Genomic DNA, 114,334 nt, shown 5'->3' with positions numbered 1-114,334 from the left:
ACTTCCTGCGTGCTGTCGGCGCCGAACAGGCCGTGAATCACCGCCAGCAGGTCGGCGCCGTGGGCGACCAGCGGGGCGGCGTTGTCGAGGGTGATGCCGCCGATCGCGCAGATCGGCAGCTTGATACGGTTGCGCGCGTGTTCCAGCAGGGCGGTATCGGCGGCGGGCGCGCCTGGTTTGGTGACCGAATTGAAGAAGCGGCCGAAGGCGACGTAGCTGGCGCCTTCACGGGCGGCCTGCTCGGCCAGCTCCAGTTGGGCGTGGCACGTTGAGCCGATGATGGCGTTGCGCCCGAGCAGGGTGCGGGCCGGGGTCAACGGCCCGTCGGTCTGGCCCAGGTGGACGCCGACGCCCAGGCGTGCAGCCAGTTCGGCGTCGTCGTTGATGATCAGCTGGGTCTTGTAGCGTGCACACAGCTCGGCCAGGCTCTCGGCCTCGCGTAGGCGGCGGGACGCGTCCTGGCTCTTGTCGCGGTATTGCAGCAAGGTCACGCCGCCTTCCAGGGCCGCTTCGACATAGGGCAGAAACTTGCCGGCCAGCAACTGGCTGTCAGTGATGGCATACAGGCCGCGTAACTTCATGGTGTAGACCTCAAGCGAAGATCAGGAACAGAAATCCAGTGGCAGGCGGCGTGGCACGTACTGGCCTTTGCCCAGTTGCTCGGCATCGCGCAGGGTGCGCCAGGTGTAATCCAGGGCCGAGCGCACCGCGCTTTGCAGCTGCTCGCCCAGGGCCAGGCGGCCGGCCAGGGCACTGGCCAGGGTGCAGCCGGAGCCGTGATAGCTGCCGGGCAGGCGCTGGCAGGTCCAGGTGTGACGCTGGCCGTCGCGGCTGTACAGGCGGTTGTGGATTTCGTGTTCGTCGCCGTGACCGCCGGTGATCAGCAGGTGTCTGACAAACGGCAGGAGCTTTTCTGCGCATTCATCGGCGCTGCCTTCGGGCAGTTCGGCCAGGATGCGTGCTTCGGGAAGGTTCGGGGTAGCGATGGTTGCCAGTGGCAACAGGCGCTCGCGCATGGCGTAGCCGACTTCATCCTTGCCCAGGCGGCCACCGCCGCCAGCGCGCAGGACCGGGTCGCAGACCAGCGGCAGATGCGGATGGGCACTGAGCAGTTCGACCACGGTGTCGACCATTTCGATTGAGCCGAGCATGCCCAGCTTGACGGCCGCTACCGTCGAATCGGCAAGCACGGCATTGGCCTGGGCCAGTACCCACTCGCGGTCGAGGACGCGGAAGTCGCTGACATTGACGGTATCCTGGACGGTCAGGGCGGTCACGGCCGGAGCGGCATGACAGCCTTGCGCGATCAGGGCTTCGATATCTGCCTGCAAGCCGGCGCCGCCACTGGGGTCGTGGCCGGAGAGACAGAGGACAACGGGGCGGGAGCTGTAGGTATTCATGGTGCGCGAGCTTATCACCAAACGCTTTTGCTGGGTCCGCCCCGGCGCCGGGGATTTTTCAACGGGCGTTTGAAAGGTCCTGTAAGAATCGCTGAAAGTGCCGTTCTAGAGCCTTTGGCGTAAAGTTTTCAGTGGCATCTGGCAGGCTCGGAAAGCTATGCTAGAGTGCTCGAATAAACCGATAACGGTTACTGCCGGATCACGTCGCCTCAAACGGACAGGAGGCTACGCGACGCGACCGGGACAGACCATGCTGGGGCTGTATGCGCTATTTGCTGATTGTTGTGCTGGGCTGGCTGCCGTTGCTGGCCACGGCGGTCGATTTCGACGACTCCACCCGCAGCTTGCCGCTGGGGCAGGTGATGCAAGTGTTCGAAGACCGCGATGGCAACGCCAGCATTGCGCAGGTCAGTGCGCCGTCATTCAGCGAGCATTTTCGCCCGCACCGGGCCGAAGTCCTCAACGCCGGCTATTCCAGTTCGGTGTTCTGGCTGAAAATCCAGCTGCGCTACACCGCCTTGCCATCGGCAGCCCCCCGCGCCTGGTTGCTGGAGCTGGCCTATCCGCCACTCGATCACCTTGAACTCTACCTGCCGGACGCCAGCGGTACCTTTCGCCTGGCCCAACGCACCGGCGACGCCCTGCCTTATGCCAGTCGGCAAATCAAACAGAACAACTACCTCTTCGAACTACCCTTTGCCCCCGGCCAGACGACCACGGCCTATCTACGCTTGCACAGCCAGGGCTCAGTGCAGGCGCCGTTGACCCTGTGGTCGGCGCAGGCCTACATGGAGGCGCAACCGACCCGCCTGTATGTGCTGGGCCTGATCTACGGCGTGTTGCTGGGGATGCTGGTCTACAACCTGTTCATCTACCTCAGCGTGCGCGATACCAGTTACCTGTATTACATCCTCTATATCGCCTCGTTCGGTCTGTACCAGGTCTCTGTCAACGGCGCCGGCGTGGCCTATTTCTGGCCGGACAGCCCCTGGTGGGCCAACGCCGCCACACCGATGTTCATTGGTGCGGCGGGCCTGTTCGGTTGCCAGTTTGCCCGCAGCTTCCTGCAGGTACGCAATCACAGCCGTGCCTTCGACGCCGTGCTCAAGGTGCTGATGGGCTGTGGTGCGCTGGCGATGCTGCTGTCGCTGACCAGTAGCTACGGCGTAGCCCTGCGCCTGGCCACGGCGTTGGCGCTGCTGTTCACCGTGTGTATCTTCGCCGCCGGGATTTTCGCCTGGCACCGCGGTTTGCGCGTGGCCCGCTACTTCATCATTGCCTGGTCGGCGTTCTTGCTCGGCGGCCTGGTCAATACCCTGATGGTGCTGGGCTATTTGCCGAACGTGTTCCTGACCATGTACGCCAGCCAGATCGGTTCGGCGCTGGAGGTCGGCCTGTTGTCCCTGGCGCTGGCCGACCGCATCAACAGCATGCGTGACGAGCAGGCCCGGACGCTGCGCGAAACCGGCCGCACCCTGGAGCAGCTCAACATCCAGTTGGCCAACAGTAACCGCCTGAAAGACCAGTTCCTGGCCACCGTCACCCACGAGCTGCGCACGCCGATGAATGGCGTGATCGGTTCGCTGGAGCTGATGCAGACCATGCCGCTGGACGGCGAGCTGGCCCAGTACCAGCACACCGCCAGTTCCGCAGCCCAGGACATGATGGGCATGGTCGATGACATCCTCATCCTCACCGAGCTGCAGGCCGGCCGCCTGAGTGCTCAGAACGCCCCGTTCAGCCTGCGCTCGCTGCTGCAGGAGGTGCGCGCCGAACATGCCGCTGCTGCCATGGCCAAGGGCTTGTACCTGAGCCTGGATACCCCGGCGGAACTGCCCGATGTGCTGATCGGCGACCGGCACAAGCTGGCCATGTGCCTGGGGTACTTGATGGATAACGGCATCAAGTTCACTCACCAGGGCGGGGTCATGTTGCAGGTACGCGGTGCCCGCCTGGGCCCGGATCAACTGCGCTTGAGCATCAGTGTCAGCGACAGCGGCATCGGTTTCGATTGCCTTGATGAAGCCACGCTGTATCAGCGCTTCTTCCAGGTCGATGGCTCGATGACTCGAGCTCACGGCGGCCTGGGCATTGGCCTGGCGATTTGCCGGCAGTTGGCCGAGCTGATCGGCGCGCGCCTGCAGCACGAGTCCAATCCGGGGCTGGGCAGCCGCTTCGAGCTGAGCCTGAGCGTGCCCTTGAGCCCGCCCCAGGTGCAGTTGGGCATGGCCCGGCCAGGGCTAAATCACGGCTAGTTAGGCGTTTTTGTCACTTTGACAGGGGGGCGGGGCGTGATTCACTGAAATTTCAGACACGCCAGGATCCAGGAGGCCCCTCGATGAACCTGCACCAGTACGCTGAAACCCATGAGGTCACCAACCAGCCGCCGTCCCTGGATGGCGCCAACCTGTACCGCATCGATCTGCCGCTGCAGGAATGGTCGCGGCGCTACGGTGCAGGCTGGGCACAGGACCGCATCGACGCGTACGGCGCCCTGGCCGGCGGGCCGCTGATGGCCGCAGGCTTTCTGGCCAACCAGTACAAGCCGCAATTCAGCAGCCATGATCGCTACGGCCATCGCATCGACCTGGTGGAGTTTCATCCGGCCTATCACGAGCTGATGCGCACGGCCATCGAGCATGGCCTGCCCTCGTTGCCCTGGGCCAACCCGCGTGAGGGCGCCCATGTCGCCCGCGCCTCGATGACCTACCTGCACAGCCAGGCCGAAGCCGGCAGTGGCTGCCCGCTGACCATGACATTCGCCGCCGTGCCGGCGCTCAAGCTGCAGCCGGAACTGGCCAAGTACTGGTTACCCAAGGTCCTGGCAACGGAATACGACCCGCGTAACATTGGCGATCGCCATAAGGCCGGGGTGACCCTGGGCATGGCCATGACCGAGAAGCAGGGCGGCACCGATGTGCGCGCCAATACCACACGTGCCTATCCGGTCGGTGCGCCAGGCCCGGGCCAGGCTTATGAACTGGTCGGGCACAAGTGGTTCTGCTCGGCGCCAATGTGCGATGCCTTTCTGACCCTGGCCCAGACCGACAAGGGCCTCAGCTGTTTCCTGCTGCCGCGTCACCGCCCGGATGACAGCCGCAACCAGTTCTATATCCAGCGCCTGAAGAACAAGCTCGGCAACTGCTCCAATGCTTCCAGCGAAGTCGAGTTCCGTGGCGCCCTGGCCTGGATGATCGGTGAGGAAGGCCGTGGGGTGCCGACCATCATCGAAATGGTCGCCATGACCCGCTTCGACTGCATGGTCGGCTCCAGTGCCCTGATGCGCCAGGCCCTGACCCAGGCCGCTCACCACTGCGCCCATCGCCAGGTCGGTGGGCGGCTGTTGGCCGAGCAGCCATTGATGCAGAACGTGCTGGCCGATCTGGCCCTGGAAAGCGAAGCGGCGCTGGCCTTGAGCCTGCGCATGGGCCATGCCCTCGACCAGCCGGATGATCCGCACCAGGCGCGTTTTGCCCGGCTGATCACCGCCGTGGGCAAGTACTGGATCTGCAAACGGGCACCGGCGATGATCAATGAGGCGGCCGAATGCATGGGCGGTGCCGGTTATGTCGAAGACAGCATCCTGCCGCGGCTGTATCGCGAGGCTCCGGTCAACTCGACCTGGGAAGGCTCGGGCAACGTTCAGTGCCTGGACGTATTGCGCGCCTTGTCCAAGGAGCCCGGCGTACTCGACACACTGTTTGCCGAGCTCGGTGATGGCCATGGCGATCCGCGCCTGGCTGCACATATCGGCAACCTCAAGGTGGCGTTTGCCGACACCGCTGACATCCAGTACCGCGCCCGCCAGCTCACGGAAGACATTGCCGTCGGCCTGCAGGCCAAGTTGCTGCTCGAAGCCGGTAACGCGGTGGTCAGCGATGCCTTTATCGCCAGCCGCCTGAGTGGCAGCGGCCGGGTATACGGCGTGCTGCCCCGTGGCATTGATGTCGCGGCGCTGGTGCAACGCTCGACCCCGAATTGGCCGCTCTAACGTGCGTGCCTTTGCCGACGGATGTAGGCAAGATGGGGGCATGCATGTCAGACAGGAAGTACATTGTGAGCCGTACTGATGAAGCCTTCGTTGTCGTAGAAACCGCCGAGCAGGCCGTCGACCGCCTGGCGGCCCTGCACGAACAAGCCACCGCGGCCTTGAGCCAGGCGCTCAAGCGCTACCTCAAGGACCGCACCGAGCCGGATGCCGAGGAGCGGGCGCTGTTCCGCTACCCCGAACTGCGCCTGACCTACCAATACCATGGCGAAGTGCCGGCGATTACCCGCGCTTACGCCAAGGTTCAGCTACCCGGCACCTACAGCGTTACCGTGACGCAGCCGGCGGCGTTCCGTGGTTACCTGCTCGAGCAGCTCAAGCCGCTGATGCGTGACTTCACTGTCACGGTCGAAGTGGGCGTCAGCCAGCAGAACATTCCTTACCCTTATGTGGTCGAGCAGGGCGACGAGCTGGCCGGTACCGGCATCACTGCCGCGGCGCTGGCGCGGGTGTTCCCCAGCACCGACCTGTCCGCCGCCACCGACGGCATTGCCGACGGCCTGTACGACTGGGCCAACGTCGACCCACTGCCGCTGGCACTGTTCGACGCCGCGCGGGTGGACTTCTCCCTGCGCCGCCTGGTGCATTACACCGGCAGCGACTGGCGCCATGTGCAGCCGTGGATCCTGCTGACCAACTATCACCGTTATGTCGACCAGTTCATCACCCACGGTCTTGAGCAACTGCGTAATGATCCGCGCTTCGTGCGCATGGTCTTGCCGGGCAATGTGATCATCGAAAAGGCCATGGACAACGGCGAAGCCCAGGCCCTGGTCGCCGGGGTGGTCTGGCACCGTTACCAGATGCCGGCCTATCACCTGATCGCCGCCGATGGCGACGGTATCACCCTGGTCAACATCGGCGTCGGCCCGTCCAACGCCAAGAACATCACCGACCACCTGGCGGTGCTGCGCCCGCACTGCTGGCTGATGATCGGCCACTGCGGTGGCCTGCGCCAATCGCAGACCATTGGCGATTACGTGCTGGCCCACGCCTATATGCGCCGCGATGGGATTCTCGACCGGGTGGTCCCCCCGAACATTCCGATTCCGGCCCTGGCCGAAGTGCAACTGGCGTTGCAGGAGGCGGCGGCGCAGGTTACCGGCGAGCGCGGCGATGAGCTGAAAAAGCGCCTGCGTACCGGCACCGTGCTGACCTACGACGACCGCAACTGGGAGCTGCGCTGGGCCCAGGAACGACCGTTGATCAACCTGTCGCGGGCAGTGGCGGTGGACATGGAAAGCGGCACCATCGCCGCCCAGGGCTATCGCTTGCGGGTCCCGTACGGCACCTTGCTGTGCGTTTCCGACAAACCGCTGCACAGCGAGATCAAACTGCCGGGGGCGGCCAACGCCTTCTACAACCGGGCGGTCAGCCAGCACCTGAACATCGGTATCGCCGCCCTCGACCTGCTGCGTACCGAGCTCAACTCGTTGCACTCGCGTAAACTGCGCAGTTTTGACGAGCCGCCGTTCCGCTGAGGCCCCATGCCGTTACCCCCACGCACCAAGCCGCGGCGTCCCGCGGCCAAGCCCGCCGGTCCGCGTCGCCTGCCCAAGGCGCCGCCGGCCGAGCCGCGGTTGATCCTGTTCAACAAGCCCTTTGACGTGCTGACCCAGTTCAGCGACGGCGAAGGGCGCGCGACCCTCAAGGACTTCATTGCCATCCCCGGCATTTACCCGGCCGGACGCCTGGACCGTGACAGCGAGGGCTTGCTGCTGCTGACCAACGATGGCCAATTACAGGCGCGGATTGCCGACCCCAAGCACAAGTTGGCGAAAACCTATTGGGTACAAGTGGAGGGGGAACCGAGCGCGGAGCAGTTGCAGCGTCTGCGCGAGGGTGTTGAGCTCAACGACGGCCCGACCTTGCCGGCCCAGGCCCGCCAGCTCGACGAGCCCGACCTTTGGCCACGCAACCCGCCAGTACGCTTTCGCAAGAGCATACCGACCAGTTGGCTGGAGCTGGTGATCAAGGAAGGGCGCAACCGTCAGGTGCGGCGCATGACCGCTGCCGTCGGCTTGCCGACCCTGCGCCTGGTGCGCGTACGGATCGGCGACTGGAGCCTGGATGGCCTTGATCAAGGCCAGTGGCGGGAAGTGCCGGCCAAGCTTTAAACGCCTTCGATAAAGCCGATCACCACGCTTTTGATGATGAAGGCGAGGATGCCCAGGCCCAGCACGAAAAACAGGATGAAGGTGCCGAACTTGCCGGCTTTGGATTTTTTCGCCAGGTCCCAGACGATAAAACCCATGAAACCAATGAGGATGGTGACCAGGATGGTCATCATCCACTCTTCGAACAACGCAGGATCCATCGATACTCTCCGGCAGGTTGAGGCGCGCGATTATACGCCCCAGTTGCCAGCCTGACTAACGCAGGTGCGTGAGCGGCAGTTCGGTGCTGGCCAGTACCTGGTTGAGGACGAAGCTGGAGCGCACGCTGGTTACGCCTTCAATGCGCGTCAGGTGGCCGAGCAGCAGTTGCTGGTAATGGTCCATGTCGGGCACTACGACTTTTAGCTGGTAGTCGGCATCCATCCCGGTGACCAGGCTGCATTCGAGTACTTGCGGCAGGCTGCGGATCGCTGCCTCGAAGGTCTCGAAGCGCTCGGGGGTGTGGCGGTCCATGCCGATCAGTACGTAGGCGGTCAGGCTCAGGCCGAGCTTCTTGCGATCGAGCAGGGCGACCTGGCGGGCAATATAGCCGTCGTCTTCCAGTTGCTTGACTCGGCGCGAGCAGGGCGAAGGCGACAGGCCGATGCGTTCGGCCAGTTCCTGGTTGGAGATACGCGCATCGCGCTGCAATTCGGCAAGAATGCTCAGGTCATAGCGGTCAAGCTTGCTCATGGGGTTGGCCTTTTCTGTTTCGATTGCGTCGAATTATCAATCTTTAGGCAAAAATTGCGCAAGTGATATTTAATTGAGCAATCTTAGCAATCATCTGTCGCTGCCTTCGCCGTATTCTTATCACCAGAATCACTGCCCGGACATCAGTCCAGTGCGGCGGGCCTAATCAGGCCAGCCGCGGCCAGCAACCCCACCCGGTTGTGCTCGGCCCCCGGGCTACACACTGTCCACAAGACGGCGTGAGGTGAGCCGGTGTCACAAGCGCCGAGCACGGACAAAATTCTCAAAGGGAGACCCCAGGGTCTCCCTTTTTTATTGCCTGGCAAATTTCATCTGGCGGCCGATACCCCGTAGCAGACGGCCTGATAAAGTAATCCAGGCCCCTTGTTATCGGTCCGTGAGGAAAAGCATGAAGTCGCGCGTCTGGCGTATGGCGGGTGTTGGTTTGTTGTGCATGAGTGTCAATCTGCCGCTACTGGCCGAAGGGCAGGGGGCTTCACCGTTGCAGTCGCGGCCCGATGAAGTGCGTCAGACCCAGGCGCCGCGTACCGGCTACTACCAGGACATTCCGCGACGCAACGACAACCGCTATTACCAGGCCGGTGGCGCCGGGCATCCGGATGGCCATGGCAATGGGTGGGGCCCGGGGCCGCAGTATCGTCCGGGGCAGACCATCGAGCGCTTCCCCGAGCGCTACTGGAAAGTGCCCTATCGCGGGCATGATTACTTTTATTCCGGCGGCTACTGGTATCGCCCGCAAGGCCCGCGCTATGTGGTGGTGACACCGCCGTATGGCGTGCGGGTCAACTACCTGCCCGATTACGCGCGCGAAGTGTGGAGTGGCAGTGCGTTGTTGTTCCTTGCGGCGGGTACGTATTACCAGTACCTGGAGGACAGCCGTGAATACGTGGTGGTCAATCCACCGACGGCCAGTGCGCCGCAGCAGAGTGGCCCCGGTTATGAGGTGATCGCTTACCCGGCTCAGGGCCAGAGCCCTCAGCAGCTTGATCGTGACCATTATGAATGCCATCGCTGGGCGGTGCAGCAGACCGGCTTTGATCCGGCTGCGGCCAGTTATGCGCCGTCGGCGCAGGTGGCCGATAACTATCGGCGGGCGCAGGGTGCATGTTTGAGCGGGCGGGGGTATAGCGTCAACTGAACCGGGGGCTGCTGCGCAGCCCATCGCTGGCAAGGCACAGCCTTGCCAATGGCCTCACATCACCGGATCCGCATGCACCAGTACTTCCGCCTTCGGATACTGGCTGTTGATCGCCGCCGCAGCCTGGTCACACAAGGCATGGGCCTGGGTCAGCGGCAGGTCCCCGGGCAACTCCAGGTGCAATTGCACAAACCAGTGGCTACCCGATACCCGCGTGCGCAAGTCATGGGCGCCACACACCCCGGGCACACTGCAGGCCAGCGCCAGCATCTGCTCGCTGATGTCACTGGGCAGTTCCTGGTCCATCAGGATCGAGCTGCTCTCGCGACCAATCTGCAGGGCGCTCCAGAGGATGTACAGGGCGATGCCCAGGCCGAAAATCGCATCCAGCTGCGGCCAGCCGAAGCGCGCCAGCACCAGGGCTACCAGAATGCTGCCGTTGAGCAGCAGGTCGGAACGGTAATGCAGTGAGTCGGCGCGCACCGCGTTTGAGCCGGTGATGCGGATTACCTTGCCCTGCAGCATCAGCAAGGCAATGGTCAGCACCAGTGACAGCACCATCACTGCAATGCCAACGCCGGTTTCTGCCAGCGGTTGTGGATTCTGCAGCCGCTCCACCGCCTGCACGCCTATCAGCACCGCACTGACGGCAATGAACAGCGCCTGGGCCATGCCCGCCATGGCCTCGGCCTTGCCGTGGCCGTAGCGATGATCGTCATCGGCCGGGCGCAGGGCATAGTGCACCGCCAGCAAATTGAGGAAAGACGCCACGCCATCGAGGGCCGAATCGGTCAGCCCGGCCAGCAGGCTGACCGAACCGCTGAGCCACCAGGCCACCGCCTTGGTCAGGATCAGGATACTGGCCACCGCCAGCGAGGCGCGGGTGGCCAGGCGCAGCAGGCGTTGGTGTTCAGCCGAGGGAGTCATGCCGAAGGTGGCTTCCTGTCAGAGGTCAAGCCGCGGGCTTGAGGCCATACATGGCCAGTTGTTCGACGCTGCCCTTGTGCTGGATCAGGCGCGGGTCGTTGAGTGGCAGGCGCTGGCCCAGTTCGCTTTCGAGAATAGCCTGCAGCTTGCTGTTGTCGACTTTGCCGTCGGCACTGATGGCTTCATTGAGCTTCTCGGGCGCGACCTGGGCCGTGGTGCCGCCAGGCAGGTAGATGGCGCCGGTGGCGAAGTCGATGCCAAAGGCGATCAGGCCGGGAATCACATAGAAGAGGATGCCGATAGCGTCGAGGGCGGCGACCACCGGGTCGATCTTGCCTTCGATCTGGCCGCGCCGATCGGGAAAGAACAGGGTGCCGCAGGCCGTCAGTTGGGTCAGCAGGGTGGCGACCACGACGCCGCCAATGACACGGGAGGGAATACGCATGGAAATCTCCGGAATGAAGGCCGCAACGATACAGGCAAAGAGCCGGTATCTACAGCTAAGACCATGATAAGGCGGGCTCGGTTCGCCGTTATACTCGGCGGATTGTTTGAGGACCACCATGAAATCATTACCGATCGATGCCGTACTGCCGGCCTTGCGCGAGGCCTTGGGCCAGCGCCACGAAGCAGTGCTCGAAGCGCCCCCTGGCGCTGGCAAGACCACCCGTGTACCGCTGGCGCTGCTCGATGAGCCGTGGCTGGCCGGGCAGCGCATCCTCATGCTTGAACCGCGGCGCCTGGCGGCACGGGCGGCAGCCGAGCGGCTGGCCAGTGAGCTGGGCGAGCAGGTCGGGCAAACGGTCGGTTACCGCATTCGCCTGGACAGCAAGGTTGGCCCGAACACGCGGATCGAGGTGGTCACCGAAGGGATTCTCACCCGTCGGCTGCAGGCCGATCCAGCCCTGGATGGCGTGGGCCTGCTGATCTTCGATGAATTTCACGAGCGCAGCCTCGATGCCGACCTGGCCCTGGCCCTGAGCCTCAACGGTCGTGAGTTGCTGCGCGACGAGCCGCCGCTGAAAATCCTGCTGATGTCGGCGACCCTTGAGGGCGAGCGTCTGTCGAGCCTGCTCGACGACGCCCCGGTAGTCAGCAGCGAAGGGCGCATGTACCCGGTCGATGTTCGTTGGGGCCGCCCCTTCCAGCCGGGCGAGTTCATCGAGCCGCGGGTGGTCGATACGGTGCTCCAGGCCATCACTGATGAGTCGGGCAGCGTGCTGGTGTTCCTGCCGGGACAGGCGGAGATTCGCCGTGTGCATCAGGCCTTGCAGGACGCCCTCGGTGAGCGCCGTGACATCTTGCTCTGCCCACTGCACGGCGAGCTTGACCTCAATGCCCAGCGCGCTGCCATCGACACGCCACCCGCCGGCCTGCGCAAGGTGGTGCTGGCGACCAACATCGCCGAGACCAGCCTGACCATCGATGGTGTGCGGGTGGTGGTCGATGCCGGCCTTGCCCGGGTGCCGCGCTTCGACCCCGGTAGTGGCATGACCCGCCTGGACACCCAGCGTATCTCCCGCGCCAGCGCCACCCAGCGCGCCGGCCGGGCCGGACGGCTAGAGCCCGGCGTGTGCTACCGCTTGTGGTCCGAAGCCCAGCATGAGCAATTGGCGGCGTACGGCGCTGCCGAGATCCTCCAGGCCGATTTGGCCGGCCTGGCCTTGCAGTTGTCGCGCTGGGGCGTCGCCCCCGAGCAACTGCGCTGGCTCGACCAGCCGCCAGCTGCCGCCTACGGCCAGGCGCTGGATCTGTTGCAGCGCTTGGGCGCGTTCAAGGCCGACAGCCAGGACAGCCTCAGCATCCACGGCCAGGCCATGGCCGAATTGCCGGCGCATCCGCGCATCGCCCACCTGCTGCTGCGCGGCCAGGATCTGGGCCTGGTCGACAGGGCTTGTGATGTCGCCGCATTGCTCGGTGAGCGCGACATCCTGCGTGGCGGCGGTGCCGACCTGCACAACCGCCTGGCCCTGCTCAGCGGCGAAACCCGCGCGGCCAAAGGCGGGCAGGGCGGTGTGCAGCGCGCCCGGCAACTGGCCCGTCAGTACCGTGGCTATTTACGTGGCAAAGCCACTTCAGCTGTAGCCGACCCTGACCATTCGCGCTGGCTGGGTGCCTTGCTGGCGCTGGCCTACCCGGACCGGGTTGCCCAACAGCGGCGTGCCGGCGGTGCTGAATATCGCCTGGCCAACGGCCGTGCCGCGCTGTTCGGCGAAGCCGATGCCTTGATGAAACATCCGTGGCTGGTGATCGCCGACCTGGGTAGCCGTCAGGGCCAGCGCGAGGAGCGCATTTATCTGGCCGCCGATTTCGACCCGGCGTTGTTCGACGGGGTCCTGGCCGAACAGGTGCGCAGCCTGGATATCCTCGACTGGGACGAACGCGAAAACGTGTTGCGTGCCGAACGTCAACGCAAGGTCGGTGAGCTGGTGCTCAGCCGAGAGCCGCTGACCGGCCTGGATGAAGACGCCCGCGCCCGCGCGCTGCTGGAACTGGTGCGGCGCAAAGGCCTGGAGCTGCTGTCGTGGACCCCCGAGCTGCGCCAGTGGCAGGCGCGCGTGGCGCTGTTGCGCCAGCTCGACCTGGCAACCCAGGGTGAGAGCCAATGGCCGGACCTGAGCGATGCCGCACTGCTGGCCAGCCTTGGCGACTGGCTGCAGCCCTACCTGGGCAAGGTCACCCGCCTGAGCCATTTCGCCCAGCTCGACCTCTCGTCGATCCTGCGCAACCTGCTACCCTGGCCGCTGCCCCAGCGCCTGGATGAATGGGCGCCGGTGCACCTGAGTGTGCCATCGGGTTCGAACATCCGCCTGGACTACAGCGAAACCCCGCCGATCCTCGCTGTGCGCCTGCAGGAGCTGTTCGGCCTGGCCGAAACCCCACGTATTGCCCAGGGACGGCAACAGGTCTTGCTGCACCTGCTGTCGCCCGCGCGGCGGCCGGTGCAGGTGACCCAGGATTTGGCCAACTTCTGGCGCAGCACCTACGCCGAGGTGAAGAAGGATCTGAAGGGGCGCTACCCCAAGCACTATTGGCCGGATGACCCTTTGGTCGCCGAGGCTACCGCGCGGGCCAAGCCACGCAAATAATTACGGTTGCGCAGGCAACAACAAGCGCGCCGTCACCGGCAGGTGATCGGAGATCTCCAGGGTGTCCTGCTGAATCACCCGTGCCTCCAAACGCTGCAGCTTCGGGCTGTGCAACAAATAATCGAGGGTGCGGTCCGGCCCCTGCAGATTAGGGTCGTTGGGGTAGTGGGTCAGCCAGGCCGCGCGGTCGGCGCCGCTGGCTTCGGCATTGCTGGGGATCATCGGGTACTTGTCCCAGAGCAGGTGCAAATCGCTGTCGGCGCTGTACTGACCGCGCAGTTCGGCCGGCAGGCGCCGGTACTGGCCGAGCGGCAGCAGGTTGAAGTCGCCGCCGATCAACCAGGGGGTGCCCTGGCTTTCGAGCTTGTCGAGCAGTCGCGTTAGCTGTTGCACCTGCTGGCGCTGGATATCGCTGCCCGCCTCGAAGGGGGCGAGGCGGGTGTTGAGTACCGCTAACTGGCCGCCGTCGCGCAGTGGCAGGTAGCTGGCAAGGATGGCTTGCTGAGGTTGCAGCAAGCGCTGCAGGGCGTTGCCGGCGGCGACCGGCAATTGCACGCGTTCGGCCTGCTTGATCGGGTAGCGGCTGAGGGTCGCCAGGCTGCGGCCGACGCTGCCGAAAATATGCCAGTCGGGGACGAAATCGGCTTTCCAGTCGTAGGCCTGCACCGCGCACGGATAGATATCCACCAGACGCTCGCGCAGCAGTGCCAGCTGGTCCTGGTAGTCGCTGGCCTTGGCGTTGTTGTCCAGCTCCTGGAGCAGGACGATGTCCGGCTGTTCGGCGCGGATCACCCGTGCCACTTCATCGAGGTTGAAGGCGAGGTCTTCGGCGGTAGGGCGGGTGTCTTCGCCACGGCCCTGGTCGTACCAGAACACGTAGCGTTTGCCGGCCAGGTACTGCACGTTCCAGGTCATCACCTTGAGCACCTGGCCCGGCACCAGCGCTGCATTGCTGGCGCGACAGCTAACCGGCAGGGTTTCGCGCGGCTCGGGTTGCCAGCTCAACTGCGTGGCCAGCAGCCACAGCAGGGCGAACAGAACAAGCAGGGTCAGCAGTGCGTTGCGCAGTAGTCGGGTCATCGGCTCGGCTTGGCTTGGCAGGTCACTGCCAAGCATACCCGAGCCGTTCGTCCGCTAACCAGTCAGGATACCGGTGGCTCTGCAATCGGTTCGCTGACCAGCATGTACAGGCGGAACATCACCACGGTGCTGAACAGCTGCAGGAAGCCGTTGGCACTGTCGAGGGCCAGTTGCGCCAGCGGCGAAGGCTCGGGCACCAGCATCATGCTCAGGCCGTCGATCAGCCACAGCGGTGCCAGCACGCCGAGGATGCAGCTGAAGATGCGCCAGAAGTTGCCGGTGGTCATCTGAAAGCTGGTACGCATGGCTTCGATCGGTGGCAGGCCACGCAGCACCAGGGCGTATTCGGCAAACACCAGGTGGATCATCACCCAGATGCCGGGAATGATGAACAGCGCGGCGCCGGCCATGATCAGCAGCGAGCTGAGCATCACCATCAGGGCGAATGACGGCCACAGGCGCAAGGCCATGGCCAGCAGGTTGCGCTTGAGCGGGGTGTAGCCGTTGCTGCGGGTGTCGAGGTAGAGGATCAGCGCGGCGCTGTACAACGGGTAGAACAGCAGGCTGACCAGCATGCCGTAGCCTGGAGAGGCATCCTCGCCCAGTTGCTGGTTCAGCAGCTGGGTGCACAGCGCTTCGAGCACCACCAGCGGCAGGCACAGCTGGGCAATGCTCAGCAGGTGGCGGCGGAAGAAATACACGGAGTCGCGCAGAACACTAAGCGGATTCATCGGTCGATATCGCATTGAAGAAAAGCAGGGCGTCACTTTAGCCCAGGCGCTGGCCAACCTGAAGAAAGTTTAATCCCGGCTTGTGTTGAATCTATCGTCCTGGCACCCCATTTTACCTGTACTCGATTTTTCCGGTTTTGCAGTGAGGTTGCCCATGAACAGTGAAGAACAAACCCTGATCGACGGCCTGTTCGGTCGACTCAAGCAAGCCGAGGACCCGGCCGTGCCACGCGATGCCCAGGCCCAGGCACGCATTGCCGAACACCTGCAGCAGCAACCGGCGGCGCCTTACTACATGGCTCAGGCGATCCTGGTGCAGGAAGCGGCGCTCAAGCGCCTGGACGAACAGAACCAGCAACTGCAGGCCGAGCTGAAGCAGGCCAAGGCCCAGGTTGCAGCCACCGCACCGAGCAGCAGTGGCGGCTTTTTGTCGAGTATCTTCGGCAGCGGCACCCGTGATCCACAGCCGCTGCAGAGCCAGGCCCCGGCCAACCCGCCAGTCAGTGGCGGCGGTTGGCGCGAACCGTCGCGCCCGTCATTCAACCCGCCAGCGCAACAGCAGGGCTTCAACGCCGCACCGGCCCAGGCTCCCGCCCGCAGTGGGGCCAGCAGCTTCCTCGGTGGCGCACTGCAAACCGCTGCCGGTGTGGCGGGCGGGGTGATGCTGGCGCAAGGCATCAGCAGCCTGTTCAACCATCACTCACAGCCTGAAGAGGTGGTCGAAGTAATCAAGGAAGAACCGGCGCCGGCCAGCGACACCAGTGGCTGGGGCAGCAATGACGAGCAGCGCCTGACCGCCGACAACGGCAGCTACGGCAATGACCAGGGCGGCTTCATGGACAGCGACTACGGCGGCGACGACGACAGCTTCGTCTGACCGCGCTTACCCGCATGGCCCGCAGGCTGGCATACTGGGCGCCGAAACGGCCCCGGTGTGCGGCGGCCGGCAACAGCGCTGTGCGCCATGAGGAAAAGCGGTGAAGAAGATCGCGGTATTCGCCGATGTGCAAAACCTCTACTACACCGTGCGCCAGGCCTACGGTTGCCACTTCAACTATGCGGCGCTGTGGGCCGACATCAGCCAGCACGGGCAGATCGTCGAAGCGGTGGCCTACGCGATCGACCGCGGCGACAGCAAGCAACAGCAGTTTCAGCAGATCCTGCGCAACCTCGGTTTCACGGTCAAACTCAAACCCTATATCCAGCGCAGCGACGGCTCGGCCAAGGGCGACTGGGACGTGGGCATCACCCTTGATGTGATCGACGCCGCCGCGCGGGTCGACGAGGTGGTGCTGGCCTCCGGTGATGGTGATTTCGACCTGCTGCTCGAGCGGGTCATCAGCCGTCACGGCATTCAGGCCGTCGCCTATGGCGTACCGGGGCTGACCGCCAATTCACTGATTCGCGCTGCCAGCCGTTATGTGCCCATCGAGGGCAGCCTGCTGCTCAAGCATTAAGATTTCTGAGGTTGTCGTTTTGGAACGTATCGCTGTCATCGACTTTGAAACCACCGGCATTTCACCCGGTGCCGGTTGCCGGGCCACGGAGGTGGCGGTGGTCATGCTGGAGCGCGGGCGCATCGTCGAGCGCTATCAAAGCCTGATGAATGCCGGGGTGCCGGTACCGGCGTTTGTCGCCGGCTTGACCGGCATCACCACCGCCATGCTGCGCAGTGCGCCGCCGATTGCCCGGGTGATGAACGAGGTAGCCGAGTTCGTCGGCGATACGCCGATGCTCGCCCACAACGCCTCGTTCGACCAGAAGTTCTGGGACTACGAGCTGTCGCAGATCGGCCGTAGCCGCAGCCAGCGGTTCGCCTGCTCGATGTTGCTGGCGCGACGCCTGATGCCCTCGGCGCCTAACCACAAATTGGGCACCCTGACCCGTTGGGCCGGCCTGCCTGATACCGGTACCGCGCACCGGGCCATGGCCGATGCTGAAATGGCCGCCAACCTGGCCCAGCACCTGGCCGGGCAATTGCGCCAGCAGGGCGTCAACGGTGTCTCCCACCAGTTGTTCTGCAGCCTGCAGAAAGTCCCCGCGGCGAAGATCGGCGAAGCGCTGAAAAACTATCGCTAGGCCTTCTTGCCGTTGGGCTCCAGGTGGCCCAGCGGCAGGCGCCGCTCCACGGCGCTGGAGAGAATGATCGAGGTCTTGCTGAAGCCGAACTGGGCGATGCGGTTGATCAGTTCCTCCAGCTCCGGCATCGAGGCCACGGCCGCCTGCATGATCACGCAGGGGTCGCCGGTCACCCGGTGGCACTCGGTCAGTTGCGGGATCTGCGTGAGCTCCTCAAAGGTCTGCTGGTTGCCATGGCTGGCCAGGCGCAGCTCGATCACGCACTGGATCTGCAGGCCGATCTTCTCCAGGTCGACCTTGGCCTGATAGCCGGTAATCACCCCGCTGGCCTCAAGCTTGGCCACCCGTTCAGCCACCGCCGGGGCGGAGAGATTGACCTTGCGCGCGAGCTCGGCGAAGGAGGCGCGGCCGTTGTCCAGCAGGGCGCTGAGGAGCATGCGATCGTACTTGTCCATGGGCTTCCAGAGGCTTGTCGTCGATTCCAAGGCGCAAGGCCACAAGAACCGTTGTTTCAAAAGTGTACGGTTGGTTTAAACAGGTTTTGTAACTTATGTTTAGCGTGCCGCCTTTCTAAACTAACTGCCCGACAACGATAATTCGAGCCCCCCATGCCTGCCTCCCGTCGCTTCCCGTTAGTTTTGATTGGCGCCTTTCTCGCCTTGTACCTGGTCTGGGGCTCGACCTACCTGGTGATTCGCATCGGCGTCGAGTCCTGGCCGCCGTTGCTGATGGCCGGGGTGCGATTTGTCATCGCCGGTTCCTTGCTCTATGGCTTTTTGCGCTGGCGCGGGGTGCCGGCACCGACCTGGCCGCAATGGCGGGCGGCGGGTGTCATCGGCGTCTTGCTGCTCAGTTGCGGCAACGGCGGCGTGACCCTGGCCGAACATGCGGGCGTGGCCTCTGGTGTGGCGGCGCTGGCAGTGGCTACGGTGCCGCTGTTCACCTTGATGTTCGGCCTGCTCTGGGGCCATCGCAACACCCGCCTGGAATGGGCCGGGATCGTCCTCGGCCTGGTTGGCATCGCCTTGCTCAACCTGGGCTCCAACCTGCAGGCCAGTCCTGTCGGTGCCGCGCTGATCCTGTTTGCCGCCGCCTCCTGGGCCTTTGGCTCGGTATGGAGCAAAAGCCTGCCGTTGCCCCAGGGGCCGATGGCCAGTGCCGCAGAAATGCTCGTCGGCGGCGTGGTCCTGCTGCTCGGCAGCGTGTTGAGCGGCGAACGCATGACCCAGATGCCCACCGCGGCCGGTTGGGGCGCGCTGGCCTACCTGGTGTTCTTTGGCTCGATCCTGGCCTTCAGCGCCTATATGTACCTGCTCAAGCACGTGCGCCCGGCCGCTGCCACCAGCTATGCCTATGTCAACCCGGCGGTGGCGGTGTTACTGGGTATTGTTTTTGCCGGTGAACAGATCGGTTACGAGGAATGCGTGGCAATGGCGGTTATCATTGGCGCCGTGGTGTTGATCGGTGTGCCGCAGTGGCGCCGACCGGCAGTGGAAAAAGCCAAACCCGTTGGCGACATGGAAGGTGAACTCTGTAAATGAAAGGACGTTTTGCCAAGGAGGCAGTGAAGATCGTTGGCTACATGGCGCTGATAGCGGTGTGCATAGTCATGCTTCGCGACGACAGGAAGACCTTCATGACCCTGTATTTCCAGGAGTCGGTCACCCGTGAAAACAGTACTGACGAAATTGATCCGCGTTACCTGCAAGCTTTGCAACAAGCCCTGGCGGAGCTGCAGATCGATTCGCAACAGATCGAACTGGTACTCGACCCCGACAGCACGCGAGCGCTGCAGGTACGTTTTGCTGACGATGCCCTGAATGCCAGGCAGCGTCAGGATCTGCGGGCGCTTTTCGAGTCCTTCGAGCCGGCTCGAGAGACGGCCCTGCTCAGTGGCCGGCTGGTGGTCGACATGCGCCAGGCCAGGCAGTTGGGCTTGGGCGTTTATGATTTTGGTCCTGCGTCAAAAGACATCGTTGCGCAGGGTGAAGTGAGCCTGACCTTGCAGTTCAGTTTTTTGCCAGGGACCGATGTGCGTCTGCGGCGCATCGAGGGCCCGCCAGTTGATCAGCGCCTGCAGGCCGAGATGATCTGCGAAGCCAATGCCAGGCTGCTTGCGGCCTTGCCCTTTGAAGTGACCGAATTCGATGTCAGTGGCGCGGACCTGCGGGGTGAAATGAAACTGCGCACCCCCGGTGGTGAGCAGCTCCAGGCGCCTGCACAGCTGTTTCTCGATGATCGCAACCTGCTTGAACGTCTGGAAATGGGCGGTATGCGAGTGCGTATCCTGCGGCCCGAGGCGGTACAGGAAAGAGCCCAGGCCGATCGCCTGGTGTTCGAGTTCGGCTCGCTCGGTACCATCAGGTATAGCCCGTATTCCTACTTCATCAGGCGCGAACCTTCGGTGTTAGATGCCTGTGGCAGTTATGCATACCAGAGTGGCAGGCCTTTCTCGTTCTTCCTTGGGGAAGGGCTTGATCGCCTGGTCAAGGTCCGCTTCGAGCAGCCGGGTTAAAGCCGACGAAGCCACGCGCCGGGCGCGAACAGGGTAAACTGCCGCCATTGCTGAATTCCCCACACGGTATTGCCATGACTTTCGCCAAACTCGGCCTGATCGAACCCTTGCTGCGCGCGCTCGAGCGCCTGAGCTACAACACCCCGACGCCGGTCCAGGCCCAGGCCATCCCTGCCGTGCTGGCCGGTCGCGACCTGATGGCCGCCGCCCAGACCGGCACTGGCAAGACCGCAGGTTTTGCCCTGCCGCTGCTGCAGCGCCTGACCCTGGAAGGGGCCAAGGTTGCCAGCAATTCGGTGCGCGCCCTGGTGCTGGTGCCGACCCGCGAGCTGGCCGAACAGGTGCACGCCAACATTCGCGAATACGCCGAGCACCTGCCGCTGAGCACCTATGCGGTGTATGGCGGCGTCAGCATCAACCCGCAGATGATGAAGCTGCGCAAGGGTATCGACTTGCTGGTGGCCACCCCGGGCCGGCTGCTCGACCTGTTTCGCCAGAACGCGGTGAAGTTCAATCAGTTGCAGGCGCTGGTGCTCGATGAAGCCGACCGCATGCTCGATCTGGGCTTTGCCGAAGAGCTGCGCGCGGTATACGCCGCCTTGCCGGCACGTCGGCAAACCCTGTTGTTCTCGGCGACGTTCTCCGATGAGATCCGCCAACTGGCCGCGCAGACCCTCAATGACCCGTTGAGCATTGAAGTCAGCCCGCGCAACGTCACCGCCAGCACCGTCAAGCAGTGGATCGTGCCGGTGGACAAGAAGCGCAAACCGGAGCTGTTCAGCCACCTGATGCGCAAGCAGCGCTGGAAGCAGGTGCTGGTGTTCGCCAAGACTCGCAATGGCGTTGATCAACTGGTCGAGCGCCTGCGTGGCCAGGGCGTCAACGCCGACGGTATTCACGGCGACAAGCCCCAGGCCACTCGCCAGCGAGCCCTGGACAGCTTCAAGGCCCGCGAGATCCAGATCCTGGTTGCCACCGACGTGGCAGCACGTGGGCTGGATATCGACGACTTGCCGCTGGTGGTCAACTTCGACCTGCCGATCGTGGCCGAGGATTACATTCACCGCATCGGTCGTACCGGGCGCAAGGGCAACAGTGGTGAGGCGATTTCGCTGGTGTGTGCCGACGAGGTTCAACTGCTGTCGGCGATTGAAACCCTGACCCGCAAGACCTTGCCGCGCCATGAAGAGCCGGATTTCATTCCGGACCACAAAGTGCCGATGACCGATGCCAATGGCCAGGTGCTGAAGAAGCCGAAAAAGCCGAAGAAGCCCAAGGAAAACAGCAGCAAACGCAGCCTCGGGCGTTGGCTGGACAGCGCAGAAGCGCCGGCAGCGGCGCCGCAGGCCAAGCCGGTGCGCAAGGTGCCGACCTTCAACACCGGGCCGCGCAAGCGCAAGCCTTGAGTACGCCATCGCGGGTCAAGCCCGCTCCTACAGAGGGCAGCGATAACCTGTGGGAGCCGGACTTGCCGGCGATGGAAGGCGAAGCCTTCCCTTAAGCCTTGAGCCAGTCCAGCAAGCCCAGCCCGGCCTTGCGCCCACTGGCAAAACAGGCCGTCAGCAGATAGCCGCCGGTCGGCGCTTCCCAGTCGAGCATCTCGCCGGCACAGAACACCCCAGGCAGTTGCTTGAGCATCAAGCGCTGATCCAGCGCTTCGAAGGTCACCCCACCGGCACTGCTGATCGCTTCATCCAGCGGGCGAGGGCGCACCAGGGTGACCGGCAAGGCCTTGATCGCCTGCGCCAGCAACGCCGGGTCGGCAAAGGTCTGTTGATCGGTCTGCTCGCGCAGCAGCGCCGCCTTGACCCCGTCCAGGCCAAGCTGACTGTGCAGATGCTTGGCCATCGAGCGGGAACCTCGCGGTTTGGCCAGGGCCTGCTGGATTTTATCCACAGGCCGGTTGGGCAGCAGGTCGATCAGCACCCTGGCGCTACCATCGCGGTTGATCGCTTCGCGGATCTGCGCCGACCAGGCATACACCAGGCTGCCTTCCAGGCCTTGGGCGGTGAGCACGCACTCACCCAGGCGCGGGGGCTGGCCATCAAGGCTCAGGGCGATGTTCTTCAGCGGCGCGCCGGCAAACTTGTCCTTGAGCACTGCGCTCCAGCCCTCGACCTCGAAGCCGCTGTTGGCCGCCTGCAAGGGCGTAATCTGCACGCCCTGCGCCTGTAGCCAGGGCAGCCAGGCGGCATCGGAACCCAGCCGCGCCCAACTGCCGCCGCCCAGCGCGAGCACGGTGGCGGCCGGCTTGAGTGCCAGTTCACCCTGTGGATAAGCGATCCGCAAGGCGCCCTCGGTGTTCCAGCCCAACCAGCGATGGCGGGTGTGGATAACTACCCCGGCGTCACGCAGGCGCTTGAGCCAGGCGCGCAGCAACGGTGCGGCTTTCATGTCGCGGGGGAACACCCGGCCGGAACTGCCGACAAAGGTTTCGATACCCAGGTCGTGAATCCACTGGCGCAGCACATCGGCATCGAAGCCTTCGAGCAGGTGGGCGACTTCGCCGGCGCGCTCGGCATAGCGGGAGATAAACGCCGGGTAAGGCTCGGAATGGGTGATGTTCATGCCACCGACCCCGGCCAGGAGGAACTTGCGGCCCACCGAGGGCATGGCGTCGTACAACTCGACGGCGACTCCGGCCTGGCTCAGCACTTCGGCGGCCATCAGCCCGGCCGGCCCGCCTCCGATAATGGCAACGTGTGGGCGGTCGGTGGCGCGGGTGTCGGTCATGGTCGGCTGCAAGCTGGGAAAAAGAGCCGGCATTCTACCTTAGCGAGGCGCCCGGAAACACTGATCAAAAAATGAACAGCAGGCTCAAGGCCAGGTGGTTAAAGGCGTTGAGGGGGTTTCCAGCAGGTTATCCACAGGCGGTTCCACAGTCATTGTGAGTAACCCAGCACGCGGCTGGCGCTGTGGTGCAGTATCCCATGACGGCGGGCGAGGGCCTCGCGGTCTTTGCTGTAACCTCCGCCAATCACCCCGACTACCGGAATGTCACGCCCCAGGCAGTGGCGCAGCACGCTTTCGTCGCGCGCCGCGACGCCTTCGTCGGTGAGTTGCAGGTAGCCGAGAGCATCATCCTTGTGCACATCGACCCCGGCGTCGTACAGCACCAGGTCCGGGCGGTATAGCGGCAGCAGGTAATTGAGCGCGTCATCGACCACCTTCAGGTAAGCCTGGTCACCCATGCCGCGGGGCAGCGGAATGTCCCAGTCGCTTTCGGCCTTGCGCGCCGGGAAGTTCTGCTCGCAATGCAGTGACACGGTAATGGCGTCCGGGGTGTTATGGAGGATGCGCGCGGTACCGTCGCCCTGGTGCACGTCGCAATCGAAGATCAGCACTTTGTGTACCCGCCCGGCTTCAAGCAGGTAATGGCTGATCACCGCCAGGTCATTGAAGATGCAGAAACCGGCCGGGTGATCGTAATGGGCGTGATGGGTACCGCCGGCCAGGTGGCAGGCGATGCCGTGCTCCAGCGCCTGCTCGGCGGCCAGCAGCGAGCCGCCCACCGCGCGCACGGTACGCCGTGCCAGGGCTTCGCTCCAGGGCAGGCCGAGGCGGCGCTGGTCTTCGCGCGACAGCTCGCCGTGCATGTAGCGCTCGATGTAGGCACGGTCATGGGCCAGGGCAAGGATGTCGTCGGGGCAGATTTCTGGGCGTAGCAACGCTGCATCCGTGGTCAGGCCACTGGCGACCAGGTGATCGCGCAACAGGCGGAACTTGTCCATCGGAAAACGGTGTTCGGCAGGAAACGCCGGGCTGTAGTCGTCGTGGTAGATCAGCGGCAGGGGCATGGCGGGGTCTTGGTCAGAGCAAGCGTTGATCTTGCCAGCTCCTTGCCTTGTTGTGCTACCCGCACCGGGACGCCAGCAGTCAATGAACAGCCTACGCTGTAAACTGCAGGCTGTGGATAAGGAGCCGAGCATGACCCCGATATTGCAACTGGAAAGCGCACGGCTGCAATTGCGCCAATGGCAGGATGACGATCTCGCCGAATTTGCTGCCATGTGCGCCGACCCTATGGTCATGCGCTATTTTCCTGCGCCGTTGACCCGGTTGGAGAGCGCCGCGCTGATCGGCCGTATTCGTGGTCACTTCAATGAGTACGGCTATGGCCTGTGGGCTCTGGAGCGCAAGGACACCGGCGCTTTCATCGGCATGACCGGCCTGCTCAATGTGAGTTTTGATGCCGACTTCGCCCCGGCCGTGGAGATCGGTTGGCGCCTGGCCCGACGCCACTGGGGGCTGGGCTTTGCCAGCGAAGCGGCCTGGACCAGCCTGCGCTGCGCGTTCGCGCAATTGGGCCTGGAGCAGGTGGTGTCGTTCACCTCGCAAAGCAACCTGGCGTCGCAGAAAGTCATGCAGGCCATCGGCATGCAGCAGGATCTGGCCGGCAGCTTCGAGCACCCGAAACTTGAGCCAGGCCACCCCTTGCGCCCCCACGTGCTGTACCGCATCGACCGCGCCCAGTGGCAGGCCACCCTGCGCGGCTGAATTGCACAACATACAGGCCGGCAATGACAAACCCTGTATTATTTGCTGCAGTTGCGCATTGCCTTGGAGAATCTTGAATGAGCCACGTGTTGGACGATCTGGTTGACCTGTTGAGCCTGGAATCGATCGAGGAAAACCTGTTCCGCGGGCGAAGCCAGGACCTGGGTTTCCGCCAGCTGTACGGCGGCCAGGTGCTGGGCCAGTCGCTGTCGGCGGCCAGCCAGACGGTCGAGGAGGCGCGGCATGTGCATTCGTTGCACGGTTACTTCCTGCGCCCGGGCGATGCCAGCATGCCGGTGGTCTATTCGGTCGACCGTGTGCGCGATGGCGGCAGTTTCAGCACCCGGCGGGTGACCGCGATCCAGAAGGGCCAGACCATCTTCACCTGCAGCGCCTCGTTCCAGTACGACGAAGAAGGCTTCGAGCACCAGAGCCAGATGCCCAAGGTGGTCGGCCCGGAGAACCTGCCGTCGGAAGTCGAACTGGCCAAGCGCATGGCCGATCGCCTGCCTGAGGCGATCCGCGACAAGATGCTCTGCGCCAAGCCGATCGAAATGCGCCCGGTGACCGCCGAGGATCCGTTCAACCCCAAGCCGGGCGAGCCGGTGAAGTACGTCTGGTTCCGCGCCGATGGCAACCTGCCGGACGTGCCGGCGCTGCACAAGTACATGCTTGCTTACGCGTCAGATTTTGGCCTGCTGACCACCTCGCTGCTGCCCCACGGTAAATCGGTGTGGCAGAAAGACATGCAGATCGCCAGCCTCGACCACGCGTTGTGGTTCCACGGTAACCTGCGTGCCGACCAGTGGCTGCTGTATGCCATGGACAGCCCATGGGCCGGCAATGCCCGTGGTTTTGCCCGCGGCAACATCTACAACCAGGCCGGGCAACTGGTGGCGTCGTCGTGCCAGGAAGGCCTGATTCGACATCGCAAGGATTGGCAATGAGCCTGCAGCAGATTCGCCACTGGGTGTTCGACATGGACGGCACCCTGACTGTCGCCGTGCACGATTTTGCGGCGATCAAGGAGGCGCTGGAGATTCCGCAGACGCACGACATCCTTACCCACCTGGCCGCTTTGCCGGCCGCCGAGGCCGCGGCCAAGCATGCCTGGCTGCTGGAGCATGAGCGTGAGCTGGCGATCGGTTCGCGCCCGGCCACCGGCGCTGTGGAGCTGGTTCGCGATCTGGCGGCGCGCGGTTGCCAACTGGGCATTCTGACCCGTAACGCCCGTGAACTGGCGCACATCACCCTGAAAGCGATCGGCCTGGCCGACTGCTTTGCCGTCGAGCACATCGTCGGCCGTGATGAAGCCCCGCCCAAGCCGCACCCGGGTGGCTTGTTGAAGCTGGCCAAAGCCTGGGACGTGGCGCCGACCGAGATGATCATGGTCGGCGATTATCGCTTTGACCTGGATTGCGGTCGGGCGGCGGGGGCGCGGACGATTCTGGTCAACCTGCCGGACAATCCCTGGCCGCAGCTGGCCGACTGGCATGCGGCGGATTGTCGAGCGTTGCAGAGGATGCTCGACCAATAGCTGGCAAGGCCGGCTTCCACAGGTGGGCTGCACGTGGTCCTTGTGGGAGCTGGCTTGCCAGCGATGAGGCCCTCACACCTTACTCAGAACTCCCAGCGCGTCGTCAGCATCACATTGCGCGGATCGCCGTAGTAGGTGGTGTCGTAGTTACCCAGCCCGGTCAGGTAGCGCTTGTCGAACACGTTGTTGGCATTGACCGTGAAGCTCAGTTGCTCGTTGTACTGGTAACGGGTCATCAGGTCGACCAGGGTGTAGCCGCCTTGCTTGATGAAGGTGTAGTCGTTCACCGAGCGATTGTAGATCTTGCCGTAGAACGCGCTCTGCCAGTTGACCCCACCCCCGACGGTCACTTTGTCCAGCACCCCAGGCAGGCGATAGGTAGTGAACAGCCGCACCAGGTGCTCAGGCTTGCTGGTGCTCATCGGGAAGCCATAGATGTGTTGCTCGTCGGCATCGCGTGAGCGCGCGTAGGTGTAACCGGCCGAGAGGTTCCAGCCTTCCTGCAGTTGACCGGCAACTTCCAGTTCGATGCCTTGAGTGGTGGCGCCGCTGGTAGCCTTGTAAATGCCTTCGTTGGTCGCAGGGTTGGTGCCGATCGACTCGGCGACGTTGTCCTGCTCGATGCGAAACAGCGCCAGGCTGGCGTTGAGCTTGCCGTCGAAGTAGGCCGCCTTCAGACCGGTTTCGTAGCTGTCGCCTTCGACCGGGTCGAGGGTGGCGCCGTTGCTGTCCTTGTTGCTCTGTGGCTGATAGATCGAGGTGTAGCTGGCGTACACCGAGTAGGTGTCGTCGAGGTCGTAGACAATGCCGGCGTATGGGGTGACCACGCCGTGTTGCTTGTAGCCGGACTGGTTGTTCTGGAAGGTCGGGTTGAGGCCGTCATAGTCATATTGGTCGCTGTACTTGAAGGTACTGACCCGGGTGCCGAGGATCACCGACAGGTCGTCGCTCGGGTGCAGGCGGGTGGCGAGGTAGGCGCCGTTCTGGCTCTTGTTTTGCTCGTACTTGCCGTTTTTCGGGAACGCCGGCACCGCAATGTGACCGTCCCAGTCAAAGATGCTGCCTGGCACCATGGCAAACTCACTGGTGTCCCAGGTCGCGCCGGTCTGGCGGGAATGGTTGGTGTCCAGGCCGACGACCAGGTCATGCTGGCGACCGAACAGGGTGAACGGGCCGGAGAGGTTGAGGTCGGCGCTGTTCTGTACCCGATGACCTTCCCAACGCCCCCAGAAGAACGACATGCCATCACCATTGCGATCCGGCGCGCCACCGCTGGCCGAGGCCAGGCGAGTGTCGTGGTCGCTTTGCAACTGGTTGACCGTCAGCTTGAGCGACCAGTCATTGGCCAGCGCCTGTTCCAGCGAGGCGAAGTAGGTGCGGTTCTGGAAGTCGCGGCGGCTCCAGTCGGCGCCCGGGTTGAACGAGCGGGAGAAGTCGGTGCGGCCGCCGTCGGTGTAGTACACCGGGTTACCGGTCCATGAGCTGCCGCGCGGGGTGGTGGTCTGCTGGTCGATGCCGACGGTCAGCAGGGTGTCGGGGGTGATGTCGGCCTCGAGGATGCCGTAGTACACCTCTTTGCTTTGCTGGTAGTGGTCCTGGTAGCCCTTCTTGTCCTGTTGCGCGCTGACGAAGCGCCCACGCACGCTGGCGCTGCTGTTGATCGGGCCGGAGACATCGACTTCGCCACGGTAGTTGTCCCAGCTGCCGGCACTGCCGGTGAGCGAACTCTGGAACTGCGCGGTAGGTTTTTTGCGAATCAGGTTGACCGTGGCCGACGGGTCGCCGGAGCCGGTCATCAGACCGGTCGCGCCCTTGAGCACTTCCACTCGGTCATAGATGGCCATGTCGACATGCGCGGTGCCTTCGCCATACACGCCGTCATACACGGTGTTGACGCCGTCGTACTGGTAGTTGGTGATCACCAGGCCACGGCTGGAGAACTCGGTACGGTCGCTGTCATAGGTTTGCGCCGACACGCCGGGGGTATTGCGCAACACATCGGAAATACTCTGGGCACCCTGGTCATCCATCTGTTGGCGGGTAACCACGGTGATGGTTTGTGGCGTTTCGCGGATCGACAGCGGCAGCTTGGTCGCGGTGCGGGTTGCCGCCGTGGTGTAGGAATGGGTGCCCTCGGTGGTCTCACCCAGGCCTTGGGCATTGATGCTGGTGGCGCCCAGTTCCATTACCGCGCCACTGCTGGCCGGCACCAGCACGTAGCCGCCGTTGGATTGGCGCTGAGCCTGCAGACCGGTGCCGCTGAGCAGACGCGCCAGGCCTTCTTCCACCGAGTAGTCGCCTTGCAGGCCGGCCGACTGCTGGCCCTGGGTCTGCCGGGCATCGAACGACAGGGTGATGTTGGCGCGGGTGGCGAACAGGCTCAGGGCGGTGCCCAGCGGGCCCGGGGCGATTTGGAACTGGGTGCTGGCGCTCTGCGCCATGGCCTTGCCGGGCAGCAGCGCGAGCAACGGCAGCGGCGCCAGGGTCAGGCCGAACAGCGCCAGGTGGACAGCGCGAACCAGCGGGCGAGGGGCGCGCGGACAAGTCGGGGTCATGCAGGATTTCCTTCGATTGGCTGGGCAGAGGGGCGGTCGAAATGTGCCGCTTTACTTGCGTAGCCGAATGAGAATGAAAATCGGCAACCCTTTGTGCGAAATTTCTTCAGACAGCTTCAATGCTGACCCAGTAGCGGGTCAGGTAACGCACCTTGACCGGCAACGACACGCCGAGGTTTTCCAGGATGGTGTCGGTGTCGTCGATACGAAAGGCGCCGGACAGGCGCACGTCGGCGACGCTTTCGGCGCAGCGCAGCACGCCGGGACGGTAACGGCGCAGTTCGCTGATGAAGTCCTCCAGGCGCCATTCGATCACGGTCAGCATGCCCTGGGTCCAGGCACCCGTGCCGGGCAGGGCATTATGGGCGGCGGCAATCTGCTTGCGGTCGAAGCTGACGCTTTGCCCGGCCTCCAGGCGCAGCATCAACAGCGGCTGGTCGAGCGGACGCACTTCAACCGCATGCTCCAGCACGCTGACCCGGCTCAGGCCATTGTCGCTACGGACGTTGAAGCGCGTACCGAGGGCGCGCACCCGGCCTTCGGCCGTTTCGACAATGAACGGGCGAGCCGCGCTATCACGGGCGGTCTGCACCATGATTTCGCCGCTGTACAGGCGCAGCAGGCGTTGCTGGCCGTCGTAGCGGATATCCACCGCGCTGTCGGTATTGAGTTCGAGCTGGCTGCCATCGTCGAGGCGTACCTGGCGGCGCTGACCCTTGCCGGTGCGCAGCTCGGCCATCCAGGCCTGGCCCGGAGTACTTTCCCGTACGGCCCATCCCGTTGCACCGACGGCCATCAGCAGCGCCAGGGTCTTGAGCACGGCGCGACGCCGGGCGCGCACGCCGGCCAGGGTCGGCAGGGCGACATCGGCGGGCAGTCGCCCCAGCTGGCGCTGCAGCTTTTCTACCCGCGCCCAGGCCTGGGCATGGGCCTGGCTCTTGCCCAACCAATCCTGCCAGGCCTGCACCTGGGCAGCGCTGGGCGGTGCGGCGTTGAGCTGCACGTACCAAGTGGCGGCAGCTTCGAGGGTGCGAGCGTCCAGCGGCTGGGCCATGTCAGTCGTCCGTCAGCAGCAGGCAGTGGGTCATGGCGCGGATCAGGTGCTTCTTCACCGTGGTCACCGACACCCCCAGGCGCTCGGCAGTGGCCACATAGCTCAGGCCTTCGAGCTGTACGGTGAGGAAGATAGTGCGCGTACGCTCGCCCAGACCATCGAGCATCTGGTCCACGGCCAGCAAGGTTTCGAGGATCAGCAAGCGGCTTTCCGGCGATTCGGCGACCCGCTCCGGGCGCAGCGCCAGTGCGTCCAGGTACGCCTGTTCAAGCGCCTTGCGGCGAAACTTGTCGATCATCAACGCATGGGCAATGGCACCCAGGTAGCTGCGCGGCTCGCGAATAGTGTCGGCATTGCGCGCGTTCAAAACCCGGATAAAGGTGTCCTGGGCAAGGTCGGCGGCATCGCTGGCATTGCCCAGGCGAGCACGCAGCCAGTTCTTCAACCAACCATTATGTTCGCTGTAGAGCGCGTGCAGGGCAGCATGATCGGGAGCGGGCATGGTGGGGCAATATCGAGTAATTGATAATTAGTCGCATTATTGTGGTTTGCTGGCGAACTATGCAAGCGCTGGTGCTTGACCTGGGGCAGGGGCAGGCAAAGACTGGTCAGCTATTTGTCTATCGACTCAGGAGGTTTCCATGACCAGCAGGGCCATTATCGTCCAGACCGGCGGTGGTTACGACAAGGTGCAGGTCGGCACCCGTGAGGCTGCGGCGCCGCAAGCCGGCGAAATCAGCGTGCGCCTGCACGCCAACTCGCTCAACTATCACGACTTCGCCGTGGTCAGTGGCATGTGGGGGCCGGCTGCGCCGCGTATTCCCATGGCCGACGGCGCCGGTGTGGTGACCGCGGTGGGTGCTGGCGTGAGCGAGTTTGCCGTGGGCGATGCGGTGGTCAGCACGTTCTTCCCTGACTGGCTGGACGGCCAGCCGCTGGTCGAAGGTTTCGCCACGGTCCCGGGCGACGGCATCGATGGTTACGCCCGCGAACAGGTGACTGCCCGCGCTACCTCTTTTACCCATGCGCCCAAGGGCTACAGCCACGCCGAAGCGGCGACCCTGACCACCGCCGGCCTCACCGCCTGGCGCGCACTGATGGCCGATGACTCGCTCAAGCCAGGCGATACCGTGCTGGTGCAAGGTACCGGTGGCGTGTCGATTTTCGCTCTGCAATTCGCCAAGCTGGCCGGTGCCACGGTGATCGCCACGTCCTCCAGCGACGAGAAGCTCGAGCGCCTCAAGGCCCTCGGTGCCGACCACCTGATCAACTACCGCAGCACCCCGGCCTGGGGCGAGAAGGTGCGCCAGCTCACCGCCAACCGCGGCGTTGATCATGTGATCGAGGTGGGCGGCCCGGCGACCCTTGAGCAGTCAATGATCGCTGCGCGTATTGGCGGGCATGTGTCGCTGATCGGCATCCTCACCGGCGTGGCGGGCAACCTGCCGCTGGTCCAGGCCCTGGTGCGGCAGATTCGCCTGCAAGGTGTGCTGGTCGGCAGCCGGGCGCAGCAGCAGGCGATGGTTCGCGCCATTGATGCCAATGGCCTGCGTCCGGTGGTGGACAAGACCTTCGACCTGGAGCAGATCGTCGAGGCCTTCCGCTACCAGGAAAGCAACCAGCACTTCGGCAAGATCTGCCTGAGCATCTGAGCCTGGGCCTCAGATTTGCCCCAGCAACCAGCCGCGAAACGCCGTCAGCGACGGCAGCGACTGGTTGCGTGGCGGGTAGATCAGGTAGTAGCTGCGCTGGCTGGCAAAGGGTGCACCGACGCTGACCAGTTCACCGCTGGCCAGCTCGTCGGTCACCAGGATGCGCGGCACCAGGCCGATGCCGATGCCGGCGCGCACCGCCTGGATCAGGTGCGAAGTCAGCTCGAAGCTGGGCCCCAGGCGCATGCTGCGGTGCGCCAGGCCATGGTGGGAAAACCATTCGCCCCAGGCGTTGGGGTTGTTGGCCACGTTGAGCAGCAACTGCTCGCGCAGGTGTGCCGGTGACCAGTCGGCCTGGCTGGCGGCGGTGTCCGGCGAGAGGATCACCAGTAACTCTTCGGCATGCAGGCGATGACAGACCAGCCCCGGCAGGTCGGCATTGCCGACGACGATGGCGGCGTCGATGCCGCTGGTTTCAAAATCGATGGCTTCGATGCGTGAATTGATGTGTACCAGCATGCCCGGGTGCAGCTTGTAGAACTCATGCAGGCGTGGCAGCAGCCACTTGGAGCCGAAGGTCGGCAGGGTCGCCAGGCGCAGGCTGCCTTTGCCGGACTGGTACGCCATGGCCTGCAAGGTGGCGCTGCGAATCCGCCCGAGGGCTTCGCTCATTTCCCGCTGATACAGCCTGCCGACATCGGTCAGGCGTACCTGACGGCCTTCACGGCGGAACAGGGTCAGGCCCAGTTGCTGCTCCAGCGCCTGCACCTGGCGGCTCACCGCGCTCTGGGTCAGTGACAGCTCGGTGGCGGCGCGGGTGTAGCTTTCATGCCGGGCAGCGGCTTCGAAAGCCAGCAGCAATGACATGGACGGCGTGAGGTGGCGGTAATTCATTCGTAAAAGTCATCGATAGCGGCAGAAATATCCAGTTGTCCCCAGCGGCATGCTCCGGGATCATTGGCATATCAGTGTCTTGAGGCTGACCTAATTATGCTCAGTCAGCAAGTGTTCCGATATTCCCGTGATTAGCCAAATTAAAGAGGCCATCCTTTGATGATCGCCCAACTGCCGACCAGCGTCCCTGCTGCCGACTACGCCGATTTTCTCGCTGCCCTGCGCGCCAGCGGTTTCCGTGGCCAGTTCAGCGCCGACTACGCCACCCGCACGGTGCTTGCCACCGACAACTCGATCTACCAGCGCCTGCCGCAAGCGGCGGTGTTCCCGCTGGATGCCGACGACGTCGCGCGGGTTGCCACGCTGACCGCCGAACCGCGCTTTCGCCAGGTCAAGCTCACGCCTCGCGGTGGCGGTACCGGCACCAACGGCCAGTCGCTGACCGACGGCATCGTCGTTGACCTGTCGCGGCACATGAACAACATCCTCGAGATCAATGTCGAGGAGCGCTGGGTGCGGGTCCAGGCCGGGGTGGTCAAGGATCAGCTCAACGCCGCGCTCAAGCCTCACGGGCTGTTCTTCGCCCCGGAGCTGTCGACCTCCAACCGCGCCACCGTCGGCGGCATGATCAACACCGATGCCAGTGGCCAGGGCAGTTGCACCTACGGCAAGACCCGCGATCACGTGCTTGAACTGCACAGCGTGCTGCTCGGCGGCGAGCGCCTGCATACCCTGCCGATCGACGACCAGGCGCTGGAGCAGGCCTGCGCGCAGCCAGGGCGCAGCGGTGAGGTGTACCGCATGGCCCGGCAGATCCAGCAAACCCAGGGCGAGTTGATCGAGACCATCTTCCCCAAGCTCAACCGCTGCCTGACCGGTTACGACTTGGCGCATCTGCGTGACGAGCAAGGCCGCTTCAACCTCAACAGCGTACTGTGCGGCGCCGAAGGCTCGCTGGGGTATGTGGTCGAGGCCAAGCTCAACGTGCTGCCGATTCCCAAGTACGCGGTGCTGGTGAACGTGCGTTACAGCAGCTTCATGGACGCCCTGCGCGACGCCAATGCGCTGATGGCGCACAAGCCGCTGTCGATCGAAACAGTGGACTCCAAGGTACTGATGCTGGCGATGAAGGACATCGTCTGGCACAGCGTCGCCGAGTACTTCCCTGCCCAAGCTGAGCGCCCGACCCTGGGCATCAACCTGGTGGAGTTCTGCGGTGATGACCCGGCCGAAGTCAACGCGCGGGTGCAAGCCTTCGTTGCCCACCTGCAGGCCGACACCGGAGTTGAGCGCCTGGGCCACACCCTGGCCGAAGGCGCCGAAGCCGTGACCCGGGTCTACACCATGCGCAAGCGCTCGGTGGGCCTGCTCGGCAACGTCGAAGGCGAAGTGCGCCCGCAGCCGTTCGTCGAAGACACGGCAGTACCGCCTGAGCAACTGGCCGACTACATTGCCGACTTCCGTGCCTTGCTCGACAGCTACGGCCTGGCCTACGGCATGTTCGGCCATGTCGATGCCGGCGTGCTTCACGTGCGCCCGGCCCTGGACATGAAAGACCCGGCCCAGGCGGCGCTGGTCAAGCCGATTTCCGATGCCGTGGCGGCGCTGACCCATCGCTATGGCGGCCTGCTCTGGGGCGAGCACGGCAAGGGCCTGCGCTCGGAATATGTGCCGGATTTCTTCGGTGAGCTGTACCCGGCACTGCAGTCGCTCAAGGGCGCGTTCGACCCCTACAACCAGCTCAACCCCGGCAAGATCTGCACCCCGCCAGGCAGCGAGCAGGGCCTGATCAAAGTCAACGAAGCGCCGATGCGCGGCGATTTTGACCGGCAGATCGATGAGCGGGTCTGGCAAAGCTTTGGCAGCGCCGTGCACTGCAACGGCAACGGCGCCTGCTACAACTTCGACCCTAACGACGCCATGTGCCCGTCGTGGAAGGCCACCCGCGAACGCCAGCATTCGCCCAAGGGCCGTGCCTCGCTGATCCGTGAATGGTTGCGCCTGCAGGGTGCGGCCAGCATCGATGTATTGGCGGCGGCAAAGAACAAGACTTCATGGCTCAAGGAGCTGCCCAAACGCCTGCGCAACAACCAGGCACGCTCCCGTGGCGATGCGGATTTCTCCCACGAAGTCTACGAAGCCATGGCCGGCTGCCTGGCGTGCAAGTCCTGCGCGGGGCAGTGCCCGATCAAGGTCAACGTACCGGAGTTTCGTTCGCGCTTCCTGGAGCTGTACCACGGTCGCTATCAGCGCCCGCTGCGTGACTACCTGATCGGTTCGCTGGAGTTCAGCATTCCCTACATGGCCTATGCGCCAGGGTTGTACAACGCGGTGATGGGGTCGAAATGGGTCAGCCGCCTGCTTGAGCGCCATGTCGGCATGCTCGATAGCCCGCTGATCAGCCGCTACAACCTGCAGAACACCCTGACCCGCTGCAACGTGCGCGCGGCCAGCGTGCCGGCGCTGCGCGAGCTGACCCCGGCCCAGCGTGAGCGCAGCATCGTGCTGGTTCAGGACGCCTTTACCCGTTACTTCGAAACCCCTTTGCTGGCGTCGTTCATTGAGCTGGCCCACCGTCTTGGCCATAAGGTGTTCCTCGCGCCCTACAGCGCCAACGGCAAACCCTTGCATGTCCAGGGCTTCCTCGGCGCCTTCGCCAAGGCGGCGATTCGCAACGCCAACCAGCTCAAGGCCCTGGCCGATTGCGGTGTGCCGCTGGTCGGCCTCGACCCGGCCATGACCCTGGTGTACCGCCAGGAGTACCAGAAGGTCGAAGGTCTGAGCGATTGCCCGAAAGTCCTGTTGCCGCAGGAATGGTTGATCGACGTACTGCCCGAACAGGCCGCGGGCGCTAGCGAAACCTTCCGCCTGCTGGCCCACTGCACCGAGAAAACCAACGTGCCGGCCAGTACTCGTCAATGGGAACAGGTATTTGCCCGCCTGGGGCTGAAGCTGGTGACTGAAGCCACCGGCTGCTGCGGCATGTCCGGCACCTACGGCCACGAAGCGCGCAACCAGGACACCTCGCGGACCATCTTCGAGCAGTCCTGGGCCGGCAAGCTGGATAAACAGGGCGAGGCGTTGGCCACCGGCTATTCATGCCGCAGCCAGGTCAAGCGCATGGCTGAGCGCCAGTTGCGTCATCCGCTGGAGGTGTTGCTGCAGTACGCCAAGGGCTGATGCCCGGTCAGGGCTCGAGGGTATCGACGCTGACGGTGATGTAGAAGAACTCGATCTGTGCCCACTGCGAGCGCTGGTTGGCCAGCGTCTCTTCGGAGGCCATGAGGACTTGGTATTTGATGCCGCTGTGTGGGTCGCGGTGGAAGTGGCGCAGCGAGTCCCACATGCAGCAGAAAAACTGCAGGCGACCCATGCCGTAGGTTCGCTGCAGGTAGGCCTCAGCCACCGCTGCTTCGCTGCCCTTGACCTTGTAGGTCGCAATCAAGGGCGCCGTTTGGGCTTCAACTTCCTGATGGCAGCCCAGATACTCGATGCCCTTGGGGTAAGCGCCAGATGCACTCAGGAAGTTCTCGCACAGAGGGGCGGCCTGTAGTGCGCTGCACAACAGCAACAGGGCCAGGGTAATCAGTGGGCGCATGGGCTTCGTCCTTGAGCAATGCTTTTGAGAGGGCAACAAAAAAGGCATCGGCGCAAGCGCCAGATGCCTTTTTCGTTTTGCGTATTTGGTGGAACCGGGGGGATTTGAACCCCCGTCCGCCAGTGATCCGCTGTCGGTCCTACATGCTTAGCCGTGTCTATTGAGTTAATCCGCAGCCGCCCGACGGGCAGGGTGCTTTGGACGAGTTGTGTAAGTTTTAGCCGCTTCGTCCACAACGTACTGCACGGCGATCCTGTTCTGTATGACAATCACTTCGGGTTTACAGGCATCCCCTAGTGATTGCTGGAGCCGAAGCTACCAGGAGAGCGGGCTCAGCTGCTTACGCAGCGAGAGCGTAACCCTCGTAGTTTTCGTCATTGGCAACTATAGAAAGTTGCAACAGTGGATTTACGAGTTCTGTTACCAACTCGGCATGCACCTAGAGTTTCACTACCGGCGTCGAATCCTAATCGGCCCCATGTGTTGCGCTCTAGCTGTAAGCGTTTTTCAACGCTCGAGGTTCAGTATACGCCATCGGTCGAGCGACGTCGACTGCTGGTCCAGAGTTCAGATCGCTCGCGCCCGAGTTACGCGGTCCACCAGATAGACAAGACCGTGATAATCGATCCCGCCATGGTTCGACAGGCCGATCTCGCAGGTGCGGCTGGTGGAGATTCCTTCACTGCAGTACTGCACCGCATCCTTGAGGCTGCGCAGCGAATGGGCATTGAGCTCCGGGGTGGTGAAGCCCTTGTCGCCGGCAAAGCCGCAGCAATGGATGCCTTCGGGAATCACCACTTGTTTGCTGCAACGCCGCGCCAGGTCGATCAGCGCCTGGCTTTCGCCCAGGTGCTGGGTGCTGCAGGTCACATGCACGGCGATCGGCTCTTCCTGGGGGGTGAACTCCAGTTTGTCGACCAGGTGGGTGCGGATGAAACGCACCGGGTCATAAAGGTCCAGGCGCGTTTCCGCCAGGTCCTGAACCAGGCGCAAGGTGCACGGGCTGGTGTCGCAGTAGATCGGATCGAGGCCGCCGCGGCTGGCGTGGAGCAGGGCGTTGATCAGCTCCTGGCGCTTGTGCTCGGCCTGCTCGGCGTAACCCTTGGAGGCAAACGGCTGGCCGCAGCAAAGGCTGTCCTGGTTGTCCGGGAACACCACTTGATAGCCGGCCTTTTCCAGCAGGGCGCGGGTCTTGTCCAGCAGCGAGGTCTGCTCGCGGTCCGTCGCCGCCGGGCCCATGACCCGCGAAACACAAGCGGCCAGGTACACCACCCGTGGCCGCGCGTCGTTGCTGGCCGGGGTCAACTGAACGGCCTTGAGCGGTTGCGGCATGGCCGGCGTCCACTGCGGCACACGGCCATGGCTGAGCGTGCTCAGGCTGGCGCTCAGGCGACTCAGGCGCGGCGCACCGAGTAATCGGCGGGCGCCATTGGCCGCCTGCAGGGTAAAGCGTGCACCGCTGAGGGCGGTGTGGAAGTTGTCGGCCAGCCAGTCGGCGGTCTTCACATGACCGGCTGCCTGGGCGCGCAGTTTTTTCACCAGTTCGCCGGTGTTGATCCCCACCGGGCAGCGCTGGGCGCACAGGCCGGTGGCGGCGCAGGTGTCGATGCCCTGGTACTGGTAGTCACGTTCCAGCTCGCGGGTGTCGCTGCCGGCACGTTTTTTCGCCTGGATATCGCGCCACATGACGATGCGCTGGCGCGGGCTCAGGGTCAGGCCTTTGGAGGGGCAAACCGGTTCGCAGAAGCCACATTCGATGCACTTGTCGACAATCTCGTCGGCCGCCGGTAGCGGCTTGAGGTTCTTCAGGTGGATTTGCGGGTCTTCGCTGAGCACCACATCCGGGTTGAGAATGCCATTGGGGTCGAGCAGGCGCTTGAGCTGCCACATCAACTGGTAGGCATCGCTGCCCCATTCCAGCTCGACGAAGGGCGCCATGTTGCGCCCGGTGCCGTGTTCGGCCTTGAGCGAGCCGCCGAATTCCACCGCCACCAGTTGCGCTACGTCGTCCATGAACGCCTGGTAACGCGCGACCTCTTCAGCGCTGTTAAAGCCCTGGGTGAAGACGAAGTGCAGGTTGCCTTCCAGGGCATGGCCGAACAGGATCGCCTCGTCATAGTGGTGCTTGTCGAACAGCGCAATCAGGCGATTGACGCCAATGGCCAGTTGTTCGACCGGGAAGGTCACGTCTTCGATGATCACCGTGGTGCCGGTCTTGCGCACGGCGCCGACGGCGGGGAAGGTGTCCTTGCGGATGGCCCAGAGCTTGGCGTTCTCTTTGGCGTCTTCGGTGAAGTCGACCTGCTTTTCCACCGGGAAGCTGGCCAGCGAGGCCATGATCTGCGCCAGTTGTTCGTGCAGCAGCGCCTGGGTTGCCGCCCGCGATTCGATCAGCAGCGCGCAGGCACCTTCGGACAGTTGCTGGACGAAGGCCGGCATCCCGGGCTTGTCCTGCACCGAGCGCAGGCTGCGCCGGTCGAGTAGCTCCACCGCCGATACCGGTTGGCTTTTGAGTACGGTGACGGCGTTGCAGCAGGTTTCCACATCCGGGAAGACGATCAGTGCCGAGGCTTTGTTCGGGTGATCGATCACCGTGTCGTAGGTCACGGCACTGATAAAGCCCAGGGTGCCTTCGGAGCCGACCAGCAAGTGGCTGAGGATATCCAGCGGCTGGTCGTAGTCGATCAGGGCATTGAGCGACAGGCCGGTGGTGTTCTTCAGGCGGTACTTGTGGCGAATCTTCGCTGCCAGTTCGCTGTTGGCGCGGGTTTCCCGAGCCAGGCGCGCGAGCTCATCGAGCAAGCCGGCGTGGCTGTGTTCGAAGGCGGCGACACTGGCCGGATCTTCGCTGTCCAGGCGCGTGCCGTCGGCCAGCACCAGGCGCATGCCGGCCAGAGTGTGATAGGTGTTCTGCGCGGTGCCGCAGCACATGCCGCTGGCATTGTTGGCGACGATGCCGCCGATCTTGCAGGCATTGATCGAGGCCGGGTCCGGGCCGATCTTGCGCCCGAACGGTGCCAGCCAGGCGTTGGCCTGGGCACCGATCACCCCGGGTTGCAGGCGAATCTGCTGGCCCTGGTCGCGAATCTCGCGGCCGTTCCAGTTATCGCCGAGCACGATCAGCAGTGAATCGCTGATGGCCTGGCCAGACAGGCTGGTGCCGGCGGCGCGGAAGGTTACCGGCACGCGCTCACGCTGGGCCAGCTTGAGCAGGGCGACCACTTCATCTTCGGATTCGACGCGCACCACCAGCTTGGGGATCAGCCGGTAGAAGCTGGCATCGGTGCCGAACGCCAGGGTCGAGAGCGGGTCGTCGAAACGTCGCTCGCCGGGTATCAGGCGGGCTACCGAATCGAGGAACGCGGCGGGCAGACTCATGCAATCTCCTCGTGGGGCCTTGGCGTCTGGTGCGCCGCGTGCCCCGGTCAATCAGGCGGTGATTCGAAGGCGCACCAATCAGGCACCCAGTTCGCGGACCAGCGAGTCGCGGGTGATTTCGCTGATCGATTTGGCACCTGTCAGCACCATGGCCACGCGCATTTCTTTTTCGAACAGGTCCAGCAGGTTTTTCACTCCAGCTTCGCCGGCGGTGGCCAGGGCATAGAGGAATGCGCGGCCGATCAGCACGGTGTCGGCGCCCAGGGCGATCATGCGCACTACATCCAGGCCGCTGCGGATGCCGGAGTCGGCGAGGATCTTCAGCTCGCCTTTGACCGCGTCGGCAATCGCCGGCAAGGCGCGGGCGCTGGACAGTACGCCGTCGAGCTGGCGGCCGCCGTGGTTGGAGACGACGATGCCGTCGGCGCCGAACTTCACGGCGTCCTTGGCATCTTGCGGGTCGAGGATGCCCTTGATCACCATCGGGCCTTCCCAGAAATCACGGATCCACTCAAGGTCTTTCCAGGAAATCGACGGGTCGAAGTTGGCGCCCAGCCAGCCGATGTAATCGGCCAGGCCCGTGGGGCTGCCGCGGTAGGCAGAGATGTTGCCCAGGTCATGGGGCTTGCCCAGCAGACCGACATCCACGGCCCACTGCGGGTGGGTCATGGCCTGCCAGACCCGGCGCAGCGGTGCATTCGGGCCGCTCATGCCCGAGTGGGCATCACGGTAGCGAGCGCCGGGTACCGGCATGTCGACGGTGAACACCAGGGTGGTGACGCCAGCAGCCTTGGCGCGCTCCAGGGCGTTGCGCATAAAGCCGCGGTCCTTGAGCACATAGAGCTGGAACCACATGGGCCGGTCGATGGCGGGTGCCACTTCTTCGATCGGGCACACCGATACGGTCGACAGGGTGAACGGAATGCCTTTGGCCGCTGCCGCACGGGCCGCCTGGACTTCGCCGCGGCGTGCATACATGCCGGTCAGGCCGACCGGCGCCAGGGCCACCGGCATGCTCAGGGTTTCGTTGAACAGTTGGGTCTCAAGGCTCAGCTCGGACATGTTCTTCAGCACGCGCTGACGCAGGGCGATGCCGGCCAGGTCCTGAACGTTGTGGCGCAGCGTGTGCTCGGCATAAGCACCGCCGTCGGCGTAGTGGAACAAAAACGGCGGCAGCTTGCGTTGGGCAGCTGCGCGGTAATCGGTAGAGGCAGAAATGATCATGGGGTCTCGCAGCGTTGGTTAAAGGGGCGGCTGCCGGGCGCGCCACAACGCGCCCGGCCCCTGACACTTTAGTGAACCAGCATGCCAGTCAGCCAATAGGCCTGGATCAGGGTGATCAGGCCGACAATGGTGGCGAAGAACAGGCTGTGCTTGAGGGTGAAACGGAACAGGTCCGACTCTTTGCCGACCAGGCCGGTGGCGGCGCAGGCCACGGCGATCGATTGCGGCGAAATCATCTTGCCGGTCACGCCGCCGCTGGTGTTGGCCGCTACCAGCAAGGTGTCGTTGACCCCGATCTGGTGCGCAGTGGTGGCCTGTAGCGAGCTGAACAGGGCATTGGACGAGGTGTCGGAACCGGTCAGGAACACGCCCAGCCAGCCAAGGAATGGCGAGAAGAACGGGAATGCCGCACCCGTGCCGGCCAATACCAGCGCCATGGTCGACGACATGCCCGAGTAGTTGGTGACGAAGGCGAAGGCCAGGACCATGCCGATCGACAGGATCGGCCAGCGCAGTTCGAAGAAGGTCTCTTTCAAAGTGGTCAGACCAGTTTTGAAATTGATCTTCAGCACCAGCATCGAGATCAGCGCCGAGAAGAAGATCGCGGTACCGGTGGCGGAAATCGGGTCGAGCTTGAACACCGCCGGGATCGCCGTCGGGGTGGCAACGATCGGTGCGGACTTGATCACCAGTTGATCAAGGTGCGGGATGGCGAAGTTGAACACCCAGCTGTACATCGAACCGCCAGCAGCGAAGGCGGCCTTGAATGGCTTGAGGGTCCAGATGGTGACCAGCACGGTGAGGATCAGGAACGGCGACCAGGCCTTGAAGATCTCGCCGAAGCTGTACGGCGAAGGCTGGCTGCCGCCGCCCTGGACCACGGCGGCGCCAACGCTGCCGGTGGCGCTGGCGAACGAGCGCTTGGGCTGCCAGACCTTGAGGAACAGGGTCAGGGAAATCAGGCTGGCCAAGGCCGAGGTGATGTCCGGCAGTTCCGGGCCGATGAAGTTCGAGGTGAAGTACTGGGTCACGGCAAAACTCAGGCCGGCCACCAGGGCGGCTGGCCAGGTCTCTTTGACGCCGCGCAGGCCGTCCATCATGAACACCAGCCAGAACGGTACGAACAGCGACAGCAGTGGCAGCTGGCGGCCGGTCATGGCGCCGATCTTGAACGCATCGATACCGGTAACCTGGCCGGCCACGATGATCGGGATGCCCAGGGCGCCGAAGGCTACTGGTGCGGTGTTGGCGATCAGGCACAAGCCGGCCGCGTACAGCGGGTTGAAACCCAGGCCAACCAGCAGGGCGGCGGTGATCGCCACCGGTGCGCCGAAGCCTGCCGCACCTTCGAGGAAGGCACCGAAGCAGAAACCGATCAGCAGGACCTGCAGGCGCTGGTCATCGGTGATCGACAGTACCGAGCTGCGGATCACTTCGAACTGGCCGCTCTTGACCGTCAATTTGTACAGGAATACGGCGGCGACAATGATCCAGGCAATCGGCCACAGGCCATAGGCAAAGCCGTATCCGGCGGCGGCAAGCGCCATGTCGGCAGGCATCTGGAAAGCAAAGATCGCCACCAGGATCGACAGGCCCAGCGTGATGCTGCCGGCCACATGACCCTTGAGGCGGAACACCGCCAGCGCGAGGAAGAAGAACACGATCGGGATGACTGCCGCGAGCGCGGACAGGCCAAGACTACCAAGCGGACTGTAAAGCTGTTGCCAGGTTTGCATATGGGGTGGCCCCTAATTGTTGTTGGTCAGCACTGGCATTGGATAATTGGTAAGACCAATTTACAATGTCGAGTCGCTAGGTTAAAAGCCTCGCTGCGGCTGTGTCAATTTGTCCCAGGAAAACTTTCGTCGGATGCGCAGTGAATCGGGCGCCTGAACGGCAGGGAAATTTGCCAACTGATGGGTGCCGGCGGGATGCGGATGCGCCAGAATAGACAGCCCCGAACGCAATCGGGATTGTGGAGAGCATGTGATGGTTTTTGATCAGGTCCGCCAACGCCGTTTGTCCGACGATATCGTCGAACGGCTGGAAGGGATGATTCTCGAAGGCACCTTGACGGCCGGTCAGCGCCTGCCTGCCGAGCGGGCGCTGGCCGAGCAGTTCGGCGTGTCACGACCGTCGTTGCGCGAAGCGATCCAGAAGCTGGTGGCCAAAGGCTTGTTGGTCAGCCGCCAGGGCGGTGGCAACTATGTGGCCGAATCGCTCGGCTCAACCTTCAGCGACCCACTGTTGCAGTTGCTTGAAAGCAACCCCGAAGCACAGCGCGACTTGCTGGAGTTCCGGCATACCCTGGAGGCATCGTGCGCCTATTATGCGGCGATCCGCGCCACTGAGCCGGATCGTCAGCGGCTCAAGGCGGCGTTCGATACCCTGCAGGACTGCTACGCCCGTGCCGATGAAGTGGACCGGGCCGAGGAGGGCGCGGCCGATGCGCGCTTCCACCTGGCGATCGCCGAGGCCAGCCATAATGCGGTGCTGCTGCACACCATTCGTGGTCTGTTCGACCTGCTCAAGCGCAACGTGGTGACCAACATCGGCGGCATGTACAAACAGCGCAGCGAAACCCGCGACATGCTCATCAGCCAGCACCGCGAGCTGTACCTGGCGATTGTCGAAGGGCGTGCGGAGGATGCACGCGAAGTCTCCAGCCGGCACATCACCTATGTGCAGGAAGTGCTCGATGAAGTGCGTCAGGAAGTCCAGCGGGTGGCGCGGGCGGAGCGGCGTAGCGGGCGTTAGCGGTCACGGGGCAGCGCCGCTCCTGCAGGAGCGGGCTTACCCCGCGATAAAGGCGCTTCAGGCTGGAATCAGTCTTCCTTGCCCTTGTTACGCACCGCGCGCTGCAATTCGCGGTCGGAATCACGCTCGCGCTGGGTGTCGCGCTTGTCGTATTCCTTCTTGCCCTTGCCCAGTGCGATTTCGCACTTGATCAAGTGCTTGCTCCAATAGATCGACAAGGCCACGCAGGTGTAGCCTTTTTGCTGGACGGCCGCATGCAGGCGCTCCAGCTCACGACGGTTGAGCAGCAGTTTACGGGTACGTGTCGGGTCGGCGATGACGTGAGTACTGGCGGCTGTCAGCGGCGTGATATGGCTGCCCATCAGCCAGGCCTCGCCATCCTTGAGCACCACGTAACTGTCGGTCAGGTGCGCCTTGCCGGCACGCAGACTTTTTACTTCCCAACCGGACAGGACCAATCCGGCCTCGAACTTGTGTTCGATGAAGTAATCGTGACGCGCCTTTTTATTCTGCGCGATAGTCCCTGTCGGATGTTTCTTTTGGTTAGCCATAGGGGCGGCATTATAGGCAGTCGCCGCGCTGTCGGCTACGGGGTAGCAGTGTGCTTGAGCCGTTGCCGTGAATCCCGGACAATGCGCGCTCTTGATGCGCTCGATGGCGCCCCTCGGCATTCTGGTTGTGTTTGCCGCCCAGCTTTGGAATTGACCCCTGGATGACTACCCATATTCAACGTTCGGCCCTGCTGCCATATCCCGCCCAGGCCCTGTACGACCTGGTCAATGATGTAGCGCGCTACCCGGAATTCCTGCCCTGGTGTTCGTCCAGCACCGTGATGGAAGAAAGCGACACGCACATGCGCGCGCGCCTGGAGGTCGCCAAGGGGGGGATGAGCCAGCAGTTTGTAACCAGCAATGTGCTGGTGCCGGGCCAGTCCATTGAAATGAACCTTGAAGAAGGGCCTTTTACCCAGTTGCATGGTGTCTGGGTATTCAAGCCGCTGGGCGAGAAAGCCTGCAAGATCAGCCTTGACCTGTCGTTCGATTATGCCGGGCCACTGGTCCGTGCCACCTTGGGGCCATTGTTCAACCAGGCGGCCAACACCCTGGTCGATGCCTTCTGTCAGCGTGCCAAGCAGCTTCATGTCTGAAGCCTTGCTAGCGGTCGAAGTGGTGTATGCCCAGGCCGAGCGGCAGGTGCTGCTCACTCTTGAGGTGCCGACGGGTACGACGCTTACTGAGGCGGTAAAACTCTCGGGAATCGCCGCGCATTTTCCCGAGGCTGATATTCAAGCCTGCCCGATCGGTATCTTTGGCCGGGTGATCGCTAACCCTGAAGAGCAAAAGGTCGAGGCGGGTGATCGCATCGAGATCTACCGGCCATTGCTGGTGGATCCCAAGGAGGTGCGCAAGCAGCGCGCCGCCAAGGTCGCCAGGGTATTCAAGAAAGCCAAACGCTGAATTACAGGTAAGAAAAAGCCCGGACTGATCCGGGCTTTTTTATACGCGCTGCAGGCTTACTGCGGCGAGGTGTCCAGTGGTTCTGGCACCGGTACCGGGATCACTTCGATGGTGTCCACGTCTTTCTGGATGGTGGCTTCCAGCGAGCCTGGCTTGGCAGGTTTTTCCTGCGCTGCGGGTTCGGTGCTGCCGGTCGGGCTAACCGTGGTATCGCCGCTGCCACCGAGGATTTCCTGGTCGCGGCTGACACCCGGCATGAAGTCGCCGGACAGGCTGGCGAGCTGATCGTTCTCGTTGAAGAAGATGCTCATGCGCTCCTGTTGGCGCTCACCGCCGCCAGGCTGCAGGCTGTACAGGTAATCCCAGCGATTGGTGTGGAAGGTATCCTGGATCAGCGGATTACCCATGATAAACCTTACTTGCCGACGGGTCATTCCGGGGCGCAATTGGTCTATCATGTCTTGCGTGACGACATTGCCCTGCTGGATGTCGATTTTGTAAACCCCGGGGAACGAGCAACCGGCGAGTGCGAGCAGTCCCACGAGGGTGAGGCTGGTTAGCAAGAGCTTGGTGTTTTGCATCGGTGGGCGACTTCCACTATCTTGGCTGGACAACGTAAACCCCGATCATACCCGTATTCAGAGAAGCTGCGAAGCAGCATCGGCGAGAAAGCTGACCATGGTTGAAAATAGCGAACTGCGCAAAGCCGGTCTCAAGGTGACACTGCCTCGAGTGAAAATTCTACAGATGCTCGACTCTACCGAGCAGCGTCACATGAGTGCTGAGGATGTCTACAAGGCGCTGATGGAGGCAGGCGAGGACGTCGGTCTGGCCACGGTTTACCGTGTTCTGACCCAGTTCGAAGCCGCTGGCCTGGTCGTGCGCCATAACTTCGATGGCGGTCACGCCGTGTTCGAGCTGGCTGACGGTGGTCACCACGATCACATGGTCGTAGTCGACTCCGGCGAAGTCATCGAGTTTTTTGACGCTGAAATCGAGAAGCGCCAGAAGCAAATCGTGGAAGAGCACGGCTTCGAGCTGGTTGACCACAATCTGGTTCTGTACGTACGCAAAAAGAAGTAAGCAATTATTACATTGCTGCATAAGTACTGAAGGCGACCCTGGGGTCGCCTTCGTGCTTTCTGGTGGCTTGCTTTATATAGCTGCGCGCGCTCAGGCCTTGCTGGTAACCACCATCTTGCGTGCGTGGGCCAGGGATTCCTTGGTCAGGTCGATGCCACCGAGCATGCGTGCGACCTCTTCTACACGCTCGCGCTTGCCCAGGTTGGCCACGGCGGTATGGGTGGCATCGCTGTCACGTACTTTATGCACGAACAGGTGATGGTGGCCCTGGGCAGCGACCTGCGGCAGGTGGGTTACGGTCAGCACCTGGCCGCGCTCGCCCAGGCGGCGTAGCAATTGACCGACGATCTCTGCCGTTGGCCCGCCGATACCCACGTCGACTTCGTCGAACACCAGGGTCGGGATACGCGAGGTCTGTGCGGTGATCACCTGGATCGCCAGGCTGATCCGCGACAGCTCGCCACCGGAAGCAACCTTGGCCAGGGCCTTGAGCGGCTGCCCGGGGTTGGCGCTGACCAGCAGCTCGACCTGTTCCAGGCCCTGGGGTTGCAGTTCGTCGCTGCTGTTGGCGCGCAACTCGATGCTGAAGCGGCCACCCGGCATGCCCAGGCGCTGGATTTCCTGCTCCACCGCACTGGCCAGCTGGCTGGCGGCGTGCTGGCGCAAGGCGCTCAGTTCGCCAGCCTTGTCCTGGTAATGGCGGGCATAGGCGGCCAGTTCTTCCCCCAGGCGCTCGATCGATTCGTCGTTGGCGTTGAGGTTTTCCAGCTCTTCCATCAAGCGCTGCTGCAGGCTGGCCAGCTCGGTGGGGTGCACCCGGTGCTTGCGAGCAAGGGTATAAATAGTATCGAGGCGCTCTTCGAGCTGTTGCAGGCGCGCCGGGTCGGCATCGAAGTTGTCGAGGAAGCGGTTCAGCTCACCGACGGCTTCCTCGACCTGGATCTGTGCGCTGGCGATCATGCTGGCGGCTTCACCCAGGGCCCTGGGCGCGTTGTGCACGGCGGTCAGGCGGTTGAGGCTGGCAGTCAGGGCGTTGAGGACGTTGCCCGAATCGTTTTCGCTGCAGTGGTCGATGACCTGGCGGCAGATGCCGAACAACGCTTCGGCATTGGTCAGGTTCTTGTGTTCCTGCTCCAGCAGCTCCAGTTCGTTTTCACCCAGGCCGAGGTTGTCCAGTTCTTCGAGCTGGTAGCTGAGCAACTGGTGCTGCGCGCGCTGCTCATCGCCGGAGTTGGACAGCCGTTCCAGCTCCTGGCGGGTCTGGCGCCAGCGCTGGGCCGCCAGCTGTACCTGGCGGGCCAGGTCGGTGGCGCCGGCGTATTCGTCGAGCAGGCGGCGGTGGGTGTCGGTTTTCAGCAGCGACTGGTGCTCATGCTGGCTGTGGATGTCGATAAGCAGCTCGCCCAGGGCCTTGAGGTCGCCGAGCGGGCAGGGCGTGCCGTTGATGTAGCCACGGCTGCGGCCTTCGGCGGTGATCACCCGGCGCAGGATGCACGGGCCGTCGCTGTCGAGGTCGCGCTCGGCCAGCCAGGTGCGCGCCTCGGGGATATCTTCCAGGTCGAAGGTGGCGAGGATGTCGGCCTTGTCGGCCCCGGGGCGCACCACGCCGCTGTCGGCGCGATCGCCCAGGGTCAGGCCCAGGGCGTCGAGCATGATCGATTTGCCGGCCCCGGTTTCACCGGTGATGACGCTCATCCCGCGGGCGAGCTCGAGGTCCAGGTGTTCGACAATGGCGTAGTTGTGTACGGACAGGTGCACCAGCATTGGGGCGGCTCCCAGGCGTTAGGTCTGGTTATTTATACAGTGTTTTCAAATCCGCTGACAATGCTGATGTTTAGTTCGATTTGGTTATCAGGGCGCGGTTCTGATTGCGCTGGGTTATGAGCGAATGTGAGCAAGCTGTCTTGAAGGCCCTTGAACCTGGATTTTGCGACCCCATATAGCCGGCAGAAGCGCGAGTCATGCTCGCAGACCTTATTCGAGAGGAGAGATTTTATGGCTGACGAACAGCTGGATGAACAGAATCTGAACGCCGAAGCGACTGGCGACCAAGATCTGAGCGCCCGCGTGCAGGTGCTCGAAGAGCAGCTGGCGGCGGCCCAGGATCAATCCCTGCGCACCGCCGCCGACCTGCAGAACGTGCGCCGCCGCGCCGAGCAGGACGTAGAAAAGGCGCACAAGTTCGCCCTGGAAAAATTCGCCGGTGACCTGCTGCCGGTCATTGACAGCCTCGAGCGCGGCCTGGAGCTGTCCAGCGCGGACGACGAGAGCATTCGCCCGATGCGTGAAGGCATCGAGCTGACCCTGAAAATGTTCCACGACACCCTCAAGCGCTACAACCTCGAGGCCATCGACCCGCACGGCGAACCGTTCAATGCCGAGCACCATCAGGCGATGGCCATGCAGGAAAGCGCCGAAGTCGAGCCCAACAGCGTGCTCAAGGTGTTCCAGAAGGGCTACCAGCTCAACGGTCGCCTGCTGCGCCCGGCCATGGTCGTGGTCAGCAAGGCCCCGGCAGCGGTTACGCCGTCGATTGACGAGCAGGCTTGAAATCGTTTCCGGCGCCCCCATCTAGGTGTCAAGCATTCAAGTATTACCGCAGTTAGCCACCACTGCTGCGGCAACCAAATTCAAGTTTCGGGAGAGTTAACATGGGTAAAATCATCGGTATCGACCTGGGGACCACCAACTCCTGCGTCTCCATTCTGGAAAACGGCAACGTCAAGGTCATCGAGAACGCCGAAGGCGCTCGTACCACGCCGTCGATCATCGCCTACGCCAACGATGGCGAAATCCTGGTTGGCCAGTCGGCCAAGCGCCAGGCGGTCACCAACCCGCACAACACCCTGTACGCGGTCAAGCGTCTGATCGGTCGTCGCTTCGAAGAAGAAGTGGTGCAGAAAGACATCCAGATGGTTCCGTACAAAATCGTCAAGGCTGACAACAGCGACGCCTGGGTTGAAGTGAACGGCCAGAAAATGGCACCGCCACAAATCTCGGCTGAAATCCTGAAAAAGATGAAGAAAACCGCCGAAGACTACCTCGGCGAGCCAGTGACCGAAGCGGTGATCACCGTTCCGGCCTACTTCAACGACAGCCAGCGTCAGGCCACCAAAGACGCCGGCCGCATCGCCGGCCTGGACGTCAAGCGGATCATCAACGAACCAACCGCGGCTGCCCTGGCCTACGGCATGGACAAGGCCAAGGGCGATCACACCGTGATCGTTTATGACCTGGGTGGCGGTACCTTCGACGTTTCGGTCATCGAAATCGCCGAAGTCGATGGCGAGCATCAGTTCGAAGTGCTGGCCACCAACGGCGACACCTTCCTCGGTGGTGAAGACTTCGACATCCGCCTGATCGACTACCTCGTCGACGAGTTCAAGAAAGAAAGCGGCATGAACCTCAAAGGTGACCCGCTGGCCATGCAGCGCCTGAAAGAAGCCGCTGAAAAGGCCAAGATCGAGCTGTCCTCGAGTCAGCAGACCGACGTCAACCTGCCGTACATCACTGCAGACGCTACCGGTCCTAAGCACCTGAACGTGAAGATCTCCCGCGCCAAGCTGGAATCGCTGGTAGAAGACCTGGTTCAGCGCACCATCGAGCCATGCCGCATCGCCATGAAAGACGCCGGTATCGACGTCAGCAAGATCGACGACGTGATCCTGGTCGGCGGTCAGACCCGTATGCCGCTGGTGCAAAAAGCTGTTACCGACTTCTTCGGTAAAGAAGCCCGTAAAGACGTCAACCCGGACGAAGCGGTTGCCATGGGTGCTGCGATCCAGGGTGCGGTACTGGCCGGTGACGTCAAAGACGTACTGCTGCTGGACGTCAGCCCGCTGACCCTGGGTATCGAAACCATGGGTGGCGTGATGACCGCGCTGATCGAGAAGAACACCACTATCCCGACCAAAAAGTCGCAAGTGTTCTCGACTGCCGATGACAACCAGGGCGCCGTGACCATTCACGTGCTGCAAGGTGAGCGCAAGCAGGCAGCACAGAACAAGTCCCTGGGCAAGTTCGACCTGGCCGACATTCCACCAGCACCACGTGGCGTGCCGCAGATCGAAGTGACCTTTGACATCGACGCCAACGGCATTCTGCACGTAGGCGCCAAGGACAAGGCTACTGGCAAGACCCAGTCGATCGTGATCAAGGCCAACTCCGGCCTGTCTGATGAAGAAATTCAACAGATGATCCGCGACGCTGAAGCGAACTCGGAAGAAGACCGCAAGTTCGAAGAGCTGGCCACTGCCCGTAACCAGGGTGATGCACTGGTTCACTCGACTCGCAAGATGGTCGCTGACGCCGGTGACAAGGTTACTGCCGACGAGAAGACTGCGATCGAAGCTGCCGTGGTTGCCCTGGAAGCCGCCATCAAGGGCGACGACAAGGCTGCCATCGACGCCAAGGTCGAAGAGCTGTCGAAGGTTTCGGCTCCGGTTGCCCAGAAGATGTACGCCGAGCAGTCGGCTGAGCAGCCTAAGGGCGGCGCTCAGCAGGCCGAGCCGGAAGCCAAGCATGACGACGTTGTCGATGCTGAGTTCGAAGAAGTCAAAGACAAGTAATTGCTACAGGTTGTCGGCCAATTGACTGTTTTTTGATGGTTGGCTGGTAGGATGTCGCCGCGCGGGGGCTTGCTCCCGCGTTGGCGTGTCTGCAATACCCGAATTTTTACAGCATCTGTCAGCCGCCCGGAGGGTGGGTGAGGCGGGTGCTGGCGGCACAGCGCGGAATGCGCAGAGGTTTGCCGAACGTCCTCAAGAGTGCAAAGACTTATGGCAAAGCGTGACTATTACGAAGTTCTGGGAGTTGAGCGCGGCTCCAGTGAAGCGGATCTGAAGAAAGCCTACCGCCGTCTGGCGATGAAGCATCACCCGGACCGTAATCCTGATGACAAAGCGTCGGAAGAGAAATTCAAGGAAGCCAACGAGGCTTACGAAGTGCTCTCCGATGCCAGCAAGCGTGCGGCCTATGACCAGTATGGTCATGCCGGCGTGGATCCGAGCATGGGTGGCGGCGGTGCCGGTTTCGGCGGCGCGAACTTCTCGGATATCTTCGGTGATGTGTTCAGCGATTTCTTCGGCGGCGGCCGTGGTGGTTCGCGTGGTGGCGCCCAGCGTGGCAGCGACCTGCGTTACACCCTGGAGCTGAACCTGGAAGAAGCCGTGCGCGGTACCACGGTCAACATCCGTGTGCCGACGCTGGTCAACTGCAAGCCGTGTGACGGTTCCGGGGCCAAGAAAGGCTCGTCGCCTTCGACCTGCCCGACCTGTGGCGGTATTGGCCAGGTGCGCATGCAGCAGGGCTTCTTCTCGGTCCAGCAGACCTGCCCGCGTTGCCACGGCCAGGGCAAGGTCATCACCGATCCGTGTGATTCGTGCCACGGCGAAGGCCGCATCGAAGAGTACAAGACGCTTTCGGTCAAAGTCCCGGCTGGCGTCGATACCGGCGACCGTATTCGTCTGTCCGGCGAAGGCGAGGCTGGTTCCCAGGGTGGCCCGACTGGCGACCTGTACGTTGTGATCAACGTGCGTGAACACTCGATTTTCCAGCGCGACGGCAAGCATCTGTACTGTGAAGTGCCGATCAGCTACACCGATGCCGCCCTGGGTGGCGAGCTGGAAGTGCCGACCCTTGATGGTCGGGTCAAGCTGAAAATCCCGGAAGGCACCCAGACCGGCAAGCAATTCCGTCTGCGTGGCAAGGGTGTGGCGCCGGTTCGCGGTGGTGGTGCCGGTGACCTGATGTGCCGGGTCGCGGTGGAAACCCCGGTCAACCTCAGCCGTCGTCAGCGCGAGCTGCTCGAAGAGCTGCGTGATTCGCTGGAAGGCGACAGTTCCCATTCGCCGAAAGCCAATGGCTGGTTCGAAGGCGTGAAGCGCTTCTTCGGCGATCTGTAAGAAGGAGTAGGGCATGCGACGTATAGCGGTAATGGGCGCGGCAGGGCGCATGGGCAAGACCCTGATCGAAGCTGTGCAGCAAGCCCCGGGTGCCGGTTTGACCGCGGCGATCGATCGCCCGGACAGCTCGCTGGTCGGCGCCGATGCTGGTGAACTGGCGGCGCTGGGCCGGATTGGCGTGCTGCTGTCCGACGACCTGGCCAAGGTCGCCGACGAGTTCGACGTGCTGATCGACTTCACTCACCCGTCGGTGACCCTGAAGAACCTGGCGTTCTGCCGCAAGGCAGGCAAGGCGATGATCATCGGCACCACCGGTTTCTCTGCTGAAGAGAAGCAGTTGCTGGTCGAGGCGGGCAAGGACATTCCGATCGTCTTTGCCGCCAACTTCAGCGTTGGCGTCAACCTCAGCCTGAAGCTGCTGGACATGGCTGCGCGGGTGCTGGGCGATGACGTGGATATCGAGATCATCGAGGCTCACCACCGGCACAAGGTCGATGCGCCGTCGGGTACCGCGCTGCGCATGGGTGAAGTGGTTGCCAATGCGCTGGGTCGTGACCTGCGGGAAGTGGCGGTGTATGGCCGTGAAGGCCAGACCGGTGCGCGTGATCGCCAGACCATCGGCTTCGCCACCGTGCGTGCTGGCGATGTGGTCGGTGATCACACCGTGCTGTTCGCTGCTGAAGGTGAGCGCCTGGAGATCACCCACAAGGCCTCCAGCCGCATGACCTTCGCCAGGGGTGCGGTACGTGCCGCCCTGTGGCTGGACGGGCGCGAGCCTGGCCTGTACGACATGCAGGACGTGCTCGACCTGCGTTGATCGCTGTTCAGGGGCCGCTGCGCGGCCCATCGCTGGCAAGGCCAGCTCCCACGGGAATTGCGCCATGGCTGCAATTCCTGAGTCTCAGTGGCTCCTGTGGGAGCTGGCTTGCCAGCGATGCTTTTCCATTCCCGCGACGCCCTGTCGCATTCCTGCGCCTTTCAGGCACTTAAGTGGTAGACCAAAAAAGCGTTTTTCTGTAAGCTACAGCTTTAGTGTGTCCACTAAAAGCGCGCAGATAATTCGACGAAGAAAGCGGGGTGACGTGTCTATACGTCATTCCGCTTTTTTGCAACCTGCGATCGCCCCTTCAGGCTAGATTTACGGGAGGTCTTCTTGACTAAGCCAGCCATACTCGCCCTTGCTGATGGCAGCATTTTTCGCGGTGAAGCCATTGGAGCCGACGGTCAGACCGTTGGTGAGGTGGTGTTTAACACCGCAATGACCGGCTATCAGGAAATCCTGACTGACCCTTCCTATGCGCAGCAAATCGTTACCCTGACGTACCCGCACATCGGCAACACCGGCACCACGCCGGAAGACGCCGAATCCGACCGCGTCTGGTCGGCTGGTCTGGTGATTCGCGACCTGCCTCTGATCGCGAGCAACTGGCGCAACAAGCAATCCCTGCCTGATTACCTCAAGGCCAACAACGTGGTGGCGATCGCGGGTATTGATACCCGTCGCCTGACCCGCATCCTGCGTGAGAAGGGCGCGCAGAACGGCTGCATCCTGGCCGGCGACAACATCAGCGAAGAGGCGGCAATCGCCGCTGCTCGCGGTTTCCCGGGCCTGAAGGGCATGGACCTGGCAAAAGTCGTCAGCACCAAGAGCAGCTACGAATGGCGCTCCAGCGTCTGGGAGCTGAAGACCGACAGCCACGCCACCATTGAAGCCGCCGAGCTGCCGTACCACGTGGTGGCCTACGACTTCGGCGTCAAGCTGAACATCCTGCGCATGCTGGTTGCCCGCGGCTGCCGTCTGACCGTAGTGCCGGCGCAAACCCCGGCCAGCGAAGTCCTGGCGCTCAATCCTGATGGCGTGTTCCTGTCCAACGGCCCTGGCGATCCGGAGCCTTGCGACTACGCGATCCAGGCGATCAAGGACATCCTCGAAACCGAGGTCCCGGTGTTCGGCATTTGCCTGGGTCACCAGCTGCTGGCCCTGGCCTCCGGTGCCAAGACCGTGAAAATGGGTCATGGTCACCACGGCGCCAACCACCCGGTCCAGGACCTGGACACCGGTGTGGTGATGATCACCAGCCAGAACCACGGCTTTGCGGTTGACGAAGCGACCCTGCCGGGCAACGTGCGTGCCATCCACAAGTCGCTGTTCGACGGTACCCTGCAGGGTATCGAGCGTACCGACAAGAGCGCGTTCAGCTTCCAGGGCCACCCTGAAGCCAGCCCGGGCCCGACCGACGTCGCGCCACTGTTCGACCGTTTCATCGATGCCATGGCCAAGCGCCGCTGAGCATCTGGCGAGAAGGCCCTGGACCGGTGCAAGCCGCGTTCAGGTGCCGCCCCCAAGATTGTTCAATGCGGCTTGCCGACTGACCTGCGGAATTGAGTGACAACCCATGCCAAAACGTACAGACATTAAAAGCATCCTGATTCTCGGCGCTGGCCCGATCGTGATCGGCCAGGCCTGCGAATTCGACTACTCCGGCGCCCAGGCGTGCAAAGCCCTGCGCGAAGAGGGCTATCGCGTCATCCTGGTGAACTCCAACCCGGCGACCATCATGACCGACCCGGCCATGGCTGATGCGACCTACATCGAACCGATCAAGTGGCAGACCGTTGCCAAGATCATCGAAAAAGAGCGCCCTGACGCGCTGCTGCCGACCATGGGTGGCCAGACTGCCCTGAACTGCGCCCTGGACCTGGAACGCGAAGGCATCCTGGAAAAGTTCGGCGTGGAAATGATCGGCGCCAACGCCGACACCATCGACAAGGCTGAAGACCGTTCGCGATTCGACACCGCCATGAAGGCCATTGGCCTTGAGTGCCCGCGTTCCGGTATCGCCCACAGCATGGAAGAGGCCAACGCGGTCCTCGAGAAGCTCGGCTTCCCGTGCATCATCCGTCCGTCCTTCACCATGGGCGGCACCGGTGGCGGCATCGCCTACAACCGTGAAGAATTCGAAGAAATCTGCGCCCGTGGTCTGGACCTGTCGCCAACCAAGGAACTGTTGATCGACGAATCGCTGATCGGCTGGAAAGAGTACGAGATGGAAGTGGTCCGCGACAAAAAGGACAACTGCATCATTGTCTGCTCAATCGAAAACTTCGACCCGATGGGTGTGCACACCGGTGACTCGATCACCGTGGCGCCGGCACAGACCCTGACCGACAAGGAATACCAGATCATGCGCAACGCCTCGCTGGCGGTGCTGCGTGAAATCGGTGTCGAAACCGGCGGTTCCAACGTGCAGTTCGGTATCTGCCCGGACACCGGCCGCATGGTCGTGATCGAAATGAACCCACGGGTGTCGCGTTCCTCGGCCCTGGCGTCGAAAGCCACCGGCTTCCCGATCGCCAAGATCGCCGCCAAGCTGGCTGTCGGTTACACCCTCGACGAACTGCAGAACGACATCACCGGCGGCCGTACCCCGGCGTCCTTCGAGCCGTCGATCGACTATGTCGTCACCAAGCTGCCACGTTTCGCCTTCGAGAAATTCCCGAAAGCCGACGCCCGCCTGACTACCCAGATGAAATCCGTGGGTGAAGTCATGGCCATCGGCCGGACCTTCCAGGAGTCGCTGCAGAAAGCCCTGCGCGGCCTTGAAGTCGGCGTGAGCGGCCTGGACCCGAAAGTCGACCTGGCCAGCCCTGACGCTGCCAGCATCCTCAAGCGCGAGCTGACCGTACCGGGCGCCGAGCGCATCTGGTACGTCGCCGACGCCATGCGTTCGGGCATGACCTGCGACGAAATCTTCGCCCTGACCGGTATCGACCACTGGTTCCTGGTGCAGATGGAAGACCTGATCAAGGACGAAGAGAAGGTCAAGACCCTGGCCCTGTCGGCGATCGACAAGGACCTGATGCTGCGCCTCAAGCGCAAGGGCTTCTCCGACCAGCGCCTGGCCAAGCTGCTGGGCATCACCGACAAGAACCTGCGTCGTCACCGTCACAAGCTGGAAGTGTTCCCGGTCTACAAGCGCGTTGACACCTGCGCGGCCGAGTTCGCCACCGATACCGCCTACCTGTACTCGACCTATGAGGAAGAGTGCGAGGCCAATCCGTCGACCCGCGACAAGATCATGATCCTGGGTGGCGGCCCTAACCGTATCGGCCAGGGCATCGAGTTCGACTACTGCTGCGTACACGCGGCACTGGCCCTGCGTGAAGACGGTTACGAGACCATCATGGTCAACTGCAACCCGGAAACCGTCTCCACCGACTACGACACCTCCGACCGCCTGTACTTCGAGCCGCTGACCCTGGAAGACGTGCTGGAAGTGGTTCGTGTCGAGAAGCCGAAAGGCGTGATCGTCCACTACGGCGGCCAGACCCCGCTGAAACTGGCTCGTGCCCTGGAAGAAGCCGGCGTGCCGATCATCGGTACCAGCCCGGACGCCATCGACCGCGCCGAAGACCGCGAGCGTTTCCAGCAGATGGTTCAGCGCCTGAATCTGCTGCAGCCACCAAACGCCACCGTGCGCAGCGAAGACGAAGCCATCCGCGCCGCCGGCATCATCGGCTACCCGCTGGTTGTGCGCCCGTCCTACGTACTGGGCGGCCGCGCCATGGAGATCGTCTACGAGCTGGACGAGCTCAAGCGTTACCTGCGTGAAGCGGTGCAAGTGTCCAACGACAGCCCGGTGCTGCTCGACCACTTCCTCAACTGCGCCATCGAGATGGACGTGGATGCGGTCTGCGACGGCACCGACGTGGTGATCGGCGCAATCATGCAGCACATCGAGCAGGCCGGTGTTCACTCCGGTGACTCGGCGTGCTCGCTGCCACCGTACTCGCTGCCGGCCCATGTTCAGGACGAAGTCCGCGAACAGGTCAAGAAAATGGCCCTGGAACTGGGCGTTGTCGGCCTGATGAATGTGCAGCTGGCCCTGCAGGGCGACAAGATCTACGTGATCGAAGTCAACCCGCGCGCCTCGCGCACCGTGCCGTTCGTCTCCAAGTGCATCGGCACTTCGCTGGCGATGATTGCCGCGCGGGTCATGGCCGGCAAGAGCCTCAAGGAAATCGGCTTCACCAAGGAAATCATTCCTAACTTCTACAGCGTCAAGGAAGCGGTGTTCCCGTTCGCCAAGTTCCCGGGTGTTGACCCGATCCTCGGCCCTGAGATGAAATCCACCGGTGAGGTCATGGGTGTCGGCGACAGCTTCGGTGAAGCGTTTGCCAAGGCCCAGATGGGCGCCAGCGAAGTGCTGCCGACTGGCGGTACCGCGTTCATCAGCGTGCGTGACGACGACAAGCCACAAGTGGCTGGCGTTGCCCGCGACCTGATCGCCCTGGGCTTCGAAGTGGTCGCCACCGTCGGTACCGCCAAGGTCATCGAAGCGGCTGGCTTGAAAGTGCGTCGCGTGAACAAGGTGACCGAAGGTCGTCCGCACGTGGTCGACATGATCAAGAACGACGAAGTGTCGTTGATCATCAACACCACCGAAGGTCGCCAGTCGATTGCCGACTCCTACTCGATTCGTCGCAATGCGTTGCAGCACAAGATTTACTGCACCACCACCATTGCGGCCGGTGAAGCCATCTGCGAAGCGCTGAAGTTTGGTCCTGAAAAGACCGTTCGCCGCTTGCAGGATCTGCATGCAGGACTCAAAGCATGAGCATTACCAAATACCCGATGACCGTCCAGGGCGCTCGCGCCCTGGAGGAAGAGCACCTGTTCCTGAGCAAGACCGAGCGTCCGCGCCTGAGCCAGGCCATTGGTGAGGCTCGCGAGCTGGGCGATCTCAAGGAAAACGCCGAGTACCACGCTGCCCGCGAAGAGCAGGGGATGGTCGAGGCGCGTATTCGCGATATCGAAGGCCGTCTGCAGAACTCGGTCGTGATCGACGTCACCACCATTGCCCACACCGGCAAGGTGATCTTCGGCACCACCGTGGACCTGGAAAACACCGAGACCGGCGAGCAGGTGACTTACCAGATCGTTGGTGAGGACGAAGCCGACGTCAAGCAGGGCAAGCTCTCGGTCGGTGCTCCGATCGCCCGTGCCATCATTGGCAAGGAAGAGGGTGATGCCGTGGTGATCAAGACGCCAAGCGGTACGGTCGAGTACGAGATTGTCGAAGTCAAACACATCTGACCGTCGCCGGGGCTTTGCTGCCGCCCCGGCAATCTGGCAGCTGACCCAGGTACTCTGGGTTGGCGGCCTGTGGATGCTGCATTTCGGTCTGCTGCCGGCGTTGGGCCAGATTGGCCTGGCGCCGCTGTTGATCGAGGATATCGGTAGCCTGATGGCATCGTTGCTGGTGGCGTTTGCGGCGTTTTGCGCAGGCGTGCAGGCGCTGGTGCTGATTCAGGCGCAGGGCCTGTCCAGTCTGTGGCGGGACATGCGGGGGCAGTTGTTGTCGATGGTGATGCTGGCGTGCGTGGTGTATTTCGCGTTGCGCGTGGGCATGCCGGGGGAACTGCGCTGGCAGCTGTTCTGTTACCTGGTGCTGGGCCTGACCGGCTTGCTGCTGGTCATGCAGCCCGTGCCGGGCAGGGCGCGCAAGGCGCGCCACTGACCGGGGCGAACATCACTTGTAACGGTGGATGTTCGACAACTGCTTGTTCGGTTGCGGATTGCGGCGATAGATCAGCGCCTTCTTGCCGATGGTCTGTACCAGTTCGGCGCGGCCGGCCTTGCACAGCGCGGCAATTGCGGCGGCACGCTCTTCGCGGTCTTCGGAGCGAATCTCGACCTTGATCAGTTCGTGATCGACCAGGGCGCGTTCGAGTTCGGCGATAACCCCTTCAGTCAGCCCATTGCCTGCCACAATCAGAACTGGTTTCAGGTCGTGGCCAATGGATTTGTACTGTTTCTTCTGCTCGTTATTGAGCGGCATAATCTGACCCTTTGTCTGATTCTGTAAAAATGGCGGCCATTTTACCCGAGGGCCCGTGGATCCGCCCAGTTAATCACGACCCTTATCATCGAGGTGCCCAATGGCGCGTTCCAAGACAAGCCTTGGCTGGCTGAAAGAACACTTCAACGATCCTTACGTTAAAAAGGCGCAAAAGGACGGTTATCGCTCGCGTGCGAGCTACAAATTGCTGGAAATCCAGGAAAAGTACCGGATTATCCGCCCTGGTATGAGCGTCGTCGACCTGGGTGCGGCCCCGGGCGGCTGGTCGCAGGTGACCAGTCGTCTGATTGGTGGTCAGGGGCGTTTGATCGCTTCCGACATCCTGGAAATGGACAGCATTCCTGACGTTACCTTCATCCAGGGGGACTTTACCCAGGACGAAGTGCTGGCGCAGATCCTCGAGGCGGTGGGTAATTCGCACGTAGACCTTGTGATTTCCGATATGGCCCCCAATATGAGTGGTACGCCTGCCGTGGATATTCCCAAGGCCATGTTTCTCTGTGAGCTGGCCCTTGATCTGGCGACCCGGGTGCTCAAGCCGGGTGGTGATTTCCTGATCAAGATTTTCCAGGGCGAAGGGTTTGACGTATACCTCAAGGACGCTCGTCAGAAATTCGACAAGGTCCAGATGCTCAAGCCTGATTCTTCGCGGGACCGCTCCCGCGAACAGTACTTGCTGGCGAGGGGTTACCGCGGCGAGTAGGGCGTCAGGCCGGCGGCTTTCAGGGTATCCGATAGTTTTTTCCAATCGGCTCTCCTGCCTGACCTGGATGAACATCGTGTAGTCTAGGTTTCACAAAGGGTTACAGACGGCGCCTGCAGATGTGTAGGTTATGTAGTAAGTTAAGCCGGTGAATATCATGCGAGGCACGGCTGCGCCGTCAGCCGGCTTCAGAGGGTAGCTAATTGAACGATATGGCAAAGAACTTGATCCTGTGGTTGATCATCGCGGCTGTCCTGGTGACAGTGATGAACAACTTCTCCAGCCCGAATGAGCCGCAGACCCTCAACTATTCCGACTTCATTCAGCAGGTCAAGGATGGCAAGGTCGAGCGCGTTGCGGTCGACGGCTACGTCATTACCGGTAAACGTACCGATGGCGACAGCTTCAAGACCATCCGTCCGGCCATTCAGGACAACGGCCTGATCGGTGACCTGGTCGACAACCACGTCGTGGTCGAAGGCAAACAGCCAGAGCAGCAGAGCATCTGGACCCAACTGCTGGTCGCCAGCTTCCCGATCCTGGTCATCATTGCCGTATTCATGTTCTTCATGCGCCAGATGCAAGGCGGTGCCGGTGGCAAGGGCGGGCCGATGAGCTTCGGCAAGAGCAAGGCGCGCCTGCTGTCCGAAGATCAGGTGAAAACCACCCTGGCCGACGTTGCCGGCTGCGACGAAGCCAAGGAAGAAGTCGGCGAGCTGGTCGAATTCCTGCGCGATCCGGGCAAGTTCCAGCGCCTGGGCGGTCGTATTCCTCGCGGTGTACTCATGGTTGGCCCGCCAGGTACCGGTAAGACCCTGATAGCCAAGGCTATTGCCGGCGAAGCCAAGGTGCCGTTCTTCACCATCTCCGGTTCCGACTTCGTCGAGATGTTCGTCGGTGTCGGTGCCAGCCGTGTTCGCGATATGTTCGAGCAGGCCAAGAAACACGCACCGTGCATCATCTTCATCGACGAGATCGACGCCGTCGGTCGCCATCGTGGCGCCGGCATGGGTGGCGGTCACGACGAGCGCGAGCAGACCCTCAACCAGTTGCTGGTTGAGATGGACGGCTTCGAAATGAACGACGGAATCATCGTCATCGCCGCGACCAACCGTCCGGACGTCCTCGACCCGGCGCTGCTGCGTCCAGGCCGCTTCGACCGTCAGGTCGTCGTTGGCTTGCCGGATATCCGCGGTCGTGAGCAGATCCTCAAGGTACACATGCGCAAGGTGCCGATTGGCGAGAACGTCAATCCAGCCGTGATTGCCCGTGGTACTCCAGGCTTCTCCGGTGCCGACCTCGCCAACCTGGTCAACGAGGCGTCGCTGTTCGCTGCCCGTGGTGGCAAGCGCGTCGTCGAGATGAAAGAGTTCGAACTGGCCAAAGACAAGATCATGATGGGCGCCGAGCGCAAGACCATGGTCATGTCCGAGAAAGAGAAGCGCAATACCGCCTTCCACGAAGCCGGCCATGCCATTGTTGGCCGTGTGGTGCCCGAGCATGACCCGGTGTACAAGGTCTCGATCATTCCGCGTGGCCGGGCACTGGGTGTCACCATGTTTCTGCCGGAGGAAGACCGTTACAGCCTGTCCAAGCGCGCACTGATCAGCCAGATCTGCTCGCTGTACGGTGGCCGTATCGCCGAAGAGATGACCCTGGGCTTCGATGGCGTCACCACCGGTGCCTCCAACGACATCATGCGTGCCAGTCAGATCGCCCGCAACATGGTCACCAAGTGGGGCCTGTCGGAAAAACTCGGTCCGCTGATGTATGCCGAAGAAGAGGGTGAGGTGTTCCTGGGCCGCAGTGCCGGTTCCCAGCACGCCAGTGTCTCCGGTGAGACCGCCAAGCTGATCGACTCGGAAGTACGCAGCATCATTGACCAGTGCTACGCCACGGCCAAGCAGATCCTCACCGAAAACCGCGACAAGCTCGACGCCATGGCCGATGCGCTGATGAAGTACGAGACCATCGATGCCGATCAGATCGACGACATCATGGCTGGTCGCGAGCCACGCGAGCCGCGTGACTGGGAAGGTGGATCGGGCACTCCAGGCGCCTCTGCTCCGCAGAGCGATCGCCCTGAGTCGCCGATCGGCGGTCCAGCGGCGCAAGTCTAAGGGCACATATGACTTCACAGCAGTACCCGACCCGGTTGCCTTGCGGCAACCGGGTTCTTGATTTGTCCCGTACCCATGTCATGGGTATCCTCAATATCACCCCCGATTCCTTCTCCGATGGCGGCCGCTTCACCCAGCGTGACGCAGCCTTGCGCCACGCCGAAGCGATGGTGGCTGCCGGTGCGACCCTGGTCGATGTCGGTGGCGAGTCCACTCGCCCCGGCGCGCGTGCGGTGTCGGCGCTTGAAGAGCTGGAGCGCGTCGCGCCGATCGTCGAAGCGATCAATCGTGAGCTGGATGTGATCATCTCGGTCGATACCTCGACGCCAGCGGTTATCCGCGAATCGGCCAGGCTCGGTGCCGGGCTGATCAACGATGTGCGCTCGCTCAGCCGTGATGGTGCCCTGGATGCCGCAGCAGCCACCGGCTTGCCGGTGTGCCTGATGCATATGCGTGGCGAGCCGGGCGACATGCAGGACAATCCGCATTACGAGGATGTCACCGCCGAGGTGGCGAACTACCTTGAAGAGCGTATGGCTGCGTGTGCGGCAGTCGGCATCGAAGCCGGGCGGATCATCCTCGATCCAGGCTTCGGCTTCGCCAAGACCCTGGCGCACAACCTCAGCCTGTTCAAGCACATGGAAGCACTTTACCGGTTGGGGCGTCCCTTGCTGGTAGGTGTTTCGCGCAAGAGCATGATCGGCCTGGCCCTGGGCCGCCCGGTCGGAGAACGGCTCTATGGCAGCCTTGCCCTGGCTGCGCTGGCGATGGCCAAGGGCGCGAGCATATTGCGCGTTCACGATGTCGCCGAAACCGCCGATGTAGTGCGGATGATTGCTGCGGTGCAAACCGCCGAATAAGAGTGATGGAGCATCTATGAGCAGAAAATATTTTGGTACCGACGGTATTCGTGGCCGTGTCGGCGAATACCCCATCACCCCTGACTTCATGCTCAAGCTTGGCTGGGCGGCGGGCATGGCCTTTCGCAGGCAGGGTGCCTGCCGGGTACTGGTCGGCAAAGACACGCGAATTTCCGGTTACATGTTTGAATCGGCGCTTGAGGCCGGGCTGTCAGCGGCGGGCGCCGATGTGATGTTGCTCGGGCCGATGCCGACCCCGGCCATCGCCTACCTGACCCGTACCTTCCATGCCGAAGCGGGCATCGTTATCAGTGCTTCGCACAATCCCCATGACGACAACGGCATCAAGTTCTTCTCCGGGCAGGGTACCAAGCTGCCGGACGAAGTCGAGCTGATGATCGAGGAACTGCTCGACCAGCCGATGACCGTGGTCGAATCGAGCAAGCTGGGCAAGGTCTCGCGCATCAACGATGCGGCTGGGCGTTACATCGAATTCTGCAAGAGCAGCGTACCGAGCAGCACTGATTTTGCCGGCCTCAAGCTGGTGGTCGACTGCGCCCACGGCGCTACCTACAAGGTCGCGCCGAGCGTGTTCCGCGAATTGGGTGCTGATGTCACCGTGCTCTCAGCGCAGCCTGATGGCCTGAACATCAACGAGAACTGCGGTTCGACCCACATCGAGTCGCTGCAGGCGGCGGTGCTGGTGGGCCATGCCGACCTCGGCATCGCCTTCGACGGCGACGGTGACCGGGTGCTGATGGTCGATCACACCGGCGCCATCGTCGATGGCGACGAGCTGCTGTTCATCATCGCCCGTGACCTGCATGAGCGCGGCAAGCTGCAGGGCGGGGTGGTGGGCACCCTGATGAGCAATCTGGGGCTGGAGCTGGCCCTGAAGGATCTCGACATCCCGTTCGTGCGCGCCAAGGTTGGTGACCGCTACGTGATGGCCGAGCTGCTGGAGCGCGACTGGGTCATCGGTGGCGAGAACTCCGGGCACGTGGTGTGCTGTAACCACACCACCACCGGTGATGCGATCATCGCCGCGCTGCAGGTGCTGATGGCACTCAAGCGCCGCGAAGAAACCCTGGCGCAGGCCCGTCAGGCCCTGCGCAAGTGCCCGCAGGTGCTGATCAACGTGCGCTTTGGTGCGAGCAAGGTCGACCCGCTGGAGCATCCAGCGGTCAAGGACGCCAGTGCCAAGGTTACCGAGGCGCTGGCCGGTCGTGGCCGTGTGCTGCTGCGCAAGTCCGGGACAGAGCCTCTGGTGCGGGTAATGGTCGAAGGCGAGGATGAAAATCAGGTTCGCGGCCACGCCGAAGCCCTGGCAAAACTGGTAAGTGAAGTTTGCGTTTGAATTACGCTTGCCAGAGATGATCGGGTTGGGTAACATCTGCGCCCTCTTTGACCGACGAGGTACAGCATGCGTCGCCCTATGGTAGCTGGTAACTGGAAGATGCACGGTACCCGCGCCAGCGTCGCTGAGCTGATCAAGGGCTTGAGTAATCTCGCCCTGCCGAGCGGTGTCGAGGTCGCGGTGTTTCCCCCCGCCCTGTACATCAATCAGGTAATTGATGGCGTACAAGGCAAGGCGATCGCCGTCGGCGCTCAGAATTCTGCGGTACAGCCTGAGCAGGGCGCACTGACCGGTGAAATTGCACCGAGTCAACTGGCCGAGGCAGGTTGCGAACTGGTACTGATTGGGCACTCCGAGCGCCGCCAGATCATTGGCGAGAACGACGAAGTCCTCAATCGCAAGTTCGCTGCGGCACAGGCTTGTGGTTTGAAGCCGGTGCTCTGTGTAGGGGAAACCCTCGAAGAGCGCGAAGCGGGTAAAACGCTTGAGATTGTCGGGCGTCAGCTGGACAGCGTCATCGAAGCGTTCGGTGTCGAAGTCTTCGCCAGTGCGGTGATTGCCTATGAGCCTGTATGGGCCATCGGCACAGGGCTGACGGCCTCGCCACAGCAGGCTCAGGATGTGCATAAGGCCATTCGCGAGCAGCTGGCGGCAAAGAACCCGGAAGTCGCAGCGAGTGTGCGGCTTCTATACGGCGGCAGCGTGAAGGCGGCCAATGCGGCTGAACTGTTCGGCATGCCGGATATCGATGGGGGCCTGATTGGTGGGGCTTCCCTGAACGCAGACGAATTCGGTGCAATTTGTCGCGCCGCAGGAAACTGAAAAATGCTGGAAACAGTGATCGTTGTTTTGCATCTGTTGGGCGCGCTGGGTTTGGTAGTGCTGGTGTTGCTGCAACAGGGTAAAGGTGCGGAAGCGGGTGCATCTTTCGGCGCAGGTGCTTCAAATACTGTGTTCGGAAGCCAAGGTTCTGCTACCTTTCTGAGTAAGTTTACTGCTATACTAGCTGCCTCTTTCTTCTTAACTGCTCTTGGGTTAGGATACTTTGCTAAGGAGAAAGCTCAAGAGCTGACTCAAGTAGGGTTGCCAGATCCAGCGGTCTTGGAAGTGAAGCAGCAAAAACCGGCAACAGATGATGTACCGGTGCTCCAAGAGCAGAAGAGCGAAGCCACTAAGACTGGCGATGTTCCTCCCGCTCAAGAGCAGAAGTAACGGGTTTCAAAGTAGTATTGCCGAGGTGGTGGAATTGGTAGACACGCAACCTTGAGGTGGTTGTGCCCATAGGGTGTAGGGGTTCGAGTCCCCTTCTCGGTACCAATTGAAACAAGACAGCCCGCTACAGCGGGCTTTCTTGTAGGTGGAGGTTAGATTGACCCTGTCGGGGTTCGGTCGTATACTTTCGCCCCAGCTTTGTCGCGGGGTGGAGCAGTCTGGTAGCTCGTCGGGCTCATAACCCGAAGGTCGTTGGTTCAAATCCAGCCCCCGCAACCAGTTTCAGCGGAGCCCCTTTTGCAGGGGCTTTTTCTTGGCTGAACAGTCATAACGCCGGTATTCAACGGCGTATCAGGGATGGGCGCTTTGCCCATTTTTTATTTGCATAGCATGCACGAGGGGGTTCAGGTGTCGAGCAAGCTAGAACAGTTGCAGGCCTTGTTGGCCCCGGTGGTCGAGGCTCTTGGCTATCAATGCTGGGGGATCGAATTCATCTCTCAAGGCAAACATTCGGTCCTGCGGATTTACATCGATAAAGAAGATGGCGTGCTGGTTGATGACTGCGCAAAAGTCAGTCACCAGGCCAGTGCGATCCTCGATGTCGAAGACCCGATTACGTCCGAATATACCCTTGAAGTGTCCTCTCCTGGCATGGATCGCCCGCTGTTCACCTTGGAACAGTTTGCTTCGCATGCCGGCGAACAAGTGAAGATCAAGCTGCGTACGCCCTTTGAAGGTCGTCGTAACTTTCAGGGCCTTCTCCGTGGCGTGGAGGATCAGGATGTTGTGGTCCAGGTAGACAACAACGAATTCCTGTTGCCGATCGATTCGATCGACAAGGCCAACATTATTCCCAGTTTTGACTGAGACGTGCCGGATCCCGCGGACCGCGCGGATCCAATGGCTTGCGAAAGGCGAGGCGTACGATGAGCAAAGAAGTACTGCTGGTTGTTGAGTCGGTATCCAACGAAAAGGGCGTACCGGCCGGCGTGATTTTTGAAGCGCTGGAAGTGGCTCTGGCCACTGCAACCAAAAAACGTTTTGACGACGAAGTCGACCTGCGTGTGGAAATCAACCGCCACACCGGTAGCTACGAAACCTTCCGTCGCTGGACTGTCGTCGAAGAAAAGGATCTGGACGATCCGGCGATCGAAGTGTGGCCAGCGAAGATTCAGGACACCCATCCTGAAGCTAAAGTCGGTGACGTGATCGAAGAGAAGATCGAGTCGATCGAGTTCGGCCGCATTGCCGCCCAGACCGCCAAGCAAGTCATCGTCCAGAAGGTCCGTGAAGCCGAGCGCGCTCAGGTGGTAGATGCCTACCGCGAGCGTCTGGGCGAGATCATCTCCGGTACCGTCAAGAAGGTCACCCGTGACAATGTCATCGTTGACCTGGGCAACAACGCCGAAGCGTTGCTGGCCCGTGAAGACATCATCTCCCGCGAGACTTTCCGTGTGGGTGTGCGCCTGCGTGCACTGCTCAAGGAAATCCGCACCGAGAACCGCGGCCCGCAGTTGATCCTGTCGCGTACCGCGCCACAGATGCTGATCGAACTGTTCCGCATCGAAGTGCCGGAAATCGCCGAGGGCCTGATCGAAGTCATGGCCGCGTCCCGTGATCCGGGTTCGCGCGCCAAGATCGCCGTGCGCTCCAAGGACAAACGCATCGATCCGCAAGGTGCCTGTATCGGCATGCGCGGTTCGCGTGTCCAGGCCGTGTCCGGCGAACTGGGTGGTGAGCGTGTGGATATCGTCCTCTGGGACGACAACCCTGCACAATTCGTCATCAACGCCATGTCGCCGGCTGAAGTCGCGGCGATCATCGTCGATGAAGATGCCCACGCCATGGACATCGCGGTGGGTGCCGACAACCTGGCCCAGGCGATTGGCCGTGGTGGCCAGAACGTGCGCCTGGCCAGTCAGTTGACCGGCTGGACCCTGAACGTGATGACCGAATCGGACATCCAGGCCAAGCAGCAAGCTGAAACCGGTGACATCCTGCGCAACTTCATCGACGAGCTGGAAGTCGACGAAGAGCTGGCACAGGTGCTGGTCGATGAAGGCTTCACCAGCCTGGAAGAGATTGCCTACGTACCGCTGGAAGAAATGCTCAACATCGACGGCTTTGACGAAGACATCGTCAACGAGCTTCGTGCTCGCGCCAAGGATCGCCTGTTGACCAAAGCCATCGCTACTGAGGAAAAGCTGGCAGACGCCCATCCGGCCGAAGACCTGCTCTCGCTTGAGGGTATGGACAAGGATTTGGCGATGGAACTGGCGGTGCGCGGCGTAGTTACCCGCGAAGACCTGGCCGAGCAGTCGATTGATGACCTGCTCGACATCGACGGCATCGACCAAGAGCGTGCCGGCAAGTTGATCATGGCCGCCCGAGCCCACTGGTTCGAGTAATTAGGCGCGGCCTGAGGAGAGAAGTGCATGACGCAAGTCACGGTGAAAGAATTGGCCCAAGAGGTCGCTGCACCGGTAGAGCGCCTGCTGCAGCAGATGCGTGAGGCAGGTCTGCCGCACACCGACGCCGGTCAGGTAGTGACCGACAATGAGAAGCAGGCATTGCTGGCTCATTTGAAGAGCAGCCACAAGGCAAAAGTGGAAGAGCCGCGCAAGATCACCTTGCAGCGCAAAACCACCAGCACCCTGCGTGTCGCCGGTAGCAAGAGCATCAGCGTAGAAGTACGCAAGAAGAAAGTATTCGTTCAGCGCAGCCCGGAAGAAATCCAGGCCGAGCAGAAGCGCGAGCTGGAAGAGCGCCGTGCAGCCGAAAACGCTGCCCGTGAAAAAGCCGATGCCGAAGCACGTCAGCGTGCCGAGGAAGAAGCCCGTCGTCAGCCAGCCGCTGCGAACGCCGCACCGGCTGCTGCCGCGCCGGCTCCGGCTCCGGCTGCCGCGCCAGTGATCGACGCCGCCGATGCCGCACCGGCACCGGTTGCCGAGCGCAAGAAAGACGACGTCCGTCGCAGCGACAAGTCGCGTGACGACGAGCGTCGTGGCGGCGAGCGCCGTAACGAAGCGCCGCGCGTTTCGGTCAAGGTCAAGGAAAAGGAAAAGGCGCCAACCCCGCGTGCCGCTCCGCGTACCACCGACGAAGAAAGCGATGGCTTCCGTCGTGGTGGCCGTGGCAAGGGCAAGCCGAAGAAGCGCAACGCCCATGGCTTCCAGAACCCGACCGGTCCGGTTATCCGCGACGTCCAGATCGGCGAGACCATTACCGTCTCCGACCTGGCCCAGCAGATGTCGGTCAAGGCCGCTGAAGTCGTCAAGTTCATGTTCAAGCTGGGCACTCCGGTGACCATCAACCAGGTGCTCGACCAGGAGACCGCTCAACTGGTCGCCGAAGAGCTGGGCCACAAGGTCACCCTGGTCAGCGATACCGCCCTGGAAGATTCCCTGGCCGAATCGCTGAAGTTCGAAGGTGAAGCCTTCGCCCGTGCGCCGGTCGTGACCGTAATGGGCCACGTTGACCACGGTAAGACTTCGCTGCTCGACTACATCCGTCGTGCCAAGGTTGCCGCTGGCGAAGCCGGTGGTATTACCCAGCACATCGGTGCCTACCACGTGGAAACCGACCGCGGCATGGTCACCTTCCTCGACACCCCTGGTCACGCCGCGTTTACCGCCATGCGTGCCCGTGGTGCCAAGGCGACCGACATCGTGATCCTGGTGGTCGCGGCGGACGACGGCGTGATGCCGCAAACCCGCGAAGCGGTCCAGCACGCCAAGGCTGCCGGTGTTCCGCTGGTCGTTGCGGTGAACAAGATCGACAAGCCGGGTGCCGACCTCGATCGCATCCGTAACGAACTGGCCGTCGAAGGCGTCACTTCCGAGGACTGGGGTGGAGACACGCCGTTCGTCAAGGTGTCGGCGAAGATGGGTACCGGTGTCGACGAACTGCTCGAAGCCGTCCTGCTGCAAGCCGAGATCCTCGAGCTCAAGGCCACTCCATCGGCCCCGGGTCGTGGTGTGGTGGTCGAGTCGCGTCTGGACAAGGGCCGCGGCCCGGTGGCTACCGTGCTGGTTCAGGACGGTACCCTGCGTCAGGGCGACATGGTCCTGTGCGGTTCGAACTACGGCCGTGTACGGGCCATGCTCGACGAAAACGGCAAGACTGTTAAAGAAGCCGGCCCGTCGATCCCGGTCGAGATCCTCGGCCTGGATGGCACCCCGGACGCCGGTGACGAGCTGTCGGTAGTGGCTGACGAGAAGAAAGCCCGTGAAGTTGCCCTGTTCCGTCAAGGCAAGTTCCGCGAGGTCAAACTGGCTCGCGCTCACGCTGGCAAACTCGAGAACATCTTCGAGAACATGGGCCAGGAAGAGAAGAAGACCCTCAACATCGTGCTCAAGTCCGATGTTCGTGGTTCTCTCGAGGCCCTGCAGGGCTCCCTGAGCGGCCTGGGCAACGACGAAGTACAGGTTCGCGTGATCGGTGGCGGTGTCGGTGGTATCACCGAGAGCGACGCCAACCTGGCCCTGGCTTCCAATGCAGTACTGTTCGGCTTCAACGTGCGTGCCGATGCCGGCGCGCGCAAGATCGTCGAGCAGGAAGGTCTGGATATGCGTTACTACAACGTGATCTACGACATCATTGAAGACGTCAAGAAAGCCCTGACCGGTATGCTCGGCAGCGATGTTCGCGAGAACATCCTGGGTATCGCCGAAGTGCGTGACGTGTTCCGTTCGCCGAAGTTCGGCGCCATCGCCGGCTGTATGGTCGTCGAGGGTGTGGTCTACCGCAACCGTCCGATCCGCGTACTGCGCGAGGACGTGGTGATCTTCGAAGGCGAGCTGGAATCGCTGCGTCGCTTCAAGGACGATGCGTCCGAAGTACGTGCCGGCATGGAATGCGGTATCGGCGTCAAGAGCTACAACGACGTCAAGGTCGGCGACAAGATCGAAGTCTTCGAGAAAGTCCAAGTGGCTCGTACGCTCTAAGCCGCGAGCATGGGAACCGCCAATCGCCCGCCCCAGGGCGCCGCTTGGCGGCTCTGAACGCAACGCCCGGTCCGGCTCTAGCCTGGCCGGGCGTTTGCCGCTTTAGTTACAGGTAGCAAAAATGGCAAAAGAATATAGCCGTACCCAACGCATCGGCGATCAGATCCAGCGTGAGCTGGCCCAGTTGATCCGTCGTGAAGTCAAAGACCCGCGCGTCGGCGTGGTCACCATTACCGCTGTGGATGTCAGCCGCGATGTCGGCCATGCCAAGGTGTTCATCACCTCCATGGGCCAGGAAGGCGCGGAAGACATCAAGCAGACCCTCAAAGTGCTCAACGGCGCGGCCAGTTTCCTGCGTGTGCACCTGGGCAAGGAAATGCAACTGCGCAGCGTGCCGCAACTGCATTTCCACTATGACGAAAGCATCAGTCGCGGTGCCCACCTGTCGGCACTGATCGAGCGCGCCGTCGCCGAAGACAAGCTGCACCAGGCTTCCGACACGCCCCTGGACACCAAGGAGTAAGCGGTGGCTCAGGTCAAGCGTATCCGTCGTAACGTCAGCGGCATCATCCTGCTCGACAAGCCGTTGGGGTTCACCTCCAACGCCGCCCTGCAGAAGGTCCGCTGGCTACTCAACGCCGAAAAGGCCGGGCACACCGGTAGCCTCGATCCACTGGCCAGCGGCGTGCTGCCGCTGTGCTTTGGTGAGGCGACCAAGTTCTCGCAGTACCTGCTCGATTCCGACAAGGGCTACGAGACGGTCATGCAACTGGGTCAGACCACCACCACGGGCGATGCCGAAGGTGAAGTGCTGAAAACCCGTGACGTGACCGTTGGTCGCGCCGATATCGAAGCGGTTTTGCCACAATTTCGTGGTCAAATCAGTCAGATACCGCCGATGTACTCGGCCCTCAAGCGCGACGGTCAGCCACTGTACAAGCTCGCCCGTGCAGGTGAAGTAGTGGAGCGTGAGGCGCGTTCTGTTACTATTAACCGCTTGGAATTGCTCCAGTGCGAAGGCACCCGTGTTCGGCTGTCAGTCGGCTGCAGCAAAGGCACCTACATCCGCACTCTGGTCGAGGATATCGGCGAGGTGCTCGGTTGCGGAGCCTATGTCGCTGAACTGCGCCGTACGCACGCGGGTCCTTTCGAGCTGGCCCAGACCGTGACCCTCGAAGAACTCGAAGCGGTCCACGCCGAAGGTGGCAACGAAGCAGTCGATCGCTTCCTGATGCCATCGGACAGCGGTCTGCTGGACTGGCCACTGTTGCAGTTCTCCGAGCACAGTGCGTTCTACTGGCTCAATGGTCAGCCGGTCAGAGCCCCCGACGCGCCGAAGTTCGGCATGGTCCGGGTACAGGATCACAACGGTCGCTTCATCGGTATCGGTGAAGTGAGCGAAGACGGGCGCATCGCGCCTCGTCGCTTGATTCGGTCAGAATGATCGAAACCTTCAGCGTCAGGTTCAGGCCCGGCACTGGTGGTAAAGAGGATGGCTGTTAATAGGCACGGTCACGCCTCACTTTATGAATACAGGGAGCAGTCCCTGGCCTATTGGAAACCGTTTGTTCGGTTTCCCTTGATTTGGAGAAGCCAGATGGCACTCAGCGTTGAAGAAAAAGCAAAGATCGTTGGCGAATACCAGCAAGCCGCCGGTGACACCGGTAGCCCGGAAGTACAGGTTGCTCTGCTGACCGCCAACATCAACAAGCTGCAAGGCCACTTCAAGGCCAACGGCAAAGACCACCACTCCCGTCGTGGTCTGATCCGCATGGTTAACCAGCGTCGCAAGCTGCTGGACTACCTGAAAGGCAAGGACACCACTCGTTACAGCGCCCTGATCGGTCGTCTGGGTCTGCGTCGCTAATAGCGGCCTGGCCAGTGGTGTGCGCGGCGTGCTGCAGTCACCAGGCGGAGCCTTTGGCCCCCGTGCTGGTGAGCACGCCTTGTGTATCTATGAGGTTGGCTGTCTGTCTCGCCTGAGCGGTTTACCGCGAGGGCAGGGCAGGCTCCCAACCTCTAGTTTTATCTGGACTGCCAACAGGGCCGATTCCCTGTGCTGCCCAAGAATTCGCAAGAACCAGTTCCCCCAGAGCCACTGAAAAAGGTAGGAAACCGTGAACCCGGTAATCAAGAAATTCCAGTTCGGTCAATCGACCGTTACCCTCGAGACGGGCCGTATTGCTCGTCAAGCGTCCGGCGCCGTATTGGTCACCGTCGACAACGATGTCACCGTACTGGTGACCGTGGTCGGTGCCAAACAGGCCGATCCAGGCAAAGGCTTCTTCCCCCTGTCCGTTCACTATCAGGAAAAGACCTACGCCGCCGGCAAGATCCCTGGTGGTTTCTTCAAGCGTGAAGGCCGTCCTTCCGAGAAAGAAACCCTGACCTCGCGTCTGATCGACCGTCCGATCCGTCCGCTGTTCCCAGAAGGCTTCATGAACGAAGTGCAGGTTGTCTGCACCGTCGTTTCCACCAGCAAGAAGACCGATCCGGACATCGCTGCGATGATCGGTACCTCGGCTGCCCTGGCCATCTCCGGCATTCCGTTCGAAGGCCCGATCGGCGCTGCCCGTGTTGCTTTCCACGAAAGCACCGGCTACCTGCTGAACCCGACCTACGAGCAACTGGCTGCCTCGAGCCTGGACATGGTCGTTGCCGGTACCTCCGACGCCGTGCTGATGGTTGAATCGGAAGCCAAAGAGCTGACCGAAGACCAGATGCTGGGCGCCGTACTGTTTGCCCACGATGAATTCCAGGCTGTGATCCAGGCTGTCAAAGAGCTGGCCGCCGAAGCTGCCAAGCCGACCTGGGACTGGAAGCCAGCCGCTGCCAACACCGAACTGCTGAACGCCATCCGTGGTGAATTCGGTGCTGCGGTTTCCGACGCCTACACCATCACCGTCAAGGCTGACCGTTACGCTCGCCTGGGCGAACTGCGCGAGCAAGTGATCGCCAAGTTCTCCGGTGAAGAAGGTCAACCTTCGGCTTCCGAAGTCAAAGAGATCTTCGGCGAAATCGAATACCGCACCGTTCGCGAAAACATCGTTAACGGCAAGCCACGTATCGATGGCCGTGACACCAAGACCGTACGTCCGCTGAACATCGAAGTCGGTGTACTGCCAAAGACCCACGGTTCGGCGCTGTTCACCCGCGGCGAAACCCAGGCCCTGGTCGTTGCGACCCTGGGTACTGCCCGTGACGCGCAACTGCTGGACACCCTCGAAGGCGAGAAGAAAGACCCCTTCATGCTGCACTACAACTTCCCGCCGTTCTCGGTGGGCGAGTGTGGTCGCATGGGCGGTGCTGGCCGTCGCGAAATCGGTCACGGCCGTCTGGCCCGTCGTTCGGTCCAGGCCATGCTGCCTGCCGCCGACGTGTTCCCGTACACCATTCGCGTCGTATCGGAAATCACCGAATCCAACGGTTCGAGCTCCATGGCTTCGGTCTGTGGTGCTTCCCTGGCCCTGATGGACGCTGGTGTACCGATGAAGGCACCGGTTGCCGGTATCGCCATGGGTCTGGTTAAAGAAGGCGAGAAATTCGCCGTCCTGACCGACATCCTCGGTGACGAAGACCACCTGGGCGACATGGACTTCAAGGTAGCCGGTACCGCCAAAGGTGTTACCGCGCTGCAGATGGACATCAAGATCAACGGCATCACCGAAGAGATCATGGAAATCGCCCTGGGCCAGGCCCTGGAAGCGCGCCTGAACATCCTCGGCCAGATGAACCAGATCATTGGTCAGTCCCGTAGCGAACTGTCGGAAAACGCTCCGACCATGATCGCCATGAAGATCGACACCGACAAGATCCGTGACGTCATCGGTAAAGGCGGCGCGACCATCCGTGCCATCTGCGAAGAAACCAAGGCTTCGATCGATATCGAAGACGACGGCTCGATCAAGATCTTCGGCGAGACCAAAGACGCTGCTGAAGCTGCTCGTCAGCGTGTTCTGAGCATCACTGCCGAGGCCGAGATCGGCAAGATCTACGTCGGTAAGGTCGAGCGCATCGTTGACTTCGGTGCCTTCGTCAACATCCTGCCTGGCAAGGACGGTCTGGTTCACATCTCCATGCTGAGCGATGCTCGTGTTGAGAAAGTGACCGACATCCTCAAAGAAGGTCAGGAAGTTGAAGTACTGGTACTGGACGTGGACAACCGCGGCCGTATCAAGCTGTCGATCAAGGACGTTGCCGCTGCCAAGGCATCCGGCGTCTAAGAACGTAGCGTAAGAAAAAGGACCCCTCGGGGTCCTTTTTTTATGCCTGTAGGCATTGTCTTGCGGACTTGCATCTTGCATGCAGGATTTTGCCACTGCGTGCAAATTGCACGATTCGGGATTTCAGCTTTATATATAACTAGCTGATTTATAAGTAAAAAAGTCAATAGCAGCAGCTGGCACAAGCCCTGCAATAGTTCTCATACCCTGCTGCCAGGACTGATGGCGCAGACTTTTCGAAAAACAGGAGTGTCTCGTATGAAGAAGTTCGCTATTGCTGCCGCTACTGCCACCGCCCTGACCCTGACCCTGGCTAATGCGGCGTTTGCCCAACAGCCTTCCCAGGCTCCGCTGACTGTTGCTGCCGGTGAAGTCACCAAAGTCAAAGAAGCGACCTCTGACACCTGGATCACCACCAAGGTCAAAGCTGACCTGGTAACCGAGAAAGGCATCCCGGGCACCGACATCAAGGTCGAAACCAACAAAGGCGTGGTCTCCCTGTCTTCCGATGTGACCTTGACCGATTCGCAGAAAGAGATGGCGGTCGCCATTGCCAAGAAGATCAAAGGCGTTCAAGCCGTCTCGGCTGATGGCCTGAAAACCAACTGAGTAGTTGCTCCCGACTCGCTGACCCTTGCAGGTTCATGCGAAAGACCAAAAGGACTTGGTCACTCAAAGCCCCGGCACTGGTTGCCGGGGCTTCTTTTTTGGGGGGGATTTGTAGGAGCGGGCTTGCCCCGCGATCGGGGTTACTTCACTCCGCGTCCAGGTGCAGCGGCGAAATCACCCGGCCATCCGTTTCGGCCTGGCCCAGGCTGGCGTCTACGAAGTACACCCGGTCATCCGCCAGTTGGCCCTTGTCCACCAGGTAGTCCTTGATGCTGCTGGCCCGGGCCTGCCCCAGCTGGCGCAGTAGCAGTGGGCTTTCGCCCCACGACTTGAGCACCGCGTCACGCAACTGGGTAGTGCGCTGCTCGCGGTCCAGCTGTTCCCATTCGGCCGGTGGCTGCTGTTTCATGCGGGCGCGGTAGATGCCTTCGAGCATCGCCGGTTTGTCGCCATCCGGCACCTTCAGGTCGGAAGCCTGGGCTGGCACCTTGTCACCGCGACGCTGGAGGATCTTGTAGTAGGTACTCTGATACTCACGCTCCAGTCGCTGCTGGGCAATCAGCGGGCCGTCGCTGCTCTGGGCGCTGGTGCCTTCGATTTCCAGGCGCAGGGCAGGGCGTTCCTTGAGTGCGGTCGCCAGCTTGTCCAGGGCGCTTTGCGCATCCGGGCTCAGGTCACTGGAGCCGGCGGCAAAGGCCACGCTCCCCAGGTCCTGGGAATCACCGCCGCTGACCAGCCCACCAATGAACTTGAAGGGCGCCTGGGCCGCACGCAGCACCAGGTTGCGCAGGGTCTGCCAGACAATCGGCATGACGCTGAACTGCGGGTCGTTGAGGTCGCCGCTCACCGGCAGCTCGATGGAGATCTTGCCGTCGGTGTCCTTGAGCAGGGCCACCGCCAGACGAATCGGCAAATCGACCGCGTCCGGGCTGTCGACCTTCTCACCCAGTTGCAGCTGCTCAACCACCACCTTGTTCTCGGCCTGGAGCTTGCCCTGGGTGATCACGTAATGCAGGTCGATGTTCAGCCGCCCTTTGCGGATACGGAACCCGGCGAACTTGCCCGAGTACGGCGTCAACGTGGTCAGCTCAACGCGTTTGAAGCTGGTGGCGATGTCCAGGGCGGCCATCGGGTCGAAGGGGTTCAGTGAGCCTTTGATGGTCACTGGCGCATAGCGATCGACCTTGCCCTTGATATCGACTTTGGCAGGCTTTGGCTGACGGTTGTCGATGGTGCCGATCTGGCCATTGAGCTGCTGGATGGCCGTGGCAAAGTTGGGCGTCAGGCTGAAGTCGGCGAAGTTGGCCGAGCCGTCGTTGATGTCGATTTCACCGATGCGGATACCCAGTGGCTTCTCGGCCGGGGCCTTGGCTTTGCTTGGCGCTTTGGATTGCGCGGTGGCCGGCTGCGGGATCAGCAGGTCATCGACGTTGGTGGTGCGGTCCTCGTTGATCATGAAGCGCGCGTAAGGCTGTTTCAGGGTCACCTTGCCAATGGTCAGGGCATCACCGTGGCGGTACGACACAGCGTCGAGGTTCAGTTGCTGCCATTTGACGAAGTCGCGGTCCTTGATGGTGTCCAGCGTATGCAACTGGTTGACCTGGGCCTTGCCGTCGATGCTGAAGGCCAGCGGTGCGGTGCTCTTGAGGTCGACATTGAGGTCGCTGCCGAGCATGCCGCTGCGCAGTTCGAGGCGGATGTAGGGGCTGATGTAAGCCTGGGCGACGCGCAGGTCGATGTCTTGGGTGTTGACCTTGAGCTTGGCGGTGACGGGCGCCAGGTTCACCTCACCGGCAGCCTGCAGCTTGCCTTGTTTACCGACGCCGGTATCGAGCTTGAGGGTAAAGGGCGACTGATTGAGACTGTCGAAATTCTGCAGGTCAAGGTTCAGCGGGCCAACGTCCAGAGCCACTGGCTCTTTCTGCGAGCGGTCGGCCAGGTGTACCTGGTAATTGCGCAGTTGCACGTCCTTGAGCAGTACCTGCCATGGCTTGCTCGGCGCTTCAGCTGCGGCTTTGTCCTTGGCATCCGGCTCGGCGGTAGCGGGTTCGGCTTGCTCTTTTGGCGTGGCTTTGGCCGGCTGGCTGGCGAACAGTTTTTGCCAGTCGAGCTGGCCGTCGGACTCCAGCGCCGCCCAGGTTTCGAGCTTGTCGCTGCGGATCTTGCCGACGGTGACCAGTTGCTTGGCCAGGTCGATCGAGGTTTCGCTGACATCCAGACGCGCCAGGCGCGCCAGCGGACGGCCATCCGGGGCCTTGATGGCAAAGGGCGCGATGCTCACCGAGGCGTTGTCCAGCAGCAGCTCGGTTTCCTTGGACAGATTCAGCTTGTAGTGGGTATCGAGGCTGACCACGCCTTCTTCCAGCACCAGCGGCACGGCATCTCGGACATAGGGCCAGAAGGCTTTCATCTTGCCGTCGGTGACCTTCAGGGTACCTTCGGAGGCGATCGGTACCAGGCTGAAATTGCCGGACCAGTCGATGCGCCCGCCTGCCGGGCCATTGGCGACCAGGGTCATCTCGGTACTGTCGTCAGGCAGGGTGCTGAGGTTCTTCAGCTCCAGGTTCATCGAGTCGTAGAGGAACTCGATCGGCTCGCTCGGGCGCAGGTCCTGGAAGTGCAGGTAGCCTTCGCTGAGCTTGATGCTGCCGATACGCAGCGGGAATGGATCGCTGGCCGGCTCTTCAGGCTTGGGCTCGCTCGGTGGCAGCTTGAACAACTGAGTGAGGTTGAGGCTGCCGTCCTTGGCGAACAGCAGCTCGGTACGTGCCTTGTCCAGTTCGACCCCGTCCAGGTGCAGGGCGCCGCTCCACAGGCTGTCGAGCTGCAGGTTGGCGTACAGGCGTTCAAAACCGACCTGCTCCTTGCCCGGCTCGCCGATCTGCAGGCCCCAGAGGGTCAGTTCGAGGCTGAACGGGTTGAGCTCGATCCGCTGCAGGTGCGCAGGTACTGTGGCGTAATTGGCCAGTTGCTGGTTGACGATACGCAGGGCAACCCCTGGGAGAATCAGAAAGCCTAGCAGGCTGTACAAGGCCACTGCGGCCAGCATGGCGCCGAGGGCGCGTTTCAATCCTTTGGGCATGTGTGGCGTCGTCTGTCTCGAGCGGGAGTGGTTGGAGTATGGCACGTAAAATCGGTTCCGAAGATACCCCGAAAATTAACGATTTTTTGTTTCAGAGCTGAAGAATCAAGGTCTTCAATGGGGGCTGACCGTCCTGCGACGGAAAGTCGCCGGCGGGCTTGAGCACCTGCCAGTCGCGTACCGGCCGCCCGGCCTTGTCGGCGCAGCGCAGCACTTGCTCGCGCCAGTCGTCGACATTGACCTTGGCCAGGTTGTTACAGCAGATCAGTACGCCGTCCTCGGCGGTGCTCAACAGTGCCGGCTTGAGCAGGCTCTGGTAATCGCGCAGCAGGTCGACGGTGCCGAAGGCGCTCTTGGCCCAGGCCGGCGGGTCGAGAAACACCAGATCGAACTGGCGTTGTTGCAGGCGTGGGTACGACGGCAGCGTGTGGCCGCGGCGCTGGCTGACCGGCAGGCCGGCGAACTGGCGGATTGCCGGGAAGTAATCGGACTGGATGAAACTCATCGGCAGCAGTTGCGGGTTGAGTGCGCCGTTTTCCTTGCCGACGGCCAGGTTGCCTTCGGCAAAGTCCAGGTTGCACACCTCGCGGGCGCCGCCCGCCGCCGCGCTGAGGCCGACACCGCAGGTATAGGCGAACAGGTTCAGCACGCTTTTGCCGGCACTGTGCTGCTTGACCCAGCCACGGGCATTGCGCAGGTCAAGAAACAGCAGTGGGTCCTGCCCGGCATGGCGACCACGCACCCGGTAGTTCAGGCCCCATTCGTGGCCGACGTGATCGGCCAGCGCGGCCTCGCTGGCCTGGTACACCGGGTCGCGGCGGTCGATGCGGCTGTTGCCCTGGGAGCGGTCGTTGTAGACCAGCAGCAGCTCAAGGCCCAGGTGCGCTTCGACAGCGGCGTGCAGCTCCAGCAAGGCGCTGGTTTCGAGGCTGTGGTGGAAGCTCTGCACCAGCAACTGCGGGCCGTAGCGGTCGATGGTCAGGCCGCTGGCGCCTTCCTGGCTGCCATGGAACAGGCGATAGCAGTCGGTGCCCTGGGCATGCAGTTCGGCGAGAAGGCCCAGGCGGGCGTCGAGGGCGGCGCGCAGCGCCTGATTCAAGAGGGACATGCACGTGGCCTTGGTTTGCGGACGTGCAGTTTACCAGTTCAAGCCAGGGGAGGGGCCGTTGCGGCCCCTCCTGCGCTGATCAGCGTTCGATTGCCAGGGCCACGCCCTGACCACCGCCGATGCACAGGGTGGCCAGGCCCTTGCTGACATCACGCTTGATCATTTCGTGCAGCAGGGTTACCAGCACCCGGCAACCCGAGGCGCCGATCGGATGGCCCAGGGCAATGGCGCCGCCATTGACGTTGACCTTGCTGGCGTCCCAGCCCAGCTCCTTGCCCACCGACAGGGCCTGGGCGGCAAAGGCTTCGTTGGCTTCGATCAGGTCCAGGTCCGCCAGGTCCCAGCCGGCCTTTGCCAGGCAGCGGCGGGTGGCGCTGACCGGGCCGATGCCCATGATCGCCGGATCGACCCCGGCATTGGCATAGGCCTTGATGCGCGCCAGGATCGGCAGGCCCAGTTGCTGCGCCTTGGCGGCACTCATCAGCAGCACCGCGGCTGCGCCGTCATTGAGCGACGAGGCATTACCGGCGGTTACCGTGCCGTCTTTCTTGAATGCCGGCTTGAGCTTGCCCAGCGATTCGGCGGTGGTGCCGGCACGCGGTTGCTCGTCGGTGGCAAACGCAAGCGGATCCCCTTTGCGCTGCGGGATCAGGATCGGGGTGATCTCATCGACGAAGCGCCGGGCTTCGATGGCTGCGGTTGCCTTTTGCTGCGAAGCGGCAGCGAAGGCGTCCTGCTCCTCACGGCTGATGCCGTACTTTTCCACCAGGTTCTCGGCAGTGATGCCCATGTGGTAGTCGTTGAACGCATCCCACAGGCCATCGCTGATCATGCTGTCGATCAGGCTGCTGTGGCCCATGCGCAGGCCGGTACGGGCCCCGGGCATGACGTAGTTGGCCAGGCTCATGTTCTCCTGGCCGCCGGCGATGATCACTTCGGCATCGCCGCAGCGGATCGCCTGGGCTGCCAGGTGCAGGGCCTTGAGGCCCGAGCCGCAGACCTTGTTCAGGGTCATGGCTGGCACCGCGTGAGGCAGGCCGGCCTTGATCGCGGCCTGGCGCGCCGGGTTCTGCCCGGCACCGGCGGTCAGTACCTGGCCGAGAATCACTTCATCGACCAGTTCGCCATCGATGCCGGTCTGGGTCAGCAACTGGCGAATCACCGCAGCGCCCAGGTCGACGGCGGGAATGTTGGCCAGCGCCCCCTGGTAGCTACCGACAGCGGTACGGGTGGCGGCAACGATAACGACATCTTGCATGGCGCAGGTCCTCACTCTTATTGGATTTGGCGTCAGAACGGTTCAGGCCCCAGGGCCTGGCTAGACCTGCATGGTGGCATAGATGGCCGGGCGAGGGCTATTGGCGCACCGTTCAGGCAATACCCATGCGCCGCCGGGCACGATGGGCGGAACCATCGCGCATGGCCCAGCGCAGGACCGGTGCGGTGCTGTTGATGCCCAGGCGGATCAGCCGGCGTTGCAGCGGATTCTGGCTCAGCTCGAGCATTGCGCTGGCCCAGTCGGGCAGCAGGTCGATCCCGGCACGCAGCATCAGGGCGCCCACCGGTTGGGCCAGGCGGCTAGGCGCCGGTGCGTCGAGCAGTACCTGCACCACTTCATGGCTGCGGGCGTCGCAGATCAGTTGTGGGCGCATGGCCTGCAGGTAGTCGGCAATCTGCTGGCGCGAGCGCGGCACGTTACGGGCGCCCAGGCGTTCGGCGATCAGGGCGATCTCGGCATAGTAGGCATCCTGTTCGGCGATCGGCATGTGCGGGTTGCGATAGCGCCTATGGGCAGCCAGGAAGCTGCTGACCTCGGCTACATGCACCCAGGTCAGCAGGTCTGGATCGCTGGCCGCGTACGGCCGGCCGTCGGCGGCGCTACCGACTACCTGCAAGTGAATGGTGCGCACTTTTTCGATCAGCCAGTTGGCATCTTGAGTCGAGCCGAAGGTGGTGCCGGAGATGAACTGGCTGGTGCGACGCAGGCGGCCAAGCAGGTCCTGGCGAAAGTTGGAGTGATCCCACACGCCGGCCAGCGCCAGCGGGTGCAGCAGTTGCAGGAGCAGGGCACTGATGCCGCCGATCAACATGCTTGGGAAGTCGCCATGCACGCGCCAGCTGAGGCTGCCCGGGCCGAACAGCCCGGGGTCACCCTTGGGGTTTTCCAGGTCAAGTTGCCCCAGGGACAAACCGGTCAGGCTCATCACCTGGGTTTCGATACGGCGGCGAATCGCTTCCATGGCTACCTTGTCTGCAAGGCAGCCAAACAGGCTGCCGCTTAAATGTTCAGGCGTTTGTCGATCAGGCCTTGGACCACGCTGGGGTCGGCCAGGGTCGACGTGTCGCCGAGGTTGTCGAGCTCGTTGCAGGCGATCTTGCGCAGGATGCGCCGCATGATCTTGCCTGAGCGGGTCTTGGGCAGTGCCGGCGCCCACTGGATCAGCTCGGGTTTGGCGAAGCTGCCGATCTCTTTGCTGACCAGGGCCAGCAGCTCCTGCTTGAGGCTGTCGTCCGGGGTTACGCCATTCATGGGCGTGACAAAGGCATAGATGCCTTGCCCCTTGAGATCGTGAGGGTACCCGACAACGGCGGCTTCGGCGATGCTGTCGTGCAGCACCAGGGCGCTTTCGACCTCCGCGGTGCCGATGCGGTGTCCGGAGACGTTGATCACATCATCGATGCGCCCGGTGATCCACAGGTCGCCGTCCTCGTCGCGGCGCGCGCCGTCACCGGTGAAGTAGTAACCCGGCAGCGGCTTGAAGTAAGTGTCGATCATTCGCTGCGGGTCGCCGTACACGCTGCGGATCTGCCCGGGCCAGCTGGCCTTGATTGCCAGCATGCCGCTGCCGGGGCCTTCGATCAGCGTGCCCTTGTCGTCCAGTAACACCGGCTGCACGCCGAACATCGGTTGGGTGGCGCAGCCGGGCTTGACCCGCCGGGTGCCCACCAGCGGGCTGATCATGATGCCGCCGGTTTCGGTCTGCCACCAGGTGTCGACGATGGGGCAGCGTTTTTCGCCGACGGCCTCGAAGTACCATTCCCAGGCTTCCGGGTTGATCGGCTCACCCACGCTGCCGAGCACGCGCAGGCTCTTGCGCGAGGTGCTCGCCAGCGGGCCCTGCCCTTCGCGCATCAGTGCGCGAAGGGCGGTGGGGGCGGTGTAGAAGATGTTCACCTGGTGCTTGTCGACCACCTGCCAGAAGCGCGAGGCATCGGGGTAATTGGGCACGCCTTCGAACATCAGGGTGATCGCGCCGTTGGCCAGGGGGCCGTAAACGATATAGCTGTGGCCCGTCACCCAGCCGACGTCGGCGGTGCACCAGAACACCTCGCCATCGCGGTAATCGAACACGCTCCTGAAGGTCAGCGCCGCCTGCAGCAGGTAACCTGCGGTGGTGTGCAGCACGCCCTTGGGTTTGCCGGTACTGCCGGAGGTGTAGAGGATGAACAGCGGGTCTTCGGCGTCCATTGGCTCGGGTGGGCAATCATCACTGACCTGCTTGATTGCGTCGTGGTACCAGAGATCGCGACCTTCACTCCAGTCGATCTCGCCGCCGGTACGTTTGATCACCACCACCGTACTGACGTCCGGGCAACTGAGCAGGGCCTTGTCGACGTTGTTCTTCAGCGGCACGCTCTTGCCGCCACGAATGCCTTCATCGGCGGTGATCAGCGTACGGCAATCGGCGTCGAGAATACGGTCGCGCAGGGCATCCGGCGAGAAACCACCGAACACCACCGAGTGAATGGCGCCGATGCGGCTGCAGGCGAGCATGGCATAGGCCGCCTGCGGAACCATGGGCATGTAGATGCACACCCGGTCGCCCTTTTTCACCCCGCGTTGCTTGAGCACGTTGGCCAGGCGGCAGACCTGCTGGTGCAGTTCGCGGTAGGTGATGACGCTGGAGTCGGTGGGGTTGTCGCCCTCACGAATGATCGCCGGCTGATCGCCGCGGGTGGTCAGGTGGCGGTCGATGCAGTTGTAGCTGACGTTCAGTTGCGCGCCCTTGAACCAGGCAGCCCGGCCGGTATTCATGTCGCTCTGCTGGATTTGGCTCCAGGGCTTGATCCAGTCCAGGGCCTTGGCCTGTTCGCTCCAGAAGGCATCGGGGTCGTCGATGGACTGGCGGTACAGGCGCTGGTAATCGGCCTGGCTCAGTTGCGCCGCTTTGCTGACCGCATCGGCTTGGGGAAAGTCGCTGATATCGAACATGGCGGGTCCTGTTCTGACGGATTGTTTTTGTCAGGACAGTGTAGCCGCTGCCCCTGGCCGGGTTCGTTCGGCCAGGGGCAGCGCGGGTGATCAACCGCGGTGACGGCTGCGGAAGAAGTTGATCAGGCCCTGGGTCGAAGCGTCTTCGGCAGGCTCTTCGATACCGCCGGTCAGGCGTTGGTAAACGCCCTTGCCCAGCTCCTTGCCCAGCTCCACGCCCCACTGGTCGAAGGCATTGATGCCCCAGATGACGCTCTGCACGAACACCTTGTGTTCGTACATCGCCACCAGCGCGCCAAGACGACGCGGGCTGATGCGCTCGACCACCAGGGTATTGCTCGGGCGGTTGCCCGGGATCACCTTGTGTGGCGCCAGCTTCTGGACTTCAGCTTCGGCCATGCCTTTGTCGCGCAGCTCGGCTTCGGCTTCGCTGCGGGTCTTGCCCAGCATCAGTGCCTGGCTCTGCGACAGGCAGTTGGCGTACAGCCACTGATGATGGTCGGCGACCGGGTTGAAGCTGACCACCGGGACGATGAAGTCGGCCGGAATCAGCTGGGTGCCCTGGTGCAGCAACTGGTGGTAGGCGTGCTGACCGTTACAACCCACGCCACCCCAGATGACCGGGCCGGTGTCGTGGTTGACCGGCGTGCCGTCCTGGCGAACGCTTTTGCCGTTGGATTCCATGTCCAGCTGTTGCAGGTGCTTGGTGATGTTGCGCAGGTAGTGGTCATACGGCAGGATCGCATGGCTCTGCGCGCCCCAGAAGTTGCCGTACCATACGCCGAGCAAGGCCAGCAGCACCGGCATGTTCTGTTCGAACGGCGCGTTCTGGAAGTGCTGGTCCATGGTGTAGGCACCGGACAGCAGTTCCTTGAAGTTGGCCGTGCCAATGGCCAGGGCAATCGGCAGGCCGATGGCCGACCACAGCGAGTAACGCCCGCCTACCCAGTCCCACATCGGGAAGATGTTCTCTTCGCGAATGCCGAAGGCCACGGCGGCGGCCTTGTTGCTGGATACGGCGATGAAGTGCTTGTACAGCTCGGCTTCCGAGCCACCCTGGGCCAGGTACCAGGCGCGTGCGGCCTGGGCGTTCTTCAGGGTTTCCAGGGTGTTGAACGACTTGGACGAAACAATGAACAGCGTGGTTTCGGCGCGCAGCTTGGCCGACAGCTCATGGAACTCGCTGCCGTCGATGTTTGCCAGGTAATGGCAGCGCACGCCACGCTGGGCGTAAGGCAGCAGGGCTTCGGAGACCAGCTCCGGGCCGAGGAATGAGCCGCCGATGCCGATGTTGACCACGTCGGTGATCGGCTTTTCGCTGTAGCCGCGCCACAGGCCATCATGGATGCGGCCAACCAGTTCGGTGACCTGGTTGAGGACCTTGTGCACCTCAGGCATCACGTTGACGCCGTTGACGCTCAACTTGTCGCCCACCGGGCGGCGCAGGGCGGTATGCAGGGCCGGACGGCCTTCGGAGGCGTTGAGGATCTCGCCTGCGAACAATGCCTTGATTGCCTCTTGCAGGCCTACTTCGTTGGCCAGCTTGACCAGCAGGTCGCGGCTCTGGCCGTTGATCAGGTTTTTCGAATAATCGAGGAACAGCCCGCAGGTGCTCAGGGAAAACTGCTCGAAGCGTTTGGGCTCGGCATTGAATGCGTCGCGCATGCTGAAGGCCTGCATGGCTTCGCGGTGCTGCTGGAGCGCCTGCCAGGCGGGCAGGGCAGTAACATCATGGGGGGTGCGGTAATACGCCATCGCTGCAGGTTTCCTTATTGCGTGGACTGCCTTGGACACTGGAACCAGCGCCTTGTTTGCAGGCTGATGCCAATTATAGGCATGCAACCTGCGTTACAGGGAGAGGCTCCAGCGGGCGACCTGTTTACTTGTCGTCGAGAGTCAGGTGCAGGTTGTCGATCAGACGGGTGTTACCCAGGACGGCTGCTACCAGGATTACCAGGTCACGGTCTTCCGGTGCTGCCGGGCGCAGGCTCAGGGCCTGGCGAATTTCCAGGTAGTCCGGGCGAAAGCCTGCCGCGGTCAGTTGCTGCTGACCGTTGGCGATCAGCGCCGGATAGTCGCGTTCGCCCTGTTCGATAGCCGCGGCCATCTGGCTCAGTACCCGATACAGCACAGGCGCCGTGGCGCGCTGTTCGTCGCTCAGGTAACCGTTGCGCGAAGACAGCGCCAGGCCGTCTTCGGCGCGCACGGTTGGCTCGCCGATGATCTGGATCGGCATGTTCAGGTCGCGCACCAGCGCACGGATCACCGCCAGTTGCTGGAAGTCTTTCTGGCCAAACACCGCCAGGTCCGGCTGGACCATGTTGAACAGCTTGCTGACCACCGTCGCCACGCCTTCGAAATGGCCTGGACGGCTGGCACCGCACAGCCCGTCGGACAGTTGCGGGACGCTGACGCGGGTCTGCCCGGCCATGCCGTCGGGGTACATCTCTTCGACGGTCGGGGCGAACAGCAGATGGCAGCCGGCCTGGAGCAGTTTTTCCTGGTCAGCGGCGAGGGTCCGCGGGTACTTGTCGAGGTCCTCGCTGGGGCCGAACTGCAGGGGGTTGACGAAGATGCTGGCGACGACGAAATCGACCCGTTGTGCGGCCTTGGTCACCAGTGCGGCATGGCCGCTGTGCAGGTTGCCCATGGTCGGCACGAAACCGATGCGTTTGCCTTCGCTGCGCGCGCGCGCCACGGCGGCACGCAGTTCGCGGACGGTCTTGACTGTATTCATGCACTGAACCCGTGTTCGCTGCCGGGGAAGCTGACATCCTTGACGGCGGTTACGTAAGCCTTGAGCGCGCCTTGAATATCGCTCTGGCCGGCCATGAAGTTCTTCACGAACTTCGGTACCCGGCCAGTCAGCGACAGACCGAGCATGTCATGCAATACCAGCACCTGGCCGTCGGTGGCGCTGCCGGCACCGATGCCGATGACCGGGATGCTCACCGCCTGGGTGATTTCCGCAGCCAGCTCGGTGGGTACGCATTCGAGCAGCAGCATGGCTGCGCCCGCCTGCTCCAGGGCGATGGCGTCGGCGCGCATTTGCCGTGCCTGGTTTTCCTGGCGGCCCTGAACCTTGTAGCCACCGAGGATGTTCACCGTCTGCGGGGTCAGGCCCATATGGGCGCACACCGGTACGCCACGCTCGGCCAGCAGGCGGATGGTTTCCGCCAGCCAGGCGGCGCCTTCGACCTTGACCATGTGCGCGCCGGCCTGCATCAGCGCGCCGCTGTTGGCGAACGCCTGCTCGGTGGTGGCGCAGGCCATGAACGGCAGGTCGGCAAGAATCAACGCACCTTCGTTGCCGCGTTTGACGCAGGCGGTGTGGTAGGCCATCTCGGCATTGGTTACCGGCAAGGTGCTGTCATGGCCCTGCAGGACCATGCCCAGGGAGTCACCCACCAGCAATACTTCCACGCCGGCACGGCTGGCGGCCTGGGCGAAGGTCGCGTCGTAGCAGGTCAGCATGGTTATTTTCTCACCCTTGGCCTTGAGGCTCTGCAGGGTGGTCAGGGTTACTTCTGGCATGAAAAGGAATCCTCGTTCAGGCGCTGTGAAAAACGACTGCGTACAACGCGTGTATTCATCTTCTGGAACAGCACATCATCGATCGTGGTGTTTGAATTACGACCTGTTCCAGGCCTATATACGCCTTTTTGCGGCGCTCGGGGCGCCACGGGACGCCTATAGTCGTGAGCGAGGGGGCTGAAGTCAATTACCCTGTTACCGCATTGTTACTAATGCGCTGTTACGGGCGTTACCGGCTGGGGGAACGCCCGGCTACAGGCGTTCCAGACCGACGAACGGGCAATCTGCCAGTAATTGGGACAGGGGCCGTTGATCGGCCAGGCAGAAGTCTTCAGGGACCAGTTCGGCCAGGGGGTAGAGGACGAACGGTCGTGCCTGCATGTGGTAATGCGGCACTTTCAGGCGCGGCACATCGATGACCTGGTCGCCGTACAACAGAATGTCCAGGTCGAGGGTGCGCGGGCCCCAGCGTTCCTTGCGTTCGCGGCCCTGATCGGCCTCGATGGCTTGCAGCGCATCGAGCAGGTCCAGCGGCGCAACGGCGGTATCCAGCGCCGCCACGGCGTTGGTGTAGCGCGGCTGGCCCGGTGACAGCGAGTCGCTGCTGTAGAAGGCCGAAACCGCGGCCAGGGCGCTGTCACGCAACTGCCCCAGCGCCTCGACGGCGCTGCGCAGTTGCTGTTCGGGATCGGCCAGGTTGCTGCCCAGGCCAATAAAGGCGCGGATCATCTGTTACTCGCCTGCAGCGCTGTCGGCGCGCTTGCGCTTGCTCGGGCTGCGCTTGCGTTTGCGCGGGCCGGCACCGGCACCTTCATCACGGCTGCCCAGCTCGCGGATCATGTCGCGGCGCTCGCTGTCGTTGCAGTCCTGATAGTCGGTCCACCATTGGCCCAGGCCGTCGGTTTCTTCACCCGCACTTTCACGCAGCAACAGGAAGTCGTAACCGGCGCGAAAGCGCGGGTTGTCGAGCAACAGGTCGGCACGTTTGCCACTCCGCCGCGGCAGGCGTTCCTGCATGTCCCAGATTTCGCGGATCGGCATGGTGAAACGCTTGGGGATTGCGATGCGCTGGCACTGTTCGGCAATCAGTTCGTGGGCCGCTTCGTTCATGGCCGGAATCGGTGGCATGCCACGGCTCTGCAGGCGCAGGGCGCGACCGGGCAGTGCTGGCCAGAGCATGGCGGCGAACAGGAAAGCCGGGGTTACCGGCTTGCCTTGCTTGACGCGCAGGTCAGTGTTGATCAACGCCTGGCTGATCAGGGTGTGGGTGTAGGTCGGGTGCTCTTCCAGCGCCTCGGCACTGGCCGGGAACAGCGGGTCGAACAGCTCCAGGTCAACGAGCATTTCGAAGGTGTCGGCCGCCTGCCCGGAAAGGAACAGCTTGAGCGACTCTTCGAACAGGCGAGCCGCCGGAATCTCGCGCAGCATTGGCGCCAGCTGGCGAATCGGCTGCACGGTGTGTTTTTCGATGCCGAAGTTGAGCTTGGCGGCGAAGCGCACGGCTCGCAGCATGCGTACCGGGTCTTCCTGGTAGCGCTGGGTCGGGTCGCCGATCAGGCGGATCAGGCGGTTGCGAATATCGTGCACGCCGTTGGCGTAATCAAGAATGCGCTCGCTGACCGGGTCGTAATACAGGGCGTTGATGGTGAAGTCGCGGCGTTGCGCGTCTTCTTCCAGGGTGCCGTAGACGTTGTCGCGCAGAATCCGCCCACTCTCGTTACGCGACGAGGTGTGGCTGTTCTCTTCTTCGCTTTCCGGGTGGTTGGCGCGGAAGGTGGCGACTTCGATGATTTCACGCCCGAAATGGATGTGAACCAGTTTGAAACGGCGACCGATGATGCGGGCGTTGCGAAATTCGGCGCGGACCTGTTCAGGGGTGGCGCTGGTGGCAACGTCGAAATCCTTGGGGGTGATGCCCAGGAGTTGGTCCCGCACGCAGCCACCGACCAGATAGGCCTGGTAGCCAGCATTTTGCAGGCGCTCGACGATACTCACCGCATGACGACTGAACTGGCCACGTTGCAGCGAATGTTGACCGCTATTGATCACTTCAGGCGTGGTGCGCTTGTGGTGCGTGCCACGTACGGGAGGACGGAACGACTGGAACAGCTTCTTCAGCATGGGATGCACTGTTTGAAGGAATGTTCGGCCAAAAACGAAGAATGGCCGCATGATGGGCGGGGATTCTAGCATTTACTCGGAGGATGGTGTAGGCGGTCGCGTCGGACGACGCACAGGCGGGCTGGGGCGGGCAGAAACTACAAGGGGAGCCGAAGCTCCCCAAGAAGTAGTTGCGTGCTCTTATTGTTTTTTTGCCGGGCTTTTTGTTTTTGTTGAGTGCCCTGCCCACAAAAAAAGCTTGTGGGCGGTCTCCCTAATCGGGATCAAGAGCAAACGGATTGCTTTGGTCGCTGAGGTTGCAATGATCATGCGATCCAACCAGTTCAGGCCCTGCTTGAGTGCAGTTTTTATTGTTCTCTGCCTGGTTGTGGGGCAAGCCCCAAATACAACTCCTCTCCAAAAGAATCAGTTAGCTGCGCCTCCGCCGTCTTGTTCTTATTGTGCGTGAGCCGATTCGTCTTATTTTTATTGTCTTTTGCAGTGCTTGTTATTGTTCTTGTACCAAACATATAGCAGGTGCCGTGCCAACTTTCTCAAAACCCAGTAAAACAAGGGGTTGGAGCGGTTTTGAGCGGTTCGCAAGGCGAAAAAAAACCGCGGCTTCGTTACCGTAAGCCCCGGTTTTTGTTACGACTTTGTGGTGCGGTAACAGTTTGTCGCAAGGTAGCGGTGTTACCTGTGCCCACCCGCGCAAAGCGCTGAAACGGCTCAGCCCTCGCTGGTGGCACCGCTCTTGCGCCGCGGGATGCCCAGGCGCTGGCGCCGCTCCCACAGGCACTTGCGGCTGACCCCAAGCTTGCGCGCAAGCTCGGTCTCGGTCATGTGATCCTGATGCTCAAGGACGAAATGCTGGAAGTAGTCTTCCAGCGACAGGTCTTCTGTCGGCTCGTGGCTGGTGTTGTTGGCACTGCTGCTGGCGCCCGACAGGCCGGCGAACGGCTCGTCGTCTTCGAGATCGCTGAGCTCGATGTCGATACCCAGCAGGTCGGCGGAAATCTCCGGGCTCTCGCACAGGATCACTGCGCGCTCCACGGCGTTTTCCAGCTCGCGCACGTTACCTGGCCAAGAGTAATGCCGAATCGCCTGTTCAGCGTCGTGGCCGAATCGCAGGTCGTTACGCCCGACCCGCGCACTTTGGCGGGCGAGGAAGGCGTTGGCGATTTCGTTGACGTCGGTGCCGCGCTCGCGCAAGGCCGGCAGTTTGAGAGCGATGACGTGCAGGCGGTAATAAAGGTCTTCACGGAACTGGCCGACCTTGGCCAGGTTCTTCAGGTCGCGGTGGGTGGCGGCGATCAGGCGTACATCGACTTTTTGCGATTGCACCGAGCCGACCCGACGAATTTCACCTTCCTGCAGGACGCGCAACAGGCGTGCCTGGGCTTCGAGTGGCAGTTCGCCGATCTCGTCGAGAAACAGCGTGCCACCATCGGCGGCTTCGACCAGGCCGGCACGCCCGGCGCTGGCGCCGGTAAAGGCGCCTTTCTCATGGCCGAACAGTTCCGATTCGATCAGGGTCTCTGGAATCGCCGCGCAGTTCACCGAGATCATCGGTGCCTTGGCTCGTCGCGACAGGTTGTGCAGCGCGCGGGCCACCAGCTCTTTACCAGTACCCGACTCGCCCTGGATCAGTACATTGGAGTCTGTTGGCGCGACCTTGCGTATCTTGCCGTACAGGTCCTGCATCGGCGGGCACGAACCGATGATGCCGATCTCGCCATTGGCCGCAGTACTGGTCGCCGCCTTGTCGCCAGGCGCGGCCTTGCCGTTGCCACGTTCAGTCGCAACGGCCGGCGCGTTCTGCCGGTCACGCAGGATGCGCGCAACGGCCTGGAGCATTTCGTCGTGATCGAATGGCTTGGCGATGTAGTCCACCGCACCCATTTTCATCGAGTCGACAGCAGAACGCAGGCTCGCGTAGCTGGTCATGATCAGTACCGGGGTGCCCTGGCCGAGCTTGATCAGTTCGGTGCCGGGCGCGCCTGGCAGGCGCAGGTCGCTGACAATCAGGTCGAAGGTCGCAATGCTGAAGCGTTCCTGGGCCTCTTGCACCGAGCCGGCCTCGCTGACCTGGTACTGGTTACGCTCAAGCAATCGGCGTAGCGCCGAGCGGATGATGGTTTCGTCTTCGACGATCAGAATATGCGGCATTGATTCAATTCTCTCGACGGTCTCAGTTCACAGCGGACGTCGCTACGACATGGCGCGGCAGGGTCACTCGGATCCGGGTGCCGCGTTGGCTCTGGCTATCGGCCGGGCTGTCGATGGTGATTTGTCCATAATGCTCTTCCACGATGGAATAGACCAGAGCAAGCCCCAGTCCGGTGCCTTCGCCCGGGTCCTTGGTGGTGAAGAAGGGTTCGAACAGACGATCCATGATGTTTTTCGGGATACCGCTGCCTTCGTCCTCGACGATCAGGTCGACGGTATGCTCGCTGGCTTCGCTCTTGACCCGCACGGCGCTGCCGGGCGGGGAGGCGTCGCGGGCGTTGGACAGCAGGTTGATCAGCACCTGGGCCAGGCGTTGCGGGTCGCCCTCGACCCAGTGATCGGGGTCGCACAGGTTGAAGAACTGTACTTCGAAATTGCGCCGGTTCAAGGCCAGCAGACCGATGGCATCCTGGGCCACTTCGGCCAGGCACACCGGCTCGTCGCTGTGCTGGTGGCTGCCGGCATGGGCGAAGCTCATCAGCGACTGGACGATGCGCGAGATGCGCTTGGTCTGCTCCAGGATCTGGCTGCTCAACTCGGTGATCTCGCCGTCCTCTTCGCGCTCTTCGCGCAGGTTCTGTGCCAGGCAAGCGATGCCAGTGACCGGGTTGCCGATCTCATGGGCAACCCCGGCGGCCAGGCGGCCGATGCTGGCCAGGCGCTCGGAGTGCACCAGCTTGTCTTCCAGGGCCTGGGTCTCGGTGAGGTCCTCGACCAACAACACCAGGCCGCTGTTGCCCGGTGCCAGCGGCTCGTCGATGGCCGCCTTGTGCAGGTTCAGCCAGCGGGTCTGACCGTCCAGGCCCAGGCGCTGTTTGTGCAGGTGTTCGTCGGGCACGTTGATGAAGCCCAGCAGCAGGCCGCGCCAAGGCTCGGCAATGGTCGCCAGGCGCGAGCCGACCACGCGCTTGGCGGGGATACCGGTGAGCTCTTCCATGGCCTTGTTCCACATCAGGATTTCCTGGTCCTTGGCCAGCGAGCAGACGCCCATTGGCAGTTCCTGCAGGGTCTGGCGGTGGTAGCGGCGCAGGGCGTCGAGCTCGGCGGCAAGGCCGGTCAGGCGCGAGTGGTAGTCTTCCAGGCGGCTCTCGATGAAGTGGATGTCTTCGGTAACGTAATTTTCGTTACCAGACTTGTAGGGCAGGAAGGTCTCGACCATGTCCTGGGCCACGCTTGGGCCCATCAGGCCCGACAGGTTGGCTTCGATGCGGTCGCGCAGGCGGCGCAGGGCATACGGGCGGCGCTCGTCGAACGGCAGGTAGAGATCGCGCAGGGCCTGCTCGACTTCCTTCTGCGCAGCCTTGGCGCCCAGGGGCTTGGCCAGCTGGGTGGCGAACTCCTGCGGCGAAGCGGCGTGCAGCTCACGGCGCTGCGGGCGACGGACGTTATCCACCGCACAGGCCTCGGCGGCACTGACTTCTTCACTGCTGGCGTTGGTGAACAGCGAGATCAGGGTGAACAGCAGCACGTTGGCCGCCAGCGAGGCGATCGCGGCCATGTGCCAACTGGTGTCGTCGAGCACATAGATCATGTTCAGCAGCGGGATGTAGAAGCCCTGCAGGTTGCCCACCAGCGGCAACAGCATGGTCACCATCCACACCAGGATGCCGGCCAGCAAGCCGGCGATGAAGCCGCGGCGGTTGGCGGTGGGCCAGTACAGTACCGAGAGTACGCCCGGCAGGAACTGTAAGGTGGCGACAAAGGCGACGATACCGAGATTGGCCAGGTCCTGCTGGCTGCCCAGGGTCAGGTAGAAGCCAAAACCGGCGGCGATGATGGCGACGATCAGCGCCCGTCGGGTCCACTTCAGCCAACGGTAGATGTTGCCCTCGGCCGGCGGCTGGTACAGCGGCAGCACCAGGTGGTTGAGGGCCATGCCCGAGAGTGCCAGGGTGGTGACGATGATCAGCCCGCTGGAGGCCGATAGCCCGCCGATGTACGCCAGCAACGCCAGCGCCTGGTTGTTGGCGGCGATGCCCAGGCCCAGGGTGAAGTACTCCGGGCTGGTGCTGGCGCCCATCTTCAGGCCGGCCCAGAGAATCAGCGGTACCGCCAGGCTCATCAGCAGCAGGAACAGCGGCAGGCCCCAGCTGGCACTGACCAGTGAGCGCGGGTTGAGGTTCTCGGTAAAGGCCATGTGGTACATGTGCGGCATCACGATCGCCGAGGCGAAGAACACCAGCAACAGGGTACGCCAGGGGCCTTCCTGCAACGGTGTGTGCAGCGCGGCGAGGGCAGTCTGGTTCTGCAGCAGCCAGACTTCCAGTTGATGCGGTCCGCCAAACACACCGTACAGGGCATAGAGGCCGATGCCGCCCAGGGCCAGCAGCTTGATCACCGACTCGAAGGCAATGGCAAACACCAGGCCTTCGTGTTTCTCCCGCGTGGCGATGTGCCTGGAGCCGAAGAAGATGGTGAACAGGGTGATCAGGGCACAAAAGGCAAAGGCCACCCGCGCCTTGACGGGCTCGCCCGTGAGGATACTGATCGAGTCGGCTACCGCCTGGATTTGCAGCGCCAGCAACGGCAGCACGCCGATCAGCATGAATACGGTGGTCAGCGCCCCGGCCCAGGTGCTGCGAAAGCGAAAGGCGATCAGGTCGGCCAGCGATGACAGCTGGTAGGTGCGGGTAATCTTCAGGATCGGATAGAGCAGTACCGGCGCCAGCAAGAAAGCGCCGGACACCCCCAGGTAACAGGCGAGAAAGCCGTAACCATACTGGTAGGCCAGGCCCACCGAGCCATAGAAGGCCCAGGCGCTGGCATAGACGCCCAGCGACAGGGTGTAGGTCAGCGGGTGGCGGATGATCGAGCGCGGGATCATTCCGCGTTCGCTGACCCAGGCCACGCCGAACAGCACCAGCAGGTAGGCGGCGCTGATCAGGATCATCTGGGTCAGGCTAAAGCTCATCGGCATCACGTTGGCTCTGCAGGATAAAGGTCACGACGATCAGGATCAGCCAGAGCAGGTAAGGGCGATACCAGGCACCGGTTGGCTCGATCCACCAGTCCATGATGGCCGGGGAGAACAGGTAGATCCCCACGACCAGAAGCAGGACCAAACGATAGATATACATGCTGGCCTCAAAGGTAAGGACGCTGCGGCTTGGACTTATTATTGGCGCAAATGGCTGCGGCGATGGTAACGGGCTTGTGCGTTTTTGCCAAAGAATTGAATTTACTAGGCTTTCTGCGTCGGGGTAACTGTCTGTGGTGGGGGCGGATCAGAAGGGAATCAGCGCAGGTCGGCCTCGGGCACGCTCAAGCGCCGGGGCAGGATGTCGGGGTTCCAGTGCAGTGCGGCATGGGCCAGTACTTCGGCCGGAGTGCCTTGCTCCATGCCCGCTTCGGTCGTCTGGCCCAGCGCGCGCAGGGCCCGCAGCAGCAGCGCAGTGGCCTGGTCGGCGGCCAGGGGCGGCGAGCGGTAGGACTTGCCCAGTTTGTGCCCGTCCGGCTGTACGATCAGCGGCACATGCAGGTAGCGCGGTTGCGCCAGCCCCAGCAGTTCCTGCAGATACAGCTGGCGCGGGGTGTTGTCGAGCAGATCGGCGCCGCGGACGATATCGGTCACCCCCTGCCAGGCGTCATCCAGCACCACGGCCAGTTGATAGGCGTACAGGCCATCACGGCGGCGAATGACGAAATCACCGACTTCGCGCCCCAGGTGCTGCTGGAAATGGCCCTGTACCCTGTCATCGAAATGGTAGACAAGCTCCGGCACCCGCAGGCGGATGGCAGCATTCTCGCGGCTATACCCGGCGTTGCGGCACAGGCCTGGGTAAACACCGTTGTAACCTTCGAGCTGCTTGCGCGAACAGGTGCAGGCGTAGGCCAGGCCCTGACGGAACAGGCGCTCGAGCACTTCGGCATAGGCCTCGTGGCGCTGGCTCTGGTACACCACCTCGCCGTCCCATTCCAGGCCGTAGCTTTCAAGGGTGTTGAGGATCGCTGCCTGGGCACCGGGGGCTTCGCGGGGCGGGTCGATGTCTTCCATGCGCACCAGCCAGGTGCCGCCGACCGCACGGGCGTCCAGCCACGAGGCCAGGGCCGCGACCAGCGAGCCGAAGTGCAGGTAACCACTGGGGGTAGGGGCGAAGCGCCCAATATAGCTGGAGTCGTTCATGGGGTGTGGAGCCTGTAAATCAAACGGGGCGCTTTGAGCGCCCCGTTGCGTTGCAAGTTGCTGGCATCACGCCTTGCCGACTTGCTTTTCCTTTTTCTCGGCCAACTCTTTGCAGTCAAAACACAGGTCGGCGGTCGGGCGGGCTTCCAGTCGGCGAAGGCCGATTTCAACGCCGCAGGCTTCGCACCAGCCGTACTCTTCGTCCTGGATCTTCTGCAGGGTCTTGTCGATTTTCTTGATCAGCTTGCGCTCGCGATCACGGTTGCGCAGTTCCAGGGCAAACTCTTCTTCCTGGCTGGCGCGATCGGCGGGGTCCGGGAAGTTGGCTGCCTCGTCTTTCATGTGGTCCACAGTCCGGTCCACACTGGTCATCAGCTCCTGCTTCCACGCACCGAGAAGCATGGTGAAGTGCTTGCGCATGGGGTCGCCCATGTACTCTTCACCCTTGGTTTCCTTATAGGGTTCGACACCGTACATGGTCTGACTGGCTTTTTGCTTTTCTAGGGTGGACATGAATAGACCGCCTCTCACTTTTCTAATCCATTGCGCAGGCTGCTCCATCTCCGGCGCCCGCCGGCCCTGCGACTGCGAGCCGCCGAACTTACCAGATCGAACCGGGGTGCGCTACTCCCGGTTGTCAAGGCCGGGGCAATGGCACCAAGCCTTGAAGATCTTTGCAGTGGACCGCAGCTTTTGCCACACGTTCGACCCGGCGCATGGGTAGAATCATTATTCTAGACCCTTTTGAGAGAAGGCTAATGGCCCAGCCCTACAGTGCGCGCAGCCGCGCCATCGAACCTTTCCACGTGATGGCCCTGCTGGCCCGCGCCAACGAGCTGCAGGCGAGCGGTTGCGACGTGATCCACCTGGAAATCGGCGAACCGGACTTCACCACCGCGGCGCCTATCATCGAGGCCGGCCAGGCCGCGCTGGCCCAGGGGCATACCCGTTATACCGCCGCCCGCGGGCTGCCGGCGCTGCGTGAGGCCATTGCCACCTTCTACCAGCAGCGTTACGGGCTGAGCATCGACCCGCAACGCATCCTCATTACCCCGGGCGGCTCCGGCGCCTTGCTGCTGGCTGCCAGCCTGCTGGTCGATCCGGGCAAGCACTGGCTCCTCGCCGACCCGGGCTACCCGTGCAACCGGCACTTCCTGCGCCTGGTCGAAGGTGCTGCGCAACTGGTGCCGGTGGGGCCAGAGGTGAATTATCAATTGACCGCCGATCTGGTCGAGCGCTACTGGGACCAGGACACCGTCGGCGCCCTGGTGGCGTCGCCGGCCAACCCGACCGGCACGGTGCTTGATCGCGACGAACTGGCCGGCCTGTCGGCCGCTACCCGTGCGCGCAAGGGTCACCTGGTGGTGGATGAGATCTACCACGGCCTGACCTACGGCATGGATGCACCGAGTGTGCTGGAAGTCGACGACGAAGCCTTCGTCCTTAATAGTTTTTCCAAGTATTTCGGCATGACCGGCTGGCGCCTGGGTTGGCTGGTTGCGCCACCGGCGGCAGTGGCTGACCTGGAGAAACTGGCGCAGAACCTCTACATCAGTGCACCGAGCATGGCCCAGCATGCGGCATTGGCATGTTTCCAGCCCGGGCCCCTGGCTATCCTCGAAGAACGGCGAGCGGAATTTGCCCGCCGTCGCGACTTTCTCTTGCCGGCCTTGCGTGAACTGGGCTTCAGGATTGCCGTCGAGCCTCAGGGCGCGTTCTACCTGTACGCCGACATCAGCGCCTTTGGCGGTGATGCCTTTGCCTTCTGCCAGCACTTCCTTGAAACCGAGCATGTGGCCTTCACCCCGGGCCTGGACTTCGGCCGCCACCAGGCCGGGCACCATGTACGCTTTGCCTACACCCAGAGCTTGCCGCGCTTGCAGCAAGCGGTTGAGCGAATTGCCCGCGGACTGCGGAGCTGGCAAGGCTGATGCGTTTTTCACCCACACTCGAAACCGCACGTTTGCTGCGCCGCTACAAGCGCTTCCTGGCCGATATCGAACTGGCCAACGGCGAGCAGATGACCATCCATTGCCCCAACACCGGCTCGATGTTCAATTGCATGGTCGAGGGCGGCCAGGTCTGGTTCAGTCGTTCCAACGACCCCAAGCGCAAGCTGCCCGGCACCTGGGAAATCAGTGAAACCCCGCAGGGGCGCCTGGCCTGTGTGAACACCGGGCGGGCCAACACCCTGGTTGAAGAAGCCTTGCGCGCCGGGATCATCAGTGAACTGGCAGGCTTTACCGGGCTCAAGCGCGAGGTGGCCTATGGCGAGGAGAACAGCCGGGTGGACTTTCGCCTGGAGTTCGCCGAGGGGCCGGCCTACGTCGAGGTCAAGAGCGTGACCCTGGGCTTCGATGATTGCAGCGTGGCCGCCTTCCCCGATGCGGTGACCCAGCGCGGCGCCAAGCACCTGCGTGAACTGGCAGCCTTGGCTCGCCAGGGGGTGCGTGCGGTGCAGCTGTATTGCGTGAACCTGAGCGGTGTCGAAGCCGTACGCCCGGCCGACGAGATCGACAGGGCCTATGCCGATGCGCTACGCGCTGCGGTGGCCGACGGCGTCGAGGTGCTTGCCTATGGCACGCGGATCGATGGCGAGCAGGTCTATATCGATCGGCCGTTGCCGGTATTGCTCAGTCGATAAGCCAGATGCCCTGGCTGTCTTCGCGGCAGCCCAGGGCCGTCAGTTGCTCGCCCTCGCAGGGACCCGCCACGCATTCGCCGGATTCGATCAGAAACAGCGCGCCATGGCGCCCGCAGGCAATCAGGCTGGCGCTGCTGTCGAGAAAGGCGTCAGGCTCCCAGTTCAGGGGGATACCGCGATGGGGGCAGTAGTTGCGGTACAGGTAGACAGTGCCCGCACGTCGAACCGCGAAAATCCCGAGGTCATCGACACTGAAGCCGCGGCTCTGGCCTTCGCTCAGTTGTTCGGGACGACAAAGAAAATGCATGGTGAGGGGTTACCTGTAGTCACAGTGACGGCTTGACGTGCAAATGCAAATAATTATCAAATTGCCTGCATCAGCCGTATCGGACGCTTTATACCGTGCGTCCCCGGCATTATCCACCCGGATTGCCGCTCCTCCTCATTCAAGGAAGCCTGTTATGCGCCCAAGTGCCCGCCTGATCGCCCTGTGTGCCGGTCTTGTGTTCAACACCGTGGCCCAGGCTGAAGCCTTGCCGCAGCGCTGGGTCAGCGCCGGTGGGGCTTTGAGTGAGTGGGTTGCAGCGCTGGGAGGGGAGCAGAAACTGGTGGGGGTCGATACCACCAGCCAGCATCCTGAGTCGCTCAAGGCCTTGCCGAGCATCGGCTACCAGCGCCAGTTGTCTGCCGAAGGTGTGCTGAGCCTGCGCCCGGATGTGCTGGTGGGGACCGAGGAAATGGGGCCGCCGCCAGTGCTGGCGCAAATCCGTGGCGCCGGGGTCAAGGTCGAACTGCTTTCCAGCAAGGCTGATCTGGCGGCAGTCGAAACCAACCTGCAGCAACTGGGGCGCTTGCTCGGCAACGAGAACCAGGCCCGGCAGTTGTTTGCCGACTACCGCCAGCAACTGGCTGCCTTGCAGGGCAAGATCAAACAACTGCAAACCCGTCAGGCCGCCCCTGGGGTGATCCTGCTGGTCGGTCATGCCGGCGCCAAACCCATGATCGCCGGCAAGGGTACCGCCGGTGATTGGCTGCTCAAACAGGCAGGTGCGCGCAACCTGGCCGATAACGAAGGCTACAAGAACTTCTCGGTTGAAGCACTGGCGGCGCTCGATCCCGATGTACTGGTGTTTGCCGACCGTAGCCTCAGCGGCGAGCAGGCCTTGCAGGCATTGCTCAAGGAAAATCCGGCCCTGAGCGCCTCGCGCGCCGCACGCAGCAATCGCCTGATCGAGTTGGACCCGACCCTGCTGGTCGGCGGGCTCGGTCCGCGTCTGCCGACTACCTTGCAGAACCTGTCCACAGCCTTCTATCCGACAGCCCGATGAACCGGCTGATCAAACCGCGCACGCTGTTCGTCACCCTGGCACTGTTGTGCCTGCTGGCGATCTGGTTGTCGCTGGCGCTGGGGCCGGTCAGCCTGCCACTGCTCGATACCCTGCGGGCCGGGGCGCGGCTGGTCGGGTTGCCGGTGGCCGGAGAAGGGCTGGAGCAGGCCGAGCTGATCCTTGGCCAGATTCGCCTGCCACGAACCCTGCTGGGGGTGGCTGTGGGCGCGGTGCTGGCGCTGACCGGGGTGGCGATGCAGGGGCTGTTTCGCAATCCGCTGGCCGACCCCGGCCTGGTCGGTGTCTCCGCTGGCGCCGCGCTTGGTGCGGCGGTGGCGATTGTCGGCGGCGCGTGGGTCGGTGGCATTCCTGAGGTGTTCGGCCCCTACCTGTTATCGCTGTGCGCCTTTCTTGGCGGCTTGGCGGTGACCGCGCTGGTGTATCGCCTCGGCCGGCGCGATGGCCAGACCAATGTCGCCACCATGTTGCTGGCGGGCATCGCCTTGACCGCCTTGGCCGGTGCGGCGGTCGGGCTGTTCACTTATCTGGCCGATGACGCCACCTTGCGTACCTTGACGTTCTGGAACCTGGGCAGCCTCAACGGCGCGAGCTATCAGCGCCTGTGGCCGCTGGTGCTGGTCGCCATCGTCGTTTCGCTGTGGCTGCCGCGGCGGGCCCAGGCCTTGAATGCCCTGTTGCTGGGCGAGTCCGAAGCCCGGCACTTGGGCATCGAGGTTGAGAAACTCAAGCGCGAACTGGTGTTCTGCACCGCTTTGGGGGTGGGCGCGGCGGTGGCGGCGGCGGGGCTGGTCGGCTTTATTGGCCTGGTGGTGCCGCATCTGGTACGTCTACTGGCGGGGCCTGATCACCGCGTGCTGCTACCGGCATCGCTGTTGGCTGGCGCTTCACTATTGTTGTTCGCCGACCTGGTCGCCCGCTTGGCGCTGGCGCCTGCGGAACTGCCCATCGGTATTGTCACCGCGTTTATCGGCGCACCGTTCTTCCTCTACTTGCTGCTGCGAGGGCGTGCCTGATGTTGCGAGTCGAGAATCTGTCGCTGCGCCGGGGCTCAAACCAGGTGCTGAGCGATATCAGCCTGGTGCTGGAAGCCGGCCAGGTGCTAGGTGTGTTGGGCCCTAACGGCGCGGGTAAAAGCAGCCTGCTGGGGGTGATGTGTGGTGAGCTCAGTGCCAGCGAAGGGCGAGTGACCCTGGATGAGCGAGGTCTATGTGACTGGCCCGGTCAGCAGCGCGCCCAGCGTTTGGCAGTATTGCCGCAGGTGTCCAGCCTGGGTTTTGCCTTCAAGGTCGAAGAGGTGGTGGGTATGGGGCGCTTGCCGCACAACAGCGGCTTTGAACGCGACCAGCAGATCATCGACCTGGCCTTGCAGGCCGCCGATGCCAGCCATCTGATCGGGCGCAGTTACCTGGCGCTCTCCGGGGGCGAACGTCAACGCGTGCACCTGGCCCGGGTGCTGGCGCAGCTGTGGCCAGGGGAGGGGGGCAGAATCCTGTTGCTCGACGAGCCGACTTCGATGCTCGACCCGTTGCACCAGCACACCACCTTGCAAGCGGTGCGCGAGTTCGCCGACCGCGGTGCTGCAGTGCTGGTCATCCTGCATGACCTGAACCTTGCCGCGCGCTACTGTGACCGCATCCTGCTGCTCGAGCAGGGCCGCGCCCACGCCCTGGATACCCCGCAGCAGGTATTGCGCCCGGATTCACTCAAGGCTGTGTTCGGCATCGACGTATTGGTACAACCCCACCCTGAGCGCGGGCACCCGCTGATCATCGCCCGCTAGGGCGCCCCGGAGGTCAACGCGAGGAAAAATACCAGGCAAAAAAAGACCCGGCAAAGTGCCGGGTCAATAACCGTGATTAGCCTGATGAGGAGATAATCTGAGAGTCCGAACCAGGGGCTTTCAGGTTACCCAACCAGTCTCGCGACCAGTTGTGATAATCATAACGATTCTCATTATCGAGTCAAGCGCCGTGGCTTAATATTCTCGATTATTTTTCTGTACACCCGCTTTACCGTCCAGTTGCTGGTTCAAGGCTTCCTTGCGTTCGGCCGGAATGTCATTCCAGTGCACATCGAGCAAGGCGCCTTCGATTGCATAGAGCAGCACCTTCGAAGCCCGGAAGCCTCGGGTGCGCACGGCCTTGTAGGCATTGACCGCACCCAGCCGGCGTAGGTCCGAAGCGCTGTGGATGCCGACCGCATGCAGCCACTGCGCAGAAGTCTTGCCAAGGTTTTTCAGATGCTGGAGTTCATCGTTCATCAAGCCTCCTTGCGACGGCTGAACGGGTCTTGATTGAGGAATCGCGGCAGGTCAATGAGGAGTGTAGCGGCACTTGGGAAATACGCGGCGTTTTGCCATCCGCGTGCCGACGGGTAGCCGAAAACCGCCCGCAAGGCCGCAGCCCGCGGGCGTTTCGCTCGTTGGTATCAGCGTGTACGGTAGCGCAAGCGGGTGCCGAAATTGACCGACATGAGGATCTCGTCGGCGCTCAGTTCGCTGGGAAAGTAGGTACCGGAAATCTGCGCATGGGCAAGGCTGGCGCCTTCCAGGCTGTTGTGCCGCAAGTCCAGGCCGCGCAGGTCGGAGGCACGGAAGTAGGCATCGGTGAAGTCGATGCCGGTGGTGTCCAGGTCGCGCAGGTCGAGCCCACGGAAATCACCGCCGCGAAAGTCGACGGTGCCGTCCCTGGGCTTCTCGCGGTTGAAGCTGGTGATCTGTTCGTCATGCACCAATGCATACAGCGCGCTGTCCAGTTGCCGTGGCTGACTCATGAGACACCTCCTTGTTTGAGCTTATGGTGACACTATAGTGCCACCATTGCGGAGGTGCTCGGAATCAGGCGTGAAGTGTCGACTGCTTCACGTCTCGGGGTGCATTACAGCCCTGGCAGGCGCTGGCGGATCTGTTTGACCAGCAGGTCGAGGCTGCCGCTTTCGTTGGTTTCCACCCGCTTGCTCTGCAGCAGCTCTTCGGCGCTGAGCGGGTCACGGCTGGCCTGCTGAGCCTTGACCACTTCGAGGGTGGCGTCCGACGGATCGTTCTGATCGGCCTGACGCTGGGCCAGCCAACTGGCAATCACCGCATCCGGTGCATTGCAGTCGAGGATCAGGAACGGCACACCGGTTTCGCTGGCAACGCCGGCTGCGGCCTGACGCTGGTCGTGCTTGAGGTAAGTGGCGTCGATGACCACCGGGAAGCCGGCACGCAGGATGGTTTCGGCCAGTTGATGCAGGCGCTGGTAGGTGGCCTGGCTGGCGTCTGCACTATAAATGCCGGCTTGCAACTGGCCGGCATTGGCGCTGGCTTGTTCACCGAACAGGCGCTTGCGCTCGACGTCCGAACGCAGGCGGATGGCGCCCAGGGCATCGACCAGGCGCATGGCCACGTGGCTCTTGCCGACGGCGGAAACACCGTGGGTGATGGCCAAAAAGCGCGACGGAATGGCGCTGTAGCTTTCCGCCAGGTTGGCGTAGTTGCGGTAGGTGCGCAGGGTGGTGGCGCGCTGCACGGCATCGGCGTTGGCCGGCATGCTGAACAGGGCGACCTTGGCCCGCACCAGTGCGCGGTAGGCCTTGTAGAAGTTCAGCAACTCCAGGCCGGCATAATCGCCGGTCAGCTCCAGGTACTGACTGATGAAGCGCCGCGACAGCGATTTCAGGCCGCGGTCTTCAAGGTCCATGGCCAGGAACGCGGCGTCGGCGTAGACGTCGGTCAGGCGGAACGGCTCGTTGAACTCGATGCAGTCGAAAATCACCACCTTGCCGTCGATCAGGGTGGCGTTGCCCAGGTGGATGTCACCGTGGCATTCGCGAATGAAACCTTCTGCCTTACGCTGCTCAAGCAGGCCGTGCAGGCGCTTGAAGCTGTCCTGGGCCCAGGCCTGCAAGGCATCCAGTTGTTGCAGGTCGGCCTTGTCGGACAGGAACGGGCGAATCTGTTCGAAGTTCTGCTCGACCGGGGCCATGACGCTGTCCGGGGTGCCCAGCGGATGCTCCACGGCCACCTTCGGCGCCGCCAGGTGGAAGCGGGCGATCTGTTCGGCCATCTGGTCGATGTGCGCGGCGGTCAGTTCGCTATTGGCCTGCAGGGTGCTGAGCATCTGGCTCTGAGGGAACTGGCGCATTTTCAGCGCGTATTCGATCGGCTCGCCTTCGCCGCCCAGTTGCGGTGCTTCGGCGCTGCCGGTGATCGGCAGCACTTCCAGGTACAGGCCTTCGGTCAGGCGCTGGTTCAGGCGCAGCTCTTCGGCGCAGAAGTGCGCGCGCTGGGACAACTGGGTGAAGTCGAGGAAACCGAAGTTCATCGGCTTCTTGATCTTGTAGGCATAGTCACCGGTGAGCAGCACCCAGGAGATATGCGTCTCGATGACCTGAAATGCCTTCACCGGGTGAGGGAACAGGGCGGGATTCTGCAGTGCTGTGATCAAGGCTTGGCTCACGGGCGATCCTTCTGGGTCAGGAGATTCGAATCGGCCATTATGGCCGCAAGCGGGGCTGGTGCAAACCGCCGGAGGGCGCCTGTCGATGATTGATAAAGTGCGTATAATCCGCCGCCATGACTCGATCCCGATCCCCCCGTACCGCTAAAAAACGCCCGTCTGGCCGCTCGCGTGCCTGGCTGGGCTGGGCCCTGAAGCTCAGCCTGGTCGGCCTTGTGCTGGTGGCGGGCTATGCCATTTACCTCGACGCCGTGGTCCAGGAGAAGTTCTCCGGCAAGCGCTGGACGATTCCGGCCAAGGTTTACGCCCGGCCGCTGGAGCTGTTCGTCGGCCAGAAGCTGAGCAAGGCTGATTTCCTTATCGAGCTCGATGCCCTCGGCTATCGCCGCGAAAGCGTCGCCAATGGCCCGGGTGCGGCGGCGGTCAACGGTAATACCGTCGATCTGAATACCCGTGGCTTCCAGTTCTATGAAGGCATGGAGCCGGCGCAAGGCGTGCGCGTGCGTTTTTCCGGCGACTACGTTGCCAGCCTGAGTGGCGCCAACGGCTCGAAGCTCGACGTGGTGCGTCTGGAGCCGCTGCTGATCGGCGGCCTGTACCCGAAAAACCTCGAAGACCGCATCCTGATCAAGATCGACCAGGTGCCGCCTTACTTGCTGGAAACCCTGGTGGCGGTGGAAGACCGCGACTTCTATCACCACTTCGGCGTATCGCCCAAGTCGATTGCCCGGGCGGTGTGGGTCAACACGTCATCCGGCGCCATGCGCCAGGGCGGCAGTACCCTGACCCAGCAGTTGGTGAAGAACTTCTACCTGACCAACGAACGCAGCCTCAGCCGCAAGCTCAATGAAGCAATGATGGCGTTGTTGCTCGAACTGCATTACGACAAGCGGGAAATCCTTGAGGCCTACCTCAACGAGGTGTTTGTCGGCCAGGACGGCCAGCGCGCCGTGCACGGCTTTGGCCTGGCCAGTCAGTTCTTCTTCAGCCAGCCGCTGTCGGAACTCAAGCTGCATCAGGTCGCCTTGCTGGTCGGTATGGTCAAGGGGCCTTCCTATTACAACCCGCGGCGTTACCCGGAACGGGCGACGGTACGGCGTAACCTGGTGCTCGACCTGCTGGCTGAGCAGGGCGTGGCGACCCCGGAAGCGGTGGAAGCGGCCAAGAAGATGCCATTGGGCGTGACCAAGCGCGGCAGCCTGGCCGACAGCTCGTACCCGGGCTTCCTCGACCTGGTCAAACGCCAGCTGCGCCAGGACTATCGCGACGAGGACTTGACCGAAGAAGGCCTGCGCATCTTCACCAGTTTCGACCCGATCCTGCAGATGAAGTCCGAAGCGGCCATGGGCGAGACCTTCAAGCGTCTGGCCGGGCGCAAGGGCGCGGATGAAGTCGAAGCGGCAATGGTGGTGACCAACCCGGAAACCGGTGAAGTCCAGGCCCTGATCGGTAGCCGCCAGGCTGGATTTGCCGGCTTCAACCGCGCCATCGACGCGGTGCGGCCAATCGGCTCGCTGGTCAAGCCAGCGGTGTACCTGACCGCCCTGGAAAAACCGAGCAAGTACACCCTGACCAGTTGGCTGCAGGACGAGCCGTTTTCGGTCAAAGGCGCCGATGGCCAGGTGTGGAAACCGCAGAACTACGATCGGCGTTCCCACGGCACCATCTATCTGTATCAGGGCCTGGCCAACTCCTACAACCTGTCGACGGCCAAGCTTGGCCTGGAGTTGGGGGTGCCGAACGTGCTCAACACCATCGGCCGGCTGGGCGTGAACGTTGACTGGCCAGCCTTCCCGTCGATGCTGCTGGGCGCCGGCGGGATGTCGCCGATGCAGGTTGCGACCATGTACCAGACCCTGGCCAATGGCGGTTTCAATACGCCGATGCGTGGCATTCGCAGCGTGCTCACCGCCGAAGGCGAGCCGCTCAAGCGTTATCCGTTCCAGATCCAGCAAACCTTCGACCCGGGCGCCATTTATCTGGTGCAGAACGCTATGCAGCGGGTGATGCGCGAAGGTACCGGGCGTTCGGTCTACAGTGTGCTGCCAGGCTCGTTGAACCTGGCGGGCAAGACCGGTACCAGTAACGACTCCCGTGACAGCTGGTTCGCAGGCTTCAGCCAGGACCTGCTGGCGGTGGTGTGGCTGGGCCGTGACGACAACGGTAAAACACCGTTCACCGGCGCCACGGGTGCCTTGCAGGTCTGGACCAGCTTCATGCGCAAGGCCGACCCGCTGCCGCTGGACATGCCGCAGCCCGACAACGTGGTTCAGGCCTGGGTCGATCCGCACAGTGGCCAGGGCTCGGACGCCAGTTGCCCGGGCGCCGTGCAGATGCCGTATATTCGTGGGAGTGAACCGCCGGCCGGAGCTGCCTGTGGCGGTGAGCCGGACCCTGCCGAGTCCGTCATGGACTGGGTCAAGGGTTGGATGAATTAAGCACTAGCCTAAAGAGGGTGTGAAGTGAACAAGTGGTGGTTTCCAGCCTTGACGGCGCTGGCTTTGCTCAATGGCTGCGCCAGCAATCCGCGCGGCTCCATTCCCGTGGTCGATTCCAGTACCCGGGTGTCCAACAGTGAGCGGGTCACGGCCAACCGTGGCGCGCCTGCGCAGATCTACAGCGGTACGCGCCAGGCGCAAGCCGTGCCGCAGGACTCCGGGGTGATGGTCATGGTCCCGCAAGGTGCCGGCGCTGCACCGATCCAGACGTTCCCGGCATCCACCGGCGCCGCACCGATCAGCACCGGCCCGATTACCCCGGGGCCGAGCAGCTCGGCGCCATTCGACAGCAGCTCGACCAACGCCGGCAGCTACACCATGCCGAGCAGCAGCGCCCCGAGCGCGCCGAGCGGGATTCCGCGCGCCAGTGCTGCCAGCGGCGGCCTGTCGGCTGACGAACAACTCGACGGCCCGGTGCTGGCGCTGTTGACCACCGCCCAGCAGCAACAGAGCGGCGGCGACTACAACGGCGCTTCGTCGAGCCTGGAGCGTGCCCAGCGCATTGCCCCGCGTGAGCCGCAGGTGCTCTACCGTCTGGCCCAGGTGCGCCTGGCCCAGGGCGATGCCGCGCAGTCCGAGCAACTGGCGCGCCGTGCACTGACCTACGCCAACGGCCGCCCCGACCTGCAGGCCGGGTTGTGGAACATCATTGCCCAGGCACGCGAGAAACAGGGTGATTCAGCTGGCGCAGCGTTGGCGCGGCAGAAAGCCCAGGTCAACCTGTGATGGATCCGCGCATTCTCGATATCGCCGATCACCTGTTGTTGATCGAGCATGAGCTGCGCCTCCAGGGCTGGTGGAGCGATGAGCCGCCCAGCGCCCAGGCGTTGGCCAGCACCGTGCCCTTCGCCGTCGACAGCATGAACTTCGATCAGTGGCTGCAGTGGATTTTCCTGCCGAAGATGAAAGTGATTCTCGAGAAAGGGCTGCCGTTGCCAAATGCCTCCGGCATCCTGGTCATGGCTGAAACGGTATACGTCGACCGCCCGGAGCAAAGCCGCGAGCTACGCAGGCTGCTAGCAGAGTTTGACCAATTGATCAGTCCTTCTGCCTGAATTTCCCTCTTTTCACCCTTGGAGCCACAGATTGTGGCTCTTTTTATTTGTATTGTTTATTTTTCTGCTGCTGTCTTTGGTATTAGTGGTGGCTGTGGATCGTCCTTGCGCGAAATTGGCAATAATTTTTCTTGACTTGCGCGCGCCGAAAAAGAAGAATCCAGATTCCGCTGTAGAGGGACTGCCAGAAGCAGACCCGCTAAGCAGATCATGAGGCGCACACCCGCGCCGACCTGTAACACCCCGCAACGCGTTACCTCGCGCTGGGTGGGAAAACCCCGCAACACTTTGGGGCGCTCCCAATACTTGCTCAGTCAGTGCTGACGTAGTCGGCGATTCCGTCGCTCATGCTCTGCTTGGCAGTAAACCTATTAAGACCCGTCCAGCGTGGACGGTATTCTGGCGTTTTAGAGGTGAACAACGTGGAGCTTTTATCTGGCGCTGAGATGGTCGTCCGCTTTTTGCGTGACGAAGGCGTTAAGCACATCTACGGGTACCCTGGTGGTGCTCTCCTTCATGTTTACGATGCCCTGTTCAAAGAACCGGAAGTAAGCCACATCCTGGTTCGTCACGAGCAGGCAGCGACCCATATGGCGGACGGTTACGCCCGTGCCACCGGCAAGGCCGGCGTGGTACTGGTGACCTCTGGTCCAGGCGCGACCAATGCCATCACCGGTATTGCCACCGCGTACATGGACTCCATTCCGATGGTCATCCTCTCCGGTCAGGTGCCCAGCACCATGGTCGGTACCGATGCCTTCCAGGAAACCGACATGATCGGTATTTCCCGGCCGATCGTGAAGCACAGCTTCATGATCAAACATGCCTCGGAAATCCCTGAAGTCCTGAAAAAAGCCTTCTATCTGGCGCAGTCCGGTCGCCCGGGCCCGGTCGTGGTCGATATCCCCAAAGACATGACCAACCCGGCGGAAAAGTTCGAATACGTCTACCCCAAAAAGGTCAAGATGCGTTCCTACAGCCCGGCTGTTCGTGGTCACTCGGGGCAGATCCGCAAGGCTGCCGAGATGCTCCTGGCCGCCAAGCGCCCAGTGGTCTATGCCGGTGGCGGCGTGATCCTCGGCGGCGGCTCTGCCGCGCTGACCGAAGTTGCGCAGATGCTCAACCTGCCGGTCACCAACACCTTGATGGGCCTGGGTGGCTATCCGGGTACCGACCGCCAGTTCCTCGGCATGCTCGGCATGCACGGCAGCTACACCGCCAACCTGGCCATGCACCACGCTGACGTGATCTTCGCCGTCGGTGCGCGTTTCGACGACCGCGTGGTCAACGGCCCGGCCAAGTTCTGCCCGAACGCCAAGGTTATCCACATCGACATCGACCCGGCGTCGATCTCCAAGACCATCAAGGCCGACGTGCCGATTGTGGGTCCGGTCGAGAGCGTACTGACCGAAATGGTCGCGACCTTGCGCGAAATCGGCGAGCAGCCGGACAAGGCGGCCATGGACGCCTGGTGGAAGCAGATCGAAGAATGGCGTGGCGGTCGCGACATGTTCCCTTACGACAAGGGCGACGGCAGCGTGATCAAGCCGCAGACCGTGATCGAGACCCTCTGCGAAGTGACCAAGGGCGATGCCTTTGTTACCTCCGACGTTGGTCAGCACCAGATGTTCGCGGCGCAGTATTACCGCTTTAACAAACCCAACCGCTGGATCAACTCCGGTGGCCTGGGCACCATGGGCTTCGGCTTCCCGGCGGCCATGGGCGTCAAGCTGAACTTCCCGGACCAGGACGTTGCCTGCGTGACCGGCGAGGGCAGTATCCAGATGAACATCCAGGAGCTGTCGACCTGCCTGCAGTACGACCTGCCGGTGAAGATCGTCAACCTGAACAACGGCGTATTGGGCATGGTTCGCCAATGGCAGGACATGGCCTACAACAGCCGTCACTCGCACTCCTACATGGAATCGCTGCCTGACTTCGTCAAGCTGGCCGAAGCCTATGGTCACGTGGGTATCCGCATCACCAGCCTGAAAGACCTCAAGCCCAAGCTCGAGGAGGCGTTCGCCATGAAGGATCGCCTGGTGTTCATCGATATCCAGGTCGACAACAGCGAGCACGTCTACCCGATGCAGATCAAAGACGGCTCGATGCGCGATATGTGGCTGAGCAAGACGGAGCGTACCTAATCATGCGGCACATTATTTCCCTGCTGTTGGAAAACGAACCCGGTGCCTTGTCCCGCGTGGTCGGTCTGTTCTCGCAGCGTAACTACAACATCGAAAGCCTGACGGTGGCGCCAACCGAAGACCCGACCCTGTCGCGTCTGACGTTGACCACGGTCGGTCATGATGAGGTGATCGAGCAGATCACCAAAAACCTGAACAAGCTGGTTGAAGTCGTCAAGCTGGTCGACCTCTCGGAAAGCGCGCACATCGAACGTGAACTGATGCTGGTCAAGATCAAGGCCACGGGCGCCCAGCGTGCCGAGATCAAGCGCACCACCGATATCTATCGTGGGCAGATCGTCGATGTCAGCAGCAGCGTCTATACCGTTCAGCTTACTGGCGCCAGCGACAAGCTTGACAGCTTCATTCAGGCCATCGGTACCGCGTCCATTCTCGAAACAGTGCGCAGCGGCGTTACCGGCATTGCCCGTGGCGACAAAGTGCTCAGCATCTAACTCAAAAAATTAGCGATGGCCTTACGGGCCGAGATAACAGGGGTATTTTCATGAAAGTTTATTACGACAAAGACTGTGACCTTTCCATCATCCAGGGCAAGAAAGTTGCCATCATCGGTTACGGCTCCCAGGGCCACGCTCAGGCGTGCAACCTGAAAGACTCCGGTGTGGACGTCACTGTCGGTCTGCGTAAAGGTTCGGCCACCGTTGCCAAAGCTGAAGCTCACGGCCTGAAAGTTGCCGATGTAGCGACCGCTGTTGCCGCTGCCGACCTGGTCATGATCCTGACCCCGGACGAGTTCCAGTCCCAGCTGTACAAGAACGAAGTCGAGCCGAACATCAAGAAGGGCGCCACCCTGGCCTTCTCCCACGGTTTCGCCATCCACTACAACCAGGTCGTTCCACGCGCCGACCTGGACGTGATCATGATCGCGCCAAAAGCGCCAGGTCACACTGTACGTTCCGAGTTCGTCAAAGGCGGCGGCATCCCTGACCTGATCGCGGTCTACCAGGACGCTTCCGGCAATGCCAAGAACGTTGCCCTGTCCTACGCTGCTGGCGTTGGTGGCGGCCGTACCGGCATCATCGAAACCACCTTCAAGGACGAGACCGAAACCGACCTGTTCGGCGAGCAGGCTGTTCTGTGTGGCGGTACCGTCGAGCTGGTCAAAGCCGGTTTCGAAACCCTGGTTGAAGCTGGCTACGCGCCAGAAATGGCCTACTTCGAGTGCCTGCACGAACTGAAGCTGATCGTTGACCTCATGTACGAAGGCGGTATCGCCAACATGAACTACTCGATCTCCAACAACGCCGAATACGGCGAGTACGTGACCGGCCCAGAAGTCATCAACGCCGAATCCCGCCAGGCCATGCGCAACGCTCTGAAGCGCATCCAGGACGGCGAATACGCCAAGATGTTCATCAGCGAAGGCGCCACTGGCTACCCTTCGATGACCGCCAAGCGTCGTAACAACGCTGCCCACGGCATCGAAGTCATCGGCGAGCAACTGCGCTCGATGATGCCTTGGATCGCGGCGAACAAAATCGTCGACAAGGCCAAGAACTGATCTTGTCCTGATGCGATGAAAACGCGGCTTCGGCCGCGTTTTTTCGTTTAGGCGGTCAGCTTCTGGTATAAAGCTTCATCGTTTGTCGGCGAACCCTCGTCGCAGACGTCTGTCGAAACTTTCCACACCGTTGCAAGGTAATGTCCATGAGCGAACGTCCCGAAGAGCCGAACAAGGCCTCTGACGCCGAAAGCCTGCTACCGATCGATGAGCATGTTGAAGAAGGGCATGACGCCGAAGGACGCAAGGTTCGGCATCGCGGCATCTATCTGCTGCCCAACCTGTTCACCACTGCGAACCTGTTCGCCGGTTTCTATTCGATCATCAACTCCATGAGCGCCCAGGCGGCCCTCAGTGCGGGTGATCCGCGCGAAGCGAGCAAGTATTTCGCCTTCGCCGCCATCGCCATTTTCGTCGCCATGGTCCTCGATGGCCTGGACGGCCGCGTGGCACGCATGACCAATACCCAGAGCGCCTTCGGTGCCGAGTACGACTCGCTGTCGGACATGGTCGCCTTCGGTGTTGCCCCGGCATTGCTCGCGTTCGGCTGGGCCCTGGGTGACATGGGTAAAGTCGGCTGGATGGTTGCCTTCATCTATGTCGCCGGTGCCGCGCTGCGTCTGGCGCGCTTCAACACCCAGGTCGGCAAGGCCGACAAGCGTTACTTCATCGGCCTCGCCAGCCCGGCTGCGGCCGGTGTGGTGGCCGGTACCGTCTGGGCCTTCAGCGACTATGGCATCCAGGGTTCGAAGCTGTCGTTCCTGGTGGCGCTGCTGGTGGCTGCGGCCGGCATGCTGATGGTCAGCAACATCAAGTACAACAGCTTCAAAGAGCTGGACCTCAAGGGGCGCGTGCCGTTCGTAGCGATCCTCGCCGTGGTGTTGGTGTTCGCGGTAGTCTTCAGTGACCCACCGCGCATCCTGCTGCTGGTGTTCCTCGGCTATGCGGCCTCCGGCCCTGTGCAATACCTGTTGCGCATGCGTCGGCGGAAAAACATCGAGTGATGTAATTTCGCTAGGGCTCCGTAGTCTACTGGTGCATCAGTCCTCCAGTTCTACGGAGCCATCATGCTCATCAAGCTGTCCAAAGCCTCCGATTGCAAAGAGTCGGAAATCACCCCCGAATCCCTTTATGTCTCGCGCCGCGCCATTCTCGGCGGGTCGCTGGCTGCCCTGGCCGCTACTGCGCTGCCGCGGTGGGCCGGTGCTGCCGACGCGTCGCGCTATGCCGATGTCGAGGCGGGCAGGGCGCCAGGCTGGTTCAGCGACAAGCTCGCCGCTACCAAGTGGCAAGCCGTGACGGCGCCGGGCGAAGCCATCACGCCGTTCAAGGATGCCACCCACTACAACAACTTCTACGAGTTCGGCGCCGACAAGGGCGATCCGGCAGCCAATGCCGGCAGCCTGAAAACCGAGCCATGGACAGTGGTGGTGGATGGTGAAGTCGGCAAGCCCGGGCGCTATGCCCTGGAAGACTTCATGAAACCCTACCAACTGGAAGAGCGTATCTACCGGCTGCGCTGCGTGGAGGCCTGGTCGATGGTCATACCCTGGCTGGGCTTTCCGTTGTCGGCGCTGCTCAAGCAGGTCGAGCCAACGTCCAAGGCACGCTTCATTCGCTTCGAAACCCTGCAAGACCCGAAGAGCATGCCTGGCCAGCGCTCAAGCTTTGCCCTGATCGACTGGCCTTATATAGAAGGCTTGCGCCTGGATGAGGCAATGAACCCGCTGGCGATCCTCGCTGTCGGCATGTACGGGCGCGAGTTGCCCAACCAGAACGGTGCACCGTTGCGTTTGGTGGTGCCGTGGAAGTACGGCTTCAAGAGCATCAAGTCGATCGTGCGCATCAGCCTGGTTGAAGCGCAGCCGCGCACCACCTGGCAGGCGATTGCCCCGGAAGAGTATGGCTTCTACGCCAACGTAAACCCCGAGGTCGATCACCCGCGCTGGACCCAGGCGCGTGAGCGGCGCCTGCCCAGCGGCCTGTTCAGCCCCAACGTGCGGCCAACGCAGATGTTCAATGGCTATGCCGAAGAAGTGGCAGGGCTGTACAGCGGCCTCGACCTGCGGAAGAACTACTGATGCGTTATCCACTGTTTCGACTCGGTATCTTCATCCTGGCCAGTATCTGGCCGCTGTGGTGGTTATATGAAGCGGCCATGCAAGCCCTTGGGCCGGATCCGGGCAAGATCCTGGTTGATCGCCTGGGCCTGGGCGCGTTGACCTTCTTGCTGATCACCTTGAGCATGACCCCCTTGCAGCGCCTTACCGGTTGGGCGGGCTGGATCGTCTCGCGGCGCCAGCTGGGCTTGTGGTGCTTTGCCTATATAGTGCTGCACCTGAGTGCCTACATGTTCTTCGTGCTTGGCCTGGATTGGGGGCAATTGGGTATCGAGCTGAGCAAGCGGCCTTACATCATCGTCGGTATGCTGGGCTTTGTGGGCTTGCTGGCACTCGCGGTGACCTCCAATCGGTATAGTCAGCGCCGCCTGGGCGCGCGTTGGAAGAAGTTGCACAAACTGGTCTACGCGATCCTGGGCCTGGGCCTTTTGCACTTTCTCTGGGTAGTGCGCGCCGACCTCAAGGAATGGTCGGTCTACGCTGCTATTGGCGTGTTCCTGCTGGCCTTGCGTATTCCCGCATTGGAGCGGCGAATCCCGCGGCTGGTAACGCGTAAAGCAGCTCCTGCAACAAAAGCTTAAATAAGTCCTTGACGCGCCATTTAATCTCTCTATAATTCGCCCCACTTCCGGCGCAGTCGGAACTGAAAACTCCTTGAGTTTCAACGAGTTAGCAGTTTCAGGGCATTCCGGAGGGGCTTCGATCGAAAGATCGACAGCGGTGAAAAAGGCAGTTGACAGCGGTTTGAAACGCTGTAGAATTCGCCTCCCGCTGACGAGAGATTGCAGCGAGTCAAGTGGTTGAAGTTGAAAGAGAAATTCTGAAAAACTTCAAAATAAACGCTTGACAGACTCTGAGGAAAGCGTAGAATGCGCGCCTCGGTTGAGGCGAAAAGCTCTTAACCAACCGCTCTTTAACAACTGAGTCAAGCAATTCGTGTGGGTGCTTGTGAGTTCAGACTGATAGTCAAAAAGATTATCAGCATCACAAGTGGCTACACGAAAAATCGAAAGATTTGAAAGTAAGTCATTTGAGATTGCTGAGCCAAGTTTAGGGTTTTCTCAAAACCCAAGCAGTATTGAACTGAAGAGTTTGATCATGGCTCAGATTGAACGCTGGCGGCAGGCCTAACACATGCAAGTCGAGCGGATGAGAAGAGCTTGCTCTTCGATTCAGCGGCGGACGGGTGAGTAATACCTAGGAATCTGCCTGGTAGTGGGGGACAACGTTTCGAAAGGAACGCTAATACCGCATACGTCCTACGGGAGAAAGCAGGGGACCTTCGGGCCTTGCGCTATCAGATGAGCCTAGGTCGGATTAGCTAGTTGGTGAGGTAATGGCTCACCAAGGCGACGATCCGTAACTGGTCTGAGAGGATGATCAGTCACACTGGAACTGAGACACGGTCCAGACTCCTACGGGAGGCAGCAGTGGGGAATATTGGACAATGGGCGAAAGCCTGATCCAGCCATGCCGCGTGTGTGAAGAAGGTCTTCGGATTGTAAAGCACTTTAAGTTGGGAGGAAGGGTACTTACCTAATACGTGAGTATTTTGACGTTACCGACAGAATAAGCACCGGCTAACTCTGTGCCAGCAGCCGCGGTAATACAGAGGGTGCAAGCGTTAATCGGAATTACTGGGCGTAAAGCGCGCGTAGGTGGTTCGTTAAGTTGGATGTGAAATCCCCGGGCTCAACCTGGGAACTGCATCCAAAACTGGCGAGCTAGAGTAGGGCAGAGGGTGGTGGAATTTCCTGTGTAGCGGTGAAATGC

General features: G+C 62.3%; 99 protein-coding genes, 2 tRNA genes, 1 rRNA gene and 1 other RNA gene (2 of these 103 cut by a window edge). 60 read left to right on the top strand and 43 right to left on the bottom strand.

Translation table 11 applies throughout. The features are described 5' to 3' along the window. Both thiE and KHO53_RS07015 read right to left on the bottom strand, forming a co-directional pair. Positions 1-581: the 5' portion of a thiamine phosphate synthase gene (gene thiE, locus KHO53_RS07020; protein ID WP_010222920.1), read on the bottom strand. Its footprint begins 46 nt before the window's first position; only the first 581 of its 627 coding nucleotides appear in the window; the start codon lies at positions 579-581; the stop codon falls past the left edge of the window. A 21-nt stretch (positions 582-602) separates the two neighbouring features. After that, positions 603-1,400, bottom strand: a complete 798-nt coding sequence (locus tag KHO53_RS07015; RefSeq protein WP_100782771.1) for a hydroxymethylpyrimidine/phosphomethylpyrimidine kinase — start codon at positions 1,398-1,400, stop codon at positions 603-605. A gap of 263 nt (positions 1,401-1,663) precedes the next feature. Here KHO53_RS07015 and KHO53_RS07010 point away from each other — a divergent pair, with 263 nt between their 5' ends. From KHO53_RS07010 to KHO53_RS06995, 4 genes are all read left to right on the top strand, one after another. Beyond that, positions 1,664-3,655 carry a sensor histidine kinase gene (locus tag KHO53_RS07010; protein ID WP_036996968.1) on the top strand — a complete coding sequence of 664 codons (1,992 nt, stop codon included), beginning with the start codon at positions 1,664-1,666 and terminating at the stop codon, positions 3,653-3,655. 83 nt (positions 3,656-3,738) lie between these two features. After that, entirely contained in the window at positions 3,739-5,391 is a 1,653-nt protein-coding gene (locus KHO53_RS07005) for an acyl-CoA dehydrogenase family protein (protein ID WP_100782770.1), read from the top strand. Between the two features lie 32 nt (positions 5,392-5,423). After that, positions 5,424-6,929, top strand: a complete 1,506-nt coding sequence (amn, locus tag KHO53_RS07000) for an AMP nucleosidase (protein WP_374045233.1) — start codon at positions 5,424-5,426, stop codon at positions 6,927-6,929. 69 nt (positions 6,930-6,998) lie between these two features. Further along, entirely contained in the window at positions 6,999-7,565 is a 567-nt protein-coding gene (locus tag KHO53_RS06995; protein WP_174242340.1) for a pseudouridine synthase, read from the top strand. Here the strand turns inward: KHO53_RS06995 and KHO53_RS06990 are convergent. Both KHO53_RS06990 and KHO53_RS06985 read right to left on the bottom strand, forming a co-directional pair. Continuing rightward, on the bottom strand, positions 7,562-7,765 hold the full coding sequence (locus KHO53_RS06990; RefSeq protein WP_010222926.1) for a DUF2788 domain-containing protein: 204 nt from the start codon (positions 7,763-7,765) through the stop codon (positions 7,562-7,564). The two genes, KHO53_RS06995 and KHO53_RS06990, sit on opposite strands and share 4 nt — an antisense overlap. Positions 7,766-7,820: 55 nt before the next feature. Beyond that, complete coding sequence (locus KHO53_RS06985) at positions 7,821-8,297, bottom strand: Lrp/AsnC family transcriptional regulator (protein WP_010222927.1); 477 nt, start codon at positions 8,295-8,297, stop codon at positions 7,821-7,823. 409 nt (positions 8,298-8,706) lie between these two features. Here KHO53_RS06985 and KHO53_RS06980 point away from each other — a divergent pair, with 409 nt between their 5' ends. Continuing rightward, positions 8,707-9,456: a DUF6515 family protein gene (locus tag KHO53_RS06980; protein ID WP_213570134.1), complete on the top strand. Its 750-nt coding sequence runs from the start codon at positions 8,707-8,709 to the stop codon at positions 9,454-9,456. A 54-nt stretch (positions 9,457-9,510) separates the two neighbouring features. On the opposite strand, the gene KHO53_RS06975 is transcribed toward KHO53_RS06980, so the two are convergent. Further along, positions 9,511-10,383, bottom strand: coding sequence for a cation diffusion facilitator family transporter (locus KHO53_RS06975; protein ID WP_010222929.1), 873 nt, complete (start codon positions 10,381-10,383; stop codon positions 9,511-9,513). 25 nt (positions 10,384-10,408) lie between these two features. Then, positions 10,409-10,828, bottom strand: coding sequence for a periplasmic Zn2+ metallochaperone PmcY (gene pmcY, locus KHO53_RS06970; RefSeq protein ID WP_010222930.1), 420 nt, complete (start codon positions 10,826-10,828; stop codon positions 10,409-10,411). Between the two features lie 118 nt (positions 10,829-10,946). Between pmcY and hrpB the strand changes: the two genes are divergently transcribed. Further along, a complete protein-coding gene (hrpB, locus tag KHO53_RS06965) occupies positions 10,947-13,472 on the top strand; it encodes an ATP-dependent helicase HrpB (RefSeq protein WP_213570133.1) in 2,526 nt (841 codons plus the stop codon). On the opposite strand, the gene KHO53_RS06960 is transcribed toward hrpB, so the two are convergent. Together KHO53_RS06960 and KHO53_RS06955 are read right to left on the bottom strand one after the other, a co-directional pair. Continuing rightward, positions 13,473-14,552 carry an endonuclease/exonuclease/phosphatase family protein gene (locus tag KHO53_RS06960; protein WP_026001309.1) on the bottom strand — a complete coding sequence of 360 codons (1,080 nt, stop codon included), beginning with the start codon at positions 14,550-14,552 and terminating at the stop codon, positions 13,473-13,475. 62 nt (positions 14,553-14,614) lie between these two features. Continuing rightward, positions 14,615-15,283, bottom strand: coding sequence for a DUF7847 domain-containing protein (locus KHO53_RS06955; RefSeq protein WP_010222933.1), 669 nt, complete (start codon positions 15,281-15,283; stop codon positions 14,615-14,617). Positions 15,284-15,437: 154 nt separating this feature from the next. Between KHO53_RS06955 and KHO53_RS06950 the strand changes: the two genes are divergently transcribed. The 3 genes from KHO53_RS06950 to KHO53_RS06940 all read left to right on the top strand — a co-directional run bounded on the left by KHO53_RS06950 (position 15,438) and on the right by KHO53_RS06940 (position 17,362). Continuing rightward, positions 15,438-16,160: a DUF2076 domain-containing protein gene (locus tag KHO53_RS06950; protein ID WP_213570132.1), complete on the top strand. Its 723-nt coding sequence runs from the start codon at positions 15,438-15,440 to the stop codon at positions 16,158-16,160. Between the two features lie 100 nt (positions 16,161-16,260). After that, a complete protein-coding gene (locus KHO53_RS06945; protein WP_036996945.1) occupies positions 16,261-16,740 on the top strand; it encodes a LabA-like NYN domain-containing protein in 480 nt (159 codons plus the stop codon). Positions 16,741-16,759: 19 nt separating this feature from the next. Next, positions 16,760-17,362, top strand: coding sequence for a 3'-5' exonuclease (locus KHO53_RS06940; protein WP_010222937.1), 603 nt, complete (start codon positions 16,760-16,762; stop codon positions 17,360-17,362). Here the strand turns inward: KHO53_RS06940 and KHO53_RS06935 are convergent. Beyond that, positions 17,359-17,817 carry an Lrp/AsnC family transcriptional regulator gene (locus KHO53_RS06935; protein WP_213570131.1) on the bottom strand — a complete coding sequence of 153 codons (459 nt, stop codon included), beginning with the start codon at positions 17,815-17,817 and terminating at the stop codon, positions 17,359-17,361. The two genes, KHO53_RS06940 and KHO53_RS06935, sit on opposite strands and share 4 nt — an antisense overlap. 153 nt (positions 17,818-17,970) lie before the next feature. On the opposite strand from KHO53_RS06935, the gene yedA reads away from it, so the two are divergent. From yedA to rhlE1, 3 genes are all read left to right on the top strand, one after another. Next, positions 17,971-18,903: a drug/metabolite exporter YedA gene (yedA, locus tag KHO53_RS06930; RefSeq protein WP_010222939.1), complete on the top strand. Its 933-nt coding sequence runs from the start codon at positions 17,971-17,973 to the stop codon at positions 18,901-18,903. Beyond that, entirely contained in the window at positions 18,900-19,877 is a 978-nt protein-coding gene (locus KHO53_RS06925) for a hypothetical protein (RefSeq protein ID WP_036996940.1), read from the top strand. Before yedA ends, KHO53_RS06925 begins: the two co-directional genes overlap by 4 nt. A gap of 74 nt (positions 19,878-19,951) precedes the next feature. Next, a complete protein-coding gene (gene rhlE1, locus KHO53_RS06920; RefSeq protein ID WP_010222941.1) occupies positions 19,952-21,283 on the top strand; it encodes an RNA helicase RhlE1 in 1,332 nt (443 codons plus the stop codon). A 91-nt stretch (positions 21,284-21,374) separates the two neighbouring features. On the opposite strand, the gene KHO53_RS06915 is transcribed toward rhlE1, so the two are convergent. Both KHO53_RS06915 and KHO53_RS06910 read right to left on the bottom strand, forming a co-directional pair. Further along, a complete protein-coding gene (locus KHO53_RS06915) occupies positions 21,375-22,610 on the bottom strand; it encodes a TIGR03862 family flavoprotein (protein ID WP_100782766.1) in 1,236 nt (411 codons plus the stop codon). 149 nt (positions 22,611-22,759) lie between these two features. Continuing rightward, positions 22,760-23,674, bottom strand: a complete 915-nt coding sequence (locus tag KHO53_RS06910; protein ID WP_010222943.1) for a histone deacetylase family protein — start codon at positions 23,672-23,674, stop codon at positions 22,760-22,762. Positions 23,675-23,804: 130 nt separating this feature from the next. Here KHO53_RS06910 and KHO53_RS06905 point away from each other — a divergent pair, with 130 nt between their 5' ends. The 3 genes from KHO53_RS06905 (at position 23,805) to KHO53_RS06895 (ending at position 25,911) form a co-directional block, all read left to right on the top strand. After that, the gene (locus KHO53_RS06905) at positions 23,805-24,374 is read left to right on the top strand and encodes a GNAT family N-acetyltransferase (protein WP_010222944.1); all 570 of its coding nucleotides are present in this window, start codon (positions 23,805-23,807) and stop codon (positions 24,372-24,374) included. A gap of 77 nt (positions 24,375-24,451) precedes the next feature. After that, a complete protein-coding gene (tesB, locus tag KHO53_RS06900; RefSeq protein WP_010222945.1) occupies positions 24,452-25,321 on the top strand; it encodes an acyl-CoA thioesterase II in 870 nt (289 codons plus the stop codon). Continuing rightward, the gene (locus tag KHO53_RS06895) at positions 25,318-25,911 is read left to right on the top strand and encodes an HAD family hydrolase (protein WP_010222946.1); all 594 of its coding nucleotides are present in this window, start codon (positions 25,318-25,320) and stop codon (positions 25,909-25,911) included. Before tesB ends, KHO53_RS06895 begins: the two co-directional genes overlap by 4 nt. Before the next feature lie 83 nt (positions 25,912-25,994). On the opposite strand, the gene KHO53_RS06890 is transcribed toward KHO53_RS06895, so the two are convergent. From KHO53_RS06890 to KHO53_RS06880, 3 genes are all read right to left on the bottom strand, one after another. Continuing rightward, complete coding sequence (locus KHO53_RS06890) at positions 25,995-28,466, bottom strand: TonB-dependent siderophore receptor (protein ID WP_213570130.1); 2,472 nt, start codon at positions 28,464-28,466, stop codon at positions 25,995-25,997. Positions 28,467-28,572: 106 nt separating this feature from the next. After that, complete coding sequence (locus KHO53_RS06885) at positions 28,573-29,520, bottom strand: FecR domain-containing protein (protein WP_213570129.1); 948 nt, start codon at positions 29,518-29,520, stop codon at positions 28,573-28,575. Between the two features lies 1 nt (position 29,521). Further along, positions 29,522-30,022, bottom strand: a complete 501-nt coding sequence (locus tag KHO53_RS06880) for a sigma-70 family RNA polymerase sigma factor (protein ID WP_010222949.1) — start codon at positions 30,020-30,022, stop codon at positions 29,522-29,524. Positions 30,023-30,161: 139 nt separating this feature from the next. Between KHO53_RS06880 and KHO53_RS06875 the strand changes: the two genes are divergently transcribed. Beyond that, a complete protein-coding gene (locus KHO53_RS06875) occupies positions 30,162-31,172 on the top strand; it encodes a zinc-dependent alcohol dehydrogenase family protein (RefSeq protein ID WP_213570128.1) in 1,011 nt (336 codons plus the stop codon). A 9-nt stretch (positions 31,173-31,181) separates the two neighbouring features. Here the strand turns inward: KHO53_RS06875 and KHO53_RS06870 are convergent, their stop codons facing one another. Beyond that, a complete protein-coding gene (locus KHO53_RS06870; RefSeq protein ID WP_213570127.1) occupies positions 31,182-32,066 on the bottom strand; it encodes a LysR substrate-binding domain-containing protein in 885 nt (294 codons plus the stop codon). A 159-nt stretch (positions 32,067-32,225) separates the two neighbouring features. Here KHO53_RS06870 and ydiJ point away from each other — a divergent pair, with 159 nt between their 5' ends. Beyond that, on the top strand, positions 32,226-35,246 hold the full coding sequence (ydiJ, locus tag KHO53_RS06865; RefSeq protein WP_213570126.1) for a D-2-hydroxyglutarate dehydrogenase YdiJ: 3,021 nt from the start codon (positions 32,226-32,228) through the stop codon (positions 35,244-35,246). A gap of 7 nt (positions 35,247-35,253) precedes the next feature. Here ydiJ and KHO53_RS06860 read toward each other — a convergent pair whose 3' ends face one another. The 5 genes from KHO53_RS06860 to KHO53_RS06840 form a co-directional block, all read right to left on the bottom strand. Then, positions 35,254-35,664: a DUF4952 domain-containing protein gene (locus tag KHO53_RS06860; protein ID WP_010222953.1), complete on the bottom strand. Its 411-nt coding sequence runs from the start codon at positions 35,662-35,664 to the stop codon at positions 35,254-35,256. Positions 35,665-35,750: 86 nt separating this feature from the next. Next, positions 35,751-36,142, bottom strand: a transfer-messenger RNA (tmRNA) gene (gene ssrA / locus KHO53_RS06855). Positions 36,143-36,231: 89 nt separating this feature from the next. After that, positions 36,232-39,042 carry an FAD-binding and (Fe-S)-binding domain-containing protein gene (locus KHO53_RS06850; RefSeq protein WP_036996927.1) on the bottom strand — a complete coding sequence of 937 codons (2,811 nt, stop codon included), beginning with the start codon at positions 39,040-39,042 and terminating at the stop codon, positions 36,232-36,234. 78 nt (positions 39,043-39,120) lie between these two features. Further along, positions 39,121-40,266 (bottom strand): FMN-dependent L-lactate dehydrogenase LldD, encoded by a 1,146-nt coding sequence (gene lldD / locus KHO53_RS06845; RefSeq protein ID WP_100782761.1) that lies wholly within the window; start codon positions 40,264-40,266, stop codon positions 39,121-39,123. A gap of 68 nt (positions 40,267-40,334) precedes the next feature. Further along, positions 40,335-42,002 carry a lactate permease LctP family transporter gene (locus tag KHO53_RS06840; RefSeq protein WP_010222957.1) on the bottom strand — a complete coding sequence of 556 codons (1,668 nt, stop codon included), beginning with the start codon at positions 42,000-42,002 and terminating at the stop codon, positions 40,335-40,337. A gap of 253 nt (positions 42,003-42,255) precedes the next feature. Between KHO53_RS06840 and KHO53_RS06835 the strand changes: the two genes are divergently transcribed. After that, entirely contained in the window at positions 42,256-43,023 is a 768-nt protein-coding gene (locus tag KHO53_RS06835; protein WP_036996926.1) for a GntR family transcriptional regulator, read from the top strand. A gap of 68 nt (positions 43,024-43,091) precedes the next feature. Here KHO53_RS06835 and smpB read toward each other — a convergent pair whose 3' ends face one another. Beyond that, a complete protein-coding gene (gene smpB / locus KHO53_RS06830) occupies positions 43,092-43,574 on the bottom strand; it encodes an SsrA-binding protein SmpB (protein ID WP_010222959.1) in 483 nt (160 codons plus the stop codon). Positions 43,575-43,735: 161 nt separating this feature from the next. Between smpB and KHO53_RS06825 the strand changes: the two genes are divergently transcribed. Then, complete coding sequence (locus tag KHO53_RS06825; protein ID WP_010222960.1) at positions 43,736-44,170, top strand: type II toxin-antitoxin system RatA family toxin; 435 nt, start codon at positions 43,736-43,738, stop codon at positions 44,168-44,170. Beyond that, entirely contained in the window at positions 44,163-44,480 is a 318-nt protein-coding gene (locus KHO53_RS06820; protein WP_010222961.1) for an RnfH family protein, read from the top strand. Before KHO53_RS06825 ends, KHO53_RS06820 begins: the two co-directional genes overlap by 8 nt. A gap of 56 nt (positions 44,481-44,536) precedes the next feature. Here KHO53_RS06820 and KHO53_RS06815 read toward each other — a convergent pair whose 3' ends face one another. Continuing rightward, on the bottom strand, positions 44,537-45,061 hold the full coding sequence (locus tag KHO53_RS06815) for an outer membrane protein assembly factor BamE (RefSeq protein ID WP_010222962.1): 525 nt from the start codon (positions 45,059-45,061) through the stop codon (positions 44,537-44,539). Between the two features lie 97 nt (positions 45,062-45,158). On the opposite strand from KHO53_RS06815, the gene fur reads away from it, so the two are divergent. Continuing rightward, positions 45,159-45,563 (top strand): ferric iron uptake transcriptional regulator, encoded by a 405-nt coding sequence (gene fur, locus KHO53_RS06810; RefSeq protein ID WP_010222963.1) that lies wholly within the window; start codon positions 45,159-45,161, stop codon positions 45,561-45,563. A 90-nt stretch (positions 45,564-45,653) separates the two neighbouring features. Here fur and recN read toward each other — a convergent pair whose 3' ends face one another. Next, positions 45,654-47,327 carry a DNA repair protein RecN gene (gene recN / locus KHO53_RS06805; RefSeq protein WP_010222964.1) on the bottom strand — a complete coding sequence of 558 codons (1,674 nt, stop codon included), beginning with the start codon at positions 47,325-47,327 and terminating at the stop codon, positions 45,654-45,656. A gap of 231 nt (positions 47,328-47,558) precedes the next feature. Between recN and grpE the strand changes: the two genes are divergently transcribed. The 8 genes from grpE to KHO53_RS06765 all read left to right on the top strand — a co-directional run bounded on the left by grpE (position 47,559) and on the right by KHO53_RS06765 (position 57,987). After that, the gene (grpE, locus tag KHO53_RS06800; RefSeq protein WP_213570125.1) at positions 47,559-48,113 is read left to right on the top strand and encodes a nucleotide exchange factor GrpE; all 555 of its coding nucleotides are present in this window, start codon (positions 47,559-47,561) and stop codon (positions 48,111-48,113) included. 101 nt (positions 48,114-48,214) lie between these two features. After that, complete coding sequence (gene dnaK / locus KHO53_RS06795) at positions 48,215-50,131, top strand: molecular chaperone DnaK (protein ID WP_010222966.1); 1,917 nt, start codon at positions 48,215-48,217, stop codon at positions 50,129-50,131. A 210-nt stretch (positions 50,132-50,341) separates the two neighbouring features. Continuing rightward, positions 50,342-51,466 (top strand): molecular chaperone DnaJ, encoded by a 1,125-nt coding sequence (gene dnaJ / locus KHO53_RS06790; RefSeq protein WP_010222967.1) that lies wholly within the window; start codon positions 50,342-50,344, stop codon positions 51,464-51,466. 13 nt (positions 51,467-51,479) lie between these two features. Next, positions 51,480-52,283 (top strand): 4-hydroxy-tetrahydrodipicolinate reductase, encoded by an 804-nt coding sequence (gene dapB / locus KHO53_RS06785; protein WP_010222968.1) that lies wholly within the window; start codon positions 51,480-51,482, stop codon positions 52,281-52,283. A 336-nt stretch (positions 52,284-52,619) separates the two neighbouring features. Continuing rightward, complete coding sequence (gene carA / locus KHO53_RS06780) at positions 52,620-53,756, top strand: glutamine-hydrolyzing carbamoyl-phosphate synthase small subunit (protein ID WP_100782758.1); 1,137 nt, start codon at positions 52,620-52,622, stop codon at positions 53,754-53,756. A gap of 106 nt (positions 53,757-53,862) precedes the next feature. Next, positions 53,863-57,084: a carbamoyl-phosphate synthase large subunit gene (gene carB, locus KHO53_RS06775; RefSeq protein WP_036996921.1), complete on the top strand. Its 3,222-nt coding sequence runs from the start codon at positions 53,863-53,865 to the stop codon at positions 57,082-57,084. Beyond that, positions 57,081-57,563, top strand: coding sequence for a transcription elongation factor GreA (gene greA / locus KHO53_RS06770; RefSeq protein WP_010222971.1), 483 nt, complete (start codon positions 57,081-57,083; stop codon positions 57,561-57,563). The genes carB and greA overlap by 4 nt, the downstream gene beginning before the upstream one ends. After that, complete coding sequence (locus tag KHO53_RS06765; protein ID WP_174242310.1) at positions 57,541-57,987, top strand: MFS transporter; 447 nt, start codon at positions 57,541-57,543, stop codon at positions 57,985-57,987. The genes greA and KHO53_RS06765 overlap by 23 nt, the downstream gene beginning before the upstream one ends. 12 nt (positions 57,988-57,999) lie before the next feature. On the opposite strand, the gene yhbY is transcribed toward KHO53_RS06765, so the two are convergent. Next, positions 58,000-58,308 (bottom strand): ribosome assembly RNA-binding protein YhbY, encoded by a 309-nt coding sequence (yhbY, locus tag KHO53_RS06760; RefSeq protein ID WP_010222973.1) that lies wholly within the window; start codon positions 58,306-58,308, stop codon positions 58,000-58,002. 100 nt (positions 58,309-58,408) lie between these two features. On the opposite strand from yhbY, the gene rlmE reads away from it, so the two are divergent. The 16 genes from rlmE to KHO53_RS06680 all read left to right on the top strand — a co-directional run bounded on the left by rlmE (position 58,409) and on the right by KHO53_RS06680 (position 74,359). Next, entirely contained in the window at positions 58,409-59,032 is a 624-nt protein-coding gene (rlmE, locus tag KHO53_RS06755; RefSeq protein ID WP_010222974.1) for a 23S rRNA (uridine(2552)-2'-O)-methyltransferase RlmE, read from the top strand. Between the two features lie 212 nt (positions 59,033-59,244). Beyond that, positions 59,245-61,152, top strand: a complete 1,908-nt coding sequence (ftsH, locus tag KHO53_RS06750) for an ATP-dependent zinc metalloprotease FtsH (RefSeq protein ID WP_010222975.1) — start codon at positions 59,245-59,247, stop codon at positions 61,150-61,152. An 8-nt stretch (positions 61,153-61,160) separates the two neighbouring features. Continuing rightward, positions 61,161-62,012 carry a dihydropteroate synthase gene (gene folP / locus KHO53_RS06745; RefSeq protein ID WP_213570124.1) on the top strand — a complete coding sequence of 284 codons (852 nt, stop codon included), beginning with the start codon at positions 61,161-61,163 and terminating at the stop codon, positions 62,010-62,012. A 16-nt stretch (positions 62,013-62,028) separates the two neighbouring features. Then, a complete protein-coding gene (gene glmM / locus KHO53_RS06740) occupies positions 62,029-63,369 on the top strand; it encodes a phosphoglucosamine mutase (protein WP_010222977.1) in 1,341 nt (446 codons plus the stop codon). Positions 63,370-63,435: 66 nt separating this feature from the next. After that, entirely contained in the window at positions 63,436-64,191 is a 756-nt protein-coding gene (tpiA, locus tag KHO53_RS06735; protein WP_010222978.1) for a triose-phosphate isomerase, read from the top strand. A gap of 3 nt (positions 64,192-64,194) precedes the next feature. Next, entirely contained in the window at positions 64,195-64,581 is a 387-nt protein-coding gene (gene secG / locus KHO53_RS06730) for a preprotein translocase subunit SecG (RefSeq protein WP_010222979.1), read from the top strand. Between the two features lie 19 nt (positions 64,582-64,600). Continuing rightward, positions 64,601-64,686 (top strand) — tRNA-Leu (locus KHO53_RS06725). A 97-nt stretch (positions 64,687-64,783) separates the two neighbouring features. Then, positions 64,784-64,860 (top strand) — tRNA-Met (locus KHO53_RS06720). Positions 64,861-64,989: 129 nt separating this feature from the next. Next, positions 64,990-65,448, top strand: a complete 459-nt coding sequence (gene rimP / locus KHO53_RS06715) for a ribosome maturation factor RimP (RefSeq protein ID WP_010222980.1) — start codon at positions 64,990-64,992, stop codon at positions 65,446-65,448. A gap of 59 nt (positions 65,449-65,507) precedes the next feature. Next, positions 65,508-66,989 carry a transcription termination factor NusA gene (nusA, locus tag KHO53_RS06710; protein ID WP_010222981.1) on the top strand — a complete coding sequence of 494 codons (1,482 nt, stop codon included), beginning with the start codon at positions 65,508-65,510 and terminating at the stop codon, positions 66,987-66,989. Positions 66,990-67,016: 27 nt separating this feature from the next. Continuing rightward, positions 67,017-69,527, top strand: a complete 2,511-nt coding sequence (gene infB / locus KHO53_RS06705; RefSeq protein ID WP_010222982.1) for a translation initiation factor IF-2 — start codon at positions 67,017-67,019, stop codon at positions 69,525-69,527. Positions 69,528-69,648: 121 nt separating this feature from the next. Then, entirely contained in the window at positions 69,649-70,050 is a 402-nt protein-coding gene (rbfA, locus tag KHO53_RS06700; protein WP_010222983.1) for a 30S ribosome-binding factor RbfA, read from the top strand. A 3-nt stretch (positions 70,051-70,053) separates the two neighbouring features. Next, a complete protein-coding gene (gene truB / locus KHO53_RS06695) occupies positions 70,054-70,971 on the top strand; it encodes a tRNA pseudouridine(55) synthase TruB (protein ID WP_036996919.1) in 918 nt (305 codons plus the stop codon). 153 nt (positions 70,972-71,124) lie between these two features. Beyond that, positions 71,125-71,394 (top strand): 30S ribosomal protein S15, encoded by a 270-nt coding sequence (gene rpsO / locus KHO53_RS06690; RefSeq protein WP_010222985.1) that lies wholly within the window; start codon positions 71,125-71,127, stop codon positions 71,392-71,394. Between the two features lie 250 nt (positions 71,395-71,644). Beyond that, entirely contained in the window at positions 71,645-73,750 is a 2,106-nt protein-coding gene (gene pnp, locus KHO53_RS06685; protein WP_010222986.1) for a polyribonucleotide nucleotidyltransferase, read from the top strand. Positions 73,751-74,008: 258 nt separating this feature from the next. Then, a complete protein-coding gene (locus KHO53_RS06680) occupies positions 74,009-74,359 on the top strand; it encodes a BON domain-containing protein (RefSeq protein WP_010222987.1) in 351 nt (116 codons plus the stop codon). A 145-nt stretch (positions 74,360-74,504) separates the two neighbouring features. On the opposite strand, the gene KHO53_RS06675 is transcribed toward KHO53_RS06680, so the two are convergent. The 15 genes from KHO53_RS06675 to dksA all read right to left on the bottom strand — a co-directional run bounded on the left by KHO53_RS06675 (position 74,505) and on the right by dksA (position 95,261). Continuing rightward, the gene (locus tag KHO53_RS06675; RefSeq protein WP_437127810.1) at positions 74,505-77,486 is read right to left on the bottom strand and encodes a DUF748 domain-containing protein; all 2,982 of its coding nucleotides are present in this window, start codon (positions 77,484-77,486) and stop codon (positions 74,505-74,507) included. 46 nt (positions 77,487-77,532) lie between these two features. Next, entirely contained in the window at positions 77,533-78,549 is a 1,017-nt protein-coding gene (locus KHO53_RS06670; RefSeq protein ID WP_010222989.1) for a class I SAM-dependent rRNA methyltransferase, read from the bottom strand. 79 nt (positions 78,550-78,628) lie between these two features. Next, positions 78,629-79,807 carry an acetyl-CoA C-acetyltransferase gene (locus tag KHO53_RS06665; RefSeq protein WP_010222990.1) on the bottom strand — a complete coding sequence of 393 codons (1,179 nt, stop codon included), beginning with the start codon at positions 79,805-79,807 and terminating at the stop codon, positions 78,629-78,631. Between the two features lie 112 nt (positions 79,808-79,919). Then, the gene (locus tag KHO53_RS06660; RefSeq protein ID WP_010222991.1) at positions 79,920-80,789 is read right to left on the bottom strand and encodes an oxygenase MpaB family protein; all 870 of its coding nucleotides are present in this window, start codon (positions 80,787-80,789) and stop codon (positions 79,920-79,922) included. A 38-nt stretch (positions 80,790-80,827) separates the two neighbouring features. Further along, the gene (gene acs, locus KHO53_RS06655) at positions 80,828-82,762 is read right to left on the bottom strand and encodes an acetate--CoA ligase (protein WP_213570123.1); all 1,935 of its coding nucleotides are present in this window, start codon (positions 82,760-82,762) and stop codon (positions 80,828-80,830) included. Positions 82,763-82,852: 90 nt separating this feature from the next. Further along, positions 82,853-84,517: a glucose-6-phosphate isomerase gene (pgi, locus tag KHO53_RS06650; RefSeq protein WP_010222994.1), complete on the bottom strand. Its 1,665-nt coding sequence runs from the start codon at positions 84,515-84,517 to the stop codon at positions 82,853-82,855. 124 nt (positions 84,518-84,641) lie between these two features. After that, entirely contained in the window at positions 84,642-85,499 is an 858-nt protein-coding gene (gene panC, locus KHO53_RS06645; protein WP_010222995.1) for a pantoate--beta-alanine ligase, read from the bottom strand. Then, complete coding sequence (panB, locus tag KHO53_RS06640) at positions 85,496-86,296, bottom strand: 3-methyl-2-oxobutanoate hydroxymethyltransferase (protein WP_010222996.1); 801 nt, start codon at positions 86,294-86,296, stop codon at positions 85,496-85,498. The genes panC and panB overlap by 4 nt, the downstream gene beginning before the upstream one ends. A gap of 252 nt (positions 86,297-86,548) precedes the next feature. Then, positions 86,549-87,025, bottom strand: coding sequence for a 2-amino-4-hydroxy-6-hydroxymethyldihydropteridine diphosphokinase (gene folK / locus KHO53_RS06635; protein WP_010222997.1), 477 nt, complete (start codon positions 87,023-87,025; stop codon positions 86,549-86,551). 3 nt (positions 87,026-87,028) lie between these two features. Further along, complete coding sequence (locus KHO53_RS06630) at positions 87,029-88,417, bottom strand: polynucleotide adenylyltransferase PcnB (RefSeq protein WP_010222998.1); 1,389 nt, start codon at positions 88,415-88,417, stop codon at positions 87,029-87,031. Positions 88,418-89,125: 708 nt separating this feature from the next. Then, positions 89,126-90,565, bottom strand: a complete 1,440-nt coding sequence (locus KHO53_RS06625; protein ID WP_036996912.1) for a sigma-54-dependent transcriptional regulator — start codon at positions 90,563-90,565, stop codon at positions 89,126-89,128. Positions 90,566-90,587: 22 nt separating this feature from the next. Then, a complete protein-coding gene (locus tag KHO53_RS06620; RefSeq protein ID WP_010223000.1) occupies positions 90,588-93,542 on the bottom strand; it encodes a sensor histidine kinase in 2,955 nt (984 codons plus the stop codon). Then, on the bottom strand, positions 93,526-93,702 hold the full coding sequence (locus KHO53_RS06615; protein WP_003250005.1) for a hypothetical protein: 177 nt from the start codon (positions 93,700-93,702) through the stop codon (positions 93,526-93,528). Before KHO53_RS06615 ends, KHO53_RS06620 begins: the two co-directional genes overlap by 17 nt. A 158-nt stretch (positions 93,703-93,860) precedes the next feature. Next, on the bottom strand, positions 93,861-94,748 hold the full coding sequence (gene gluQRS / locus KHO53_RS06610; protein WP_213570122.1) for a tRNA glutamyl-Q(34) synthetase GluQRS: 888 nt from the start codon (positions 94,746-94,748) through the stop codon (positions 93,861-93,863). Positions 94,749-94,814: 66 nt separating this feature from the next. Then, on the bottom strand, positions 94,815-95,261 hold the full coding sequence (dksA, locus tag KHO53_RS06605; RefSeq protein ID WP_010223002.1) for an RNA polymerase-binding protein DksA: 447 nt from the start codon (positions 95,259-95,261) through the stop codon (positions 94,815-94,817). Between the two features lie 245 nt (positions 95,262-95,506). Between dksA and KHO53_RS06600 the strand changes: the two genes are divergently transcribed. Together KHO53_RS06600 and sfsA are read left to right on the top strand one after the other, a co-directional pair. Then, positions 95,507-96,679 (top strand): pyridoxal phosphate-dependent aminotransferase, encoded by a 1,173-nt coding sequence (locus KHO53_RS06600; RefSeq protein WP_213570121.1) that lies wholly within the window; start codon positions 95,507-95,509, stop codon positions 96,677-96,679. Continuing rightward, a complete protein-coding gene (sfsA, locus tag KHO53_RS06595) occupies positions 96,679-97,392 on the top strand; it encodes a DNA/RNA nuclease SfsA (RefSeq protein ID WP_010223004.1) in 714 nt (237 codons plus the stop codon). The genes KHO53_RS06600 and sfsA overlap by 1 nt, the downstream gene beginning before the upstream one ends. Here the strand turns inward: sfsA and KHO53_RS06590 are convergent. After that, complete coding sequence (locus KHO53_RS06590) at positions 97,382-97,699, bottom strand: Rieske (2Fe-2S) protein (protein WP_036996910.1); 318 nt, start codon at positions 97,697-97,699, stop codon at positions 97,382-97,384. The genes sfsA and KHO53_RS06590 overlap by 11 nt on opposite strands. A 154-nt stretch (positions 97,700-97,853) precedes the next feature. Here KHO53_RS06590 and KHO53_RS06585 point away from each other — a divergent pair, with 154 nt between their 5' ends. Genes KHO53_RS06585 through KHO53_RS06575 form a run of 3 tightly spaced genes read left to right on the top strand, consistent with a single transcriptional unit; the run spans position 97,854 to position 100,521 of the window. Next, a complete protein-coding gene (locus tag KHO53_RS06585) occupies positions 97,854-98,720 on the top strand; it encodes a heme/hemin ABC transporter substrate-binding protein (protein WP_213570120.1) in 867 nt (288 codons plus the stop codon). Between the two features lie 50 nt (positions 98,721-98,770). Further along, positions 98,771-99,754, top strand: a complete 984-nt coding sequence (locus KHO53_RS06580; RefSeq protein ID WP_162471130.1) for a FecCD family ABC transporter permease — start codon at positions 98,771-98,773, stop codon at positions 99,752-99,754. Then, positions 99,754-100,521 carry a heme ABC transporter ATP-binding protein gene (locus KHO53_RS06575; protein ID WP_159389173.1) on the top strand — a complete coding sequence of 256 codons (768 nt, stop codon included), beginning with the start codon at positions 99,754-99,756 and terminating at the stop codon, positions 100,519-100,521. Before KHO53_RS06580 ends, KHO53_RS06575 begins: the two co-directional genes overlap by 1 nt. A 195-nt stretch (positions 100,522-100,716) precedes the next feature. On the opposite strand, the gene KHO53_RS06570 is transcribed toward KHO53_RS06575, so the two are convergent. From KHO53_RS06570 to KHO53_RS06560, 3 genes are all read right to left on the bottom strand, one after another. Next, on the bottom strand, positions 100,717-101,001 hold the full coding sequence (locus KHO53_RS06570; RefSeq protein WP_010223009.1) for a TfoX/Sxy family protein: 285 nt from the start codon (positions 100,999-101,001) through the stop codon (positions 100,717-100,719). 167 nt (positions 101,002-101,168) lie between these two features. Further along, the gene (locus tag KHO53_RS06565) at positions 101,169-101,513 is read right to left on the bottom strand and encodes a pentapeptide repeat-containing protein (RefSeq protein WP_010223010.1); all 345 of its coding nucleotides are present in this window, start codon (positions 101,511-101,513) and stop codon (positions 101,169-101,171) included. Between the two features lie 104 nt (positions 101,514-101,617). Further along, positions 101,618-103,180: a bifunctional aminoglycoside phosphotransferase/ATP-binding protein gene (locus tag KHO53_RS06560; protein WP_036996909.1), complete on the bottom strand. Its 1,563-nt coding sequence runs from the start codon at positions 103,178-103,180 to the stop codon at positions 101,618-101,620. 116 nt (positions 103,181-103,296) lie between these two features. Here KHO53_RS06560 and mrcB point away from each other — a divergent pair, with 116 nt between their 5' ends. The 10 genes from mrcB to KHO53_RS06510 all read left to right on the top strand — a co-directional run. Next, a complete protein-coding gene (gene mrcB, locus KHO53_RS06555; RefSeq protein WP_010223012.1) occupies positions 103,297-105,618 on the top strand; it encodes a penicillin-binding protein 1B in 2,322 nt (773 codons plus the stop codon). Between the two features lie 24 nt (positions 105,619-105,642). Further along, positions 105,643-106,404: a tetratricopeptide repeat protein gene (locus KHO53_RS06550; RefSeq protein ID WP_036996908.1), complete on the top strand. Its 762-nt coding sequence runs from the start codon at positions 105,643-105,645 to the stop codon at positions 106,402-106,404. Beyond that, on the top strand, positions 106,401-106,733 hold the full coding sequence (locus KHO53_RS06545; RefSeq protein WP_026001315.1) for a YqcC family protein: 333 nt from the start codon (positions 106,401-106,403) through the stop codon (positions 106,731-106,733). The genes KHO53_RS06550 and KHO53_RS06545 overlap by 4 nt, the downstream gene beginning before the upstream one ends. A gap of 422 nt (positions 106,734-107,155) precedes the next feature. Then, positions 107,156-108,880, top strand: a complete 1,725-nt coding sequence (locus tag KHO53_RS06540; protein WP_010223015.1) for an acetolactate synthase 3 large subunit — start codon at positions 107,156-107,158, stop codon at positions 108,878-108,880. 2 nt (positions 108,881-108,882) lie between these two features. Beyond that, positions 108,883-109,374: an acetolactate synthase small subunit gene (gene ilvN, locus KHO53_RS06535; protein WP_010223016.1), complete on the top strand. Its 492-nt coding sequence runs from the start codon at positions 108,883-108,885 to the stop codon at positions 109,372-109,374. A 50-nt stretch (positions 109,375-109,424) separates the two neighbouring features. After that, the gene (gene ilvC, locus KHO53_RS06530; RefSeq protein WP_010223017.1) at positions 109,425-110,441 is read left to right on the top strand and encodes a ketol-acid reductoisomerase; all 1,017 of its coding nucleotides are present in this window, start codon (positions 109,425-109,427) and stop codon (positions 110,439-110,441) included. A gap of 146 nt (positions 110,442-110,587) precedes the next feature. Next, positions 110,588-111,445, top strand: a complete 858-nt coding sequence (pssA, locus tag KHO53_RS06525; RefSeq protein ID WP_010223018.1) for a CDP-diacylglycerol--serine O-phosphatidyltransferase — start codon at positions 110,588-110,590, stop codon at positions 111,443-111,445. A gap of 63 nt (positions 111,446-111,508) precedes the next feature. Then, the gene (gene msrP / locus KHO53_RS06520; protein ID WP_010223019.1) at positions 111,509-112,522 is read left to right on the top strand and encodes a protein-methionine-sulfoxide reductase catalytic subunit MsrP; all 1,014 of its coding nucleotides are present in this window, start codon (positions 111,509-111,511) and stop codon (positions 112,520-112,522) included. Continuing rightward, the gene (gene msrQ / locus KHO53_RS06515; protein ID WP_010223020.1) at positions 112,522-113,142 is read left to right on the top strand and encodes a protein-methionine-sulfoxide reductase heme-binding subunit MsrQ; all 621 of its coding nucleotides are present in this window, start codon (positions 112,522-112,524) and stop codon (positions 113,140-113,142) included. Before msrP ends, msrQ begins: the two co-directional genes overlap by 1 nt. Positions 113,143-113,641: 499 nt before the next feature. Beyond that, positions 113,642-114,334, top strand: a 16S ribosomal RNA gene (locus KHO53_RS06510); it runs 844 nt beyond the window's last position.

Origin of the sequence: Pseudomonas sp. RC2C2, assembly GCF_018390435.1 — a bacterium.
Lineage (GTDB): Bacteria > Pseudomonadota > Gammaproteobacteria > Pseudomonadales > Pseudomonadaceae > Aquipseudomonas > Aquipseudomonas donghuensis.
The sequence above is the reverse complement of the archived record's forward strand: the minus strand, read 5'-3'. Positions and strand labels throughout refer to the sequence as shown.

Excerpts from the sequence above, each read along its gene's own strand:
- KHO53_RS07015 (WP_100782771.1), bottom strand. The coding sequence starts at position 1,400 with ATGAATACCTACAGCTCCCGCCCCGTTGTCCTCTGTCTCTCCGGCCAC.
- KHO53_RS07010 (WP_036996968.1), top strand. The coding sequence starts at position 1,664 with ATGCGCTATTTGCTGATTGTTGTGCTGGGCTGGCTGCCGTTGCTGGCC.
- KHO53_RS07005 (WP_100782770.1), top strand. The coding sequence starts at position 3,739 with ATGAACCTGCACCAGTACGCTGAAACCCATGAGGTCACCAACCAGCCG.
- amn (WP_374045233.1), top strand. The coding sequence starts at position 5,424 with ATGGGGGCATGCATGTCAGACAGGAAGTACATTGTGAGCCGTACTGAT.
- KHO53_RS06990 (WP_010222926.1), bottom strand. The coding sequence starts at position 7,765 with ATGGATCCTGCGTTGTTCGAAGAGTGGATGATGACCATCCTGGTCACC.
- KHO53_RS06985 (WP_010222927.1), bottom strand. The coding sequence starts at position 8,297 with ATGAGCAAGCTTGACCGCTATGACCTGAGCATTCTTGCCGAATTGCAG.
- KHO53_RS06980 (WP_213570134.1), top strand. The coding sequence starts at position 8,707 with ATGAAGTCGCGCGTCTGGCGTATGGCGGGTGTTGGTTTGTTGTGCATG.
- KHO53_RS06975 (WP_010222929.1), bottom strand. The coding sequence starts at position 10,383 with ATGACTCCCTCGGCTGAACACCAACGCCTGCTGCGCCTGGCCACCCGC.
- pmcY (WP_010222930.1), bottom strand. The coding sequence starts at position 10,828 with ATGCGTATTCCCTCCCGTGTCATTGGCGGCGTCGTGGTCGCCACCCTG.
- hrpB (WP_213570133.1), top strand. The coding sequence starts at position 10,947 with ATGAAATCATTACCGATCGATGCCGTACTGCCGGCCTTGCGCGAGGCC.
- KHO53_RS06960 (WP_026001309.1), bottom strand. The coding sequence starts at position 14,552 with ATGACCCGACTACTGCGCAACGCACTGCTGACCCTGCTTGTTCTGTTC.
- KHO53_RS06955 (WP_010222933.1), bottom strand. The coding sequence starts at position 15,283 with ATGAATCCGCTTAGTGTTCTGCGCGACTCCGTGTATTTCTTCCGCCGC.
- KHO53_RS06950 (WP_213570132.1), top strand. The coding sequence starts at position 15,438 with ATGAACAGTGAAGAACAAACCCTGATCGACGGCCTGTTCGGTCGACTC.
- KHO53_RS06935 (WP_213570131.1), bottom strand. The coding sequence starts at position 17,817 with ATGGACAAGTACGATCGCATGCTCCTCAGCGCCCTGCTGGACAACGGC.
- yedA (WP_010222939.1), top strand. The coding sequence starts at position 17,971 with ATGCCTGCCTCCCGTCGCTTCCCGTTAGTTTTGATTGGCGCCTTTCTC.
- KHO53_RS06925 (WP_036996940.1), top strand. The coding sequence starts at position 18,900 with ATGAAAGGACGTTTTGCCAAGGAGGCAGTGAAGATCGTTGGCTACATG.
- rhlE1 (WP_010222941.1), top strand. The coding sequence starts at position 19,952 with ATGACTTTCGCCAAACTCGGCCTGATCGAACCCTTGCTGCGCGCGCTC.
- KHO53_RS06915 (WP_100782766.1), bottom strand. The coding sequence starts at position 22,610 with ATGACCGACACCCGCGCCACCGACCGCCCACACGTTGCCATTATCGGA.
- KHO53_RS06910 (WP_010222943.1), bottom strand. The coding sequence starts at position 23,674 with ATGCCCCTGCCGCTGATCTACCACGACGACTACAGCCCGGCGTTTCCT.
- KHO53_RS06905 (WP_010222944.1), top strand. The coding sequence starts at position 23,805 with ATGACCCCGATATTGCAACTGGAAAGCGCACGGCTGCAATTGCGCCAA.
- tesB (WP_010222945.1), top strand. The coding sequence starts at position 24,452 with ATGAGCCACGTGTTGGACGATCTGGTTGACCTGTTGAGCCTGGAATCG.
- KHO53_RS06895 (WP_010222946.1), top strand. The coding sequence starts at position 25,318 with ATGAGCCTGCAGCAGATTCGCCACTGGGTGTTCGACATGGACGGCACC.
- KHO53_RS06890 (WP_213570130.1), bottom strand. The coding sequence starts at position 28,466 with ATGACCCCGACTTGTCCGCGCGCCCCTCGCCCGCTGGTTCGCGCTGTC.
- KHO53_RS06885 (WP_213570129.1), bottom strand. The coding sequence starts at position 29,520 with ATGGCCCAGCCGCTGGACGCTCGCACCCTCGAAGCTGCCGCCACTTGG.
- KHO53_RS06880 (WP_010222949.1), bottom strand. The coding sequence starts at position 30,022 with ATGCCCGCTCCCGATCATGCTGCCCTGCACGCGCTCTACAGCGAACAT.
- KHO53_RS06875 (WP_213570128.1), top strand. The coding sequence starts at position 30,162 with ATGACCAGCAGGGCCATTATCGTCCAGACCGGCGGTGGTTACGACAAG.
- KHO53_RS06870 (WP_213570127.1), bottom strand. The coding sequence starts at position 32,066 with ATGAATTACCGCCACCTCACGCCGTCCATGTCATTGCTGCTGGCTTTC.
- ydiJ (WP_213570126.1), top strand. The coding sequence starts at position 32,226 with ATGATCGCCCAACTGCCGACCAGCGTCCCTGCTGCCGACTACGCCGAT.
- KHO53_RS06860 (WP_010222953.1), bottom strand. The coding sequence starts at position 35,664 with ATGCGCCCACTGATTACCCTGGCCCTGTTGCTGTTGTGCAGCGCACTA.
- KHO53_RS06850 (WP_036996927.1), bottom strand. The coding sequence starts at position 39,042 with ATGAGTCTGCCCGCCGCGTTCCTCGATTCGGTAGCCCGCCTGATACCC.
- lldD (WP_100782761.1), bottom strand. The coding sequence starts at position 40,266 with ATGATCATTTCTGCCTCTACCGATTACCGCGCAGCTGCCCAACGCAAG.
- KHO53_RS06840 (WP_010222957.1), bottom strand. The coding sequence starts at position 42,002 with ATGCAAACCTGGCAACAGCTTTACAGTCCGCTTGGTAGTCTTGGCCTG.
- KHO53_RS06835 (WP_036996926.1), top strand. The coding sequence starts at position 42,256 with ATGGTTTTTGATCAGGTCCGCCAACGCCGTTTGTCCGACGATATCGTC.
- smpB (WP_010222959.1), bottom strand. The coding sequence starts at position 43,574 with ATGGCTAACCAAAAGAAACATCCGACAGGGACTATCGCGCAGAATAAA.
- KHO53_RS06825 (WP_010222960.1), top strand. The coding sequence starts at position 43,736 with ATGACTACCCATATTCAACGTTCGGCCCTGCTGCCATATCCCGCCCAG.
- KHO53_RS06820 (WP_010222961.1), top strand. The coding sequence starts at position 44,163 with ATGTCTGAAGCCTTGCTAGCGGTCGAAGTGGTGTATGCCCAGGCCGAG.
- KHO53_RS06815 (WP_010222962.1), bottom strand. The coding sequence starts at position 45,061 with ATGCAAAACACCAAGCTCTTGCTAACCAGCCTCACCCTCGTGGGACTG.
- fur (WP_010222963.1), top strand. The coding sequence starts at position 45,159 with ATGGTTGAAAATAGCGAACTGCGCAAAGCCGGTCTCAAGGTGACACTG.
- recN (WP_010222964.1), bottom strand. The coding sequence starts at position 47,327 with ATGCTGGTGCACCTGTCCGTACACAACTACGCCATTGTCGAACACCTG.
- grpE (WP_213570125.1), top strand. The coding sequence starts at position 47,559 with ATGGCTGACGAACAGCTGGATGAACAGAATCTGAACGCCGAAGCGACT.
- dnaK (WP_010222966.1), top strand. The coding sequence starts at position 48,215 with ATGGGTAAAATCATCGGTATCGACCTGGGGACCACCAACTCCTGCGTC.
- dnaJ (WP_010222967.1), top strand. The coding sequence starts at position 50,342 with ATGGCAAAGCGTGACTATTACGAAGTTCTGGGAGTTGAGCGCGGCTCC.
- dapB (WP_010222968.1), top strand. The coding sequence starts at position 51,480 with ATGCGACGTATAGCGGTAATGGGCGCGGCAGGGCGCATGGGCAAGACC.
- carB (WP_036996921.1), top strand. The coding sequence starts at position 53,863 with ATGCCAAAACGTACAGACATTAAAAGCATCCTGATTCTCGGCGCTGGC.
- greA (WP_010222971.1), top strand. The coding sequence starts at position 57,081 with ATGAGCATTACCAAATACCCGATGACCGTCCAGGGCGCTCGCGCCCTG.
- yhbY (WP_010222973.1), bottom strand. The coding sequence starts at position 58,308 with ATGCCGCTCAATAACGAGCAGAAGAAACAGTACAAATCCATTGGCCAC.
- rlmE (WP_010222974.1), top strand. The coding sequence starts at position 58,409 with ATGGCGCGTTCCAAGACAAGCCTTGGCTGGCTGAAAGAACACTTCAAC.
- ftsH (WP_010222975.1), top strand. The coding sequence starts at position 59,245 with ATGGCAAAGAACTTGATCCTGTGGTTGATCATCGCGGCTGTCCTGGTG.
- folP (WP_213570124.1), top strand. The coding sequence starts at position 61,161 with ATGACTTCACAGCAGTACCCGACCCGGTTGCCTTGCGGCAACCGGGTT.
- glmM (WP_010222977.1), top strand. The coding sequence starts at position 62,029 with ATGAGCAGAAAATATTTTGGTACCGACGGTATTCGTGGCCGTGTCGGC.
- tpiA (WP_010222978.1), top strand. The coding sequence starts at position 63,436 with ATGCGTCGCCCTATGGTAGCTGGTAACTGGAAGATGCACGGTACCCGC.
- secG (WP_010222979.1), top strand. The coding sequence starts at position 64,195 with ATGCTGGAAACAGTGATCGTTGTTTTGCATCTGTTGGGCGCGCTGGGT.
- nusA (WP_010222981.1), top strand. The coding sequence starts at position 65,508 with ATGAGCAAAGAAGTACTGCTGGTTGTTGAGTCGGTATCCAACGAAAAG.
- infB (WP_010222982.1), top strand. The coding sequence starts at position 67,017 with ATGACGCAAGTCACGGTGAAAGAATTGGCCCAAGAGGTCGCTGCACCG.
- rbfA (WP_010222983.1), top strand. The coding sequence starts at position 69,649 with ATGGCAAAAGAATATAGCCGTACCCAACGCATCGGCGATCAGATCCAG.
- rpsO (WP_010222985.1), top strand. The coding sequence starts at position 71,125 with ATGGCACTCAGCGTTGAAGAAAAAGCAAAGATCGTTGGCGAATACCAG.
- KHO53_RS06680 (WP_010222987.1), top strand. The coding sequence starts at position 74,009 with ATGAAGAAGTTCGCTATTGCTGCCGCTACTGCCACCGCCCTGACCCTG.
- KHO53_RS06670 (WP_010222989.1), bottom strand. The coding sequence starts at position 78,549 with ATGTCCCTCTTGAATCAGGCGCTGCGCGCCGCCCTCGACGCCCGCCTG.
- KHO53_RS06665 (WP_010222990.1), bottom strand. The coding sequence starts at position 79,807 with ATGCAAGATGTCGTTATCGTTGCCGCCACCCGTACCGCTGTCGGTAGC.
- KHO53_RS06660 (WP_010222991.1), bottom strand. The coding sequence starts at position 80,789 with ATGGAAGCGATTCGCCGCCGTATCGAAACCCAGGTGATGAGCCTGACC.
- acs (WP_213570123.1), bottom strand. The coding sequence starts at position 82,762 with ATGTTCGATATCAGCGACTTTCCCCAAGCCGATGCGGTCAGCAAAGCG.
- pgi (WP_010222994.1), bottom strand. The coding sequence starts at position 84,517 with ATGGCGTATTACCGCACCCCCCATGATGTTACTGCCCTGCCCGCCTGG.
- panC (WP_010222995.1), bottom strand. The coding sequence starts at position 85,499 with ATGAATACAGTCAAGACCGTCCGCGAACTGCGTGCCGCCGTGGCGCGC.
- panB (WP_010222996.1), bottom strand. The coding sequence starts at position 86,296 with ATGCCAGAAGTAACCCTGACCACCCTGCAGAGCCTCAAGGCCAAGGGT.
- folK (WP_010222997.1), bottom strand. The coding sequence starts at position 87,025 with ATGATCCGCGCCTTTATTGGCCTGGGCAGCAACCTGGCCGATCCCGAA.
- KHO53_RS06630 (WP_010222998.1), bottom strand. The coding sequence starts at position 88,417 with ATGCTGAAGAAGCTGTTCCAGTCGTTCCGTCCTCCCGTACGTGGCACG.
- KHO53_RS06625 (WP_036996912.1), bottom strand. The coding sequence starts at position 90,565 with ATGCCGCATATTCTGATCGTCGAAGACGAAACCATCATCCGCTCGGCG.
- KHO53_RS06620 (WP_010223000.1), bottom strand. The coding sequence starts at position 93,542 with ATGCCGATGAGCTTTAGCCTGACCCAGATGATCCTGATCAGCGCCGCC.
- KHO53_RS06615 (WP_003250005.1), bottom strand. The coding sequence starts at position 93,702 with ATGTATATCTATCGTTTGGTCCTGCTTCTGGTCGTGGGGATCTACCTG.
- gluQRS (WP_213570122.1), bottom strand. The coding sequence starts at position 94,748 with ATGAACGACTCCAGCTATATTGGGCGCTTCGCCCCTACCCCCAGTGGT.
- dksA (WP_010223002.1), bottom strand. The coding sequence starts at position 95,261 with ATGTCCACCCTAGAAAAGCAAAAAGCCAGTCAGACCATGTACGGTGTC.
- KHO53_RS06600 (WP_213570121.1), top strand. The coding sequence starts at position 95,507 with ATGGCCCAGCCCTACAGTGCGCGCAGCCGCGCCATCGAACCTTTCCAC.
- sfsA (WP_010223004.1), top strand. The coding sequence starts at position 96,679 with ATGCGTTTTTCACCCACACTCGAAACCGCACGTTTGCTGCGCCGCTAC.
- KHO53_RS06590 (WP_036996910.1), bottom strand. The coding sequence starts at position 97,699 with ATGCATTTTCTTTGTCGTCCCGAACAACTGAGCGAAGGCCAGAGCCGC.
- KHO53_RS06585 (WP_213570120.1), top strand. The coding sequence starts at position 97,854 with ATGCGCCCAAGTGCCCGCCTGATCGCCCTGTGTGCCGGTCTTGTGTTC.
- KHO53_RS06575 (WP_159389173.1), top strand. The coding sequence starts at position 99,754 with ATGTTGCGAGTCGAGAATCTGTCGCTGCGCCGGGGCTCAAACCAGGTG.
- KHO53_RS06570 (WP_010223009.1), bottom strand. The coding sequence starts at position 101,001 with ATGAACGATGAACTCCAGCATCTGAAAAACCTTGGCAAGACTTCTGCG.
- KHO53_RS06565 (WP_010223010.1), bottom strand. The coding sequence starts at position 101,513 with ATGAGTCAGCCACGGCAACTGGACAGCGCGCTGTATGCATTGGTGCAT.
- mrcB (WP_010223012.1), top strand. The coding sequence starts at position 103,297 with ATGACTCGATCCCGATCCCCCCGTACCGCTAAAAAACGCCCGTCTGGC.
- ilvN (WP_010223016.1), top strand. The coding sequence starts at position 108,883 with ATGCGGCACATTATTTCCCTGCTGTTGGAAAACGAACCCGGTGCCTTG.
- ilvC (WP_010223017.1), top strand. The coding sequence starts at position 109,425 with ATGAAAGTTTATTACGACAAAGACTGTGACCTTTCCATCATCCAGGGC.
- pssA (WP_010223018.1), top strand. The coding sequence starts at position 110,588 with ATGAGCGAACGTCCCGAAGAGCCGAACAAGGCCTCTGACGCCGAAAGC.
- msrP (WP_010223019.1), top strand. The coding sequence starts at position 111,509 with ATGCTCATCAAGCTGTCCAAAGCCTCCGATTGCAAAGAGTCGGAAATC.
- msrQ (WP_010223020.1), top strand. The coding sequence starts at position 112,522 with ATGCGTTATCCACTGTTTCGACTCGGTATCTTCATCCTGGCCAGTATC.